At 62.2% G+C, this 115,343-nt stretch carries 101 protein-coding genes and 3 pseudogenes; 40 read left to right on the top strand and 64 right to left on the bottom strand.

Annotation, left to right across the window (positions count from 1 at the left end; genetic code table 11):
• Positions 1-8: 8 nt before the first annotated feature.
• From aspT to P0D89_RS12945, 5 genes are all read right to left on the bottom strand, one after another.
• Positions 9-1,754 (bottom strand): aspartate-alanine antiporter, encoded by a 1,746-nt coding sequence (gene aspT / locus P0D89_RS12965; protein WP_408376701.1) that lies wholly within the window; start codon positions 1,752-1,754, stop codon positions 9-11.
• Between the two features lie 244 nt (positions 1,755-1,998).
• Positions 1,999-2,397 (bottom strand): RT0821/Lpp0805 family surface protein, encoded by a 399-nt coding sequence (locus P0D89_RS12960; protein ID WP_408376700.1) that lies wholly within the window; start codon positions 2,395-2,397, stop codon positions 1,999-2,001.
• A gap of 34 nt (positions 2,398-2,431) precedes the next feature.
• Positions 2,432-4,198 (bottom strand): SulP family inorganic anion transporter, encoded by a 1,767-nt coding sequence (locus P0D89_RS12955; RefSeq protein WP_408376698.1) that lies wholly within the window; start codon positions 4,196-4,198, stop codon positions 2,432-2,434.
• 208 nt (positions 4,199-4,406) lie between these two features.
• Positions 4,407-5,294, bottom strand: coding sequence for a DUF2950 domain-containing protein (locus tag P0D89_RS12950; protein ID WP_408376697.1), 888 nt, complete (start codon positions 5,292-5,294; stop codon positions 4,407-4,409).
• An 81-nt stretch (positions 5,295-5,375) separates the two neighbouring features.
• Complete coding sequence (locus P0D89_RS12945; protein WP_408376696.1) at positions 5,376-6,815, bottom strand: DUF3300 domain-containing protein; 1,440 nt, start codon at positions 6,813-6,815, stop codon at positions 5,376-5,378.
• Between the two features lie 331 nt (positions 6,816-7,146).
• On the opposite strand from P0D89_RS12945, the gene P0D89_RS12940 reads away from it, so the two are divergent.
• The 3 genes from P0D89_RS12940 to ydiK all read left to right on the top strand — a co-directional run bounded on the left by P0D89_RS12940 (position 7,147) and on the right by ydiK (position 9,662).
• Entirely contained in the window at positions 7,147-7,611 is a 465-nt protein-coding gene (locus tag P0D89_RS12940) for a glycine zipper family protein (protein WP_408376731.1), read from the top strand.
• A 100-nt stretch (positions 7,612-7,711) separates the two neighbouring features.
• Positions 7,712-8,296: a hypothetical protein gene (locus P0D89_RS12935; RefSeq protein WP_408376695.1), complete on the top strand. Its 585-nt coding sequence runs from the start codon at positions 7,712-7,714 to the stop codon at positions 8,294-8,296.
• A gap of 220 nt (positions 8,297-8,516) precedes the next feature.
• Positions 8,517-9,662: an AI-2E family transporter YdiK gene (ydiK, locus tag P0D89_RS12930; protein ID WP_408376694.1), complete on the top strand. Its 1,146-nt coding sequence runs from the start codon at positions 8,517-8,519 to the stop codon at positions 9,660-9,662.
• 47 nt (positions 9,663-9,709) lie between these two features.
• Here ydiK and P0D89_RS12925 read toward each other — a convergent pair whose 3' ends face one another.
• The 22 genes and pseudogenes from P0D89_RS12925 to P0D89_RS12820 all read right to left on the bottom strand — a co-directional run bounded on the left by P0D89_RS12925 (position 9,710) and on the right by P0D89_RS12820 (position 33,413).
• Positions 9,710-10,003, bottom strand: coding sequence for a hypothetical protein (locus P0D89_RS12925; protein WP_408376693.1), 294 nt, complete (start codon positions 10,001-10,003; stop codon positions 9,710-9,712).
• Positions 10,004-10,037: 34 nt separating this feature from the next.
• A complete protein-coding gene (locus P0D89_RS12920; protein WP_408376692.1) occupies positions 10,038-11,060 on the bottom strand; it encodes a hypothetical protein in 1,023 nt (340 codons plus the stop codon).
• Positions 11,061-11,077: 17 nt separating this feature from the next.
• Positions 11,078-11,335, bottom strand: a complete 258-nt coding sequence (locus tag P0D89_RS12915) for an RNA recognition motif domain-containing protein (RefSeq protein WP_408376691.1) — start codon at positions 11,333-11,335, stop codon at positions 11,078-11,080.
• 1,435 nt (positions 11,336-12,770) lie between these two features.
• Positions 12,771-13,358, bottom strand: a complete 588-nt coding sequence (locus P0D89_RS12910) for a PqiC family protein (protein ID WP_408376690.1) — start codon at positions 13,356-13,358, stop codon at positions 12,771-12,773.
• Positions 13,358-14,974, bottom strand: coding sequence for a PqiB family protein (locus P0D89_RS12905; RefSeq protein ID WP_408376689.1), 1,617 nt, complete (start codon positions 14,972-14,974; stop codon positions 13,358-13,360). The genes P0D89_RS12910 and P0D89_RS12905 overlap by 1 nt, the downstream gene beginning before the upstream one ends.
• A complete protein-coding gene (locus tag P0D89_RS12900) occupies positions 14,955-16,232 on the bottom strand; it encodes a paraquat-inducible protein A (protein WP_408376688.1) in 1,278 nt (425 codons plus the stop codon). Before P0D89_RS12900 ends, P0D89_RS12905 begins: the two co-directional genes overlap by 20 nt.
• Positions 16,229-17,713, bottom strand: coding sequence for an efflux transporter outer membrane subunit (locus tag P0D89_RS12895; RefSeq protein ID WP_408376687.1), 1,485 nt, complete (start codon positions 17,711-17,713; stop codon positions 16,229-16,231). The genes P0D89_RS12900 and P0D89_RS12895 overlap by 4 nt, the downstream gene beginning before the upstream one ends.
• A 1-nt stretch (position 17,714) precedes the next feature.
• On the bottom strand, positions 17,715-20,945 hold the full coding sequence (locus P0D89_RS12890) for an efflux RND transporter permease subunit (RefSeq protein ID WP_408376686.1): 3,231 nt from the start codon (positions 20,943-20,945) through the stop codon (positions 17,715-17,717).
• Between the two features lie 12 nt (positions 20,946-20,957).
• The gene (locus tag P0D89_RS12885; RefSeq protein WP_408376685.1) at positions 20,958-22,208 is read right to left on the bottom strand and encodes an efflux RND transporter periplasmic adaptor subunit; all 1,251 of its coding nucleotides are present in this window, start codon (positions 22,206-22,208) and stop codon (positions 20,958-20,960) included.
• A gap of 32 nt (positions 22,209-22,240) precedes the next feature.
• Positions 22,241-22,792, bottom strand: a complete 552-nt coding sequence (locus P0D89_RS12880) for a glycine zipper family protein (protein WP_408376684.1) — start codon at positions 22,790-22,792, stop codon at positions 22,241-22,243.
• A 91-nt stretch (positions 22,793-22,883) separates the two neighbouring features.
• On the bottom strand, positions 22,884-23,453 hold the full coding sequence (locus tag P0D89_RS12875; protein ID WP_408367499.1) for a lipid-binding SYLF domain-containing protein: 570 nt from the start codon (positions 23,451-23,453) through the stop codon (positions 22,884-22,886).
• A gap of 176 nt (positions 23,454-23,629) precedes the next feature.
• Positions 23,630-24,007, bottom strand: coding sequence for a response regulator transcription factor (locus P0D89_RS12870; RefSeq protein ID WP_408367501.1), 378 nt, complete (start codon positions 24,005-24,007; stop codon positions 23,630-23,632).
• A gap of 441 nt (positions 24,008-24,448) precedes the next feature.
• Entirely contained in the window at positions 24,449-24,595 is a 147-nt protein-coding gene (locus tag P0D89_RS12865) for a LuxR C-terminal-related transcriptional regulator (RefSeq protein ID WP_408376683.1), read from the bottom strand.
• A gap of 28 nt (positions 24,596-24,623) precedes the next feature.
• A complete protein-coding gene (locus P0D89_RS12860; RefSeq protein WP_408376682.1) occupies positions 24,624-25,070 on the bottom strand; it encodes a response regulator transcription factor in 447 nt (148 codons plus the stop codon).
• Between the two features lie 26 nt (positions 25,071-25,096).
• Positions 25,097-25,294 (bottom strand): annotated as a pseudogene (locus P0D89_RS12855) (ATP-binding protein); the annotation flags it as partial.
• Between the two features lie 513 nt (positions 25,295-25,807).
• Positions 25,808-26,596 carry a hypothetical protein gene (locus P0D89_RS12850; protein WP_408376681.1) on the bottom strand — a complete coding sequence of 263 codons (789 nt, stop codon included), beginning with the start codon at positions 26,594-26,596 and terminating at the stop codon, positions 25,808-25,810.
• An 11-nt stretch (positions 26,597-26,607) separates the two neighbouring features.
• The gene (locus P0D89_RS12845; RefSeq protein ID WP_408376680.1) at positions 26,608-27,477 is read right to left on the bottom strand and encodes a DUF2092 domain-containing protein; all 870 of its coding nucleotides are present in this window, start codon (positions 27,475-27,477) and stop codon (positions 26,608-26,610) included.
• Between the two features lie 44 nt (positions 27,478-27,521).
• Positions 27,522-27,821 (bottom strand): hypothetical protein, encoded by a 300-nt coding sequence (locus P0D89_RS12840; protein WP_408367509.1) that lies wholly within the window; start codon positions 27,819-27,821, stop codon positions 27,522-27,524.
• A gap of 1,150 nt (positions 27,822-28,971) precedes the next feature.
• Positions 28,972-29,358 (bottom strand): response regulator transcription factor, encoded by a 387-nt coding sequence (locus P0D89_RS12835; RefSeq protein WP_408367511.1) that lies wholly within the window; start codon positions 29,356-29,358, stop codon positions 28,972-28,974.
• A 162-nt stretch (positions 29,359-29,520) separates the two neighbouring features.
• The gene (locus tag P0D89_RS12830) at positions 29,521-30,144 is read right to left on the bottom strand and encodes a response regulator transcription factor (RefSeq protein ID WP_408367527.1); all 624 of its coding nucleotides are present in this window, start codon (positions 30,142-30,144) and stop codon (positions 29,521-29,523) included.
• Entirely contained in the window at positions 30,141-31,592 is a 1,452-nt protein-coding gene (locus P0D89_RS12825) for a PAS domain-containing sensor histidine kinase (RefSeq protein WP_408376679.1), read from the bottom strand. The genes P0D89_RS12830 and P0D89_RS12825 overlap by 4 nt, the downstream gene beginning before the upstream one ends.
• A 1,233-nt stretch (positions 31,593-32,825) precedes the next feature.
• On the bottom strand, positions 32,826-33,413 hold the full coding sequence (locus tag P0D89_RS12820; RefSeq protein ID WP_408376678.1) for a BPSL1445 family SYLF domain-containing lipoprotein: 588 nt from the start codon (positions 33,411-33,413) through the stop codon (positions 32,826-32,828).
• A 106-nt stretch (positions 33,414-33,519) separates the two neighbouring features.
• Between P0D89_RS12820 and P0D89_RS12815 the strand changes: the two genes are divergently transcribed.
• On the top strand, positions 33,520-33,849 hold the full coding sequence (locus P0D89_RS12815) for a hypothetical protein (RefSeq protein WP_408376677.1): 330 nt from the start codon (positions 33,520-33,522) through the stop codon (positions 33,847-33,849).
• Between the two features lie 57 nt (positions 33,850-33,906).
• Here the strand turns inward: P0D89_RS12815 and P0D89_RS12810 are convergent, their stop codons facing one another.
• On the bottom strand, positions 33,907-34,587 hold the full coding sequence (locus P0D89_RS12810; RefSeq protein ID WP_408376676.1) for a hypothetical protein: 681 nt from the start codon (positions 34,585-34,587) through the stop codon (positions 33,907-33,909).
• 363 nt (positions 34,588-34,950) lie between these two features.
• On the opposite strand from P0D89_RS12810, the gene ppk2 reads away from it, so the two are divergent.
• The gene (gene ppk2 / locus P0D89_RS12805; RefSeq protein WP_408376675.1) at positions 34,951-35,766 is read left to right on the top strand and encodes a polyphosphate kinase 2; all 816 of its coding nucleotides are present in this window, start codon (positions 34,951-34,953) and stop codon (positions 35,764-35,766) included.
• Positions 35,767-35,829: 63 nt separating this feature from the next.
• On the opposite strand, the gene P0D89_RS12800 is transcribed toward ppk2, so the two are convergent.
• Entirely contained in the window at positions 35,830-36,177 is a 348-nt protein-coding gene (locus P0D89_RS12800) for a hypothetical protein (protein ID WP_408367523.1), read from the bottom strand.
• Positions 36,178-36,850: 673 nt separating this feature from the next.
• Here P0D89_RS12800 and P0D89_RS12795 point away from each other — a divergent pair.
• From P0D89_RS12795 to P0D89_RS12780, 4 genes are all read left to right on the top strand, one after another.
• Positions 36,851-38,143, top strand: a complete 1,293-nt coding sequence (locus P0D89_RS12795; protein WP_408376674.1) for an LssY C-terminal domain-containing protein — start codon at positions 36,851-36,853, stop codon at positions 38,141-38,143.
• Positions 38,140-39,393 (top strand): LssY C-terminal domain-containing protein, encoded by a 1,254-nt coding sequence (locus tag P0D89_RS12790; protein ID WP_408376673.1) that lies wholly within the window; start codon positions 38,140-38,142, stop codon positions 39,391-39,393. The genes P0D89_RS12795 and P0D89_RS12790 overlap by 4 nt, the downstream gene beginning before the upstream one ends.
• Entirely contained in the window at positions 39,380-40,531 is a 1,152-nt protein-coding gene (locus P0D89_RS12785) for a lipase family protein (protein ID WP_408376672.1), read from the top strand. Before P0D89_RS12790 ends, P0D89_RS12785 begins: the two co-directional genes overlap by 14 nt.
• Positions 40,532-40,870: 339 nt before the next feature.
• Entirely contained in the window at positions 40,871-41,329 is a 459-nt protein-coding gene (locus P0D89_RS12780; RefSeq protein WP_408376671.1) for a zinc-finger-containing protein, read from the top strand.
• A 356-nt stretch (positions 41,330-41,685) separates the two neighbouring features.
• Here the strand turns inward: P0D89_RS12780 and P0D89_RS12775 are convergent, their stop codons facing one another.
• Positions 41,686-42,672: a Dyp-type peroxidase gene (locus P0D89_RS12775; protein ID WP_408376670.1), complete on the bottom strand. Its 987-nt coding sequence runs from the start codon at positions 42,670-42,672 to the stop codon at positions 41,686-41,688.
• A 632-nt stretch (positions 42,673-43,304) separates the two neighbouring features.
• Here P0D89_RS12775 and P0D89_RS12770 point away from each other — a divergent pair.
• Positions 43,305-43,742: an SET domain-containing protein gene (locus P0D89_RS12770; protein WP_408376669.1), complete on the top strand. Its 438-nt coding sequence runs from the start codon at positions 43,305-43,307 to the stop codon at positions 43,740-43,742.
• A 281-nt stretch (positions 43,743-44,023) separates the two neighbouring features.
• Here the strand turns inward: P0D89_RS12770 and pdxR are convergent.
• Positions 44,024-45,538, bottom strand: a pseudogene (pdxR, locus tag P0D89_RS12765) (MocR-like pyridoxine biosynthesis transcription factor PdxR).
• A gap of 124 nt (positions 45,539-45,662) precedes the next feature.
• On the opposite strand from pdxR, the gene P0D89_RS12760 reads away from it, so the two are divergent.
• Positions 45,663-46,301: an FMN-binding negative transcriptional regulator gene (locus P0D89_RS12760; RefSeq protein WP_408376668.1), complete on the top strand. Its 639-nt coding sequence runs from the start codon at positions 45,663-45,665 to the stop codon at positions 46,299-46,301.
• 370 nt (positions 46,302-46,671) lie between these two features.
• Here the strand turns inward: P0D89_RS12760 and P0D89_RS12755 are convergent, their stop codons facing one another.
• The 5 genes from P0D89_RS12755 to P0D89_RS12735 form a co-directional block, all read right to left on the bottom strand.
• Entirely contained in the window at positions 46,672-47,916 is a 1,245-nt protein-coding gene (locus tag P0D89_RS12755; protein ID WP_408376667.1) for an acyl-CoA dehydrogenase family protein, read from the bottom strand.
• A gap of 67 nt (positions 47,917-47,983) precedes the next feature.
• A complete protein-coding gene (locus tag P0D89_RS12750) occupies positions 47,984-48,748 on the bottom strand; it encodes an SDR family oxidoreductase (protein WP_408376666.1) in 765 nt (254 codons plus the stop codon).
• 44 nt (positions 48,749-48,792) lie between these two features.
• A complete protein-coding gene (locus tag P0D89_RS12745; RefSeq protein ID WP_408376665.1) occupies positions 48,793-49,809 on the bottom strand; it encodes a phosphotransferase in 1,017 nt (338 codons plus the stop codon).
• Positions 49,810-49,831: 22 nt separating this feature from the next.
• Entirely contained in the window at positions 49,832-50,506 is a 675-nt protein-coding gene (locus tag P0D89_RS12740) for a histidine phosphatase family protein (protein WP_408376730.1), read from the bottom strand.
• A 136-nt stretch (positions 50,507-50,642) separates the two neighbouring features.
• On the bottom strand, positions 50,643-51,542 hold the full coding sequence (locus P0D89_RS12735) for a LysR family transcriptional regulator (protein WP_408361423.1): 900 nt from the start codon (positions 51,540-51,542) through the stop codon (positions 50,643-50,645).
• A 225-nt stretch (positions 51,543-51,767) separates the two neighbouring features.
• Between P0D89_RS12735 and P0D89_RS12730 the strand changes: the two genes are divergently transcribed.
• A complete protein-coding gene (locus P0D89_RS12730; protein WP_408376664.1) occupies positions 51,768-52,046 on the top strand; it encodes a hypothetical protein in 279 nt (92 codons plus the stop codon).
• 93 nt (positions 52,047-52,139) lie between these two features.
• Here the strand turns inward: P0D89_RS12730 and P0D89_RS12725 are convergent, their stop codons facing one another.
• Positions 52,140-53,024 carry a LysR family transcriptional regulator gene (locus P0D89_RS12725; RefSeq protein WP_408376663.1) on the bottom strand — a complete coding sequence of 295 codons (885 nt, stop codon included), beginning with the start codon at positions 53,022-53,024 and terminating at the stop codon, positions 52,140-52,142.
• A gap of 151 nt (positions 53,025-53,175) precedes the next feature.
• Here P0D89_RS12725 and P0D89_RS12720 point away from each other — a divergent pair, with 151 nt between their 5' ends.
• Entirely contained in the window at positions 53,176-54,207 is a 1,032-nt protein-coding gene (locus P0D89_RS12720) for an NAD(P)H-quinone oxidoreductase (protein ID WP_408376662.1), read from the top strand.
• An 81-nt stretch (positions 54,208-54,288) separates the two neighbouring features.
• Here the strand turns inward: P0D89_RS12720 and P0D89_RS12715 are convergent, their stop codons facing one another.
• Positions 54,289-55,014 carry a FadR/GntR family transcriptional regulator gene (locus P0D89_RS12715; protein WP_408361371.1) on the bottom strand — a complete coding sequence of 242 codons (726 nt, stop codon included), beginning with the start codon at positions 55,012-55,014 and terminating at the stop codon, positions 54,289-54,291.
• A gap of 133 nt (positions 55,015-55,147) precedes the next feature.
• On the opposite strand from P0D89_RS12715, the gene P0D89_RS12710 reads away from it, so the two are divergent.
• Positions 55,148-56,677, top strand: coding sequence for a UxaA family hydrolase (locus P0D89_RS12710; protein WP_408376661.1), 1,530 nt, complete (start codon positions 55,148-55,150; stop codon positions 56,675-56,677).
• A 63-nt stretch (positions 56,678-56,740) separates the two neighbouring features.
• Positions 56,741-58,447: a lactate permease LctP family transporter gene (locus tag P0D89_RS12705; protein WP_408376660.1), complete on the top strand. Its 1,707-nt coding sequence runs from the start codon at positions 56,741-56,743 to the stop codon at positions 58,445-58,447.
• A gap of 348 nt (positions 58,448-58,795) precedes the next feature.
• Here P0D89_RS12705 and P0D89_RS12700 read toward each other — a convergent pair whose 3' ends face one another.
• From P0D89_RS12700 to P0D89_RS12680, 5 genes are all read right to left on the bottom strand, one after another.
• Positions 58,796-59,059, bottom strand: coding sequence for an alpha/beta fold hydrolase (locus tag P0D89_RS12700; RefSeq protein ID WP_408376659.1), 264 nt, complete (start codon positions 59,057-59,059; stop codon positions 58,796-58,798).
• An 81-nt stretch (positions 59,060-59,140) separates the two neighbouring features.
• Positions 59,141-59,629 carry an alpha/beta fold hydrolase gene (locus P0D89_RS12695; protein WP_408376658.1) on the bottom strand — a complete coding sequence of 163 codons (489 nt, stop codon included), beginning with the start codon at positions 59,627-59,629 and terminating at the stop codon, positions 59,141-59,143.
• 470 nt (positions 59,630-60,099) lie between these two features.
• Positions 60,100-61,254: a porin gene (locus tag P0D89_RS12690; protein ID WP_408376657.1), complete on the bottom strand. Its 1,155-nt coding sequence runs from the start codon at positions 61,252-61,254 to the stop codon at positions 60,100-60,102.
• A 102-nt stretch (positions 61,255-61,356) separates the two neighbouring features.
• Entirely contained in the window at positions 61,357-62,340 is a 984-nt protein-coding gene (locus P0D89_RS12685) for a LysR family transcriptional regulator (RefSeq protein ID WP_408376656.1), read from the bottom strand.
• A 630-nt stretch (positions 62,341-62,970) separates the two neighbouring features.
• Positions 62,971-63,993 (bottom strand): YncE family protein, encoded by a 1,023-nt coding sequence (locus P0D89_RS12680; RefSeq protein ID WP_408376655.1) that lies wholly within the window; start codon positions 63,991-63,993, stop codon positions 62,971-62,973.
• A gap of 243 nt (positions 63,994-64,236) precedes the next feature.
• Between P0D89_RS12680 and P0D89_RS12675 the strand changes: the two genes are divergently transcribed.
• Together P0D89_RS12675 and P0D89_RS12670 are read left to right on the top strand one after the other, a co-directional pair.
• Positions 64,237-64,410 carry a hypothetical protein gene (locus P0D89_RS12675; protein ID WP_408376654.1) on the top strand — a complete coding sequence of 58 codons (174 nt, stop codon included), beginning with the start codon at positions 64,237-64,239 and terminating at the stop codon, positions 64,408-64,410.
• Between the two features lie 912 nt (positions 64,411-65,322).
• The gene (locus P0D89_RS12670) at positions 65,323-66,462 is read left to right on the top strand and encodes a LysR family transcriptional regulator (protein ID WP_408376729.1); all 1,140 of its coding nucleotides are present in this window, start codon (positions 65,323-65,325) and stop codon (positions 66,460-66,462) included.
• On the opposite strand, the gene P0D89_RS12665 is transcribed toward P0D89_RS12670, so the two are convergent.
• A complete protein-coding gene (locus P0D89_RS12665; RefSeq protein WP_408376653.1) occupies positions 66,349-67,653 on the bottom strand; it encodes an Nramp family divalent metal transporter in 1,305 nt (434 codons plus the stop codon). The genes P0D89_RS12670 and P0D89_RS12665 overlap by 114 nt on opposite strands.
• 165 nt (positions 67,654-67,818) lie before the next feature.
• Positions 67,819-69,075 carry a cupin domain-containing protein gene (locus P0D89_RS12660; protein ID WP_408376652.1) on the bottom strand — a complete coding sequence of 419 codons (1,257 nt, stop codon included), beginning with the start codon at positions 69,073-69,075 and terminating at the stop codon, positions 67,819-67,821.
• Between the two features lie 311 nt (positions 69,076-69,386).
• Here P0D89_RS12660 and tatA point away from each other — a divergent pair, with 311 nt between their 5' ends.
• Together tatA and tatB are read left to right on the top strand one after the other, a co-directional pair.
• Positions 69,387-69,614 carry a Sec-independent protein translocase subunit TatA gene (gene tatA, locus P0D89_RS12655; RefSeq protein ID WP_408361383.1) on the top strand — a complete coding sequence of 76 codons (228 nt, stop codon included), beginning with the start codon at positions 69,387-69,389 and terminating at the stop codon, positions 69,612-69,614.
• A gap of 46 nt (positions 69,615-69,660) precedes the next feature.
• Entirely contained in the window at positions 69,661-70,257 is a 597-nt protein-coding gene (gene tatB, locus P0D89_RS12650; RefSeq protein WP_408361384.1) for a Sec-independent protein translocase protein TatB, read from the top strand.
• Between the two features lie 447 nt (positions 70,258-70,704).
• Here tatB and P0D89_RS12645 read toward each other — a convergent pair whose 3' ends face one another.
• Both P0D89_RS12645 and P0D89_RS12640 read right to left on the bottom strand, forming a co-directional pair.
• Positions 70,705-71,577, bottom strand: a complete 873-nt coding sequence (locus P0D89_RS12645; RefSeq protein WP_408376651.1) for a DMT family transporter — start codon at positions 71,575-71,577, stop codon at positions 70,705-70,707.
• Between the two features lie 152 nt (positions 71,578-71,729).
• Entirely contained in the window at positions 71,730-73,187 is a 1,458-nt protein-coding gene (locus P0D89_RS12640) for a DNA-3-methyladenine glycosylase 2 family protein (protein ID WP_408376650.1), read from the bottom strand.
• 199 nt (positions 73,188-73,386) lie between these two features.
• On the opposite strand from P0D89_RS12640, the gene P0D89_RS12635 reads away from it, so the two are divergent.
• Together P0D89_RS12635 and P0D89_RS12630 are read left to right on the top strand one after the other, a co-directional pair.
• The gene (locus P0D89_RS12635; RefSeq protein WP_408361387.1) at positions 73,387-73,827 is read left to right on the top strand and encodes a YciI family protein; all 441 of its coding nucleotides are present in this window, start codon (positions 73,387-73,389) and stop codon (positions 73,825-73,827) included.
• Between the two features lie 411 nt (positions 73,828-74,238).
• Positions 74,239-75,156 (top strand): AraC family transcriptional regulator, encoded by a 918-nt coding sequence (locus tag P0D89_RS12630; RefSeq protein ID WP_408376649.1) that lies wholly within the window; start codon positions 74,239-74,241, stop codon positions 75,154-75,156.
• An 85-nt stretch (positions 75,157-75,241) separates the two neighbouring features.
• Here P0D89_RS12630 and P0D89_RS12625 read toward each other — a convergent pair whose 3' ends face one another.
• The 9 genes from P0D89_RS12625 to P0D89_RS12585 form a co-directional block, all read right to left on the bottom strand.
• Positions 75,242-75,403 (bottom strand): type 2 periplasmic-binding domain-containing protein, encoded by a 162-nt coding sequence (locus tag P0D89_RS12625; protein ID WP_408376648.1) that lies wholly within the window; start codon positions 75,401-75,403, stop codon positions 75,242-75,244.
• Positions 75,404-75,441: 38 nt separating this feature from the next.
• Positions 75,442-76,479 (bottom strand): SGNH/GDSL hydrolase family protein, encoded by a 1,038-nt coding sequence (locus tag P0D89_RS12620; RefSeq protein WP_408376647.1) that lies wholly within the window; start codon positions 76,477-76,479, stop codon positions 75,442-75,444.
• 406 nt (positions 76,480-76,885) lie between these two features.
• Positions 76,886-77,764 carry an ABC transporter permease gene (locus tag P0D89_RS12615; RefSeq protein ID WP_408361391.1) on the bottom strand — a complete coding sequence of 293 codons (879 nt, stop codon included), beginning with the start codon at positions 77,762-77,764 and terminating at the stop codon, positions 76,886-76,888.
• Positions 77,761-78,591: an ABC transporter ATP-binding protein gene (locus tag P0D89_RS12610; RefSeq protein ID WP_408361392.1), complete on the bottom strand. Its 831-nt coding sequence runs from the start codon at positions 78,589-78,591 to the stop codon at positions 77,761-77,763. Before P0D89_RS12610 ends, P0D89_RS12615 begins: the two co-directional genes overlap by 4 nt.
• An 88-nt stretch (positions 78,592-78,679) precedes the next feature.
• Complete coding sequence (locus P0D89_RS12605) at positions 78,680-79,732, bottom strand: ABC transporter substrate-binding protein (RefSeq protein ID WP_408361393.1); 1,053 nt, start codon at positions 79,730-79,732, stop codon at positions 78,680-78,682.
• Between the two features lie 49 nt (positions 79,733-79,781).
• Entirely contained in the window at positions 79,782-80,690 is a 909-nt protein-coding gene (locus P0D89_RS12600; protein WP_408376646.1) for a TauD/TfdA dioxygenase family protein, read from the bottom strand.
• A 146-nt stretch (positions 80,691-80,836) separates the two neighbouring features.
• Positions 80,837-81,538 carry an amino acid ABC transporter permease gene (locus P0D89_RS12595; protein ID WP_408361395.1) on the bottom strand — a complete coding sequence of 234 codons (702 nt, stop codon included), beginning with the start codon at positions 81,536-81,538 and terminating at the stop codon, positions 80,837-80,839.
• The gene (locus P0D89_RS12590; protein WP_408361397.1) at positions 81,535-82,284 is read right to left on the bottom strand and encodes an amino acid ABC transporter permease; all 750 of its coding nucleotides are present in this window, start codon (positions 82,282-82,284) and stop codon (positions 81,535-81,537) included. The genes P0D89_RS12595 and P0D89_RS12590 overlap by 4 nt, the downstream gene beginning before the upstream one ends.
• A 94-nt stretch (positions 82,285-82,378) precedes the next feature.
• Positions 82,379-83,197, bottom strand: coding sequence for an ABC transporter substrate-binding protein (locus P0D89_RS12585; RefSeq protein WP_408376645.1), 819 nt, complete (start codon positions 83,195-83,197; stop codon positions 82,379-82,381).
• Between the two features lie 482 nt (positions 83,198-83,679).
• Between P0D89_RS12585 and P0D89_RS12580 the strand changes: the two genes are divergently transcribed.
• Positions 83,680-84,405, top strand: a complete 726-nt coding sequence (locus P0D89_RS12580; RefSeq protein ID WP_408376644.1) for a hypothetical protein — start codon at positions 83,680-83,682, stop codon at positions 84,403-84,405.
• A gap of 38 nt (positions 84,406-84,443) precedes the next feature.
• Here P0D89_RS12580 and P0D89_RS12575 read toward each other — a convergent pair whose 3' ends face one another.
• Positions 84,444-84,773: a hypothetical protein gene (locus P0D89_RS12575; protein ID WP_408376643.1), complete on the bottom strand. Its 330-nt coding sequence runs from the start codon at positions 84,771-84,773 to the stop codon at positions 84,444-84,446.
• A 46-nt stretch (positions 84,774-84,819) separates the two neighbouring features.
• Between P0D89_RS12575 and P0D89_RS12570 the strand changes: the two genes are divergently transcribed.
• On the top strand, positions 84,820-86,280 hold the full coding sequence (locus P0D89_RS12570; protein WP_408376642.1) for an amino acid permease: 1,461 nt from the start codon (positions 84,820-84,822) through the stop codon (positions 86,278-86,280).
• 44 nt (positions 86,281-86,324) lie between these two features.
• Here P0D89_RS12570 and P0D89_RS12565 read toward each other — a convergent pair whose 3' ends face one another.
• Positions 86,325-87,302 carry a LysR family transcriptional regulator gene (locus P0D89_RS12565; RefSeq protein WP_408361401.1) on the bottom strand — a complete coding sequence of 326 codons (978 nt, stop codon included), beginning with the start codon at positions 87,300-87,302 and terminating at the stop codon, positions 86,325-86,327.
• Positions 87,303-87,407: 105 nt separating this feature from the next.
• On the opposite strand from P0D89_RS12565, the gene P0D89_RS12560 reads away from it, so the two are divergent.
• From P0D89_RS12560 to P0D89_RS12535, 6 genes are all read left to right on the top strand, one after another.
• Positions 87,408-88,427 carry an asparaginase gene (locus P0D89_RS12560; protein ID WP_408376641.1) on the top strand — a complete coding sequence of 340 codons (1,020 nt, stop codon included), beginning with the start codon at positions 87,408-87,410 and terminating at the stop codon, positions 88,425-88,427.
• Positions 88,424-89,188 carry an amino acid ABC transporter ATP-binding protein gene (locus P0D89_RS12555; protein WP_408376640.1) on the top strand — a complete coding sequence of 255 codons (765 nt, stop codon included), beginning with the start codon at positions 88,424-88,426 and terminating at the stop codon, positions 89,186-89,188. The genes P0D89_RS12560 and P0D89_RS12555 overlap by 4 nt, the downstream gene beginning before the upstream one ends.
• Before the next feature lie 67 nt (positions 89,189-89,255).
• On the top strand, positions 89,256-90,092 hold the full coding sequence (locus tag P0D89_RS12550) for a glutamate ABC transporter substrate-binding protein (RefSeq protein ID WP_408361403.1): 837 nt from the start codon (positions 89,256-89,258) through the stop codon (positions 90,090-90,092).
• 22 nt (positions 90,093-90,114) lie between these two features.
• Positions 90,115-90,759, top strand: a complete 645-nt coding sequence (locus P0D89_RS12545) for an amino acid ABC transporter permease (RefSeq protein WP_408361404.1) — start codon at positions 90,115-90,117, stop codon at positions 90,757-90,759.
• A complete protein-coding gene (locus tag P0D89_RS12540; protein ID WP_408376639.1) occupies positions 90,756-91,655 on the top strand; it encodes an amino acid ABC transporter permease in 900 nt (299 codons plus the stop codon). The genes P0D89_RS12545 and P0D89_RS12540 overlap by 4 nt, the downstream gene beginning before the upstream one ends.
• A gap of 127 nt (positions 91,656-91,782) precedes the next feature.
• Positions 91,783-94,302 carry a penicillin acylase family protein gene (locus P0D89_RS12535; protein ID WP_408376638.1) on the top strand — a complete coding sequence of 840 codons (2,520 nt, stop codon included), beginning with the start codon at positions 91,783-91,785 and terminating at the stop codon, positions 94,300-94,302.
• A 195-nt stretch (positions 94,303-94,497) separates the two neighbouring features.
• On the opposite strand, the gene P0D89_RS12530 is transcribed toward P0D89_RS12535, so the two are convergent.
• Together P0D89_RS12530 and P0D89_RS12525 are read right to left on the bottom strand one after the other, a co-directional pair.
• Complete coding sequence (locus P0D89_RS12530; protein ID WP_408376637.1) at positions 94,498-95,835, bottom strand: MFS transporter; 1,338 nt, start codon at positions 95,833-95,835, stop codon at positions 94,498-94,500.
• Positions 95,836-95,931: 96 nt separating this feature from the next.
• Positions 95,932-97,709 (bottom strand): annotated as a pseudogene (locus P0D89_RS12525) (FAD-dependent oxidoreductase).
• Positions 97,710-97,940: 231 nt separating this feature from the next.
• Here P0D89_RS12525 and P0D89_RS12520 point away from each other — a divergent pair.
• From P0D89_RS12520 to P0D89_RS12505, 4 genes are all read left to right on the top strand, one after another.
• The gene (locus tag P0D89_RS12520) at positions 97,941-98,723 is read left to right on the top strand and encodes an IclR family transcriptional regulator (protein WP_408361409.1); all 783 of its coding nucleotides are present in this window, start codon (positions 97,941-97,943) and stop codon (positions 98,721-98,723) included.
• Positions 98,724-99,417: 694 nt separating this feature from the next.
• Complete coding sequence (locus P0D89_RS12515) at positions 99,418-100,599, top strand: efflux RND transporter periplasmic adaptor subunit (protein WP_408376636.1); 1,182 nt, start codon at positions 99,418-99,420, stop codon at positions 100,597-100,599.
• A 10-nt stretch (positions 100,600-100,609) separates the two neighbouring features.
• Entirely contained in the window at positions 100,610-103,840 is a 3,231-nt protein-coding gene (locus P0D89_RS12510) for a multidrug efflux RND transporter permease subunit (protein ID WP_408376635.1), read from the top strand.
• A complete protein-coding gene (locus P0D89_RS12505) occupies positions 103,830-105,296 on the top strand; it encodes an efflux transporter outer membrane subunit (protein WP_408376634.1) in 1,467 nt (488 codons plus the stop codon). Before P0D89_RS12510 ends, P0D89_RS12505 begins: the two co-directional genes overlap by 11 nt.
• A gap of 71 nt (positions 105,297-105,367) precedes the next feature.
• On the opposite strand, the gene P0D89_RS12500 is transcribed toward P0D89_RS12505, so the two are convergent.
• Positions 105,368-106,777 carry a trypsin-like peptidase domain-containing protein gene (locus tag P0D89_RS12500; protein ID WP_408376633.1) on the bottom strand — a complete coding sequence of 470 codons (1,410 nt, stop codon included), beginning with the start codon at positions 106,775-106,777 and terminating at the stop codon, positions 105,368-105,370.
• Positions 106,778-107,110: 333 nt separating this feature from the next.
• Between P0D89_RS12500 and P0D89_RS12495 the strand changes: the two genes are divergently transcribed.
• From P0D89_RS12495 to P0D89_RS12475, 5 genes are all read left to right on the top strand, one after another.
• The gene (locus P0D89_RS12495) at positions 107,111-107,632 is read left to right on the top strand and encodes a 2,4'-dihydroxyacetophenone dioxygenase family protein (RefSeq protein ID WP_149669455.1); all 522 of its coding nucleotides are present in this window, start codon (positions 107,111-107,113) and stop codon (positions 107,630-107,632) included.
• Positions 107,629-108,387 (top strand): SDR family oxidoreductase, encoded by a 759-nt coding sequence (locus tag P0D89_RS12490; protein ID WP_408376632.1) that lies wholly within the window; start codon positions 107,629-107,631, stop codon positions 108,385-108,387. Before P0D89_RS12495 ends, P0D89_RS12490 begins: the two co-directional genes overlap by 4 nt.
• Before the next feature lie 91 nt (positions 108,388-108,478).
• Positions 108,479-109,783 (top strand): MFS transporter, encoded by a 1,305-nt coding sequence (locus tag P0D89_RS12485; RefSeq protein ID WP_408376631.1) that lies wholly within the window; start codon positions 108,479-108,481, stop codon positions 109,781-109,783.
• A gap of 19 nt (positions 109,784-109,802) precedes the next feature.
• Positions 109,803-110,531: an SDR family NAD(P)-dependent oxidoreductase gene (locus P0D89_RS12480; protein ID WP_408376630.1), complete on the top strand. Its 729-nt coding sequence runs from the start codon at positions 109,803-109,805 to the stop codon at positions 110,529-110,531.
• Between the two features lie 91 nt (positions 110,532-110,622).
• On the top strand, positions 110,623-111,444 hold the full coding sequence (locus P0D89_RS12475) for an IclR family transcriptional regulator (protein WP_408361426.1): 822 nt from the start codon (positions 110,623-110,625) through the stop codon (positions 111,442-111,444).
• A 64-nt stretch (positions 111,445-111,508) separates the two neighbouring features.
• Here P0D89_RS12475 and P0D89_RS12470 read toward each other — a convergent pair whose 3' ends face one another.
• Both P0D89_RS12470 and P0D89_RS12465 read right to left on the bottom strand, forming a co-directional pair.
• Positions 111,509-112,609 (bottom strand): NADH:flavin oxidoreductase/NADH oxidase, encoded by a 1,101-nt coding sequence (locus P0D89_RS12470; protein ID WP_408361417.1) that lies wholly within the window; start codon positions 112,607-112,609, stop codon positions 111,509-111,511.
• Between the two features lie 103 nt (positions 112,610-112,712).
• Entirely contained in the window at positions 112,713-112,838 is a 126-nt protein-coding gene (locus P0D89_RS12465; RefSeq protein ID WP_408361418.1) for a VOC family protein, read from the bottom strand.
• Positions 112,839-112,968: 130 nt separating this feature from the next.
• Between P0D89_RS12465 and P0D89_RS12460 the strand changes: the two genes are divergently transcribed.
• Positions 112,969-113,859: a LysR family transcriptional regulator gene (locus tag P0D89_RS12460; RefSeq protein ID WP_408376629.1), complete on the top strand. Its 891-nt coding sequence runs from the start codon at positions 112,969-112,971 to the stop codon at positions 113,857-113,859.
• Positions 113,860-114,195: 336 nt separating this feature from the next.
• Entirely contained in the window at positions 114,196-114,591 is a 396-nt protein-coding gene (locus P0D89_RS12455; protein WP_408376735.1) for a hypothetical protein, read from the top strand.
• A gap of 203 nt (positions 114,592-114,794) precedes the next feature.
• On the opposite strand, the gene P0D89_RS12450 is transcribed toward P0D89_RS12455, so the two are convergent.
• Positions 114,795-115,082: a DUF4148 domain-containing protein gene (locus P0D89_RS12450; protein WP_408361421.1), complete on the bottom strand. Its 288-nt coding sequence runs from the start codon at positions 115,080-115,082 to the stop codon at positions 114,795-114,797.
• Positions 115,083-115,343: the final 261 nt, after the last annotated feature.

Genomic DNA, 115,343 nt, shown 5'->3' with positions numbered 1-115,343 from the left:
TCCCCGGCTCAAGACAGAATCATCACGATCACCATCCCCCAGATCGTCAGGAGCGTGTTGCCCACCGCGTAGGTCACGGTGTAGCCCAGTCCCGGGATCTGGCTTTTCGCTGCGTCACAGATCATCCCCAGCGCCGCAGTCGTGGTTCTTGCACCAGCACACACGCCGAGCAGGATGGCCGGATGAAAATGAAAGACGTAGCGTGCGATAAACATGCCGAGAATCAGCGGCACAGAGGTGGCCATGATCCCCCACAGGAACAGACCGAGGCCGAGGTTCTGCAGCCCTGCGACAAACCCCGGCCCTGCCGTTAGCCCGATCACGGCGATGAACACATTCAGACCAACCGAGTTCATGAACCACACCGTGGGCTCCGGAATCCGGCCGAAGGTTGGGTGAATCGCTCGCAGCCAGCCGAATACGAGGCCGGCGATCAGTGCCCCGCCCGCCGTCGACAACGTGATCGGAATGCCCGCGACATTGATGACGATCGCACCCACCAACGCGCCGACGGTGATCGCGAGGGTCACGAAAGCCACGTCCGTCATGTTGCTCGGCCGGTCCAGCACGCCGAGAGCTTTTGCGGCGGCACTTGTGTCCTGGGTCCGTCCAACGATCGTTATCGTGTCGCCGCGATGCAGCTTCGTGTTGGGCAGCACGGGAATCTGCGTTTCCGTGGGCCCCCGCTTGATCTTCCGAAGATAGACGCCGCGCGCAAGCGGCAAGCCTGCAAGCTCCTGCAAGGTCTTGCCGTCCACCGCCTTACTGGTGACATAGACATCCACGCCTTCGGCCGGTACTGCCAGCAGTTCGGGATCGTCCACTTCCACTGTCCGCGCTTTGCGAACCGCGACGGCCTGATCGTCCGCGTCCTGCCCAGTCGCGCCGCCGGCCCCGAGCACCGACACCAGCTGGTCACGAGGACCCGCTATCGCAACGACATCGTCAACTTGCAGAACCAGATCCAGGGTCGCCTCCTGGACCGTGCTCCCGCGCCTGACGCGTTCGATGAACAACCGCGTATTTTCAGGCTGGAGCGCTTCAACCTGACTGACTGTTTTGCCGCACACCACGCTGTCCGGCACGATCCGAAAAGCACGCAACTCGTACCGGTGCCAGGCCTGATTGGCGCCACCCAGTTCCTTGGTGCCACCGAGACTCGCCTCGTATTCCTTGCATGCCGCAACCAGGTCGATGCGCAGCAGCTTCGGCCCGAGCGTCGCGAGAATCAGCGCGGAACCGATCGTGCCGAAAATGTACGAGATGGCGTAGGCGGTCGGCATCGCGTCGAGCATGACTTTGGTCTGATCGGGCGGCAACGCCAGCCGGTTGATGGCATCCGTCGCCAGCCCCATCGACGCCGAGATGGTCTGCGATCCGGCAAAGAGTCCGGCCGCGGAACCCAGGTCGTAGCCCGCCACTTTTGCAGCAACGACCGCGGCGGCTAAAGACAGCACACATTGCACAACCGCAAAGAGTGCCTGCGGCAAGCCGTCTTTCGCGATGCCGCGCACGAACTGCGGCCCGACCCCGTAGCCCACGGCAAACAGGAACAGCAGGAAGAACACCGACTTGACGTTGGGCGATATGGTGATATGAAGCTGCCCAATTGCAATGGCAGCCAGCAACGTTGCCGTGACGGCACCCAGACTGAAGCCTTTGAAACTCTTACCGCCGACCCAATAGCCGATTGCGAGTGACAGGAATATAGCTATCTCGGGATAGTGTTGTAGTGTTCCAGTTAGCCATGCCATCGTAGCCCTCGTCTGCGGTTCACCCTCTGACACACATGTGCGAACGGGTGTGTTGTCAATGAATCATGGCCGACGACCTCCAGCGAGAAATTTGCCAATCTCTCGAATCGGTCTCTCGCCGTTCGTACAATGGTTCTTCTCACGGCAACGGACAATACGACCTTGGTCCCATGAATCAACCCCAACCCGGTCGACGGGGCATACCGGTGCGCTCAAACCACCGCGAGGCGCCTCGCACGAGCACTCATTGCTTGAGGATCTTCCAGGGTCCGCTGCCCTGTTTGCAGACAGTGGGCGTCCAGCTTTGAGTCTGGCCTTTGGCAATCGCGACGAGCGTCGCGGTCCGACAGGTTTTATCGCCCTCCTTGGTTGTAGCGTGCGGCGTCACTGTGCCTGTGATCGAAACGGAGTTGCCGGTGCCCGCATTGCTCCATTCCAGCGATTCGCCATCCTTCTTGGTTTCGAGCGCCACTTGTGCTGCATTGTTGAGTGCCTTACGGTCAGCGTCCTTCATGTAGCTAATCGGCGTGTCCTTCAGGAAATTCAGGTTCGTCGCATGACCGAACGTGGCACCGACCAGCAGCGCAGCGCCCACGATGCAGCGCGGCAACAGGTGTATGGTCATAGGGGATTGGGCTCGCATAGATATCTCCGTCGATAGCGGGTTCGGCCACACGCTAGGTCGTGGCCCGTGGCGCCACATCCGGGCCATCGCCAACGCCCCGATGCGACTGGAATTCGTCCACCGCGTCGGCAACCGAGTCGCGCCGACCGATGTGGCCCAAACGATCTTCGAGACCTTCGGCGCGAAGCATGTCCCGCACGTCCGCGTGTGCGGCCACGACTTTCATCACCGTGCCGCAGGCCTGAAGCGTTTCGTGCAATGTCTTCAGCATCCGCGCGCCCGCCAGGTCGACAACCGGCGACGCGGACAGATCGCAGATCAGCAATCCGACCGGCTCGGACGCCGTGCGGATCTTCCACCAGATCGTTTCGCGCACGTGCTCGACATTGAAATACAGCAGCGATGCCTCGACGCGCACTGCCAGCACATGTGGAATCGCCTCGTTGTCGGCGTGCCGCCCGATGTCCGAAAAAATGCGCGTGCCGGGAATACGCGCGAGGATCGCCACATGGGGATGCGCGGCACGCCGGATGATCAGGAGCATCGAAATCAGGACGGCGACAATCACCCCTTTCAGAATGCCCAACATCAGTACCGCCGCAAACGCTACCATGGAGATGGCGAATTCAAAGCGGCTTACACGCCAGACATGCCGCAACTCACCTACATTGACGAGCCCTTTCACGGCCACCAGCACAATGGCGGCCAGAACCACATTGGGCAAATTGGCAAGCAAACCTGTCAGGAACATCAGACATAGGCCGATAGCAATCGACGCGAACACGAGTGCAAGCGGGGTCTGCGCGCCGGCTTTGTCGTTCACCGACGATTGAGACAGACCGCCTGCGACCGGGTACGCCTGGAAGAATCCTGCCGCCAGATTCGCGGCTCCGAGACCGAGCAGTTCCTGACGCGCGTCGATCTCGTATCCGTTTGCCTGAGCGAGTGTGCGCGCCGCCGACACGCTCTCGACATACGCCAGCAACAGGCACGCAAAGGCGAGCGGGATGACTCCATCGACATCGCGTAGCCGCAGTCCTGGCAGACGGAATTCGGGCAAACCGCGCGGCAGCGCGCCCACGAGCTTGAATCCCAAACCGGCCAGCGGTGTGACGGACAATACGACGATCGAAGCGACCACGACGACGAGCGCAACGGGACGCCCCGGCAGGAATTTCTCGCCGAGCAGCAGCAAGGCAATGCAGACCAGACCGAAGGCGAGCACGGCGAGATTGGTCTGCGCAAGCTGGCCGCCGAGCACCGCGATCCGCTCGAAGAAAAACTCCCCACCGCCCTTGACCCCGAAGAGTTTCGGCAGTTGGGTCATTGCGATAGTCAGCGCGGCGCCCGCCTTGAACCCGAGCAATATCGTCTCGCTGATGAAATTGACCAGCGAGCTCAAGCGCAGCAGCCAGGCCACTACACACATGCCGGCGATCAGCACGGCCGTGAGCGCCGCTATCGAGGCCCAGCGCGCGGGATCGCCGTCGGCCATCGCCGCTACGGTGACGCCGACCAGCATCGAGATCGCCGAAGTCGGGCCGATCGCAAGCTGGCGTGACGAGCCGAACAGCGCGTAGAACAGTCCGCCGACGAGATAACCGTAGATGCCATATTGCGGCGGCAAGCCGGCAAGCGATGCGTACGCGAGCGAAACCGGAATCCCGTAGGCCGCGAGCGTCGCACCCGCGACCGCGTCGTTCACGAGCCATCGAGGCTTATAGACTGGCAGCCACCGCGCGGGGGGAAACGCGCTGCGCCACCCGCGCACGGGCAGATCGGCCGCCACCGGATCGGTGACGCTGGATTCGTTGGTCAACGTAGCGCCTCGCGTACGGAAGCAGACTCGATTGGAACACGGGCGCACCCCGTTCGATGATCCAGTGCACGATGCCCCGCGAGCGGCCCGTTCCGCTTTTCAAGCGTACTCGGTGGCTCGCCCGATCCACATCGGACCTTGGTCCTAGATGCTTGCGCACACGCCTGCGCCGCAAGCGCCGGCCGGCGGAGCGCAGCAGGCGATCGGCTCAGTACGGATCCTTAACGCGCTGCCATGTGTGATCCGGGTTGAACTCGGTGACAGGCGGCGCGTTCGCGCCACGATTCTTCTGGTAGATAACGCCGTTGTTGTTGACCACGAAAGTCATCACGCCGCTCGTGCCATATATGGCTGGATAGGCGACCATTGCGAAACCGGCGATCATATGTCCGTTAATGATGTAGCTAAAGGCACCCCCAGGGGCGTCCTTGCCTTGCCTCGTCAAAATTCGGAAGTGATAGCCCCGATAGGCGTCGCCCGCCTTGTGGCCCTTCAGATACTCCGAGCTGACGGCGATCAGCGGTCCAAACGGACTGGCTTCTTCACCGCTGCTCTCATCCGTGTGCCAGTAGAGGCCATCCTGCTTGCCCGGCGTACTGGCAAGCTTTTGCGCGTATTCCAGCAGGCCGTCATTGTTTCGATCGCGTGACGCGTATTCTCGCTGTGCGTCGAGATAGGCGCGCAGCACGGTCATCGCCTCGCGTTCGTTGGCGCCGATACGGCGATTCAGGATTTCTTCCTCGCCGATTTCGGTGGCGAACCGCCAGCTGCCGTTCTCCTTCACGATGGGGATCGGCATTGGCCAGGCCTCGTCGCCGACCAGCAGAATCCGGCGATTCGGTCCCGCGTCATCGAGGACGTGAAAGGCATCCAGTTCCGCGCTCGCCTTGGCCCAATTCGCGTGGTTCTCCGCCTCGTCCGGCGAGACCACGAGACGTTTGTGCGACTCGCCGAAAATGGCGACCAGCGTCGCTTCGTCGCCGGCCTTCAACGCCTCGGACAGAGCGGTGACCGCCTCGTCCGGTGTGGCGAACGTCCGTTGCCCTGCGGCGAGGGCCCCAAACGGAACCAGCAGCGCGAGGACCAGTGCGCACAACCCGCACCATGAAGCGAGTCGGGGCCGAGCGTCCGCACGTGGGTTCTTGCCGGTTCTGCTCCGGTCAGTCATTGTCATCCCCTATCGCCGTCCACCACCACCACCACCACCGCGACCGCCACCGCCGCCGCCGCCGCCGCCACGGGAGAACCCGCCACCGCCCCCGCCACCACCGCCGGAACGGGCGGAAGCCTGGGGAGTCCGGCCCTGCGTCCCGGAGACGGACTGACGACTCGCCGCGCCTCTTGAACTGTTCGCCTGCGCGTCGCGCGCCGACCCGTAGCCGCTGAACGCATCGCCCCCGCCCCCTTGCGAGGCCCTCGCGCCCTGTTCACGTGTGGCTGGCGAAGCGGAACGCTGAGCCCCTTGTTCCCTTGTGGCCGGTGTGGCGGCACGCTGAGCGCCCTGTTCCCTTGTAGCCGGTGTAGCCGGGCGTTGAGCCGCTTGCTGCCGTCCTCCTGCAGCCGCATTGCCGCCTCCCGCGGCGCCGCGAGCCGGGGCGTCGCCGACCCGTTGCGTGCCGCCGGTGCGGCCGGTCGTGCCACTCACCTGGCCGGGCTTCTTTTCGGATCGCCATGCGGACGACTGCCCTGTCTGCCCGCGGGTGCGGTTGACGTCGCCCGTGTTGATATTGCCTCGCTCAACGTTCCTTTCCCTATCGCCTCGCTCGACGTTCCTTTCCCGATTGATGTTGATGTTGTTATTGCCGCCGCCTCCGTAATGGGCTTGGTAGTGGTTGCCGCTCCAGGCCGCGGAAATCGCCGCCCCCCAGATCAGGCCCGTCGCGAGCGCCGCTCCCGGCGGGTAAGGATAGTAGTAGGCCGGATAAGGCGCAGGCAGGTAGCCATATGTCGGAGGTGCACCGGCTACCACGACGGTCGTCGGGTTGTACTGCGGCACGTAAATCACCTGCGGATCGGCCGGAGCGATCTTGATCACCTCTTTTTCGACCACCACGACCTGCTTGTCATCGGATTTGAGCTGACCCGCCGCCTGCGTTTGACGCCGGAAGCGCTGAACGGCCTCGAGCACCGCGCCCTGATCGGCGACGACGGCTTCGCCGATACTGATTGTCCAGTCGAGATCGGTACTCATTCTTTTGACGACCTCGGGGTAATTCAGCAAAGCCTTGACGGGCTCGTGCCAGTTCTCGTTGACTTTGAGCGCCTTGTCACTCTTGCGCTGCTCGAGAAAGCGATCCGCCTGCACGATCTCCACCGGGTAAGTCGCGGCGGGAAGAATGATGGCAATGAGATCGTCCGGATATAACGCAATGGGCCCGACAAGTTTGTCGAGCGTCTCGGGAGAAACGGCGGCGGGCGCGCCGGTGTCTGCGGCGGGAGCCTGCGCAAACGAGAACGTGGCGGACGACATGGCGCAGACCGCCAGCATGGCGGCAACAATCGCATGGACCACAGCCCGGGCGAGCCTCGGCTTCTGAGGGGCAACCGCTCGCCCCCACCCGTCGACCGCCGACTCAAACGGGATGATCCGTTCAGAAGCACGCGTAACGCGGTCCATTGATGCGTCCCCTCACTCTTCAACATGCGACTCGGGCTGCGATATTTAAAAGACAGTTATCCGAAGCAATGGAAACGATACGCACGCCTGCCGTACAGATACAGTTTGGACCGAGGATATGCCGTAATGCAAATACGACCTTGGTCCGATTGCGCACCGCATGCCTGGGCGCAATGATGAAAGCAAAACTGCCATTGCTGCACACACCGCCCAGCGCTCGATCCTGACACGACCGCGACGACCCGTGCCGGTTTCAACTTCAAGCCCGCCCGAACAGGCAGCCGGCGGTCTGCACTGGCGTGGGCTCAAGCAAGGAGTCGCCGTGACTACGTTGACAAAGTACTTCCTTCTCGCCGCCCTGGCAGGCTCGATCTCGCTCGATGGTATCGCGCAAAGCAAACCCATTGCCTACCCCGCAAAAGGACAAAGCCAGCAAAAGCAGCAGCAGGATGACGGCGCATGTTATTCGTGGGCCAAGAGCAATACGGGCGTGGACCCCGCCACACTGGCCAATGCCCCGCCGCCGCCTTCCGGACCTGCGGTGGGCGGCGGCGAGCGCGTTCAGGGCGCCGCGCGCGGCGCGGCCGGCGGAGCGGTCGTCGGAGCGATAGCGGGTGACGCGGGAAAAGGCGCGGCGGTTGGTGCCACGGCGGGTACGGTGGTCGGCGGATCACGCGCGCGGCAGAACCGGCGCGCGGCCACGGCATCGTCGCAGTCCCAGACACAGGGCGCGATGGACACCTTCAATCGTGCCTATGCCGCGTGCATGGAAGGTCGCGGCTACACGATCAAATGAACTGTAGCGTGCAAACGCGGCAATACACCTTCATTAATGAAACACCGGCGGCCAGCCTGGCCGCAAGACAATGTGCGCACAGGCGTTCAAGGAGAGCAGCATGAGAAACAGCAAACTCATCATCGCGGCGACGCTCGTGTCTCTGGCGACCGCGGTTTACGCGCAGACGGAGCCGCAAGTGGCGGTCAACAGCGCGCCCGGCAAAGTATCCGTGACAGGCACGGTCAAGACGACCGCGACCGTCGTCGGCATCGAACCGGCCACGCGAACCGTCTGGCTAAAGGACGCCAAGGGAAAGGTCGTGCAGGTCGTGGTGGGTGAGGAGGCTCGCAACTTCGACCAGCTCAAGATCGGCGACGTGGTCAACGCGGAGTATTCGGAGGCCATGACCGTCACGCTCAAGAAGGGTGGCGCGACGGTTGGCGCCAACGAAACCCAGTCTATGGAGCGCGCGCCGATGGGCGCCAAACCTGGCGGCACGGCTAGCAGGGAAGTGACTGTCATGGCCGTTGTCACCGCCGTCAACCATCAGACCGGGGCGGTGACATTGAAAGGTCCGCAAGGCAATTCGCTGGACCTTATGGTGCAGGATCCCGAGCAGCTCAAGCTGGTCAAGAAAGGGGATCATATACAAGTCGTCTACACCGAGGCCATCGCAGTCTCCGTCGAACCCAAAGCCAAATAGCCGCGCAGGCGCCGTGCGGATCGCACGGCGCATCATCGCTCCCGGCGGCGCATGTGCCGGTTGACGGCCGCTCGCCCTGTTCTGCTTCGGTGGTTGCGTTCGATCGAGTTGTTGTGCGGCCGTCGAGACTGGACTCGCGGCCGGCACACTCGTTTTGGCGAAGCCCATGCGCATGAGCTGGTTGCGCAGTTCAACCGGAGCCGCACAGACGATGGACGATATGGCCCACCCCATCCCGAGTCCAGAGCCGCAGCGCCAGCCAGTTCGCCCCACTGTCGATCTTGCCCGGGTCGTGCTGGCTGTCGCCGCACTTGTCCTGCTCATCGGCGGTAGCCTCTACATCGTGCATCCGTTCGTGCCTGCGCTGATCTGGGGCAGCACGATTGTCGTCACGACATGGCCGCTCATGCTCGGGATCCAGCGGCGGCTCGGCGGACGGCGCGGGCTCGCCGTCACCGTCATGCTATTGCTGGAAATCGTGGTGATATGCATCCCGACCTACGCCGCGGTGTCCACGCTTGCCGACCATACGGCCGACATCATGAACTTCGTCGAAAAGCTGCCCGACTATGCGCTTCCATCGCCCCCGAGCTGGCTCAGCAGCGTGCCGTTGATGGACCATGCAACAGACGAGTGGCAGAAACTGTCCGATGCGGGCCCCGGCGGCATCCTCGCAAAGGTCGAACCCTATGCCGCCGTGGTCGCGAAATGGCTTCTGGTTCAGATGGGTCTCGTCGGCTCGTTTGCCGTGCATCTGATATTGATGCTGATCGTGTGCGGACTGCTCTATGCCCACGGCGAGGGCGCGGTCGCCCTCGTGACCGCATTGGCCTTGCGCGTGGCGCCGGACAGCGGGGCCAACATCGTGCACCTCACGGGTCAGTCGATCCGCGCGATCGCACTCGGCGTCGTGGTAACGGCACTTGTCCAGGCTTCGCTCGGCGCGGCCGGGGTCTGGCTCGCCGGCATCCCATTTGCAGGCGTGCTGAGCGCATTGATGCTCGTCCTGTGCCTCGTGCAATTGGGGCCGCTACTGCCGATGCTCGGCTGCGTGATCTGGCTATTCGTGCATGATGCGCGATTGACGGCCAGCGTGCTGCTGGTCTGGAGCATCGGCGTCTCGGCGCTCGACAACGTCCTGCGGCCCATACTCATCCGCCGGGCGGTGGCGCTGCCGATGGTGCTCATCCTCACGGGCGTGCTGGGCGGTTTGATCGCGATAGGAGCAGTCGGCCTTTTCATCGGCCCGGTCATTCTGGCCGTCACTTACCATCTGCTTCTGGCGTGGATAGACCAGCCGAACGAGTCGGTGGAACAGGGCAATTCCGCCGGTCCGGCCGACCTCATCTCGCATCGGAGCGATTGAGGCGGGAACACGCGCTGCGCCCGAACCAACGCAGCGTCGTTCGCGGTTTACGGAAAATCGCCCGGCGTGAGCCTGATACGCTCTCCGTGTTGCCGTGCGGCCCGGTTCACTGCCTTGCGGATTCTGGCCTGTCCGATAGCGAATGCCAGCAGGATCTGCCGGGGCGACTCGTCGATGCTGCCGAGCACTTCATGTGCGACGGCGGCCTCCAGCGAAAACGCGCAATATCCCCAACCGAACGCGTAGGCAGAAAAGCATAGTGTGTTCTCGCGGTCGAAGAACGGACGGCCAAGTCGAATGAGCGTCGTGTCCACCGCGTTCTCACCTACGATGATGCTCACGCCATGTCCTCCCCAGAGTGCAAATCGCCTTTGGTCAAATCAGCAATCGCCGGGCTTCCGCCAGCATGTCGCGAGCGGGCAGCAGATCGGCTCGCCTGAAGCGCACCATCGAGAAGGCGCGCATCGCATTGGAACTCGCTGGCAGACGGGCCATCTGAAGTTCCAGTTCGTGCGCCGGGCGGGTGTCCCCATCGTCGACGACGACATTCATCCGATCCAGCAGAAACTTTTTTTTCTGCACGTGAAAATGTGAATCCGGCGACGACAGCACGCTGCAAACCATCTCCAGGTGCCGCTCGAGCGCCTCGGTCTTCAGGCCCAGGTTCGTCAGCGCCTGCTCGTTCTCATCGATTTGCGTCTGCAATTGCGCCACTTCCGCGAAGCTGCACGATGCGTCGCTTCCCAGCAGCGACCGTGCCCCTGTCCCCTGCCGCTCGAGCATCCTCAAGCGCGTCCTCAGCAGCGCCCGTTCGTGCTCCAGCGAATCGCGCCGTTTCGTGTCTTCCGCAATTTTCCCGAGTGCTTCGAGCGCAAGCTGATCGACCACCCGCAAAATGATTTCCTGCCGAAGCGCCGCTTCCGACCCGGCGCACAGGCGCACCTGGTGATCGCTGAAGCTGACGGTGGTCTGCGCAACATCGGTACGCGTGGTTGCGCCAAATTGCGCGACACCGAGAGTCCGCCGCTCGTTGACGGTCATCCCCAGTACAGCAACGGCTTCGTCCGCGCCGGGATGATCGTCGAAGTAGGCGCGTAATGCCTCCGAGTGGCTGAAGACCGGACAGACATCGTCCGGTGTGGCAAAAAAAGCATGAATGTACGGGTCCGTTGCCCACGCCGCCGCACTGGCCTCCCGCGGCGCCTGCATATCCGCGACAAGGTCGCGCAGAAAGTCGATCGACCGGTGCACGGCGGGCGCCATGCGCGCCTCGCAATCGCGCGCAAGACGCAATTGCGGACCGAGCCTGACGATCCGCTCGACGATTTCCTTCGACTGCTGGAAATCGTTTTCTTCAGATGCGCGGTTTTTCCCGAACCACCACGACAGCAGACCCATACGCGGCTCCTGGCGAGCTAGGATTCGTCGCGGGTCGGAATAAGCAGCGCGGTGATCGTGCGGTTCTTCCAGAACAGGTTATGGATGCGCGGCTGCAGTATGCGCAATCCGTCCGCGGTCACGTCGTTGAAGATCACCAGCGCGGCGGGCCGGGAGCCCGCGCCCGGCACACGCTGGATCTCGCTGAACTGGGGAAAACCATACCGTATCAGGAATTCGCCGATTTCTTCATCGGTGACGCTTTCTTCCACGTTTCCAAGCAGCAGTTCAGCCATGATGATTGCTCCTCGACTATCAGCCTACGCGATGATCTTCTGCCTGCGGTCGACATGCAACGAGGCGCCGGGAACCGTCGTGCGGATGGTATGGCCGCAAACGCGCAGGTGTAGCCCACGTCCGTGATTTCGACCAGCTCGACCAGCGGCGCGCGATGCACCGCTGCGCCGGAGATCAGCCCGAAAATCCTTCAGCCCCGAAGCGGAACGGGTCCTGGCAGACCAGCAGGAAACGGCGTGCGCGCTCATGTCGCTCGACTTCCCCGGCAAGCCGGGTAGACCTATCTTTGGTAGAGCGCCTTCGAAGCGTCCGTCAACATGTTATGACACATGGTGTCGAAGCACGCAACCTGCGGGATGTCGCGGCGCAACTGTGTGATGATCCGGACCGGCTTCAGGTTGTGCGGCTGACGCAGCGGCGCAAGTGCGGGCGCCGCACGGTCCGGTTCTGTTCCATCGTGTTCTGAACCCCAATAGCCGCCAATCGGACCAAGGTCGTATTCCTCGCTCCGGGGGCAGCGGCCAGGCTCAACACGTATGTCCCCTCCTACACCTCACGTGCGGCCGCGCATGCCTTTCTGCGAGTGACCGCCAGTCCGGCTCGACAATGAGGCGCCGTCCATGCCATTGGGTGCCGATGCGAAACAATGCTCCCGGACGTTCCTGTCGACGCGGAATTGATCATGCTGCGGAACGGCGCGCCGTGGATCCTCACACACGACGCAAGCTATCAGTCCTTTTGTAGCGTCCTGCCAAGCTGCGGCGCACCTAAAACGCCACTGCCGCGGACTTCCAGGGATGTGCACTATCGATACAAGACAACGGAAAATAACCGGCTTTCAGCGGTCAATCCAGAGTCCGGCCGGTTAAGCTGGTGCACAGACGCGCCGGCTTGCATTCCCTGAAACGTATTGGTCGAAACGCCCGGCATGGTCAATCGCTCCGCCTGCGGAAACGGTATCGAGCGGGCAATCGCGAATCTGTCCCACCAGCCACAGCGTTACACCACCCTCGGCCCGGCTGGGCGCTCCTGCAAATTTACGCAGCCACACGTCGTGCAAGAATGCCTCGGGTATGACCTTCACAACACGGGTAACGCCTGGAAATCGCAGAAGAATCAGGCTCGCGTGACGACGCAGACGAGCAAAGGCGGAGAAGCCAAGACGATGAATGGAAAGGGCGTGGACCGCGGCCCGAATGGGGAGAAGTGCTACAGGATGGCCGCGAGTCATGGGTGCAATTGATCCAGCGTAGCGCGAAGAGCTAGCGTTGCACGGTGATGTTCGGCGTTTCCTCACAGTTGTTTGCGACGTCGCCGTAGCCATGTAAGTCCTCCACAGCACGGGCCGCCGCGTCCTGCGCGATCAACTCTAACAGGCGGCGCGAACATCCCCCTGTGCCGCATGCGCCGTGGACACCCCTGCTCCAATTTCCATCACTTCGACAGACCTCCCAGGATCGCCGTGGCAATGTCATGGCTGACGACACCGAGCCCCCCGCTGTACGCCGCCACGAGCGCTTCGTAGCCGGGGCCCGCAACGGGCACGCGCACGGCCGTATGCCCGCTCATTGGCGCCCTCCCCGTAGGCGGGCTGACCGACCATAATGCCTCGACGGTGGCACCCTCGCCCGGCGCGCCATCGAAGCGCTGGAGTTCGATCTTGACACGGTACGGTGTACCGGCATCCGTGTCCTGCGGATAGACGGACACGCGTGCGCCTGGCAGCAGAACCGCGAGATTGGCCGCTATCACGCGCGGAACCTGACTCTTCACCGGGTCCGCCCAACGCGCGAATTCGTCGAGCTTCACTTGATTGTCGCTGACGCGAACCACGAACTGCGGACGGTCCACGAGGTCGGGCACCGTGACCGACGTGACCACCACGATGACCGGGCGGACCGTGTAGGCGTCGCCGGGCGCCGTGACCGCGCCTAACGTATAAAAGCTGGCTGTCGGCGACGTACTACAGCCGGCCAGTGCGGCGACCGTCAGCACCAATGCCCTGGACAGAAACGTGCGCATCACTTTTTATCCTCCGACTTGCCGCGAATCAGCGCCTCAGGATGACGCTCGAGGTAGTCAGCCAACGTGCGGAAAGCTGCCGCGGTGCGTGCGAGTTCGTGCATCGTATCGGCGGTACTCTGCGTGAGGGGCGAGTCGGGCTGCAACGCTGTATTCGCCGAATTCAGCGCCGCCTGTGCCGCTGCGAGCGTGGAGCGCGCCTGAGGCACCACTTCGGCATCCAGCCGTTTCAGGAGCGCGTCGGCGTCCTGCAACGTCTGTTTGGCGTTGTTGCCGATCCCTTCGAACGGAATCTTGTTGAGCTTGGCAATCAGCGCCGACACCGAATCCTGCAGCGATTGCAGGCCGCCGGGAACGGTCGGCAACTCTGGCGGATTGGCGCTCCAGTCGATCGTCGCTTTCGCCGCATTGGGGAAGAAGTCGATCCCAATATATAACTGCCCGGTCAGGAGGTTGCCGGTTTTCAGTTGCCCACGCAAGCCACGCGCGACCAGCCAGTCCGCGAGCTTTTGACGATCTGTCGCTATCCGTCCGCCCTGTCCTCCGTTCTTGTAGCGTGACGTGAAGCGCTCGGGGTAGAAGCGTATCTCGACCGGGATGCTGAACTGCTTCGTGACTGGATTGAAGCGCGTATAAATTGCCGCCACCTCACCGACCACGATCCCGCGAAAATCGACGGGCGCACCAACCGACAGCCCGCGAACCGACTCGGTAAAGTCAAACACATACTTATCAACGATGCGGTCATGGCGCTTCATGGCCTCGTCGCGGGTACGGAACAGCGAGAATTCCTCGCCTGCGGCAGCCTCACTCTTCTCCTCATTCTCCTCTGGCGTCTCGAATGCAAGTCCGCCGATCAGAATCGCCACCAGCGACTCGGTGTTGACCTTGACGCCATTGGTGTCGAGCGCCACGTCAATGCCGCTGGCGTGCCAGAAGCGGGTATCGTCCTTGACATACTTGTCATAGGGCGCATTGACGAACACATGCAGGGTCACCCCTTTGCCATTTGCATCCAGCTTGTACGACGCGATCTGTCCAACCTGCAGGCGCCTGAAAAAGATCGGCGAGCCCACATCGAGCGAGCCCATGTCCACACCCTTCAGGATGAATTCGCGCCCCGGCACACCCGTGGCAATCACAGGCGGCGTTTCGAGACCGACAAACTCACGGCGCGACGTTTTCGCGGTGCCCACATCCACGCCAATGAAAGAACCGGATAGCAACGTGCCGATGCCCGACACCGTGCCGCCGGAAATGCGCGGGCGCACCACCCAGAAGCGCGTGTCCTCGACCAGCAGGCTCGAAGCGTCCTTGGCGAGTTCCGCGCGCGCAATCACGCTGCGGTGGTCCCGCGACAGCACCACACTGGTGACGGTACCGATGTCGACGTTTTTGAACTTGATCTTGGTCTTGCCCGCTTCGAGACCTTCGCCGGTCACAAAGCTGATCGTTATCGTCGGCCCCTTGTCGAGCACCGCCTTGACGGCCAGCCAGCCTCCGATCAGCACAGCGACGATCGGCACCAGCCAGACCAGTTGCATACGCCAGCGCTTGCGCGGCACGGCCACGGCATCGGGAATGTCGGGCGAACGGTTATCGGGCGGCCGGGACATGATTTTTCTCCGCCCGGTCCCAGATCAGGCGCGGGTCGAACGATAGTGCGGCAAACATCGTGAGAACGACGACCGCCCCGAACGCAATAGCGGCCGGCCCGGCCTGGATGGTTGCGAGCCCCTTGAACTGCACGAGCGCGACGAGAATGGTGATGACGTAGATGTCGAGCATCGACCAGCGCCCGACCAGTTCCACCACGCGGTAGATCCGCGCCCGTTGTTGCGGCGACCAGGGCGAACGCAGCTGCGTCGAGATAACAAGGAACATCAACGCGATGATCTTGAGCATCGGCACCGCGATGCTCGCGATAAACACGATGATGGCGAGCGGCCATGAGCCGGAGGTCCAGAGATAGACCACGCCGCTCAGGATCGTATCTTTCTCGCTGCCGAACAGCGAACTGGTGTTCATGACGGGCAGCGCGTTCGCCGGAATGTACAGAACGATGGCGGCGATCAGGAGCGCCCACGTGCGGCCGATGCTGTTGGGCTGGCGCGCGTGCAGATGCGCGCCGCAGCGCGGGCAGACAGCGTCGGCGCCGTGCGCGGCGTGCTTCACGAGCTGGTCGCACGTGTGGCAGGTCAGCAGGCCGCAACCCATGGCCGTGGGTGCGCGTGGGATGACTGACTCGACGGTATCGGGACCGGCCGCCTGCGTGCCGCGCGCGCGTTCCCAGAATTCGCGTGGATCGAACGCGCTGCTGGCTGCTGCAAGCAGCGCCATGAGTACGCCGAAGGTCCACAACGCCGTGCCGGGCACGACACTGGCGATGTGGGCCAGCTTGACCAGGGCGACCAGCATGCCGAGTATCAGGACCTCGGTCATCCCCCACGGTCGAACCAGTTGCAGAAGACGGAAGATCAGGTCGAACCGGTACGGCACCCGGCCGAAGCGAAGCGGCACCAGCAGATAAGTCATCGTCGCCATCTGCAGGAGAGGCATCATGAATGTCGTCGCCAGCACGAGGCCGGCGATGGGCCACATGCCATCGTCGTACAGCACGCGGGCGGCGCCTAGCAAGGTCGTCTGAACGAGCTCGCCATTGACACTGAGGCCGACCATCGGAAACGCGTTCCCGATGCCGAACAGCACCATCGCGCTGAGCGTGAACGCCAGCGCCCGGTCGACGCTGTCCGGACGGCTGCGCGACAACTCGGCGTTGCAGCGGCGGCAGCGCAGCACGCCATTGAGTGGCAACGGCAATTCGCGCTGCAACAGATCGCATTCGTGGCAGGCAATCAGGCGCCCGGTCGTCATCGCGGCAACTCCGCAAGCGCGTCGCCCGTCTTCTGGACGACACTGCCCTCCTGCTGCGGAGTCTTGTGCGTCATCTGCTCTGCGGTGACCACCCAGCCGCCGCCCATCGCCTTGTAAAGCGCGACAAGCGAGCTGAACACGACGCCGTTAGTCTGCGTATAGCTGAGCTGCGCGTTAAACAGGCTGCGTTCGGCGTCCAGTACTTCGATGTAACTGGTGTAGCCGCCTTCAAAACGCAGCCGCGCAAGCCGCGCATAAGTGCGAAGCGCATCGACCTGGCGCTCCTGAATGACGAGCTGCTCGCGCGACTTCTGCACTGAGATGAGCGCGTCGTCGACCTCCTGAAACGCGGTCTGAATCGCCTGCTGGTACTGGAACAAGGCCTGTTGTTGCTGCGCTTCGGCCTGCCGCACCTGTCCGCTGATGCTGCCGGCGGTGAAGATCGGCACGCTCACCGAACCTGCAAACGACCAGACCCGCGCCGGTCCGGTAAACAGTTTCGAGAATTCGACGCTGGCCGAGCCAAACAGTCCAGTCAGTGAAATCGACGGAAAATAGAGTGCGCGAGCGGCGCCGATCAGCGCGTTGGCAGCCACCAGGTTCTGCTCGGCCTGCAGCAGATCCGGACGCCGTGTCAGCAGATCCGAGGGCAACCCGGCGGGCACCGCCGGAACAGCCAGATCGGACAGTTCGCGGCCGCGCACGATGTCGCCCGGGTTACGGCCCAGCAGGATCGACAGCGCGTTTTCCTGCTGGGCGATCTGCGTCTGGAGCTGGGGAATCGTCGCGAGCGATGCCTCGTATTCCGACTGGCTCTGCGCCAGCTCCATTTGCGATACGTCGCCCCCCTTGAACCGCAACGTAAAGACGTGCACCGATTCCGCGCGGGACTCTGTCGTGGACTTCGCGATCTCGAGCTGCTGGTCGAGATCGCGCAGATTGATGTAGGCCGTCGCCACCGACGCGACCAGCGTCAGGATCGTCGCGCGCCGCCCTTCCTCACTGGCCAGCAGCCCGGCGCGCGCCGCTTCGGTCTGGCGGCGTACCCTGCCGAACACATCGATTTCCCAGGCCGCCGACAACGTCGGCTCGAAGGTGTTGAAGACCGGCGACAACCCCGCCGGCAGCGGCACGGCGCCGGCCGTCGAGACGCCCTGGCGTTGCGCATCGAACCCGGCGCTCATCTGCGGGAAGAGCCCCGCGCGGGTGGTGACGAACTGGCCGAGAAACTGGTCGACGCGTGCGGCCGCGATCTTCACATCCTTATTTTCTGCCAGCGCGGTGGCGATCAGATCGTTCAGCACCGGGTCCTGAAACTGCTCCCACCACGCAGTATTGGCCACCTCGACGGTCTCACCGGCCGCGAAGCGATACGTGGCCGGTGTGTCGATCGCCGGCCGCGAGTAGTTCGGGCCGAGCAGACAGCCGCCCAGACTCAGCAGCACGGGCACCAGAAGGGGCAAGGACGCTCTGCTACGCATGTCATTCGCCCTCGTGTCTGGCCGACGGCGTGATCGTAGGAGCGCCGCCAGCGCCTGTGCCGCCCGCAGCGTCGTCGCCGGGCTTGCTGCCGGTCGGCCCCGGTGTCTTCTTGCCGCCGCTTTTCTCTGACATCGACTCGAGCACGTAGAAGAACATCGGGATGAAGAACACGGCAATCACCGTCGCGCCGAGCATCCCGCCGATCACTCCGGTGCCGATCGAATGGCGGCTGTTCGCGGACGCGCCCGTTGCAATCGCCAGCGGCACGCAGCCAAGGATGAACGCGAGCGAGGTCATCACGATCGGGCGCAGACGTTCGGTCGCCGCCGTGACTGCGGAGTCGTACACCGACTCGCCCGACTCGCGGTTGAGCACCGCAAACTCGAAGATCAGGATCGCGTTCTTGGCCGCGAGCGCAACCAGCATCGTCAGACCGATCTGAAAGTAGACGTCGTTTTCGAGGCCGCGCAGCATGATCGCGAGCAGTGCGCCGAACAGCGCGAACGGCACGGCCATCAGCACCCCGAACGGCAGGCTCCACTTCTCGTATTGCGCGGCAAGAATCAGGAACACCATGATCAGGCCGAACACGAACACGAGCGCGGAGGTCCCGCCGGCCTTTTTGGCCTCGTACGCCTCGCCGCTCCACCCGAGGCTATAGCCAGCCGGCAACACCTGCGCACCTACATCTTCGAGGGTTTCGAGCACCTGACCCGAGCTGATGCCCGGCGCGGGATTGACGGTGACCTTCACTGCCGGGAAATTGTTGAACCGCGTCACCAGATCAGGGCCCGTGTCGAACTTCGAGGTCACGACCGCCTTGAGCGGCACCATGCTGTTGGTCTTGCTGCGCACGAAGATCTGATCGAGATCCTGAGGCTTGAGGCGGTAGGACGGTTCGGCCTGCAGGATCACCTGCCACAGGCGGCTCGAACGGTTGAACTGCGAGACGTACAGCGAACCGAACATCGTCTGCATCGCGCTGTAGACGTCCTCGATCGGCACACCCAGCGTCTCCGACTTGTCGCGGTCGACGTTCACCAGCAATTGCTGCGCGGACGCATTGAAGGTCGACGTGACGCGCGCCAGTTCGGGCCGGGCCTTGGCCTTGGCGACAAACTGCTCTACCACGCCTGCCAGTTGCGCGATGCTGGCATCGCCCTGCGCCTGGACCCATACCTCGGTACCGCCGGTCGTGCCCAGGCCGGGAATCGACGGCGGATTGACCGGCAGGATGATCCCCTCCTGCACCGCCGCGAGATGCTCGTACGCGTCGATCAGCACCGCGCGCGCGTTCTGCGTCCTGATGTTGGCGAACTTGTATCGTTCGTCGAAGCTCTTGAAGCCGACAAAAAACGTTCCGGCATTGTTCTTGTTCTGACTGTCGAGAAGGCTGTAGCCGTTGACAATCGTCACGCTGCCCACGGCCGGCTGCTTCATGAAATAGTCCGTGACATGCTGTGAGACCGCCTCCGTGCGATCGAGGCTCGCGGCATCCGGCATGATTACCGCGCCGAGCAGGTAACCCTGGTCCTCCGGCGGCAGGAACGAGGTAGGAATCGAGCGCATCATGACGACCGCGAGCGCAATCACGCCCGCGAAAATGAGCAGCCCAATCACGGAACGCTTGATGGCGAGCTTGACCAGATTCGTATAGCCAGCCGTCATCCGCCCGAACGCGTTATCGAACCACTTGAAGAAACCGCGCTTTTCATGGTGACCGGGCTTCAGGAGCAACGCCGCCAGCGCCGGCGACAAGGTCAGCGCCACCACCCCGGACAGCACCACGGAGATCGCGATGGTGATGGCGAACTGCTTGTACAGTTGTCCGGTGATGCCGCCGAGAAATGCGACAGGCACGAACACCGCGCACATCACCAGCACGATCGCGATGACCGGCCCGGAGACCTCGTCCATCGCCCGCTTGGCCGCGTCTTTCGGGCTCAGCCTGTGAACGGTCATATTCCGCTCGACGTTCTCGACCACCACGATCGCATCGTCCACCACAATACCGATCGCCAGCACCATGCCGAACAGCGTCAGCATGTTGATCGAGAACCCGAGTGCCAGCATGCCCATGAAGGTGCCGATGATCGATACCGGCACCGCGATGACCGGTATCAACGTGGCGCGCAGACTTTGCAGGAACACGAATACGACGATCACCACCAGCACGAGGGCTTCGAAAAACGTATGGATGACGTCCGAGATGGAGGCGCGGGTGAAGTCCGTCGTGTCCATCGCAATCTCGTAGTCGATACCTTCCGGAAACGACTTCTTCATCTCTGCAAGGGTCGCGCGCACCTGCTTCGAGACATCGAGCGCGTTAGCCCCCGGTTGCTGATACACCGCCATGACCGTGGCGGGCTTGCCCTGGAACCGGCTGCGAATCGAATAATCTTTCTGGCCGAGTTCAGCCCGGCCGATGTCCTTGAGCCGCACGATCGCCGCATCGCCATTCGTCGCGCGAATAATGATGTTGTCGAACTCAGTGGGGTCGGTGAGCCTGCCAGTGGTGGTGACGGCAAACGACTGCTCGACGGCGGTGCCGGTTGGCGACTGCCCGATTTGCCCGACCGCGAACTGCTGGTTCTGGTTGGCCACGGCCCGCTGCACGTCGGCCGCCGTAATGCCCAGTTGTGCCATCCGGTCGGGTTTCAGCCAGATGCGCATCGCGTAGTCGGGCGTGCCGAAGATACTCGACTGGTTCGCACCCGGTATGCGCTTCAACGCATCGAGCACATAGATGTTCGCGTAGTTGGCGATATAGGTGGCGTCGTAACGATCAGTCGGCGAATAGATGGCGATCACCATCATGAACGCTGACGACTTCTTCTGCACCTGGATGCCCTGCGCCTGCACGGACGAAGGCAATTGCGGCAACGCCAGGTTCACGCGGTTCTGCACGTCGACCTGCGCGAGTTCCGGGTTGGTGCCGATCTGGAAGAAGGCGTTGAGCGTATAGGCGCCGGTCGACGAACTCGACGAGTACATGTAGATCATGTTGTCCGCGCCGTTCACCTGCTGCTCGATCGGCGCGGCTACGTTATTCGCGACCACGGACCCATTGGCCCCTGGGTAGGTGGCGGAAATCGTGATCTGCGGCGGCGTGACGTCCGGGTACTGGGCAATAGGCGAACTGAACATCGCCAATGCCCCACCCAGCGTGATGACAATTGAAATGACCGACGCGAAGATGGGCCGGTCGATGCAGAAATGAGAGATGTTCATATCGACCGTCGCTCACTCGATCGCGGGCTGGCCGGACCGGTGGGCCAGATGCAGGGGCTGGTCGGGCGATGCGTTGGCGGCCGGAGCCGGCTTCGGGGCCGCCTCGGGCGCACCCTTTATCTTGAGCGGCGTATCGGCGACAACCCGGATTGCGCCGTCCACCACGACGCGCTCGCCCGGTTTGAGTCCCTCGGCAATGAACCAGTCGTCGCCATGCCAATCGCCGGTTTCGACCACGCGTTGATGCGCCTTCGAGTCATTGTCGACCACCCACACGAAGTGACTCTTCGCACCTTGCAGGACCGCGCGCTGCGGCACGAGAATCGCGTTTGGCCGCACGGCTCCGGAGACCACGGCGCGCACGAACTGACCGGGGCGTAAGGTGCCTTTCGGATTGGCGAACGAAGCGCGTACGAGGAATGTGCCGGTCTGGTCGCTAAAGGCAGGGTTGGTAAAGTTGATGTGGCCTTGCCCGGGAAACACGGTGCCATCGGCCAGCACGACAGTGACGACGTAGTCGCTATTGGCCGGCATCCGCAGCGTCCCTCTCTGGGCTTCGGCGCGATACCTCAATAGTTCGTTTTCCGAAAGGCTGAAGTTCACCCACATCGGGTCGAGTTGGTAAATGTAGGTGAGCAGGCTCGATGAGCCGGCGGACACATAGCTGCCGTCCTGCTGCCTCGCGAAACTGGACAGACCTTCGAGCGGCGACTTGATGGTGGTATAGCTCAGATTGAGTTCCGCGGTCCGCACCTCGCCCTGCGCGGAGATCACGGCGGCCTCGGCCTGTTTCTCATTGCCGGTCGCATCGTCGAGATCCTTCTGGCTCAACGCGTTCTGCTTCGCGAGCGGAATGACGCGCGCCAGATTGGCTTTCGTCACGTAAAGCCTTGCCTGCTGCTGGGCAAGCAGGCCCTCGGCCGTCTTGAGTGCCGCCTCGAATGGCTTGCGGTCCATCAGGAACAGTGTCTGCCCGGCATGCACCAGGTCCCCCTCGGTATACACGCGCTTGTCGAGAAACCCGTCTACGCGCGCGCGAATCTCGACTTCGCGCGAACTTTGCGTCTGGGCGGTGAATTCGAACGAGACTGGCGTGTCGTGCGGTTGAACTGTCATGACCGTCACTTCGGTGACGGTCGCCGGCGGGGCGGTCGACGCCTTGTGACAGCCCGTGCAAAGCAGGAAAGTTGCACAAGCGAGCGCGAGTCTGAAATCGACCCGATAAGTGCGTCGCGTACAGGCATTCAGTGGTGCGAATTCCATGGCATCACCTGTCACGGTTTGTCGGGCGTACCTCAACCGGCGCAGCAAGGCGAGCCGGACGCAAAGCGCAGACACGCTCTGTTCATGATGTCACTCTCCCAACGAACGGTGCCTACAGGAGCGTGTAGCCACGGCCAGACATGCAAGCCGCCACCGCCCGGGAAGGTCGCCATCTCCTGCGAGACCTGCTGCTGCCCCGCCTGCTGTTGTTGGGCCGCAGCCTGGTTGGCACGGCGTTGGCGCACACCGCCAACCACTGCCCCCGTACCCGCACCGATCGCGCCGCCCTTGCCCGCATCGCCGCCAATGGCCTCCCCCACGGCGCCCAGGGCGGCTCCGCCAGTCGCGCCTCTGAGTGCTCCGCCCCGTTTCGGCGCGGCAGTGGGTTGACCGCACTGCTGTGCGATGGCGACAGGATCGACGCCCGTGTTGTGCTTCGCCCAAGTCTGACACGCACCGAGGTCGGATTGCTGACGCTGCTGACTTTGCCCCTTGGCCGGATAAAAAATCGGCTGCTGAGCCAATGCCGACTCTGCCACCAGAAACACGGCCAGTCCGTCTGTGACGCACGGCGATACTTTCATGACAGCCCCCCCGTCAGGCCCCTTTGATCCAGGCGTTGACACACGTGACCGTTCGAACTGCCGCGCCGATCGGTATGAGTCATACAGCACATCAGCGACCGGTCTGCGTAATCTTCTGCCCTTGCACGCCCATGCCTGCCATCAGGCCTGACTGGCCAAAGATGAACGCGTAGACATCCGACTGAATTGTGGTGGTTGTCATCGAATTGGCCATTCCCTGGTCCATGACCACGACGCTCGGACCGACGCCAACCGACCAGCCGTCGCTGCTGTTCACGTAGTTAAGCGCGGCGGGTGTCATCAGGAACATCACCTGGGAAAAATCCTGCGCGCCCGCCTGCAGGCCATACGAAACTGCCGTCAGGTTGTAGTAGCCAAGCACCTTGCCGTTGGGGTCGAACAACACGCCGTTGCCTTCCTGCCCGCCTACAAGCAGACCCGCCTTGATGATGCTCGGAAACACCAGAACGGCGGTTGCGCGGCTCCTCAGGTCGGCGGCTTTCGGTGTCGTCGCAATCAGTGTCTTGTACGCGTCGCGTGCCTGCTGTTCGAGGTCAGGGCGCCCAGAGCTGCCCGTCGAACTCGATGAACCCATGTTCGAGCACGCTACGGCAGCGAGAACGATCGGAATCGTTATCGCAAGACGCAAAAATTTGAACATGATGACGCGCTCCATTTAAAAAAATGGTCGATGTCTGATCGCGTTACGCAACGGCCAGCGATGTACCTCACGTTGGGCTCTGATCCAGCAAGGTCAATTTTGGTCGCGTCCCGAACGAATAACAATTAGCCTTTGGTCTTATACGCGAGGCGGTCGCACTGAACCCATCCGCCCGCCTACTCCATGCCCAGAGCGGAACGTACCGCCCTGAAAAAGATCTCGTCATTAAACGGCTTGAGCAGGTACGCCAGAGCGCCGGCAGACAGCGCCTGCTCGTGTATGCCGATGTCGTCATGTGCGGTGATAAAAATAATAGGCAAGCCACTGCCAGCCAGGCGCCGCTGCACCTCGAGTCCGTTCAACCCAGGCATCTGAACATCGAGAATCACGCACGCCGGGTGATACGAGCGGATTGACGGCAACGCTTCGAGAAATGCTTCTCCGCACGCGAACGACTCCGCCGCGACCCCGATCGAACGCAATAGCCGTTTGATCGCCCGGCTCACGGACTCGTCGTCATCGACGACGACCACAAATGGTTGGGCTTTTCCCATTATGAATAGTCCAGTGGCGTCAACATGCGAGCGTGTGCATGCCCCAAGCACCTAGACTACGAGACATATTCGGATTGCGGTATTGAACCTTGGTCCTATCAGCCTCAAGGTGAGCTGTGCCGTCGCCGGGAGTTACGAGAACGTGCTTGCCTCTCCAGGACCAAAGTCCACTATCAGCACCGTGCTGATAAACATAGACTTGCAGATCCGGGAGCTTGTCGGTGGCTGCCGTCGCCTACGGCGTCGCAGATGATTCGTTCATCGTCGGTGTCGCGGATATCGCACCCGGTTCGGGAAGGGCCGCGAAGTAGATGCCTCGCAGGTCGCCTTCACGTGCGGCGGCCGGCCTGAAGATGAGTGGCGCAAAATCTGCAAGGTGCGAGGCACACAGCCACCGGTTCGCGGGCTTCAGGCCTGACAACCGCGGTGAGCGCCTGAGAATCACGCGGTCTGGCACCTCTGCCAGGATAGCCGGCGATCGGCGGAAGAAAATATGTCCATACGGTCAATGATGTGCACCGGTTGGGCGAGCGAGGTCACTTCCATCTTCGTCATGACACGCGCGCGATGCGCCTTGATAGTCTGCACGACCGTACCTGGTTCGCGTGCGATCTTGCTAGTTCAGATACCCGGTCGCGACCCGTTCCAGAACATCCCGCTCGCGTGGGGTGAGCCGGTCGAAACGGCCACGCAGCGCATCCCGTTCACAGCGGCTCGCGTAAAGCACTCTGGCACGTCCGAGCGCCTGCTCGAGCGCATTCAGCAAGTCCGTGTCGCGCACGGGTTTCGCCAGAAAATCAGACGCACCGGCCTTCATGGCGTGGACATCGATCGCGGTGTCGTCATAACCCGTTATCGGCAAGGCATCGCCGAGCTCATGCTGCAACTGAAGACCGCTGATGTCGGGCAAATGAATGTCCAGTACCAGGCACGACGGACACGCGGGCGAGTGTGCGGCGGCCAGGAATTCGCGAGCCGTGGCAATCGCCTCGACGCGATGACCCGCAGAGCGAATCAATCGCGCAAGGGCGGTACGTACGGAATCGTCGTCGACGACGAACACCACTGGCTCGGAATATCCCGTGGCTCTTATCGCAATTCCTTGTGCTCTGCCGCGTTCCCGGTTGGCGACGTGGCGTAGAACGTCGTGCCTCGATCAACATTGCTCTCGGCCCAGAGCCGGCCGCCGTGAAGCTCCACGATCGAGCGGCTGATTGACAATCCGAGCCCCAGGCCATGGGGTTTGGATGTATGGAACGGTGTAAAAACCGAATCCGGCCCGCCGGAGGCGAGTCCGTGGCCGCATCGCGCACGGCGATGCGGGCCATGCCATCGTGCGGCAGGGTTAGCGTAATCACGATCACGCGCCGGGAGGCCGCTACGTCGCTCATCGCGTGGAACGCATTGTGAAGCGGAATGAGCGTGACCTGCTGCAACTGCACCTTGTCGGCATAAACGGTAGGGTGGTCCTCGGCTATATCAACATCACCAGGGTCTGACGGAAGATTGCGTCGCTCTGGAACACAGCTCTCGGGCAAGCCCCGCTCGTAGATTTGGCCAGCCTGAACGCATGGTTGCGGTTTGCCGTGGTCGTGTGGGCAAGACCGCCTATGCGGCTGCCCGGCCCAATGAATGGCCCGGCTTGTCGCTGCGCGGAACCGTCCCCCGAGCGCTTGCCTCGTGGGCTGCTCACGCTGAGGCGGCGTTTTCTCCACCGCAGCTTCGCCAGGTGGCCTTGAATCTGTCTCCGAGGGTTGCCTCACGCGAATGCAGTAAGTCAACTTTAACTTTGGGCGCTCCTCACGGCGCAGGCACCACGCGGTAGTAAACGCCATTCGCGCCGTAGGCGGGTTGAAACCACGTATTGCCGCACAGGTAGTATGTGCCGCCCGAAACCTTGGGCGATATGCAGCCGGCCGGGAGCGTCGCGTAGACCGCACCCATTGCAAACGAGTTACTGACCGGAGCGGGCACAGGGGCGGTGGTAGTCGCTCCTGCCACATAGCCGGCGTTATAGGCGTTCGACGTCGCTGCCGCGGTGTTCGCCGAGGCCACGGTGGCGCCGACCGCCGCGCCGACCGCTACGCCCGCGGCGGCTGCCCCCGCTGTGGACCAGCCGCCACAGTTGTAGCACGTGGATCCGTAGTTGTTCACCGTGACCGGCGGATGGTAAGCCGGGTATCTGGCGCCGTAGTAAGCGCTGTGGTACGCAGTTGCACCTGAGGCGCTCGTGTAGCTCGTATAACCTGAGCCGGTGGCATGGTATGCCGAACCACCATAGCCGTTAGTCGCGCTGGTTCCCTGTCCGTAGGTGTGAGTCGCACTTCCGCCGTAGCGATTGGTGGCGGTCGTCTGCCCCGATCCCTGGGCGTGCGTTGCTGTATCGCCATAGCGGCCCGTCGCGGTCGTGCCTTGTCCGTAGGTGTGCGTTTCGCTGCCCCCCCAAGCGTTCGAGCGCGTCGTAGACCCAGAACCGGGCGTATGTGACGTACGACCTCCGTAATAGTTGGCATGCGACCACGCGCCGGCGGCACCCGCAGCGAGCGCGGCGATAAGAAAAACCACCAGACGGATGACGACGTTCTTCACAGTTCGTCTCCTCATTGAGTTTTGGTGGAGTTGGCTTTCTTCGGCGGCGGCTTCATTCCGGGCGCATCCGTCGCGTCTGGGCGCGCGAACGCGATGTGTGCCGCGCCGGCAACGTTGGCCGGAACGAAAGCGTCCGCAGGAATCGCACTGTCCAGTTTCCAGTCGGATAGCGTCAGCACGTGGCGCAGCCGGGCAGGATCGTTGAGGTAAATCGCGTACATACGACGCGGGAGCTTGTCCTCCACGCCGATCCAGGCCTGCACGAACACGTCCCCGGTGACATACGCCACCATATCCGTTGTCATGTCGCCGACCACGTTTGATTGTCCGATGTAGAAAGCGATCTTCAGTCGGTCCGCGATGTCCTGGTACGGATCCGCGACGATCACGTCGGTGAACGGGAAATAGATTGCGCCGGTATCGAAGGCCACCTGTAGCGCCGCATCGATGGTCGGCGGCGCGTCGGCGACAGCGACCAGATTCTCGGCCGGTGAGAACGCGGTCATGGTCTTGCCGTCGTAGTAGAACTCCGAACGCGGCCCGTCTGCTGTGGTGATGACCCTGAGCTTGTCGGGCCGCTGCACCGTGACCTCAGATCGGGTCGAATAGACGAGCGGCGGCCCGAGGCGGCTCGGACTTTCGTAGGAAACGATCGCGGTGAACGACATCGTCTTCGCGGCCGCGAGGCGGGCACTCGCCGCCTTGAGAATGTCGATCGCGCGCTGCTCAAGTCCAGGCTGGAATGATGGTGCCGCAGCTTTCGCCGCCGGCGCGGCCACATGTTTCGTCGCATGCGGCGCTTGCTGGGCGTTGCCGCTTGCGGCCAGCAACATGCCCAGCACGACGGCCGCTATGCTTCGCTGCAATTTTTCATAACTCATCGCGGTCTCACTGAGTAGCCAGGCTTTGCGGCACCAGTCGACGCTCAGGGGAGCATGCCGCACTCAAACATCTTGTTGGCAATCGGCGCTGCCACCTTGCTTATGAAAGCAGCGCGCATCTGCGGGTCGTCGTGCAATAGTTGTACGGCCTGCTGCTCTCTCTCAGACTTCGGCCTGCCCTGCTTCTGGGCCCGCTCCTGCCACAGTTGCTCACAGCTTGATTGCTGGTATCTTTGAACCAGCTTGTCCGCGACCATGTCCATCATCGGGTATTGTTGTGCGACGGCAATACCCGTGAACAGCAGGGCTGGCGTCATCGCGAACCACAAGAGACGCTTGTTCATGAGTTTGCTCCTCATATCGTCATCAAAGTGTCGGTCAGGGAAACTGCCGTGATGGCCCGATGCAGATGCCCGTGTCAAGGGGTGTATTTTTTATACTCGGACCTTCCAGGCCGAGACCGGCCATCAAGCCTTCCTGACCATATATGAATGCGTAGACATCCGACTGCACCGTGGCGTGGTCAACTCCGCTGGCCCTGCCCGCATCCATCACCGCGGCACTCGGGCCGATCGCAACGGACCAGCCGTCGCTACTGTTAGTGGTAGCTGATTGCTGAGTTGGTCATGACATAGCCTTTGAACACGGGCGTTCACAGGCCTGATGGCCGTCTGAGACGGCTCTGATTGTGTAGTATCCAACTGCTTTGCCGTCGGGAGAGAACATGACGCCCTTGTCGCCTTTCGCACCCGCGATGAACCCAGCCTTCACTCCGTGCGGGAATAAAATACCAACTTCGCTCGATATTCGGTCCTTGCCTTTTGTTCCGTGTCGGACCGTCGCTGCAAAGCCGCGCGTACCTTCACGTCAGGAAGTCTCCCGAGGTTGAAGACTGCCGCGTTGAACAAGCTAGCGCGAGCAGCAAGAGCGGATGGCGAGGATGAGCCGAAAATACCTGATCATGGCGCGTGCTCCAGGCACAAAAGGCTCTCCGCATGAAAGGCGTTTCCGCCGAAAATTCCCCCAGCTCATGCCAATAGTGGTATTCCGGTGCCGATAAAACAATTAGACTTTGGTCCTATCCCCTCCCACGATTCCCGGTACACGGACGGACAAATGTGTCCGCATGCCCGCTCTGGGATCCGGCAATCATCGCCGCGTATTTGGGTCCGGGGAGACCATGACGACGCCATCGGTGAGCTCGCGACCAGATGCAGCGGCCAGAACCCACGTGACTATCGCCCGTTCACCAGTGACTAAAGCGGCGAGTAAAGCAGACCCGTATCTCACACGTGCTCCTGCATTTCCATTGAACGCTGCCCGCGCAGTGAACCCGCGCGCCGACGGGAGGCGAACGCGGAGGGTCAGTTAGCCGCGCGTCAACTCGAAACGACAGGCCGCTCGATTGACGCGCCGACGTAGCTCAGTTTGGTAGGTGGGATACAGGGAGACATTAGAACTTAGTCCCATGTCGCCAGGCGGAGCGCACGTGCTTCAGGGGCGCGACGAACCGTCTATCGCCATTTCCACTGCCTTGATCAGGATGGCGGCATTGAACGGTTTGCGCAGGTACGCCGCCGCGCCGGACGCAAGGGCCGCCTGCCGAACGGAAAGCTCGTCGTGCGCGGTGATCATGATGATCGGCAGGCCCATCGGCGCGAGTTGGCGCTGAACTTCCAGTCCGTTGGTTCCCGGCATCTGGATGTCCAGAATGACGCACGCGGGGCGGTATGACGGAATCGCCGACAGCGTATTCAGAAACTCGTCGCCGCTTGAAAATGTCTCCGCCCCGATACCTGCGGAGTGCAGCAGACGCTTGATGGCTCGGCATACCGATTCGTCATCGTCGACCACAGCAACGATTTGGTTGAGGTTGACCATATGACGGCGCGAACACGCGGTCGCTCCATGAGTAGACCATCTGAAGTTCCAGCCTAACGGGAGATACGCTGACGAGATATAGGACTTTGGTCCACTAGCGGCATTGATCCGATGGAACAGATCCGATGTGCCTCTCGCGAGGCGCGATCGGACCATGCCCCATCAGTTGTCGTCGGCCGCGTGCACGCCGACTTTTTCGGCCAGCCGAACGAGTTCGACAATCGATCGGGCCTTCATCTTCTCCATTACGCGGGCCCGATGAATCTTGATGGTCTTTTCAGCCGCGCCAAGATCGCTGGCGACCTGTTTGTTCAGGCGGCCGGTTAGTACGAGCGCCATGACTTCGCGCTCGCGGCGCGTGAGATGACTGACCCGTTCCTGAAGTTCCGCCCTTTCGCTTCTTTGCGCCCACTCCACGCAAGCGCGCTTGAGTGCGCGATCCACCGCGGCGAGAAGCAGCGATTCGCACACCGGCTTGGGCAGAAAGTCGAGTGCGCCACCTTTCATTGCTTCAACGCTCGAGCCGATGTCGCCATGTCCGGTCAGAAAAACGATGGGCAGAAGCTGGTCGAGATTGCGCTGCACCTCCAGGCCTGTCATTCCCGGCATCTGCAAATCGAGAATGAGGCATGCGGGCACGCTCGCCAAATCGGCTCTGTTCAGAAGAGCTTCCGGACTGTCAAAGGACTCAACGTGGTAACCCGATGCGCGCAGAAGCCGCGCAAGTGCGCATCGCACCCGCTCGTCGTCGTCTACGATGAAAACGCGGGCCGCGGCCTGACTCAAAGCGACTGGGGGTGGTGCCTTTGCAGGTCCGCTCCCGGAGGCAACGTTATGTGAAACGACGCTCCCTTGTCCTCGTTGTTCTCCGCCCATAGCTGGCCTCCGTGCGCCGTCACGATCGTGCGGCTAATAGAAAGTCCCAGACCGAGTCCCTGAGGTTTGGTCGTGAAGAAAGGCCGGAATATCTTGCTCATCTTGTCGACAGTCAACCCCTGACCTCGATCCTTCACTGTGATCCGTACGCCTCCGCCAACCTCTTCTCGCACTGTTGTCTCAATCATGCGCTCCGCTGGATCGCATTCCTTCACTGCGTCGAACGCGTTCAGCAGCAGATTGAGGACCACCTGCTGCAGTTGAACCTTGTCGCCGAACACCATCGGCAGATGGTCGGAAATGTCGAATTTCGTGCGAACCTCGCGCGCCATCGCATCGCTATGGACGAGCAGCGCGATGTCCCGGACCACACTGCCAACCTCCACCGGCCGGAGCTCCATGTCGCCTTTTCGTACCATCGTCCGGATCTTCTGGATGACTTCGCTCGCGCGACAGCTGTCAAGGATGATATCGCCCAACGCCTCATGGAGCTCCGCTTTATTGGCGTTTTCCGCCTCCATGAATTTTTGCGCTGCCTGGGCGTTGCTCAGGATAGCGGTAAGCGGTTGATTCAACTCGTGCGCAAGAGAACTCGCAAGTTCTCCCAACGATGACACGCGCGCCAGATGTACCAGTTCATTGCGGTTCCGATCGACTTCGAGGCATGCGCTGCGACCCGCTATCGCGATGATCTGCAATGCCTGATCAAAGGCGCCATATCTGGTCGTATTGGCTTCGACATGAAATCCTTCACCGTCACGCCGCCGCGCAACCAGCATCTGTGTCGTTGCCGTGTCGGAGATGCCGCTTTCGACACCGCGGTCTGTGGACGCCGAATGGCAGCGGTCCAAGCCGTGAATCGGGAACAGCATCTCGATCGATGCGCCGATCAGTTCTTCCCTGCTGTATGCGAACAGTTCTATCGCTTTGGCGTTCGCGAAGGTTATCCGATTGTGCCGATCGACCGTCAGGATCGGGATCGGCAACATTTCAAGGGCGCCCCTCAACGGCATGCTTTCGTCCAGTATCCGGCGCCTGCCGCGTCCGTCTCCATACAGCCATGCAACGCATGCGCCTGTATACCCTCGCCATCCCGATTTTCGGCCGCCATGCTCATGCTCATCGGCTGTAATGCGCTTTTTCGGCATATCGGCGTCATCGCCATGGAGAACGGGAAAATCGGAACCCGATGTTCTCAGGCGCCGGTGTCCGTGTTGACGATTCGAACGGGTGCTGGAGGGAAATGCATGCGCATCGCGGTGGGAGCTTCGAGACGGATGACGCCACGCATAGCACGCGACGGCAAAATCAGCCACCTCTTGAATCAGGCCTTTGCCACGCACAAGCAGATTGATCATCGGCATCTCCGTAACCAATATTTAGTGCATGTGTGGAGTTACCCGGCCGGCTGCCTCTTTACCTAGCCTACGCTACTTAACCGATTTTGCGAGGTTCGCTTCGTACAATAGGTAACTTGGAAACAGTATAGGATCTCAAACTTTAATTCCCCGAGTAAATTGAAGCAATTTTTTCCTCAGTCGGGGATCTCAGTCTGCGAAGTGCTCGGCACTTTATAAAGCATGCGAGCAAGCAAGGGTACGGACAGGTCGATTTCATATCTAGTTAATTAGGCACGCTTCGAAAATGCCGCGTGCACGGCTCCCCTTGAGACAAGCGATTCCGCAGCCGCGTTCGCGACGCGTCAAACAACTCCTCGAGGTTTGCATACATTCACGTTATTGCCGCGGCGACTTGATTGTCATCGTCTCGCAGAACACCGCGCATGCTCGTGGTTAACCCTGCAGAAATAATGCGACACACCTAGGGAGCCATTTAGTTGAAGTTTCTGGGCTGGCGAGCGATTTTCTGTCGCCACGTAATCGATTTCGATAGCGCCTTTCAGCCAACAACAAAATATGCCGGATAGTTATGCGGATTAATGCGTGATATGGATCGGGATCTTCAATTGGGTATATGCGCAGTGTCAAACGAAGAGATGTCCTACGCTGCGCCGTGAATGGCGAGTCGTTCGAACGCTCGCTAAATGGAGAGTAATACCGCCGACGCGCTCCCGTGTAACCTCAATCCTGTTGGCGTAAAAGGACGGGTGTAACTTGCGAAGCTCCTGCTGGGGCCCGCGAGCGAGCCGCATCGTCACAGATTGCGTCGCTAGACCTCATGCCGGCACGCCCGCGGGAGCTGGTCACTCGCGTTCCAATGCACGACGGGATATGGCTTCACGGTATTCGCAGACGACGTCGCTCAGAAGCCCTGCTTCATCACGGCTTCGAAGTCCGATTTGCTGCGACGCAATCACGACGCTCGCAGCACGCTGTTTGCGTTGTCACTCGACAGGCGTCGGGAGAGTCTCGTCGGAGATCGTCAATGTGGAAGATGGTATCGCGCTCAGGCGTTGCGAATCCGCCAAAATCCATCAGATCCGTGTCGCCGCACGCATATACGATGGCACGAAGCGCGCCGCGAAAAGGTCGGGATGGATCGCCTGGCGTGTGCCATCGCAGGTCCGCGAAACGACTCGGCATCCATTGACCATCATGATCAAATAGGCATTGCAGAACAGCACCGCGCGTTCACAGGTCGAGTCTGGTCACCTTTGTTCCAGCAAGAGAGATATCAGCCATCAGACCTTGATTGGTCAATACTAGCGCCACAACCTGCGAGGACACAGACGATGTGTCGATTGCACCGTTCGCGCCTACTTTCGCAATCGAGACCCCCATGTCGGCCCCAACCGACCAGCCCGACGTACTGCGGAATTTGTCCAGTGCGGCTTGCGTCATGAAGAGGAAAATGATCGCGGTCGACTGGACGCCCGCCTGAAATCCAAATGAAGCGGACGTCGTGCTGTAATAGCCGACTGTCGCGCCACCGACACGCAACGCGCCGTCGCCGTGCTCGGCGCCGACAATGAAGGCCGCTTTTTTCACATCAGGGAAAACCAGCACCCCTTGGGCCTTTGATACGAGTTCACGTGAACCGCCTACCGCCGTGAACAATCGCGACAACGTCCCGTTCACGGCCGAATCGATCTCTTGCCGCTTTGCAGCGTTGGTTTCGGGACTCTTGCCGCTTCCCGATGTCGTAGTGCAACCCGTAAGAGCCAAACTCGCAGCAGCGGTTGAAATCGCAATATTTTGTACAAAGTTCCGTCTGTTCATTATCGAACTCCATTGTGGTTACAGTGCGAGTCGCCAGGCCCTATGTCTGGCCGCTTCGGTCCCTTGTTCTATCGCATTCCAACAGTTGGCCGCAATGCGGCTTGTCTTGCTGGTCTATCACACGTTCAACAGGGCCGTAAGCAACGACCCGTGGAGTTCTCACCGGGTCTACCTTTTCTGCCCGCACGGCGCAGACTCGCAGATCCGGCTGGACATGGCGAACGGTCGCGTCTTCGGTGACGAGGCGCGGCGGCAGCAACGCCTCCGATTTCATGATGTCACGATGGAGCAATCGGGAAATCAGACCTTGGTCTTACAACCCGCGACCGGATGCGTCGCGGGAGTGTCGGAGGAACAAACGTCCCTGCGAATTCCGGCTCAAGGCTCGCCGGACGACACCTTTGACCGATCGCCTGAAAGTACGGGCATCGAATAAAAGCTTCGCGAGCGTGCGCTGATGGCTTGACCGCCATCCGGGAAAGCCGACACTGCATCATCCGCCAAGCGCGATGATCGCCATGGTCAGCACGACGCCGAGCGCCGCCATCGCAAAGCCCGCTTTCCATCCGCCGAACCCGGAGTGGCGGCCGAGCGCCATCCCGCTGCCGAATAGCATGACAATCGTCAGCGCGCGCGAAACGATCAACGCAGTCGGAACGTCCCTGAACACCACGAACGGCAAGGCAACCGGAAAAGTCGAAAAGACCACGATCAGGAAGATGGCCGCCGCGCCGACTATGTCATCGCGCAAAAAGCGTGGACGGTGCGGCAGATTCGGGATGGCGGCAAGGCGTGCCCGGATGACTTCCAGTTCAGTATCGGTGATCAGGGGCGTGATCCACCTGGGCAATGCCTTGCGAAGCGCGCCAATTCCGGCGGCCGCGTCCGGCTCATGTCTCACGGTCAGCGCGAGCGTGAGCCGCCGGCCGCGATTGGTCAACGTGCGCACGAGAAACATCACGGCATCGGCCAGGCCCCACGCGAGGTTGCAGCCAAGTGCCGTGTAGAACATTTTTCGCCCCGCCTCTTCGCCGGCTGTGGCGGCAGACACGGCGCCCACAAACGTTAGCGCCATGAACAGGCCAAAACACAATTCCGACACCCGATCGACTGTGTCCAGAACCGGCTCGCGGGTATCGATGTCTTCCTGATCCGATAGACCGGTAGCGTCCATGAGGTCTCCCGCCGCGCGTGGCATATGATTGTTCTCATCATCTAGCCGAACGCGCCCTTAGCGTTTCGATACCCGGCCCCGGATGCACCGCGGGACCGGAAATTGTGATCGCGTGGGTCACAGGTCACCGGCCGCAAACGGGCGCCCGTATTTACGCCGACGGCGGCGATCGAACCAACACCTCGGCGTGGTATGGCGCGACCATTGGATCGACGATCCACTGGCAGTGTTCACGGAGGATACGCCGCGCGATCTCGCGACGATATTGGACCAAGGTCGTATGGCCTTCCTGCGTGCCGCGTCCTACCTTGCTAGAGGATTATCGGAAAACGAGTCAGGTTACGCCCGCGTGGAGAGATGGGAATGGCAAAGATCCAGGAAAAGAAAGACCCGTCCGCGCAAGGCAATCCGCTCTCGTACAAGGAATACCGGAAGGCGCTGTTCCACTTGCACGTCGAACTGGTCAAACTCCAGGAGTGGGTGGTGCAAACGGGAAGCAAGATCTGTATTGTCTTCGAAGGACGCGATGGCGCAGGCAAGGGAGGCACCATCAAGGCGATTACCGAGCGGGTCAGTCCGCGCGTATTCCGCGTGGTGGCCCTGGCTGCGCCGAGCGAACGCGAGAAGAGCCAGATGTACCTGCAACGTTATGTGCCGTATCTGCCGGCTGCGGGGGAAGTCGTGATTTTCGATCGAAGTTGGTACAACCGCGCGGGAGTCGAGCGAGTGATGGGTTTCTGCTCCGAAGAGGACGTCGAAAGCTTCTTCAAGGCCGTGCCGCTTGTCGAGCAGGCGATCGTCCACTCGGGGGTCATCCTGCTCAAATACTGGCTGGAAGTCAGCCCCGAAGAACAGACCCGCCGCCTGGAAGCACGCATCAACGACGGGCGCAAGGTTTGGAAACTGACGGACATGGACCTGAAATCCTATAGCCGATGGCATGACTACTCGCGTGCACGCGACGCGATGTTCGCGGCGTCGGACACCGAAATCGCTTCATGGTATGTGGCGAATTCGAACGACAAACGGCGCGTGCGTCTGAACATCATCAGCGATCTGTTGAGAAGGATTCCTTATGAATCAATGCCGCGCAAAAAAGTTACGCTGCCAAAGAGGCAGAAATCCGATGGCTATAAGGAAGCGGACTATCCGTTCAAATACATAGCCGAGCGCTTCTGACCTCGTCGGCTTCACAGCGGACGAAGGCCGTGGTTGCCATCAAGGGCTCCGGCCTTCGCCGGCTCAAAGGCAGGCGTTGATATCGCCGGTGGCATCGCCACCCGCACCTGCACCCGAGCGAAATCCGACCCAGGTCTTCTGGCCCGTCCACGAGGGCCGGACGACAGCGGCAGCGCCATCCGGCGGCCGCTGCCCAGGAACATAGACATCCATCGCCTGGTTGTTCGCCACAATGACCTGCGAAATGACTGTCTGTTGCGATCGGTTCGCCCATTTCTGAGCGATGCATTGTGCGACTGCGGCGACCGGATGCTGACTTTCACCGACCGATTGCGCGTTCGGCGGCATCGGTGCAGTTGCACAGGCGGTCAAGGTGGCTGCAGTCACAAGGAGAATCGGTAACGGTTTCATCTTTTCATCCCTCACTTTGGGTCCGCATTTCCATGGGTTTGATGCAACGTCGCGTGAGCATCTGTGCAAGCCCGAACGATTCGCATCGCCCGGAAACTGGATGACAGGCCATCATTGCCGGCCTTTTCAGCGCTGACTGGTCGTTACCAAGCCTGAATGAGCCGCGCGAATGAGTCTTTGTGTACGCCGCAGAGGCAATCCCTTCAGCCGCGACCCGCAGCAAGGTTAGCGGCAATAGCCTATCGATCATGCAGTCAATGAGAGTAACGGGCAGAGTAACCAGCACCTCTGAGCCAGTCGCCAACGGTATGCTGCTTGCGACCTCGATACGATGACAACTATCGGCGCATGCGTAAATCGGCCTTTGGTCTTATGCACGCAAGCGGCGCAGGCTGACTAAGCTGCGAATCAGGCTTCGTTTTCCGGTAGTGGCAAGCACAACGAAAACGCTGGAGTGTCCGCGAACGCCGGCACGCGTCGCGCGCCGATCGACGATGAGCGAGGCCTCGATGTTGTGGATTTTAATGATGGCACGCTCGTAGCCGCACACTATAATTCCACTCGCATATTGCGGAAGGCTATATAGAGAGTAGCCTGAATGTGCAGTAAAGATCGGTTGACATCAGCCCATTGACAGGCGCGCCGCCCCGGCTCGCGGCAAAGAGGTTACGCGATGGACCGCGTCGTGAATCGACGGCTGGCTGCTATTGTCATCGCCTTCGCGTTATGCGGTTGCGCGGCCACCACGCTGCCGAACGCGGATGGAATCAGCTATAAGAGCCGAGCCGTGAACCGCAGCGAAGGCGGCCTCTACGTTTCCGCGTCGGTGCTTTCAGATGAAGAAAGCGCGGCGGTGTATGGCGTGCCGCTCGCCAGCAAGGGCATTCAGCCTGTGTGGATCGAGGTGCAGAACAACGACACGGCCACCTATTTCCTGATGTCGCCCGGCCTCGATCCGAATTTCTTCCCGGCTTCCGAAGCCGCCGAGGCGTTTGGCGGCAGCCATGTGCAGGGCGGGAACGTCGAACTCGACCGGCGCTTCCGCGCGCTTGCCTTCCGCAACCCGATCCGGCCGGGGCAGACCGTATCCGGTTATGTGCTGACCAACCTCAGCGAAGGCGCGAAGCTCGTCCAGCTCGATCTCGTGGCGAGCGAAAAAGCGCGGACGTTTTCGTTCCTGATGGTCGTGCCCGGCTTCTACGCTGACTATCACGTCAGCGCGGTTTTTCGGCGCGATATCTATCCGCCGGAAAAAATCGTGAACTACACGGAGGACGACACGTTCCGCGCCGCGCTCGAAGCGCTTCCCTGTTGCGCAACCAACCAGGACGGTTCGAAGAACGGCGATCCGCTCAATCTCGTCATCGTGGGCGGGCTGGACGACGCGTTTGCGGCACTCGTGCGCCGCGGCTGGAGTCCGACCGAACAGAAATGGTCCGGTGCGATCATGAAGACGATGACTTCCGCGCTGTCCGGCGAGCGTTACGTCAATGCGCCTATCAGCGATCTTTACCTGTTCGGCCGGGCTCAGGACCTCGCCTTGCAGAAAGCGCGCGACACCATTCACCAGCGCAATCACCTGCGACTCTGGCTGAGCCCGATGCGCTATCACGACAAGCCGGTGTGGGTAGGCCAGATCAGCCGGGATATCGGCGTTCGTCTTACGTTTCACTCGCCCACGTTTACAACGCACAAGATCGACCCGGACGTCGATGAGGCGCGCACGGCACTGACTGAGGACATGGCCTATTCCCAGAACCTTCAGAAGATCGGGTTCGTCAAGGGAGTCGGCCCCTCGCCGCAAAGCGCCCCGAAAGAGAACCTCACCACCGATCCGTACTTCACGGACGGCTATCGCCAGGTACTCGTATTCGACCGGCAACCCACGTCGCTCTCAGGGATCGAATTCTTACCTTGGGAGGCAGCCGCGAAGCTCAACGCGCTACCCTCGGGAGCCAAACAATGAGCGAATCGCGCGCGCGGCAACGGGCATTGAAAAAAGTGGCAGGCAGCGTTGTCCTCTTGCTCGTTTTCGCGGGCTGTGCGACGTGGACGGCCCCGACCAGCTTCGACGATGCGCCGCTGCGCGAGCGCGCGGTGAGCGCGACGAAGCAGGACACCCGCGTCAGCGTGGCCGTGCTGGGAGGCGAGGACAGCAAGCGCATGTTCGGCGTCGACATCAACAAACACAACGTTCAGCCGCTATGGATCGAAGTGGAGAACCGGACTTCGCAGTCGCTATGGCTGCTCCACTCCGGCACAGATCCCAACTACTTCTCGCCGCTCGAAGTCGCATGGTCCATGCACACTCTGCTCGGAGGGGCGACCAATGCGCAAATCGACAGCCATCTGAACAAGCTCGGGTTCAGAAATCCCGTCCCGCCCGGCGAAACCCGGACAGGGATTCTTTTCGCCAATCCCGACCGGCAGATCAAACTCGTCAATATCGATCTGCTCGGCAGCAAAACCTTGATCCCTTACTCGCTGTTTCTGCCCGTGCCGGATGACGCCGCCGACCCGCATTTCGCGCTGACGCCGTTCCGGTATCCCGACAGCGTCATCGTCGACTATCACGACCTTGCCTCGTTGCGCGCCGCACTGGAACAGATGCCCTGCTGCGCAACCGATGAGCAGGCGAAAACGGCAGCTGATCCATTGAACGTGGTTGTCATCGGCACGCTGCAAGACATTGGGGCGGCCATGGTGCGCCGTAGCTATCGTCGCGACATGCGGAAAAATGACCTGGCGCAACTGCTGTTCGGACGCACGCCCGACGTCATCCTGCGTAAGGAAGCGCAAACGGGCGCGCCCTCCACGGCATTGCGCGCGTGGCTCACGCCCATCCGCTTTAACGGTGAGGCAGTGTATCTGGTGGAGGTCGGACGGCCTGTCGGGGGCCGCTTCGCGCACCAGGATACGGACGGCGGCACGCTCCACGAGGACGTCGACGAAGCGAGGAACCTGCTGGTCCAGGACATGATGTATTCAGGCGGTCTGGAAAAACTCGGCTTCGTGAACGGCGTAGGTGCGTCACCTCAGGGACATCCACGGACCACGCTGAACGGGGGGCGTTACTACACCGACGGACTGCGTGCCGTGATGTTCTTCGCGACGCGCCCGCTCAGTTTCACGAACGTGGAGATGCTCGACTGGGTGCCTTATCTGGAACAGGGCAAGCCCACCGTACCCAAGGAGAGCGGCGATGCCGGCAAGTAACCCCCTCTCCGAGCGGCAAGATGGCGTCGCGCCACCGGTCAGGCATGCGCGTGCATCGGCGAATCGCCGGGCCGGTTTCGCAGCGCTTGCATCCTGCCTCGCGCTGGTGGCATGCGCAACGAAGCCGCTCGTTCCCTACACGACGGACACGCCTCCTCTCATCCTCGTTCCTGCATCGTATGCTGGCATGCAGGACAAGCGGGCGCGGTTTCGGGAAATCTACTGCGCGGTGCTCGAAGCGCACGGCCGGGCGCTTCCTGATTACCGCCCTTGCGAAAGTGCCCTGACACGCGTGGGCACCGAACCGGCCGGCACGGGCGCGCCCGTCGCTCTGGGCCTATCCACGCGGCACCTCGTTGCGGCAGTCGTTGCCGGCATCGGATACGACTGCTTCAAGCCGTGGCTGAATCCGCCTGGCACTGTCACGAAACAACTACGCCAATACGGATACGACGGGTTCATGCTCGACGTCGACGGGTTGTCGAGTTCCGCCCACAATGCACGCCAGATCCGCGATGCCGTGATGAGCATGCCAGCGCCCGACGGACCCGCACGCCTCGTGCTGATCGGTTACTCGAAGGGGGCGCCGGACATTCTCGAGGCCGTCGTTGCATATCCGGAGATCCGTAGCCGCGTGGCGGCCGTCGTCAGCGCAGCCGGAGCGGTCGGCGGATCGCCGCTCGCCAACGATGCGCAGCAATATCAGGCTGATCTGCTGCGGCACTTTCCGGGCGCGACCTGCACGTCGGGAGATGGCGGGGCCGTGCAAAGCCTGCGACCCGCGACGCGCCAGGCGTGGATGGCGCAGAATCCGCTTCCAGGCGACGTGCGGTACTACTCGCTCGTCACGTTCCCTGAGCCGCAGCGTATATCGTCGATACTTGAATCGAGCTACGACAAGCTCTCGCGGATCGATCCGCGTAACGACAGCCAGATGATCTTCTACGATCAGGTCGTGCCCGGAAGCGCTCTGCTCGGCTATGTCAATGCCGATCACTGGGCGCTGGCTGTGCCTATTGCGCGAAGCCATGACGTGATCGGCTCGCTGTTCGTCACGCAAAACGCCTACCCCCGTGAGGCGCTAACGGAGGCGATTCTGCGCTTTCTGGAAGAAGATCTGTCGACACCGGGAAAGTGAAACGGCGTAGGTCGTTTCCGCTTCTGTGGACGCCGCTTCGGTATCCGGACCCGCTCCGCCGACATCGCGCGAAGTGTTGCGGGCGTCATGTCGGTGAACAATCGCCTCACGGTTGCAACGGACGTTGGGTCAATGCTGGCGCGAACTGCTGCATAGCCCACTTCCCTACGTTCTCGGCAATGAAGCTTCCACCCCCTGGCACGCCCGATGAATGTTCAAGCCTTCACCCGGCTGACGGGCATTTCCAGCTAAGCTCGCTAAAATCGTATAGTTGTCGGCCCCTGCTGCTAATCAGATCCGTGTTATGAGGTTCCCTGCTTTTTCCCCGGAGGCGCCCGGATGCGCGTAGGCAAACCTGTGAAGGCGTTACCGCAACCGCTGTGTGACTACTGCGGCACGCGCGCGCTGCTCGCCCGCTCTGGCGACGAGTCCTATCCGTATCGGGAAGATCACGGCCCGGTCTGGATCTGCACATCCTGTCAGGCCTGGATCGGCGTGCATTCGCGCAGCGCGCGCAACGTTCCGCTCGGACGACTGGCGAACGCGCAGCTTCGCGAGGCGAAGAGCCGACTGCATGACGCGCTGGAACCGCTGGTCGCCGGCAAGGTACGCCGCGACGGTGTGAACACGTTCGAGGCGCGCGCCAAGGCGATCCGCTGGGTAGCGACCGAACTCGGGTTCGATCCAATACCGGGCTCGATTCACATCCTCACGCTCGATCAGTGCGAGCAGGCACTGCAATATGTCGATGACTTCATGGCAGCGCGCCGCTCTGCGCCAGATAACACGCAGACTTGACTCTGCCCACATCGCAAAGACGATAGCGCTCTCCTGCTCCCCTGCAACAGGCAGACTGGCTGCTTACAACGCGCTTCAACACAGAACGCGCTGTCATCGACCAGTCACCTCTGCCGCGAAGCCGCCACCTCTCACAGCGCTTGCGCCGCACAGGCTTCCGCCTCCGGTTCACTTGGCAAGAACCTATCACTACGGCCGTTTTTCAATCACAGCCTGGCAACTGCATTCCAGCACTGTGAGCCAGATCCGAGGCAGCAACGCGCCGGGCAGACGGTTTCGTGAACCCTCTGCAAGCGGAATCAGGACGGACCCGTTTCGCCCCGTCGCCGCCTGCTGCGGCGCGGTGTCATGCCAGCCTATTGCGCTGCCGAAAGCTTCTGCTGCGCGGCCTGAACGAGTGTCTGCAGCATCGGACGCGCTGGGGCGAAGAACGTCGCGCCAGTGTGCGGCGTCGAGAAATCCAGCAGCCGATCGTATGCGCCCGGTGGATCGCCGACATACATGCGCTCCAGCATTTTCTCGATGACCCACAGGTATCGTGAATAGCCGATGAAATAGGTGCCGAATTCCCGCTGGCCGGGCCGGCCAAACGGCATGTTGTCACGCAGGATATCGTGTTCGTTGCCGTCGGCATCCACGATCGTGGCCAGCGACTTGTGGGACTTGCGCGGCGCGTCGTCGTCGTCGATTTCAATGTTGTCTATCTTGGTTCGACCAATGATCGCTTCCTGCACGGGCGTTGGAATCTGCGCCCATGCGCTGAGATCGTGCAGATACTTCTGCACGACGACATAGCTGCCGCCGCGGAAATCCGCATCTTCATCGCCGACTAGCGCCGAAGCAGGCAAATCCAGACCGGTCGGATTGGCCGTGCCGTCGACGAAGCCCAGCAGGTCGCGTGCATCGAAATAGCGAAAGCCCGACACTTCGTCGACGACGCTCACGCTGGCGCCGAGACTGTCGAGCAGGATGCGCTCGAACTCGAAGCAAAGATCGGGGCGTTCAGAGCGGATATGGAACAGAAGATCGCCGGGTGTCGCAGGCGCCGTGTGAACAGCGCCCCGGATCGGCGAAAACGGCTTCAGTTCGCGCGGTTGTTTATCGACGTGGAGACGATCCCACAGACCTCGCCCGATGCCGACGATGCATGACAGCCGGGCCGAAAGATCGCGGAATCCAACGGTCTTGACGAGATCATCAAGCCCATCGAGCGCTGAACAGAGGGTGGCAAGAGCGGCCGGGTCGCTGCCGACGGTGACCACCAGAAAGACGGCTGCTCGCGACAGGGGCGCGTCGATACTTTGCGCGTCGATCGGCACTCTGTCCCAACTCTTATCGCTCATCTGGAATGCTCCATATCGGGTTTGTGACCGCTTCGTCAGCGGTATGAGGATCGTCGGCGCCAGACGCCGCGGATGTCGCATTGCTGAATCGCCTCGGGGCCGGTTCCGGTCGATGCGAGCGATCATCCAAACAGGTCGCGCGCGGTTGCCGACAAATTCGACCGGGCGTGATCAGGCGCTCCGTGGAATGATACGTGCTGCTTCAGCGATTTGTTGGCCGACATCTTCTTCGACCGTCTTGCGCCATCCCACCTACGGTGACCATGACCTATCCGAATGCCAAACACACTATCCGCGTCGAACGGGTGCGGCGCCGTCTGGCGCCAGGACCGATCGTCCCCGCGTCGTCGCGATGGCGGGACTTTCCAGGTGGTGAGCGCTCAGATCGCCACAGGACCGGACCTACCGGAAGCACTCCATTACACGGGCGATGGCGTCTTTGAGATCTCCGGCAAGACGATTAGCCACCGCAACCTGTTTCGCCCAAGGATGCCATGACCGAATGGCAATCGAAATGCGCGAGCCCCGCACTTCATTGCCACGGCAGCGGGTAAGATGGAGCCGTCTGGATGCCGCGCTCACGGCGTTCGGTCCAGATAATACTGGCCTCTTCCTCACTCCTCTCGCATAGCATGAAACGTGTCTCTGTCAGGCGTTCCCCCATACACGGCAAAGGTGTCTTCGCGCTTCAGGCGCTGCCCGCCGGCGTTCGCATTTTCGAATACAAAGGGCTCGTGACAACCTGGCGCGAAGCCGCGCGCTGGTACAACTCACGTCCGGACAGCGGCCACACGTTCCTGTTCGGACTGTCCGGCGGCCATGTGATCGATGGCGGCCGCGGCGGGAACGGCGCGCGCTGGCTGAACCATGCCTGCGTTGCGAATTGCGAGGCTGTCGAGCAGGCGGGGCGCGTGTACATCGAGACGATCCGCGACATCGCGGCGGGCGAGGAGCTTTTCATCGATTACGCGCTCGAGGTGCCGCGCGCATCGTACAGGGACGCGCTTGCGGAGTACGCCTGTCGTTGCGGCACGAAGCGTTGCAGGGGAACGATGCTCGGCGTGGGTTGACGCGGAGTTCGCGCGCGATTCATGATTCCGTGCGCGAGTTTGCCGGTATGCGTTACATCGCCGCGAGTTGCCTTACTGAAATCGCGTGCGGCTGTGAGCCCGACAGATTCCACGGTCCGGATGCCATGGCGGCGGCCGAGCCGACGACCTGCCAGCGAGCATTACGGGAAAAACCCATGCGGTACCCAGACCGCTCGGGGCGGCATGCGGCAACTGACTGGGCACCAGGCAGCATGCCGCAGCGCGGCTGCCAGTCTAAAAGTGCGCCGACCAGCCTACGATCACCGTGAGCGAGTTCGACGTTTAGCAACCTTCGCTTCTTCATTGACGAGTGCCGCAAGGCGTTGGGCAGCCGCCTTCATCTGCGCGTTGCCAAACCCTCCAAATCCAAGAATCAGCCCGGGTCGACCGGTTCCTCGCGCGAACATCGGCGACACTGCCCGCACCGTGACTCCACGTCGAGCCGCTAACTCGGCGACCGCGCGATCGTCCGTGCCCTTCGCCAGCCAGAGTACGAGATGCATGCCCTGGTCGCCAGGCTCCAGCCATGCGAGGTCATTGGGCAACAGCGAGTCGAGCGTCTCGATCAATTGCAGCCGATGCTCGGCGTACACATTGCGAATCTTCCGGATATGACGCTCGAGATGGCCCTCCTCCATAAAAGCCGCTAGCACGTGCTGGTCCGCGGTCGGGGGATGGCGGTCCATCAGCACTCGCGCACCGCAGAAAGCATCGGTCAGATTGCGCGGGACGATCGCGTAGCCCAGTCGCAACGACGGAAACAGCACCTTGCTGAAAGTCCCCAGATACACGACGCGCTCCGGGTCCGCGCCCTGAAGCGCCGGAAACGGATGGCCCTGGTAACGCAGTTCGCTGTCGTAGTCGTCCTCGACGACCCATGCGTTGCTGGCGCGCGCCCACGCGAGCAACGCGCTGCGCCGGGACATGCTCAGCGGCATGCCGAGCGGATACTGATGCGACGGCGTGACAAACGCGGCGCGCGCGTGCGGCGCCATCCGTATCCCGGCTTCGACATTGATACCGTCGGCGTCGACCGGCACGCGAACCATCGTGTCGCGATGGCCCATGCTTTCGAGTATTGCGGTGACGCCGCGATAAGCCGGGTTCTCTACCCACGCCTGATCGCGCGGACCCAGCAAGACCTGGCTGGCGAGAAAGAGCCCCTGCTGGGTCCCGCTCGTCACGATGACCTGGTCCGCTTCGCAGCGCACCGAGCGAGACTTGCGCACATAACTTGCGATCTCTTCGCGTAGCGGCAGCACGCCGGACGGATCAGCGTAACCGGTCGGCGCGCCCGGGCCTTTAGCGCGCAGCCGGTTGCCGAGCCGGCGTCAGGTGTCGGCGGGAGCGGTCAAGCCGATCGGCACCGAAACGGCGAACGGCACCAGCGCAAGCGGCCGAAACTCCTGCGCGATCTGCGCGAAGGTTTCCGCCCGCTCGGGCAAGCGGGCCTTGACCGCGCGCCTCGCGACCGTGCGAGACTCTTGAACGGGCCGGGGCTCGGCGAGTGCTCGCGCTACCCTCGTCCCGGCGCCGGCCCTCGATTCCAGAAAGCCCTCGGCGATCAACTGCTCATACGCTTCAATCACCGTACCGCGCGCGACCTGAAGCGACGCCGCTAACGAGCGAGTGGACGGCAATGCATCGCCGGCCCGGATATCATCTTTGCGAACCGCTTCCCGCAATGCCTCTGCCACCTGGCGGCTCAGGTTGCCCGCCGCGCGGTCCAGCACTCCGAACCACGGCATTTCCGCTAACTGTGCAGTTCTCGCCACAATTCTGGTCCATTAAAAATACGCCAAACTGGATCTGTAGGATAAACCACTTTCCAGGCACACTGTGGCTCATCGAGGTTTCAGACAGTCATCGTCTTCACGTCGGCCAGCCAGAGAAAATCGCATGTACGTACCCGCCCATTTCGACGAACCCGCGAGGCAAGCGCTGCACGCACGCATCGTTCAACATCCGTTCGGCACGCTGATCACGCACGGGACCAGCGGGCTCGACGCCAACCATCTTCCATTCGAACTCGCGGCAGGTGAAGGCGAACTGGGTGTGCTGCGCGCGCATGTTGCGCGCGCCAACCCCGTGTGGCAGGACGTCGCGAACGGCGACGAGGTGCTGGTGGTCTTTCGCGCAGGAGACGCCTACGTGTCGCCGAACTGGTACCCGAGCAAGCACGAGTTTCACAAGCAGGTGCCCACCTGGAATTACATCGTCGTCCATGCGCACGGACGCATCACGATTCACGATGACGAGCGCTACGTGCGCGGCGTGATCGGCCGGCTGACGCGCACGCATGAGGCGTCGCAACCGCAGCCGTGGAAGATGGCGGATGCGCCGAAGGACTACCTCGATACGATGACCAAGGCCATTGTGGGTTTGGAGATCGATATCACGCGGCTGGTCGGCAAAAGCAAGCTCAGCCAGAACAAGGAAGCACGGGATATTCGAGGCGCCGGCGAAGCGCTGATAGCGAGCGGGATTCCGGTGATTGGTGACGAGATGCTGGCGCGGCTCGCGGGGAAGCCGGAATAAGCCGATTTCGATCGTGCTTTTCAACGAACAGCGACCGATCGCGATCGCGTTGCCGAAAACGCCGTGACCGACCTCTTCACCACTCTCGTCGGTACGTGCGAGCACTTCGAGCACACCAGTCGTGCCTGGCCCGGTTGACGCAACGCCCTTGAGTTTGCCGCCGATCTTAACGATCGCGGTTCGCAGGCCGAGCACTACCACGACCTCGTCCCCTATATGCATTCCTTGTCTAAAAACAGACTTTGGCCAATGCATCCTCAAGCGCCGCTAGAGTTGGAATCGCCCCGGCTGCGCCGAATGCCAGAACGACACACGCCGTCCGGCTCCAAGGCGCTTGCGGCAAGGCCGCCCGTTGCGGGCGGCCTGGCTCTTACATCGACGCCATCAGGTAGGGATTCTCTTTGCCCGGCTCGTACTGCTGCGCCTTGATTTCCATGCGAGCGATACTCTGCAGATGAACCTCATCCGGGCCGTCAGCGAAGCGCAACGCACGCCCCCATGTCCAGCTATCCGCCAAAGGCGTGTCGGGGCTCAGCCCCATCGCACCGAATACCTGTATCGCCCGTTCGCACACCGCGGTATGCACACTCGGTACGAGCGCCTTGATCATGGCGATCTCCTTGCGCGCCTCCTTCGCGCCCACGTTGTCAATCATCCACGCGGCTCTCAGAACAAACAGCCTCGCCTGATCGATTTCGATCCGCGACTTCGCAATCGATTCAGCCACCGAACCGAGCTCATGCAGCTTCTTTCCAAATGCCGTGCGCGCCTGAGACCGTTCCACCATCAATTCGAGCGCCAGTTCCGCTGCACCGATCGAGCGCATGCAGTGATGAATCCGTCCCGGCCCGAGGCGCGCTTGCGCGAGCGCAAATCCGCCGCCCTCCTCGCCGAGCAGATTCGAACGGGGTACGCGTACGCCTTTGAATTCGATCTCGCAGTGTCCTTCCGGCGCCACGTGATTGACCACCGTGATATTCCGGATCACCTTGACGCCAGGCGTATTACGCGGCACGAGGACCATGCTTTGCTGGCGGTGGCTCGGCGCGTCCAGGTCTGTCTTTCCCATTACGATGAAGAGTTCGCAATTCGGGTGCGCTGCGTTCGTGATGAACCACTTCCGGCCTTCAATCACGTAGTCGTCCCCGTCACGACGAATCGACGTCGTGATATTGGTCGCGTCCGAAGAGGCCACGGCCGGTTCCGTCATGGCGAACGCCGAGCGAATCTTGCCGTCGAGGAGGGGCTTGAGCCACTGCTCCCGTTGGGCAGGTGTCGCAAACATATGGAGCAGTTCCATATTGCCGGTGTCCGGCGCATTGCAGTTGAATACTTCCGACGCCCACGACACCCGCCCCATGATTTCCGCCAGCGGCGCGTACTCGAGATTGGTCAGGCGAGTACCGGGTTCGTCATCCCGCAGATGCGGAAGAAAAAGATTCCAGAGCCCTTCTTCACGCGCCCGTTCCTTCAACGTTTCCATAAAGGAAACCGGATATTGCCCGGCGTTCACTTCCTCGTGCCACTGCCGGATACGCGGAACAATGTGGGTATCCATAAAGGCACGCACTTGTGTGCGCAGCGCTTCAACCTTCTGGCTATATGAAAAATCCATTTTCTCTTCCTCAATCATTAAAGAATGTCGTCAGTGCATCGACCCGTACCGTGATTCGGCTGGGCCACTAGATCGTCAGTCCACCGTCAACGACGATGCACTCCCCATTGGTATAGCTCGCGGCATCGGATACCAGATAAAGAACAGTACCCGCCATCTCGCGAGGCTCCGCGTGACGCCTCAGCGGAATCCTGGACATCCAGCTTTCGTACATGGCGCTATCGCCGAACAACGCCCCGGCGAATCGGGTTTTGGTCAAGCCAGGGAGCAGCGCGTTCACGCGAATCCCCAGCGGCCCGCACTCTTTCGCGAATGCCCGGGTCATGTTGACAACCGCGGCTTTCGTGATCGAGTAGATGCCCTGCTTGTCGCCCGGCTGCAGCGCGTTGACGGACGCCGTGTTGACAATCGCACCGCCGCCGTTCTCCCGCATCAACTTGCCAGCCTCCACAGACATAAAGAAGTAACCGCGCAAGTTGACTTCCACCGTCTTTTCGAAAGACGCCAGATCGGTATCGAGAATGTGGCCGAAATAGGGATTCGTCGCCGCGTTGTTGACGAGAATATCCAGACGGCCATGTTGCGCGCGAATATGCTGGAAGATCGCCTGAATGTCTTCGAGACGCCCCACGTGGCAAGGCATGGCTTCGGCACTGCCGCCTTCATTGCTGATTTCGCGTGCCACGACCTCGCAATCTTCGAGCTTGCGGCTCGACACGATCACGTGGGCGCCCTGCTCCGCGAGCAATTTGGCAATCTCTTCGCCAATGCCTCGGCTGGCACCGGTAACCAGTGCAACCTTCCCGCTCAGATCAAACAAATTAGTAGTCACAATCAGCCTCTATGTGTCTCAGGTTTCCAGTTTTACGCCTGACGTCAGATCAGGTCGACGCCCATCTTCGCAAGCACCCCTGCCATCTCTCCGACCTGCCGCGCCTTGTCATTCGACGCGTTACCGCCCAGGGCCCGCTTCTTGACGCCCTGCGCAATGGCCGCGAGCCGGAAGAAGCTGAATGCAAGGTAGAAGTTCCAGTTCTCAATCGACGCGATGCCCCGAAGCCGGCAGTACCGCTCGATGATCGCCGCCTCGTCCGGCACCCCCAGTTCGGCTCGGTTCAACCCTTCAAGACCGGCGATATGACCGTGCTGAGGAAGCCGCAAGCACATGCAGAAGTATGCGAGGTCGGCTAGTGGATTGCCGAGCGTCGAGAGTTCCCAGTCGAGCACCGCGCGAACCCGCGGCGAGCCACGCATGAAAATGACGTTATCAATACGGAAATCGCCGTGCACGAGCGAAGGCTTGCCGGCTTCGACGGGACAGTTCGCCGGCAGCCACTCGATCAGAGTCTCCACGGCAGCCAGCACGTCGGTTTGCGCCGCGCGATACTGCTTGGTCCAGATGTCGATCTGACGCGCGAAATAGTTTTTGGGGCGACCGTAGTCGGCTAGACCCACAGCCTCGACATCCACGTCATGGAGCGCCGCCATCGTCCCGAGCAAAGCGTCGTAAATGGCGCCGCGCTCCCCGACGGGCAGTTCCGGCAAGGCCGGATTCCAGAAGATCTCGCCTTCCTCGAAGCTCATGACGTAAAACATGCTGCCAATGACGTCACGATCCTCGCAAAGGTGATACGCACGCGCGACCGGGACCGGCGTTTGACCGAGTGCCGTGAGGACGCGGTATTCACGATCTACCGCGTGGGCGGATTTGAGCAGCATGCCCGGCGGTTGACGCCGCAGTACATAACTGCCGCTCCGCGCTTTCAGGAGAAACGTTGGATTGGATTGTCCACCAGCAAATTTCTCGACAGACAACGGCCCCTGAAACCCGGGCACGTGGGCCGTCAGATAACGCGTGAGCGTTTCGGCGTCGAATTGAAAGTTAGCGTTCATGGTGTTGCGGATCCGATTCGAGTCAACCGTAGGTGATGAATTCGCGCCGCTCGACAGCATCGAGATGAGGCAGTGAGTTGAAGCTGACTAGCGACATCGCGGTGTCGTTAAAGACATATTGGCAAACGCTGCTGTTGCGGATCTGCATGTTCAGCGCAATTGCGGATGCCGCCGGCGCCAGCAGAATCTGCTGGGCAAACACGGCTATGGGACCTCCGGAACTCACCACCAGAACCCGCTTGCCACCTGCTCGCTGAATGGCGAGACGCGCACGCTCGACACGCGCCTTGAACTGTTGCCACGTTTCAGGAACATGCCCCTGCAAGCGATCTTCGGACCAGAGTTGTAGTGCCTTCTTGAGGTGCTTGTAAAAGCTCGTCTTCGAACTTTCGGCCGAAGAACCCGGCCCAGCACCGTCTTCGCCAAGAGCGGCAAACAAAGCCTGGAAATCGTATTCGTTCAAGCCCGCGTCTTGCACGACCTCCGCTTGCGGACCTCGCATCGCTGCGAGAATGGCGTCAGCGGTTTGCTCGTGCCGTCGCATCGTGCCGATGACAACCCGATCAAAGTCCAGTTTCACCTGCGCGAAGTATTCGCCGAGCCAATGCGATTGCCGACCACCGCAAGGCGATAGCTCGTCATAGTTTTCGGCGCCGAAAGACGCCTGCCCGTGCCGTACCAGGTAGAGTTCCGCCATGCCATCCTCGTCTAAACATAGCTGGAACGATACCGAGCCCCGCCTCATTCAGGAAATTTATTGTTGTGATAGCTGGCGATAAATTTTCGTGACACCTGACAGGGATGCTTCGATGGCCCCGTTGCGGAGCGGACGGCTATTGGTTCGCGTCCCGCATGAGACGGCCAACCTGCTCGCGTAGCCAACGATGAGCCGGATCCCCGGTGACACTTCGGTGCCAGTAGCTATGCGCCTCGAGATTGGGAAGATCGAACGGCAGCGCCAGGATGCGGGCGTCGTAACGCTTAAGGAGTTTGAGCGGTGCGGTGAGGACGAGATCGGTGCGCATCGCGATCAACGGGGCGACCAGATAGTGCTGAACCCGGGTCTGGATCGAACGCCTGAGACCGAGCTTGTTGAGTTCCGCATCCACCAGACCAGGGCCCTGCCGCCGGCTGGACACGTGGATGTGACCGAAGCCGAGGTAGTCATCGATCGTCAGCTTCCTTTTGGAAAACGGGTGGTCCTGACGCAGCATGCACGCATACTGGTCGCCGCCCAACGGCTCCTGTTCGAGGTACGGGTCGTCAATCAGTGGCGCATCGATCGCAAGATTGACCGCGCCACTCGCTAATGCTTCGGGAACGTCTCTGCGCGTCGTGAAATAACTTTCGATGCGTATGCCAGGGGCGAACCGCTGCAGAACCTCCCCCAGCGCGGGGAGCAGCAACGCCTCGGTCTGGTCGTTCATGCTCAGCCTGAAGGTCCGCTCCGACGACGCGGGATCGAATTGCTTTCCGGCATTGGTACTCGAGTCGAGCAGTTGCAGCGCATCACGAACGCGCCCAATGATGTTTTCGGACACTGGCGTCGGCACCATGCCGGCCGACGTGCTCACAAAAAGTTGATCGTCGAACGTCTTGCGCATACGCGCCAATGCATTGCTGACAGCGGGCTGCGTGATGAAGAGCATCTCCGCTGCGCGTGTCAGGTTTCGCGTTCTATACACCGCTTCGAAAACTACAAATAAATTCAGATCGATCTTGGCTAGACGCATTTTCGGATTCCCTGACGCTGCCTGAAGCGGCAGCCGCTCTTGCGCACGCTTGAAAAGCAGCTGCTTTCGCGAAGCCACGGCGCATTCAGAAGAGCCTGCTCGCGCCGAAGCAACGTAGTCTACTGCGATCATTGCACAATGGGTCGATACGCACGCGGCCAGTGAGCGCCGGCTTGGCTTCTTAGTGCTGCATCACAGGCAAACGCCAGTCCACTGCGCCAGCGCATGACCGACCGCATGCGCATGCGCGTGCTTTCGCCGCAGACGTCGCTGGTCAGGCGACCTGTTCAATATGCCAACGAAGGTCCTGCGGATCTCGTCGGCGAAATTGATCATTTGCCGCACGCGCAATTCGAAATCCGCCCTTTCTTGCTGAATGAGAGAACCTACCGCCTGATCTCGTCCTCCGTGGCCTCCTCCGTGACATCCGCATTGAGGACCAACAGCATCAAAGACGTGGGCAGTTCCGCCTCGTGGTGCGCCACCTGCTGGCGCGCATGGTAACCCCGATGGTGATCAACATGCCCGATGCCGGTGGCACGCCGCCGAAGACTATTTGCAACAAAACACACCCAGCATCCGCTAAGTCGAGCGTGACTATTTTGTGTGGGTTGTGTGATCTTCGAACGCCGAGACGATGCCGTCAATCATTGCTGCGATGCGCGCGGTATGTCGAAGGTCTTGATGCGTGACGAGCCAGATTTCGTAGACCGCCCCGCGGGTGGGTTCCGGCCATATCTGCACCAGGCCGTCGTGTTCAGCCAGATGTATCGGAAGCTCACCGATGCCGAGGCCGGCCTTTACCGCGGTACGCAGCATGAGGCTGGAATTGAAGGTCGATACGATGCGCCCCGCGTGTAACGGTTCGCCAGCAAGAGTCGGTGATCGATTACCGGTCCAGTTTCCCTGATAGACGACAAGATCGTGGCCCGCGAATGCGGAACCAGCCGCGGGCTTGCCGTGCTGATCGAGATAAGCATTCGATGCAAAGAGCGCCATGGGCCAGCGAGCCAGGCGCCGCGCGACGAGATCGGGATTATCCGGCCTGACTGACCGGACCGCGATATCCGCTTCACGCTTCGCCAGATTTAGCATGCGCGTCGACGTGTCCAGCAGGACTCGCACTTCGGGATGCGCAGCATGCAGGCGTTCGATGGCGGGAAGCAGGAATTCGAGCGCGATCGAGTCGGTGCTGGTGACTCTCACATCCCCCGCAAGGCGTGTATCAGTGCCTTGAGTTCGTCTGACGAGTTCGTGTGCGGAGTGTTCCATTTTCTCCGCTGATCTCAGCGCGGCCTCGCCCGCGGCGGTCAACGCGTAACCCTCGGAGGTGCGCAGGAAGAGCGTTGCACGTAGGGCGTGCTCTAGCGCCGCAATCCGTCTGCCGACCGTCGCCTGATCGAGATTAAGCGTCCTGGCCGCTCCACGGAGCGTTTTTTCGCGCTCCACCGCGAGAAACACGCGCGCGTCGTCCCAGTTCATGGTGCCGCCCTCCTGATGCAGATTTGCATCTCACCGCGTGAATAATGCTGCACATATTCATCAATGTCGAGACCTATACTGAACGCAAGAGTTCCTCGTTCAATGATCCGCCCGGATCAATCGAGCCTCATCTTCAGAAGGAGTGGTATCCATGTCTGCTTCAACTTATCGGCTGCCGTCGTCCATGACGGCCATTGAGATCAAACAGCCCGGCGGTCCTGAGGTCCTGGTGCCGAGTACGCGCGCGGTGCCGATGCCAGCCGCCGATCAGGTTCTGATCCGCATCCACGCGGCTGCCGTGAACGGCCCCGACGTTTTCCAGCGCAAAGGGCTGTATGATCCGCCCCCCGGCGCTTCGGACATTCCTGGGCTGGAAGTGGCAGGTCAAGTGGTTGCCGTTGGCTCGGACGTGTCCCAATTCCGGATCGGCGAACTGGTGTGTGCATTGATTCCCGGCGGTGGCTACGCAGAATATGCAGTCGCGCACGCCTGCAACACGATGCATATCCCCAAAGGCCTGACGTTGGTCGAAGCGGGCGCCATGCCCGAAACGTTTATGACGGTATGGCTGAACCTGTTCCAGCGCGGCAAGCTGGTTGCCGGCGAATCGGTGCTGATCCATGGCGGCGCGTCAGGTATCGGTACCACGGCGACCATGCTGGCGAAGGCGTTCGGCGCAGCGAAAATCATCACGACAGTTGGCTCGCAGGCGCATCGGGAGGCCAGCCTGGCGTTAGGCGCAGACCTCGCGATTGATTACCGCGAGGAAGATTTCGTCGCCGAAACGAAGCGTTCTACCGATGGAAGAGGCGTCGACGTGATCCTCGACATCATTGCCGGCGACTACGTGGCTAGAAACTATGACGCCGCGGCCATGGACGGACGGATCCTCCAGGTGGGCGTGATCAAGGGGCCGGCGAAGGATCTCAACGTCTTGCCGATGCTGACGAAACGTCTTACCCATATGGGCTCGACATTGCGATCGCGCACATCCGCGGACAAGGCGACCATTATCAATGAACTGGAGCGGCAGGTCTGGCCGCACATCGAGAGCGGCAAGATCAAGCCGGTTGTCTTCAAGACCTTTGCGCTTGCCGACGCTCGCGGCGCTCACGAGCTGATCGATTCCGGCACACACTTTGGAAAGATTGTCCTTACGACTGGTGCCGATCTCATTGGCTGAAGCCTGGCTTGCCGGCGAAGCGGAAGTGGCAAGCCTCTTGCCGGTTCGCCCCAGATTCGGGAAACGTGAGCGTGTGAGCGACTATTGAGGAAAGCCGGGCTCGAACTGTTTCCCGACAAAAGCGATGTGCGCGAACATTGCCTGTTGCGCGGCGTCGGGGTCGCGGTCTCGCACCGCGAAAAAAATGGATTCGTGCTGGCCAAGCCGCATGGTCGATTGAATGGCGGCGTTCGAGTTGTTGATAGTCGCATCGAACGTATTTGCCGCGATGTGTTCGCGAAGCATGGTAATGACGCTCGCATAGAACTGGTCGAGCATCCGGTTGTGCGACGCGGCGGTTAGCGCCGTATGAAACTCGCCGTCGACGATGGCTTCCGCATCCACGTCGTGAGCCGCGACCGCGTTGCGCATCTTCAATAGAATCGCCTGGAGCTTGTCCAGTTCTTGTGGTGTCGAACGCTGCGCGGCGAAGCGTGCCGCCGCGCACTCGAAAACCAGCCGGAATTCAAGCGTTTCCGCCCGCAACGGCGGGTTCTCCGTGACCAGTTGCAACCAGGGTGCGCTAAGACGCGCTGGCTGTTTCTGTACGACATACACGCCGCTACCGGGCTTCGTTTCAAGCATGCCCCGGCTGACGAGCCGCTGGATCGCCTCGCGCACCGTCGAGCGCGACACACCCATCGACTCCGCTAGCGAGCGCTCCGCAGGCAGGCGCGCTGAACTGCCCCAACTGCCTTCGAGCACTTTCTCTTCGAGCTGCCGGACGGTCCTGTCGAGCGCGCTAGACGAAAGACTGTGAAATCCCATTCCGGTGTTTCCAGAAATTGGTCTGACCGATTTGCTTCGCCTCGTGAACGAAATCACTATTCGTCACAGCTAAGACGCGGACGGCTGATCCCGCTGCCGACGCTCACGAGCCCCACAATTCAAGAGGAAAAACATGGCGGATTCTACCTCACTGGTCATCACGCTGCATGGCGACGACGACGTGGTAATCGCGCGCGGCGCGATTACCGCAGGCACCGTGCTGCATGAACTGGACGGCCTGCTCGTCACCGACGATATTCCGGCAGCGCACAAAGTGGCAGTGCGCGCACTGAAAGCCGGCGACCCGGTTCGGCGCTACGGCCAGATCATCGGATTCGCCACGCAGCCGATCAAGCCCGGCACGCACGTTCATACGCAAAACGTCTCGATGGGCGACTTCGCGCGCGACTACGCATTCGGCACGAACGTCAAGGCCGTGTCGCCCGCGCAAGAAGCGCTCACGTTCCAGGGCTTTCGTCGCGCTGACGGCCGCGTGGCGACGCGCAACTACATCGGCGTGGTCAGCACCGTCAACTGCTCCGCGACGGTAACGAAGCTGGTCACGCAGCATTTCTCCACACCCGGTGCGCTGGATGCCTGGCCTAACGTCGACGGCATTGTTCCGGTTACCCACAGCTTTGGCTGCTGCATCGACCACAACGGCGAGGGCATCCAGCAGTTGCGCCGCACGATTGGCGGCTATGTGCGGCATCCGAATTTCGCCGGCGTGCTCGTCATCGGGCTTGGCTGCGAGGCGAATCAGATGGGTGCGATGTTCGTCGCCGAGGGGGTCGAGACTGGCGAGATGACCGTTCCGCTCGTCATTCAGGAACAGGGCGGCACGCAGAAAACAGTCGACGCCGCCATTGCCGCCATCGAGAAAATGCTGCCGGTCGCGAACCAGGCGGTGCGCGAGCCGCTGCCCCTGGCTCATCTGAACATTGCGCTGCAGTGCGGTGGCTCGGATGGGTATTCGGGCATTACGGCGAATCCTGCGCTTGGCGCGGCCGTCGATCTGCTCGTGCAGCACGGCGGTACGGCGATTCTCAGCGAGACGCCGGAGATCTACGGCGCGGAACACCTGCTCACGCGGCGTGCCGTCACACCGGAAGTCGGCCAAAAAATCGTGGATCGCATTCATTGGTGGGAAAGCTATGCAGAGCGCGAAAAGGGCAGCATCGATAACAACCCGACCCCGGGCAACAAGGCCGGAGGACTGACGACGATTCTCGAGAAATCACTCGGGGCGGTTGCAAAGAGCGGCTCGACACCACTGGTGGACGTCTATCGCTACGCAGAGCCCGTGACCGCGAAAGGCCTGGTGTTCATGGACGCGCCCGGCTACGACCCGATGGGCGCAACCGGACAGATTGCGAGCGGCGCGAATCTCGTGCTGTTCACGACCGGACGCGGCTCGTGCTTCGGCGCCAAGCCTGCGCCTTCGATCAAGCTCGCGACCAACACGCGGATGTACACGCGCATGACCGACGACATGGACATCAACTGCGGCGAGATCATGGATGGCGACGTAACGGTCGAGCAGAAGGGCCGTGAGATTTTCGAAATGATCATCCGTGTTGCGTCAGGCGCGAAAAGCAAGAGCGAAGCGCTCGGCGTAGGCAACGAGGAATTCGTTCCCTGGATGATCGGCGCACAGATGTAAAACAACCACGCGGACGCGGCCGCAAAGGCCGCGCCGGATTAATAGAGAAAGGAGACTGTAGTGATGGAAGTCTGGCATCAGAATTATTTGCCGTTGGATAGCATTGGCCTGTCCGCGCTCGCGGCAGGCGGACCGATTATTCTGTTCTTCGTCTGTCTCGCGTTGTTCAGGGTGAAAGGGCATATCGCCGCGGCGCTGACACTCGCGCTGTCGCTTGTCATCGCGGTGGCAATTTATGGCATGCCGCTCGGCATGGCGTTCGCATCGGCGCTCTATGGGTTTTTCTACGGTATGTGGCCGATCGCGTGGATTATCGTTGCGACGGTTTTCGTCTACAAGGTCGCGGTCCGCTCGGGACAGTTCGATATCATCCGCAGTTCGATCACGGGCCTGACGGACGATCGGCGCCTGCAGATGCTTCTGATCGGCTTCTCGTTTGGCGCGTTTCTCGAAGGCGCGGCTGGCTTCGGTGCGCCTGTTGCGATTACAGCTGCGCTGCTCGTCGGACTCGGCTTTAATCCGCTCTATGCGGCGGGCTTGTGTCTGATCGCGGACACGGCGCCGGTCGCATTCGGCGCGCTTGGGATTCCGGTGATCGTTGCGGGTCAGGTGTCGGGTCTCGACCCGTTCTCGATCGGCGCAATGGCCGGCCGGCAGTTGCCGTTCATGTCTATCTTCCTGCCGTTCTGGCTCGTGTACATCATGGACGGCAAGAAAGGTTTGCGTGAGACGTGGCCTGCCGCGCTGGTCGCGGGCGGCAGCTTCGCACTGACTCAATATCTGACCTCGAATTTTCTGGGACCGGAACTTCCGGACGTTGCGTCGTCAATCGTCAGTCTCGTTTCACTCGGTCTGTTCCTGAAGATGTGGCAACCGAAGATTGCATTCGCGCCCGCCGTCAGCGGCAGCGGCACGGCAGCGCTTGGCGCGGGGCCATCAGGTATGACGGGCATGGCGGGCGGCTTCGGCGGTGTGAGAACGCCGAGTCCCTTTCCGATGAGCACGATATTGCAGGCATGGTCGCCGTTTCTGTTCCTTACCGCGACGATTACGGTGTGGGGCCTCGGTGGCTTCAAGGCGCTGTTTGGGCCTAAGGGACTGCTCGCAGCGACGACGCTGTCGTTCCACATGCCGTTCATCGACCGCCTGATCATCCGCGGCGCACCCGTTGTGGCGACGCCGACGCCGCTTGATGTCGTATTCAGGCTCGATCTGGTTGCTGCGACCGGCACTGGTATTTTCCTTGCGGCGCTCATTGCCATCGTGTTTCTGCGCATGCCCGCGAAAACAGCCCTCGATACGTTTGCAGAAACGCTTAGGGAACTGCGCCGCCCAATCCTGTCGATTGGTCTCGTCCTCGCGTTCGCGTTCGTCGAAAACTATTCGGGCATGTCCGTGACGATGGCGCTGCTGCTCGCCAAAACGGGCACCGCGTATCCGCTGTTTGCGCCTCTGCTCGGCTGGCTCGGTGTGTTCCTGACTGGCTCAGACACGTCTTCGAATGCGCTCTTTGCCGCGTTGCAGGCGACGACTGCGCACCAGATCGGCGTGTCCGACATTCTGCTCGTCGCCGCCAACTCCACGGGCGGCGTAGCGGGAAAGATGATCTCGCCTCAGTCGATCGCGATCGCATGCGCGGCGGTCGGACTGATCGGGCGAGAGTCTGACCTGTTCCGCTTCACGCTGAAGCACAGTATCGGACTGGCCATTATTGCGGGCATCATTACCCTCAGCCAGGCTTATTGGCTGACCGGAATGTTGGTGAAGTAGGCGATTCCGGGAATCAGATAGCGACCCTGCTTTGGGTCCAATCTGTCAGGTTGGCGTCAAGCTTCGAACGTCCTTACAAGGCAACAAGAGTGGAACCTGTGATTTATCACAGGTTCCACCGGAGTTTACTACTATGAACGGAGGCTAAAATCAAAGCGACATCTGCCCGGCTGGAGCCCGACAAGGCCAGGATCACCCCCAAGCTTTCGCGAATCTCGTCGGATCACCGATGGCGTGCTGCTTCCCGCCTGGAGCGGCCAGAAACCACGGCAATTCCATTGCTAGTCGAGGGACTGCGGCGCGGGCTGGACCAGCCGTGCGGCGCCGCACTACGTAACGCTAGCTAACTCACGAACGGCGATGCAGGAAGTCGACGACCAGGTCTGTCGTCGCCTGCGGCTGCTCTTCCGTGATCCAGTGCCCGCAATCCGGGATGATCACATCTTCGTCCTTATCGGCGACACACCGCATCACCGCGCCGATCATAGGGCCGAATGTAGCTTCGCCACCCAAGGCCAGGACCGGCATCTGAAGCTTGCCCTGCGCAAGCAACGTCCTGTTGTCGGCCGCATCCTGGCTGAACGCCAGGAACTGGGCAAAGCCCGCTCGCATTGCGCCGGGTTGCGCATAGAGCGCCGCATAGTGCTGGCGCTTCGCTTCATCAAACCGCTTCCGGTCCCGGGAAGGTTCGTTTCAGAAGCGGTCCAGATAGATGCGCTCGCGACCGGCGACCAGGCGCGCCATGTCGTGACCACCGAAGCCAAAGTGCCACATGGCCGGATCCCGTGTGATCTGATCCCGGGGTCCGACGCCGGGCAGCGGCGCATCGATCGCCACCCATCGGCTCACGCGCTCGGGGTGGGCGGCGGCAACTGCGAAGCCGACCATGATGCCGATGTCGTGCGTCACCAATTCGGCCGTATGCACGCCCAGGGCGTCCAGAACGCCCACCACGTCCGCCGCCTGATTCTTCTTGTCATAGCCGCCCTCAGGCTTCGACGAGAGGCCCAGCCCACGCAGGTCGGGCGCGATAATCATGTGGTCTTCGATGAGTGCGCTCGCCAGATGCCCCCACATGTCGCCCGTTGTGCCGAAGCCATGCAGCATAACGACCGCTGGACCGTGACCGCCGACCCGCACATGGATGGATGTACCGTTGGTTTCGATCGTCCGCGTCTGCATCACAGCCGGGAAGGGATAAACACCATCTACGTGGGCATGCTCGCTCGTCTGCGTACTCCAGGTTTGCTGCTGGTTTGGAGGGATTGGCGGCTCGCTGCGCGGCGGCGAACCGCCCGGTTAGTCGTTCTAACAACATAAAAATTTGACGTCGGCGATTAAGTCACGGCTAGTTTTGTCGCTTTAGTAGGGTACGGCTGCGCGCTTAGCACTTGAACGTAGGTTCGAAAACGGTCTGAGGTGGGTCAGGATCACTAACGAATCTGCCCGCAGTCTAGTAACAATATTTGCAACGTTCATGCGGTCATCCTATCCGCGTGACTTGACGACGACACGTGAACAGGTTACCTATTCTTTTTCCATCTGCGCAACAATGTTGATAAGCGCCAGCCGAAGGCACGGTATCCAGCGACGCAATGCGTAGCGCCAGGTTATCGGGCACACCCTGCCCGATAGCCGTAAAGCGGGAACGCTTAGAACGTGTGCCGGATGCCGACACGCGCGAGGAACTGATTGGCGGTCGATGACGGAGCATCCGCGCCTGTTATGAACGCGGTATTCAACGGCGCCGACACTGTGCCGCCACCCGATGCGTGCTGGTACATGCCCTGCACATAGACGTCAGTGCGTCCTGACAGGTTGTAGTCCGCCATCAAGCCGAACTGCTGGTATTTCGGCTTTGAATTGCCCGCATTGCTGTTGAAATGGGCGATCGTGTAGTTGTACATCGCACCGACATACGCGGCCTTCGTGAATTGATACTTGGCGTTGAGCTCGAAGTTGTCGAATTTAAGGCTACTCGCGGTGTTCGCGAAGTTGCCAACGTATACCGAACCGGTCGCGTCATTCAGGCTCGTATGGCTATACACAAAGCCGAGCAACGTCGGTCCGATCGTGTAGTTGATGCCCGCGCCCCAGACCTGCTGACGGCTGGCGAAAAAGTTGGTGTCGTCGGTTGCGAGCGAACCGCCCGTCGTGCCGCCCGGATTGTTGATCTGCATATAAGCCGCGGCCACCGTCACTGCGCTACCCACGTATTGCGCGCCGAGGCTGTAAGAGCGATTGTTCGCGAAGCCACCTGCCTGGTTGCTGAAGCCATACAGACCGCCGAACGTAAAGCCTCCGTACGTATTGCTCGTGTACTTCACGCTGTTGTTCAAGCGGAACGAATTGTCGGTGTTGTCGTTATCGTATGGATGCGACATCAGGAAGCCGGCCCAGTTCCCGTTCGCCGTGAGCGGTGCGAGGTAGTCGACGACGGAGTCGTATTGGCGACCCATCGTCAGCGTGCCGAATTGCGCCGAGCTCAAGCCGGCGTAGGCCTGACGTCCGAACATCCGCCCACCTTGCCCGAGCTTGCCCGAGTTGACGTCGAATCCGTTTTCCAACTGGAAGATAGCCTTGGTGCCGCCGCCCAGATCCTCCGAACCCTTCAGGCCAAAGCGGCTGCCTTGCGTAAAACCGCTTTCCATCTGTATGTTCGAATGGCCACCGGTATTGCTGGTGTAATTCAGGCCTTCGTCGATCAGGCCGTACAGCGTGACGCTGCTTTGCGCCATCGCGCTGATAGGGGCAAGCGAACAGCCAAGCGCCGTATTGGCGACTACGGCAATCAGGAGTTTTTTCATGTATGCGGATCCTTGTGAGTGAGAACACCGCGCCAGTGCGTCGCTCGCGCTAATCGCGCAGCATAGAGCCGCAGCCGACGTCAGGTTTTCGCACTTTAGGACCTACAAAATCTCGCCCCAGAGCAATTCAGTATTGCTCGATCGGTGTTGTGATGGGCCGACGCCCTCCTTTTTCTGTGCCTTGCTTTCCGGTGGTTTCTGACGATAACGCTCCACAACGAAGTCGACGAATCTGCGCAACGCAATCGCCATGTACGGTTGCCCAGAATACAGCAGCCACACAGTACGTTCGTCGCCGCATAGTGTCGCGTCGTCCAGTAACGCGCGCAGGCTGCCGTTGGCCAGTTCGGCCCGCACGAACGAACGTGATAAGCGCGCGACGCCCATTCCGGCCTGCACCAAACGCTTGACGACCTGAGGACTTTGTACGTTCATGATCGGCTGCACGACGACGCGTTGTGTGCCGTGGGTGTCGCGAAACTCCCAGTAACGACTTGGCGCATCCGACGCGACGAGCACGTCGTGCGAGGCCAGTTCGCCAGGCGTGCGCGGCGCCGGGCATCGCGCTAGATAGCCCGGACTGGCAACAATCACGTCGCGTGTTTGCGCGAGCGGCCGGCATACCAGCGATGAGTCACGCAGGCGACGTTCCGCACTGAAACAGACATCGAACTCGTTGGCCGCGACGTCGCTCATATTGTCGAACACGGTCAGGTCGAAACTCATGCGGGGTTCCTGGACGCGATATGCGGCCAGCACATCCGGCAGATCCGTGGTCGCGTACAGCGACGACGCCGCGATCCGCAACGAACCGGCCGGCTGTCCCACTGCGGAGGCGATACATTCGTCCATGTCATTGAGCTGCCTGAGCAACTCGACGCAGCGCGTCCAATATAGTTGGCCCGTTCCTGTCAACGATACGCGTCGCGTAGTCCGGTTGACCAGCCGAACGCCCAGGTGTTCCTCGAGCGTCGCGACACTGCGCGTGACCACCGAATTGGAAATGCCCAACTGCTTGGCAGCCTCGGCAAAATTCAGGCATTCCGCGACTTTGGCGAAGATGCGGATCGACGCCAACTGGTTCATCGTGTTCTCCGGCGCGCACCGGCCGACAGGCTTCGGGCGCAATACGGCGGCGTGGGGGGGCAAGAAACCATAGGTGGGCACTCCATCTGCCGAAGTCGAGCTCGACGCGGGGGTTCGACCCGCATCGCTACCCGCGAGCGTGACCGCGGGAGGTTAGTTGTCAGCATAGCGGCTACTTCGTTACCCAAAGCCGTCCGGACGATTACAGCATTGTTATTTTTCTCGTTTAGACCGATCTAAGGTACTGCCAAGATCAAATCTGGAATGGAATACGGCTCGCTTATTCTTTTTTGGGGTCGCCTTTAGATATTTTTTTTTGAATTCATGCGAGGCGAAGTCGGCATCCAGGCACTCAAATTAGTCGAAACGTTTCGTAACTTCGACGATAGCTAGAGCATACGATCGTTACCTGCGCTTGAATTGGACAAGCATTTTGCAACCCGGCTCGTTATCGTCTATCACGATCACAACGCCCTGAACGCGCGTGATCGCAGCGACGACACACAGGCCGAGGTCGCGTCCCGCCCTTGCCTGCTCTGCGCTCCCAATACTGCATGGAAGGGCCTCAATACCTCCGCGCGTTCACCGGGCTCGATGCCGAGCCCAGCACTGACAGAGCGACTTCGCGCTTCAGCGCACACTGAACACCTGCAGTCCCGCCATCGCCGCGTCGGGGCCCTTCGTATGAACGACATAGACCCGTTGGAGCGACGGAATGTAGACCGAGGTCTTGCCGCCGAGTGTGTCGAGATGCTGCTTGACCGCGTATTGATCCGGCCCGACAGGGTCGACGACATCTAGACCGGTCGAGCCTGTGATGAACAGGTGACGATGGGCCGCGTCGACAGTCATGTCGTCCGACGTGTTGACGATGTCGAGCGACTGGATGATCGAGCCGTCGCGCGCATTCATCACAAACAGCTTGCCGGGGTCACGCGAACCGATAAACAGGCGCCCGCTCTTCGGGTCGAAGGCCATGGCGGAATTTCGGCTCGGGCCGGGAACGTGCCAGGTGGCCGTCAATTTGCGCGTGCGCAAATCGATCACGCCGACTTCGTTTTTGTCGCGCATGTTCACGAACAGGCGGTGCGTCGCCGGATCGATGACCATTGCTTTCAGTTGGCCTGCGGGCACGTCGATCCGGCCCATCACGGAATGGCTTTTAAGCGAAATGAGACTGATATAGGCATGATCCTGATGTGACTGCGCGCCACCGTTGCCGATATAAAAGATGCCGCTCTTACGGTCCGCAATACCGGAGTCGGGTTGCGGTGCGAGTGCGATGGTTTTTCCGACCTTGAAGTGCGTCGTGTCGACTACCTTGACGTCCGCGTCGCCTGCGTCGGCTACAAGCAGTTCCTTGCCTCCATTTGCCAGCAGAATCTTGTGTGGCGCTTTCGCAACCGTCCTGATACTGGAGATGTGCACGGCATCGGGCAGACCGAACACTTCGATGGAGCCATACGTCTCGGCCGACACGTAAAGACGCGAGCGGGACAGATCGACTGCGAAATGATCGAAGTCGCCGCCGGTCACGTTGGGCAACGGAGTGGTGGAAACAGGCGTGAGTGGAGTGGTGGCAGGTTGTGCGGCGAATGCAGTCGATGCCATGCAAAGGCCGGCGGCGACGAGCAGGCGAAAGCTAATCTTCATGAGTTGGCTCGTATTAAGTCCGGAAAATTTAAACATCGTTTGTGACACGCGGTTGCGTGTCTCGACTATCCGCGCGATCACATTCGAGTGCAGATTGCACCTCCCTTCTCCCCTCCTCGTCTCTGATAACATATCCGACCCTCCGCACCGTTTCGATAATATTCGCACCGAGCTCCCCTGAGAGCGACGTACTAGCGCGCGAGATCGAGCGACCAGTTCGCGCGAGTCGAGGGGCTTGTTCAGATGAACGTCGGCGCCGGCCTCAAAGGCGCGTACACAACCGGCGGCGCAGTCATTTTCTTTGAAGGTGAAGACCGGCACTACACGATTGATGTGACGAAGCCAGACAAGAAGATCGAGATCTCGACTCGCGAGGCAACATCAAGTTCAAGACAACCAGCGCATATCGCGCGGTAGCGAGTGCGAGTTGCGCCTTGCGATCGTTCTTGACGCGGTCGACGACATAGCCTTGCCCGCGCGGAAGCGACGACAGTCGTCTCCATCCCGCTCGACCGATTCGGCAGAAAGAATACGCATGATCAACTGGCTAAAGCGAGTGAATCGGACGAGCGCAGCGAAGGTTGCTTAGAGACGAGCGAAATGAGTCCGCCCGGTCCGCGAGTGAATTCAACAATTCGAATGTCGGATAGCGAGTGTGCATAACCACACCTTATCCATGCGCTGACCGAAAGATTACATTTTCGTCACACGCGTCGTCCGCGCCTGAATAACAAATTAGACGGATCACCCAATTGGAGTCTGGCATGGAACCAGCCAAACTCGTGAGCCCTGAACCAAGGACAAACTGGTTGGGAAAGAGCCACCGCTGAAGTTGAAGGACAACGGGTCTATCCAGAATCATCTCCAGAATGCGCATTCAATCCGCGATCTACCACTGTTCAATGTCGTGATCGACAGTAAGCTACGCGGCTGCGCTCTCGTCCATCTACGTGTTCGCGACGTTATGCCCGCCACGGGTATTGCCCCGCGCTACGATCGTGAAACGTAAAACGCAGACACCAATGAAATTCAAGCTGACCGAGCCAATTGACAAGAATCACTCGAAGCGTGAGCAGTATCTCCTTGTCAGTCGTCTTTACGTTCCAGGCGTCCTTCGCCGAATTGGCGTTGGTCTCCAACGTATTGCTATCCAGGCGAATCGGACCTGACGTTCAGTCCACTTCTGAGAGATAGGCATGCAATGGGATTGTGTCGCCAACACGAATTCACTATTGCGACATTGTGTCGCGCCCTGGGGATAAACTGCCGTGGGGCCCCAGATTTCTCGTGGGCGTCTTTACGTTCCTGAAAGGAGACGCACGGTCTCACATGAGAAATATAACGATTCGACAACTCAAGGCTTTCGAAAGTGTGGCGCGCAACTTGAGTTTTTCCCGCGCAGCTGAGGACCTTCACCTGACCCAGCCGGCCGTATCGATGCAGATCAAGCAGATGGAGGAGCAGGCTGGCTTGCCGCTGTTCCGCCACTCCGGTAAGCGGATCTCACTGACCGAAGCAGGCAAGCTGATTCTGCGACACTGCCGGGTGATTCTTGCAGATCTGAAGACCGCCGAGCAATCACTGGCGGACCTCATGACAGGTGGCATCCAGCGTCTGCGAGTTGGATTGATTACCTCCGGCAGCTACTTCTTTCCGCATCTGATCAACTCGTTCATGCAGCGCAACCCCGGGGTCGATCTCGACATGACAGTGCGCAGTCGCGATCAACTCATCATCTTGCTGCGAAGCGACGAGATCGACCTCGCCGTGATGGTGCATGCGCCGGATGGCCCTGCCATCGTAGCCGAGCCGTTTGCACCTAATCCCTTCGTACTGGTGGCGGCGCCGACGCATCCGCTTGCATATGAACCCGACATCCCCTATGCGCGTATCGCGCTCGAATGCCTGCTCGTACGTGAGAGCGGTACTGACACCCGCAACGCCGCCAACGACGCATTCCGCAGTCACGAATCGACGCCGCGTTTTATGGAAATCGGCTGCGAAGAAGCGATCAAGCAGTCGGTCATGGCCGGCATGGGCATCAGCTTTCTATCAAGACAAGCGGTTCAGTCCGAAGTGCGCGCCGGCTTGCTCAGGGTGCTCGACGTGCAGGGCTTTCCACTTAAACGCCAGTGGTGTGTCGCCCATCGCGCGGACCGCCCCCTGCCGCCGGCGGCTCGCGACTTCCGGCAGTTTCTTCTTACCGAGGGCGGCAAACGGCTTGAAGATTTCACGAGAATCGAGAGTGTGCATACGGGCATGGATCTTCAGCGGCCTGACCACGCTGCCATAGAAACAAGGACGACTGCCGTCAGTAGCGCCAGTCACGAAGTCGCGCTTCGCACTCGCGCGCTGTTACGAGACGACCGACTGCCAGATGAGCATCACGTTCAGGGCCAGAATCACGCCTGTGGCGACGACGGCCGTGCCGATCAGCTTGCGGCACGCAGTGAATCGACCCATCACTGAGTGCCGCGATGACAGCACCACGAGTGCGATGAGCGGGACTGGCAGGACGATGCTGAGCACGATCTGGCTATCCACCATTGCGTTCATTGGATTGCACGTCATGCAGACGATGACGGCCGGCACCATCGTCATGAGGCGTCGTGCCAGCACCGGCGTCTTGAATCCGACAAAGCCCTGCATGATGTTTTGACCGGCCATCGTTCCCACCACCGAGCTGGAAATACCCGAAGCCAGCAGTGAAACGAGGAACAGTGCTGCCGCTCCGGCGCCAAGAACAGGCGTGAGCGTGTGATACGCCACGGTGAAGTCGGAAATGCCGGGCGCCTTCTTGCTGAACACGGAAGCGGACATGGCCACCATCGCCAGGTTCACGAAGCAGGCAAAGCCCAGTGCGATCACCACTTCACGGTTCGAGAACCGCACCAGCTTGCGGCGCTGGTAGTTGTCGTGCGCCGGTACGCGGTTCTGCGTCAGACCCGAGTGCAGATAAATCGTGTGCGGCATGATGGTCGCGCCGATGATGCCCACCGCGAGCATCAGCGCGTCGTTGCCATGCAGATGCGGCACGAAGGTGTGAAAGATAGCGGCGTGCCAGTTCGGTGGTGCGATCACGAGTTCGCATAGATAGCTCAGACCGATGACGGTGACGAGCGCGGCGATTACGATTTCGAGCGGACGGAAACCCTTTTTATCGAGCGACAGAATGCCGATAGTGATGGCGCCGGTAATCAGCAGTCCCCACCCCATCGCCACATGAAACAGCAGCGAGATCCCCATCGCCGCGCCCATGAACTCTGCCAGATCGGTCGCCATCGCGGCGATCTCCGAGCCGATCCACATGCCGATCACGAGCGGACGCGGAAACTCGTCGCGGCATAGTTCCGCGAGACTACGGCCGGTCACGATGCCGAGTTTGGCTGACATCGCCTGAAACAGCATCGCCACGAGGCTCGACAGCAGCACCACCCAAAGCAGTTCATAACCGTAGGTCGAGCCCGCCTGGATGTTGGTCGCGAAGTTGCCCGGGTCCATGTAGCCGACCGAGGCGATCACCCCGGGGCCGGCGAACGGCAGCAGCGCACGGACGCCACGGCGTTTGTTATCGAGGACATCACGCATCGCCGCGACGGTGTCGGCCGTCGATTCCCCGGACAGGGCGTAGCTGGCAGTGCGTTTGATTGCCATCAACATGGTGGGCGCCTCTTCAAAGTGCTACGTTGCGTCGATACGGGACGACTGCTTGCGCCCCGCAATCACAGCGGGACAGCATTGAATCCGGAGTGGGCGCCGTGAGTCCGCTTCAGGTCGAACCTGCGTGCACGCGGCGCGCCACTGTTACTGCAGGACTGCTTGCGCTTACGCGAGCACGTCGCGACGATTCTTCAGCTTGTGAATAACGTCGAGCGTGGCGTCATCGACGCGCAGGTGCTCACGCACCAACTGGCGCGGCGTGTTCGCCAGCCACTGCGCCAGAGTCACTTCGGAGAAGTGATCCGACTTGAAGATTTCCAGGAAGACGAGGTCGGTCTTCCCAGTGTTCTTGATGTAGTGCCCCAGGTTCTTCTCGACGTAGCCCACGTCACCCGGATTGAAGTCGACCGTTTGTGCGGCCGGGCCCGTGTTGAACACCGTCATGCGGCCGGTACCCTGGATGAAGTACTGCCATTCATCCGCATCCGGGTGCCAGTGCATCTCGCGCAAACCACCCGGACGGAGCGTCACCATCGCGGCCGCCACCGTCTTCGAAACCGGGAAGTTGCTGCTATCGACGATGCGCACTTCACCGCCAGGCTGCGCCAACGTCGGCGCCATGGAGCCCATGCGGAAGATGAACGGATGGTCCGGGCGTCCGTTCGGCGCTGCGGCGTAGGCCTGGTCTGCCGCAAGCGGGCCTGCCTTGGCGCCCTGGTAAATCCACAGCTGCTCGAGCGGGATTTCCTTGAATTTCTCGGCCGGCACGCCGAAGTTCTGCGCCAGGATGTCCGGTGGCGTGTGCGCCATCCAGTCCGTCACCATCAGCGTGTTGAATTCGCCCGCTGCGCCGTTGTCGAAGGCCAGCACGAACTCGCCGCCGTTGTTGCCCAAACCTTGCAGCGAATGCGGCAGGCCCGGCGGGAAGTACCAGATGTCGCCGGCTTGCACATCGGCGACTTCAGCGCGGCCCTTGGTGTCGATCGTCGTGATACGAACCTCGCCGCTGACCATGATGGCCCACTCTGCCTGCTGGTGCCAGTGCAGTTCGCGCACACCGCCCGGTCCGAGGCGCATGTTCACGCCCGCGATGTCCTTCGACACCGGGAACGCCTTCGTCGTCACTTCGCGTGCCCAGCCACCCGCCTGAATGCGCTTGTGCGCCTCATTGAAGGATGCCCATGGAATCGGCATTCCGCCGACGTCCGTCGGCGGCGGATTGTTGAACGACGGCAAAACGTCGCGCAGTTGCGGATTCTGCGGGCCCGGCTCGGAAATCGCGGCGGGCGTCGAGTTGATACTTCCTTGCAAAGGACGGTCTGGATTGCCGAATTCGGCGGCCTTGGCAGCGGCCGTTGCACCGAGTGCCACAGCTCCGGCGGCAGCTCCGGCTAATACGCTGCGACGTTTCAGGTCAGTCATGGTTGCTCTCTCATAAGTAATCCTACTGAACAATCCCCCGGTAGTCAGGATCAACTCCTGTACGACGCAGGTGTGGGCAGGAGGCGGCCTGGCTTGTGCTGCAGTGAGCCGTCGCGGTTCACTGCAGAATCATGACATCGCCATCCGCTCCGTGCGGCGAATATTAGAAACGTGCGGCGCAAATGAACAATCAAGATTTCTTTGAAGAATCTATAAGAACGTTTGATACACGCCAGGTGCAAATGCCACTACGATCAGCAGGACCCTGAACAAGTTGCTGTTAGGTTCATTACATATGAAAGGAGTTGATGATGGGCAGCCTTAGCATTACCCACTGGCTGATCGTTCTGGCAATCGTTGCGCTCGTTTTCGGCACGAAGAAGATCCGCAATCTCGGCGCGGACCTCGGCGGTGCGATCAAGGGTTTCAAGGAAGGCATGCAGGAAATCGAGCCGGTTACGGCAGACGCCACAGCGAAGGCGGCGCCGGCGGCCGCGCACATCGACGTGCAGGTTCCTCCGGCGGCTTCGCAACAATGACCCGTGCATGTGATTGAATCTGCAACAATCTGGAGGGACGATTGCCATGTTTGACATCGACATTTCCAAAATGGCCGTCATCGGCACGGTTGCACTGGTCGTGCTCGGTCCAGAACGACTTCCCCGTGTCGCGCGCACCGCCGGCACGTTGCTAGGGCGCGCGCAACGTTATCTGAATAGCGTGCGGGCGGAAGTAGACAAGCAGATCCAGATCGACGAACTGCGCAAGGTGAAGGAAGGTGTCGAACTGGCGGTGACCAATGTGCAGAGCGCGGTCGACCGTACCGTGCGCCAGCATGCTGGTGAACTGCAGGCTGGCGCCGATGCGGCGGCAGCAAGCTTGAAAGAAGTGTTGCCAACCGCCGACCTGCCCTCCGTCCACGACCTTACCGGAGACTTGCAGGCGGATCTATTCAAAGTTCGACCCGCGCAGTTGCCGATGTCCGGGCAGTCCGATGCCTCGCTTCACGCGCCACGTCCGGATGCTGTTTCGTCCATGGCACCGGCATTTGCCGGCCAGCCAACGCGGGCGAGGAGGCGTGGTCCGGTATCAGGCGCTCGGGGCGCCGCTGTCAAGCGCACCCGCGTTGTCTCGATGGCCGCCAGCAAGGCGCTGGGACGGAATTGTGGGCGCCTCGCGTGAAGCTCTTTGGCCAGGTGTGCAGCGAGGTCAGTACCTACGTCGGGAACGATCAATGATAGAAACCGTTCAGGCAGAGGCCGCCCCACTTGAGGCATTCACTTGAAAGGCATGACTATTCGCGTCCGCCGTAGATAGGCGACCCTGTTACTGTCCCGCGCCCAGGGACTGTCGATCTCTTTCGACCAAAGCGCTGTCGTACCGGATTCGGTCAAGACGGTATCAACCGAACGCCGCCAATGCGGCCATTCAACCGGGCGATCGCGACACCCATCCAACCGGCCGCGACCGCCCCACCCACTGCCTGACTTACTGCCCCGGCAATCCGGTGATGTTGCTTGTCGTCGTAGACGACAACGTCGGAACGATGTTCGTACCTCCAGCATTCTTGATTGTGCTGTTAGTGAAAATCAGGCGCACATCGGAGCTTGCTAAACTTTCCGCCATCATTCATGCGCCGCGGGTCCGCAACCCGCCGAGCTTGCCGCTTGCCAAGGCGGTTCCGAACAGGATGATCACGCATCCGGAGATCATCACCGGCGTGATCGGTTCCTGCAGAAAAACGGAACCCCAGATCATTCCGAAGATAGGGATGAGAAACGTGACCGACGCAGCATAGGCGGCGCCAGCACGTTCAATCAGCCTGAAAAACAGGACGTACGCAAAGCCCGTGCATACCACTCCCAGTGCTGCGACGCAGGCCCAGGTCGATGACGCGACAGCGTACTTCGGCAAGAAGAATAGCGACATCGGGACCAGCACAATCGACGCGGACACTTGACTGCCGAAGGCCACGACGAACGGATTCACGCCAGCAAGATGGCGTTTGGAGTAGTTCACCGCAAATCCGTAGAACAGGGTTGCAAGCAGCGCGGCGCCAATCGCGAGCACGAGTACGCTCCCGCCGCCGATGCTGGTTTCCCACGCCAGCACCACCACGCCCACAAGCCCCAACAGCAAACCGGCAACTTGCGCCAGCGGCATGGATCCCTGGAAAGCAACCATCGCGATTAACGCGGCCCAAAGAGGAGTCGTCGCATTCAGGATAGAGTCGACGCCCGCGTTCACGTAGAGGGTCGAGTACGCGAGCAGGCAAAACGGTGGGGCCGAATTGGTCACGCCCACAACGAACAAGGGCCAAGCCTTTGACCTGAGCTGATCGCATGAGATTGCCGATCGAAGCACCGGGATTAAAACGAGCGCCGCAATTGTGACGCGGAGTGCGATCAGCGCGATTGGTCCGAGTTCTGGTACCGCGACACGCATAAAGAGAAACGAAGCCCCCCAGATTGCAGCCAGCGCGAGCAGTTCGAGAACGTTCATTTGAATGTGAAAATCCGGTGGTTGGAATATGGGTTCGTGCATGCATCGGCGAGCCGCGAATGGAAGTCGCACGAGTGAATAGCGCAAGGCAAGCATTGCCGCGATAAAGATCAGGTCTGTTGAGCCCGCTTCGAATACGCGAACTACGTAGCTCAGCGGTCAGCACACCCGGATCGTGGGTGTAATGCTTCGTGCAGACGCCAAACATGCAACGCTGCGTAAGCCCGCCAAGGCTGCCATTGTTGGGCGTGTTGACTGAGCGCAGCAGTACTCGAAAAGCCTAGCTTCTTCTTCAGCACTGCGTCGTCGTGAGGAAATGCGTTCGGCCACGCTAGCGAGCGCATCGCAATGTACTGGACAGTCCATTCGTCCATTCCCCGGATACGCCTCAGCGAATCAAGCGTCTCTTCCAGAGGCGCAAGCGGCTCCAACGCAATACGCCCGGCGGCCACTTCCGCTGCAACGGCAACGATTGTTTCCGCCCGGATGCGGGTGATGCCTGTTGCCTGAAGCGCCGCGGCCGGGAGGTCCGCAAACACCGATGCGCAAGGAAATGTCGTCGTCAGACCGAAGGGGGCCACGAGCTTCGTTCCAAAACGTTCAGCCATGCGCGACAGGATCGCCCGTGCATCGGGCGCCGGGATTCGCTGCCCGACGATAGCGCGTACCGCGATCTCGAACCCATCGAAGGCACCCGGCACACGCATGCCCGGCAGCCCGGTTGCCAGATCGCCGAGATGCCTGTCGATCAGGTCCGGGCGAGCGGCCAGGTCGAACATGCGTCGAACGCGCCCGAGAACCTGTGCAATCGCCGGTGTCAGCGATACCGGAACCGTAGTCTCTATTGCATACCGTTGCGGCGCGTGCGTTACTTTGATCCAGCCCACGACGTGCCGGCTACCCTGCTTCAGTTCGATGGCTCGTGCGTAGCTATCGTCACCGACGTGCTCAACGCCGCTCACCTGCCATTGGGCGAAAAATGCAAGCACACTGGACCACGAGAAAGGCGGTCTGTATCCAAGCGAAAAGGTGATGGTTTCTTGCGGCCGAGAGTCGATGTCCTTTCGGAACCGGCGTGGATTCAGACTGTACTGCTTCAAAAAGAGGTCATTGAACCGCCTGACGCTTCCGAATCCAGCTGTCAATGCCACTGTGCTGATGGGCAAGCTCGTGTCCGTCAGCAGGCGCTTTGCCAGCAGCAGCCTTTGAGTCTGAGCGAACTCGATCAGCGATACGCCATATTCGGCGTCGAAAATCCGGCGCAGATGGCGGTCAGTCACCCCGACACGCGCGGCAAGCTCCGCGAGGCTCGCACCATCCAGAAAACCTTCTTCGATGAGCGCCGCCGCCTGGGCAAGCCGGCCCGACACATCGAGCAATCCGTTACCGGGCGCCAGCTCCGGCCGGCAACGCAGGCAGGGGCGAAATCCGGCCTTCTCGGCCGCCGCGGCGTTGGGAAAGAAGTGACAATTCTCCCGCTTCGGCGTCCGTACGGGACAGACCGGCCGACAATAGATGCCTGTCGAAGCGACGCCGACAAAAAACCAACCATCGAATCGGCGATCTCGCGAAAGCAATGTCTGGTAGCAGGTGTCGGGATCGAGGTTCATGCCTCAACTTTAGTGGGAAGCCGGAGATGATTCTGGCCAGATTCGGACACGAGTATTCGGGCGTGTGTGGGCCTGAAAAATTTCTACCGCGTGATACCTTGCGGATGTCGATTTGGTGCCCACCCGTTCGTCGTGGTGTTGAAGGCACCGAATGCCTTTCGACAGAACCCGGAACTTACCTTTTGACAGGAGAAACCCAATGCGCGTGATGGTCATGATCAAGGCGTCCCCCGAATCCGAAGCCGGTCAAATGCCCAGCATGGAACTCATCGAGGCGATGGGCAGATTCAACGAAGAACTGGTCAAGGCCGGCATCATGCTCGGCGGCGACGGACTGAAACCGAGCTCGAAGGGCGTGCGCGTCAAATTTTCCGGCAAGGACCGAACTGTCGTCGACGGCCCGTTTGCCGAAACCAAAGAACTGATCGCCGGCTACTGGATCTGGCAAGTGCAATCTATGGACGAGGCCATCGAATGGGTACGCCGCTGCCCGAACCCGATGGTCAGCGACTCGGAAATCGAAATTCGCCCCTTCTTCGAGCCCGAGGATTTCGGCGAGGCGTTTACGCCCGAGCTTCAGGAGCGTGAAGAACGGCTGCGGCAGCAGATTGAATCCAATCAGGGTACGGAGCGTCGTTAACAAAGTGCGCGACACGGCACGATCCGTGTCGTCACGCCCTCACGTCCCGAGGCCTCAAGTCCTCAAGTCCTCAAGTCCTCAAGTCCGATAGGTCGTTCAGAAGATTAATCGCAGAGACGGTCACCTGGCGTGGCCGCTCTTCGATTTGCTGCCTCCGCCCGCTCTTGCATAACCGCCGGTCGGGTCTTGCAGTCCTATTGCCCACCCCAGCCCCCTGCCCCCGACCCCACTAAAATTCGCGCGCGAGGAAGCAGCGCGCGATCTCGAGACCGAGTCCGGAAGAGCAGCCGGTGATCAGCACGGTTTTCATGGGGAAATCCTGTGGAGTGGTTGGCGTGTGCACAACGATAGATCTGTGAGCCCGTACTCGCTACAATCAATCATTCAAGTTTCATTTGCAGGAGTCCGGCGATGATCGATCCGCTGGCCGAAGTCGTGACGTTGCTGCAGCCGGGTGCCCGGTTCTCCAAACTCGTGCTCGGCGCGAGCCCCTGGCGCATTAGCCGCTCGGATGCCGGCCAGCCGTTCTATTGCGTGATCCTCGACGGCGGGTGCCGTATCGCGATCGACGGACACGAGCCGATCGAGCTGCTGTCGGGTGACTTCGTGCTGATTCCAGCCGCCTACGGCGTCGCCATGTCCAGCCTCGAAGCGCCACCACCGGGCGTCGAGACGCTGGCGCCCGTCGCGCTGGGCAACGGTGAATTCCGACTCGGCGCACCGGACCGCCCGATCGACGCACGCATGATGGCGGGCCACTGCAGCTTCGGTTCACCGGATGCGTCGCTGCTGGTCTCTCTGCTGCCGCAAATCGTGCATGTGCGCGGCGAACAGCGGCTGGCCACGCTCGTGCAACTCGTACGGGAGGAATCACGCGAGCAGCGGCCCGCGCGCGAAGTCGTGCTCTCACGACTACTGGAAGTGCTACTCATCGAGGCGCTGCGGTCCACAGCAGGAACGAACGCGTCACCGGGCCTGGTGCGAGGCCTTGCCGACAGCCGCCTCGCGGCCGCGATCCGCGGAATGCACGAACACCCGACGCGCGCGTGGACGGTGGCTGAGCTCGCGAGGGAGGCCGCGCTCTCGCGCTCGAGCTTTTTCGAGCGCTTCAGCCGCGCGGTCGGCGTTGCGCCGATGGAATATCTGCTCACCTGGCGCATGGCGCTCGCGAAGGACCTGCTGCGTCGTAACGAAGGCCGTGTCGCCGAGATTGCGCAGCGTGTCGGCTATAGCTCGGCCAGCACGTTCAGCGTCGCGTTCACGCGGCACGTCGGCCGGCCGCCTACGCAGTATGCGCGGGAAGAACAGGCCGCAGCGAATGAGGTATGAGGCGTGACCCCTCAACCTGAGGCCGGCCAATGGCCGCCGAAGCCCCCGCTTTCAATCGACACACGCGGGATGCGTCATGACTCGTTTAGCGCAGCCGCCAGATCACCATGTCGCGCAGCCATCGGGTCGCAGGGCCGCCATGGTTCCGGGGATGCCAGGCCATCAAGAGCGTGAAGTTTTCCGCCCCGAATGGCAGTTCGAAATAGTCAAACCTCTCTGCTTCGTTTGCCGGCAGCAGTCGCGGCAACGTGCCGACTCCGCCGCCGACTCATCGTTCTCCGCAGCTCAATGGCCCAGACCGGCGCTGGCAATCTGATGCTCCACGAACTGGGCAAACAGCGTATGCAGATGCGTCGTCGGATGAAGGTCGTCGGCGAACATGTAGGTCTGATCCGCGTTGGCGGCGACGTAGGTTGCCGGCGAGCACAGCAGTGCCGTCTGGTCGGGCGTTTTCTTCGGATCGCAGGCGACGCCGGTGTTCGACACTGTGAAACCATTGGCCTGAAAGTTCGCGATGATCTGGTTCAGCCACGTATAGGCGTCGATCTGGATCACCTTCCCTTGCAGCCCATCGGTTTGCAAAGCAGCGTTCAGCGTGCTGTTGAAGAGTTGCGAAAGCTGGGTCAGGTTGGCCCCACCATCCGATGATGCGATGCCAGTGGGCGACAGTCCGATGTTCGGCAGATTGATCACCACCACATGAGTGGCGCCGTTCTGGACGATCTGCCCGACAAGCTGGGCGAGCGTGGTCGCCGCCGTCTCGACAGGCTGGGCTGCGGCCGGCAACTGGCCGGCCCGAAGCACATCGTTCGCGCCGGCCCACACGAGCACCAGCTGATTGGCGTCGAAGCTCTTGTGAGCGCTCAGATAGCTCGAGATCTGCTGATTGACGGGCATCTCGATGTCGCCGATCACTTGGGTCAGGAAGTCGTTCTGATCCGCCGGCGTCGCCACCGTGGCGCCACCTTCCGCATAGCCGAGGCCGCTTTGCGCACTGAGCTTATGTGTGATGTCGATGGTGTACGCGGCGCTCAGCGTATCGCCGTAGTATTGCGCGACATCCTGAGTCCACACCTGACCGGGATTCGTAGTGAACCGTCCGCCGCCAACCGCGTTGGCGATCGGCGCGTAGGTCCCGACGTCCGACAGGCTGTCGCCGAACGAGACGATTTGCAGATTAACGCCGCCCGCCGGCGTGGGCGTGGGCGTGTTGCTGTTGCTCGAGTTACTCGAACCGCTGTCGTGCCCGCCGCCGCATGCCGCAAGCAGAGAGATCCCGATGGCAAAAACTACAGCGCGCGCCTGGTCATTTATTCCTCGCATAGCTCCTCCTACCTGAACGGTCGGGCGGTTCAGCCACGTGACGCGGTTTGTCGGCCACCGCTGTCGTGACAAGCATGCTGATTACGCAAAAAGCGTGCGCTGTCGCAGTCGAGACTGACTGCGCAACACGACCGGCGTCATGCCGGGGTCGTTCGGGCCGGTCACCATCCCCCTCATGCTCAGCCGTGCACGGAACAGCACGACGAGCTCATCGCTGAGATCGCCGCCTCAAAGGGCACGAGCGCCAATTGTTCACATTTGGTAAGGACGAGCAGACTGGATTACAAATAGCTGCGATCGACGGGAATGGTTGGAGGACTGACTGCGGCGGTGCGTGTCGCTTCGGTTCGGGTCCACCGGCAGTCGGCGGCGAGCCCCGGCAGTGCCTCGCGGCGTCGTGAGCCATTCAGTGCTGGACGCCCCAGCGCCGTACCGTAACGCGCTCCAGCGTATTGAACACCAGATGCTCGATCAGCAGGCCGATCACGATCACCGCGGCGAGGCCCGCGAATACGCGGTCCGTGTACAGTTCATTGCGATTCTGGAAAATGTACCAGCCGAGCCCGCCGCTGCCCGAACTCGCGCCGAACACCAGTTCGGCCGCGATCAGCGTGCGCCATGCAAACGCCCAGCCCACCCGCAAGCCGGCCAGAATCGACGGCAACGCCGCGGGCACGAGGATCAGCAGCACATGACGCATGCCGGTCAGTCCATAGTTGCGCCCTGTCATGCGCAGCGTCGCGGGCACCGACTGAAAACCGGAGTACGTGTTGAGTGCAAGCGGCCACAGCACCGCGTGCACCAGCACGAACAACAGGCTGCCGGTGCCGAGACCGAACCACAGCAAGGCGAGCGGCAACAACGCGATCGACGGCAACGGGTTGAACATCGCGGTCAGCATCGACAGGAAATCGCGGCCCACCCGCGTCGATACGGCAAGCGACGTCAGCACGAACGCGAGCGCGGCGCCTAGCAGATAACCGCGCAGCAGCACGGACATCGACACCGCCGTTTTCTGCAGCAGTTCGCCGGACCACACGCCCTGCACGAACGCGCTGAACGTCGCACCGAAAGTCGGCAGCAACAGGTCGTTGTCGACCATGCGCGCGGCAATTTCCCACCCCGCGATCAGCACCAGCGCAATCAGCGCCTTGCGCAACCAGCTCTGCGCAAAGAGACGCTTGCCGAGCGGCAACGGCGCTTCGAGAGCGAGTTCGCCTAGCGGTTCGAGCGGACGTTCATACTCTTCGCGAACCGGGGGCAGCAAAGTGGCGGGCGAACTCATTGAGCGGTCTCCGTCTGCTCGAACAACAGGTGATGAATGCGTGCGACGCTGCGCTGAAAATCGCTGCGCCCGTAACTGTCCTGCGAATATTGATGACTGTTGAGTTCGGCGCGCACGCGGCCGGGATGCGGCGACAGAAGCAGAATCCGGTTGCCGACCACGAGCGCTTCCTCGATCGAATGCGTGACGAACAGCAGCGTGAAATTGACCTCTTCCCACAGCCGCAACAGCTCCTCCTGCATCTTGCGTCGGGTGAGCGCATCGAGCGCGGCAAAGGGTTCGTCCATCAGCAGCACGCGCGGCTGCATCGCCAGCGCGCGGGCAATCGCGACGCGCTGCTTCATGCCGCCCGACAGCGTATGCGGATACGCATTCGCAAACGAAGCCAGCCCGACCTTCTCCAGATAATGCAGCGCGCGCTCGTTGGCTTGCGCGCGCGAGAGCTTCTTCGCGACGCGCAGCGGGAAAGCGACGTTCTGCAGCACCGTCTTCCACGGCGGCAACTGGTCGAACTCCTGGAACACGACGATCCGGTCCGCACCGGGGCCGCGCACCGTCTGGCCGTCGAGCGAAATGCTGCCCGAACTCGGCTGGATGAAGCCGGCCACCGCCTTGAGCAACGTCGACTTGCCGCAGCCGGACGGCCCGAGCAGTACGAAGCGATCGCCGCCGTAGACATCGAAGCTGACGTCGTGTGTCGCGCGAACAATCCGCTCGCGCGTGCGGTATTCGAGGTTCACGTGTTCGACCGCGAGCAGTTTTTCGCTGGTCGCCACTCGGGGCTCGCCGGTGCGGTGCGGAAACAGAAGTGTGGGATTCGCCACCATCAGATCGCTCCCTGTGTGCTGACTGAACGGGCCAAACGAACTAAACGAACTGAACGGGCCGACAAAGGTCCGGCAACGATGAACATGCTCAACTCCCCGCCGCCGTCGCCGGGTCGTCGAAGAAGTAGTCCTTCCACGACTTCGGCTCGTTCCTGATCGCACCGACGCGATACATGAACTGGGCGAGCCCCAACGTGTTCTGCGGCGCGACCTTGAATTGCACCTGCGGATTTGTAATGACCTTCACGAGCAGATCGCGGTCGATCTTCGATTGATTCGTGCGGATGTAGATATCGGCGGCGGCATCCGGGTTCGCGGTGATGAAGCGCGCGGCATCGGCCAGTGCATCGACGAACGCGCGATACGTCTTCGGATTGTTGTCGCGGAATTTTTCGGTCGCATAAAGCACGGTCGCCGAACTCGGGCCGCCGAGCACGTCATAAGAATTCAACACGATGTGCGCCTTCGGATTGCCCGCCAGCTCCTGCTCCTGAAACGGCGGATTGCCGAAGTGACCGGTGATTTCCGTGCCGCCCGCGATGATCGCCGCGGCCGCGTCGGGATGCGGCAGCGCCTGGGTGAACTTGTCGAGGCGGTTGTACTCCTTGTCGCCCCAACGTTTGGCCGCCGCATATTGCAGCACGCGCGATTGCACCGACACATTGACGGCCGGCAGTGCGATGCGATCCTTCGCGGTGAAGTCGGCGATCGTTTTCACATCGGGATTGTTGCTCACCAGGTAGTACGGCAGATTGCCGAGCGACGCCACGCCCTTCACGTTCTGCTTGCCGTGCGTGCGGTCCCAGATGGTCAGCAGCGGGCCGACGCCGCCGCCGGCCACGTCCACCGCGCCCGAGAGCAGCGCATCATTGACCGCGGCGCCGCCCGAGAGCTTCACCCAGTCGACCTTGATGTCGAGCCCCTGCTTGCGCCCTTCCTTCTCGACGAACTGCTGGTCGCGCGCGACGTTCAGCAGCAGATAGACGATGCCGAACTGCTCTGCGATGCGGATCTGCCCTTCGGCATGCGCGGACGCGCTGGCGGCGAAGCCCGCGACGCCCATTGATAAAGTCAACAGTGTCGCGGTGAAGCGGCGAACATACGACGGCCGCTCGGCGGTCGGGCGAAACCTGTCAGGCATTGAAACTCCGGGTAGCGTGTAGTGTGAGATGAAAGCGGACGACGTTGCGTCAGAACGGCACGTCGCCTTCGATCGTCGTGCGATAAAGTTTGCGGCGCAGATGATCCGGCGTGCCGGCCGCGAGATGCATCAGCGAGCGGTTGTCCCAGAACACCATGTCGTGTTCCGCCCAGCGATGCCGGTAGATGTGTTCGGGGCGCACGCTATGCGCGAAGATTTCGGCGAGCAGCGCGCGGCTCTCGTCTTCCGGCAAGCCGATCACGCGGGTCGTGAAATGCTCGCTGACGAACAGCGCGCGGCGCCCGGTCTCGGGATGCGTGCGCACGATCGGCTGTACGACCGGCTTCACCTGAGCGATCTGCTCGGCCGACAGATCGGGCCGCCACGGGCTGCGCTTCTGCAGTTCGGCGTATTTGGCGAGGTAGGTGTGCTCGGCCGAACGGCCTTCCACCGCCGTGCGCAAGTGCGCGGGCAACGTGTCCCACGCGAGATGCATGTTGGCGAACAGCGTGTCGCCGCCTTCGGCGGGCAACTCCTGCGCATGCAACAGCGAACCGAGACTCGGCTTCTCCTTGTACGACAGGTCGGAGTGCCAGAAATGGCCGGCGTCGCCCAAACCGATCGGCTTGCCGTCTTCGACGATGTTCGACACCACCAGCACCTCCGGATAGCCCGGCAACTGGAACTGGTGCAGCACATGAATCTGCAGAGGACCGAAACGGCGGCTGAACGCGATCTGTTGATCGGGCGTAATGCGTTGATCGCGAAACACCAGCACGTGGTGATCGAGGTGGGCGCGGTGAATGCGCGCGAAATCGTCCTGGCTGAGCGGCTTGGCGAGATCGAGCCCGAGCACTTGCGCGCCGACGGGGCCGTCGAAAGCGCGAATCTCGATGGGCTGCTTCTCAATGGAGGCGCCGGCATGGCGGGTATCAGCAGGGGCAAAGGCAGTCGTCACAGGAAACTCTTCGTCGAATCTGTTCGGAGGACGCCATCGAAGGCGCAGTCCGATGAATTTACCGGCGCACGCGCTCAGCGGCAACGAAGCAAATCCGATACGTTTATCTGCTGTAGTGATAAACCCGATGTTTAAACGGGTCCGGGTTAGCGGGAGCGTGTCTGCCCACCCGCATCGAACGTGCCGGCCAGCAAACGCGTGACCGCCCACTGAAACGCGCCGCACAACACGAGATACACCAGACCCACGAACAAAAAAATCTGCGCCGGGTAGACCATGAGCCGGCTATTCACCTGATTCGCGAGGAACGTGAATTCCGGCACGCCGACGATATAGGCAAGCGACGTGTCCTTGATCAACGACACCCATTGATTGACGAACGACGGCGTCATCGTGCGTACCGCCTGCGGCAGAAGCACATGGCGCAACGCCTGAGCGTGTGTCATGCCGAGCGACATCGCGGCCTGCCACTGGCCGTCGCCGAGCGCGACGATGCCGGCCTGTACCGAATGCGACAGATACGCGCCGCCGATCAGCGCCAGCGCGCAGACCACGGTCGCGAGTCCGGGCACATCGATATGCAACAGCACCGGCATCAGAAAGTACGTCCAGAAGATCAGCATCAGCACCGGAATCGCGCGAAAAAATCCCACTACAGCGAGCAGCAGCATATGCAGCGCGCCGCGCGTCATCACGAGCGCGATGCCGCCTGCCAGGCCCAGCAGCGCCGACAGCACCGCCGACGTCAGCGTCAGCGCCACGGTCAGCGCGACTCCGCCGAGCGGGCCGGCGGGAAACGCGCCGGCTAGCAGATAGCGCAGGATCGGCAGCCAGTCCGGCGCACTCATGAGCCGCCTGGGCGCACAAACCGCGAGCCACCCGATTGATATGCGCCGCGCCGCTGCCAGATCAGCAATGCGACTTCGATCGCGGCAATCGCCGCAATGTAGAGCAAGGTCGCCATGCCGAACGACTGGAACGTCTTGAGGGTCTCCGTCTCGACCTGGCGCGACGAGTACGACAACTCAGCTAGGCCGATCGCCATCGTCAGCGACGAGTTCTTGATGACATTCATATATTGCCCGGCGAGCGGCGGCGTCGCGATCCGCACCGCCTGCGGCAAAATCACATGGCGCAACGTAGCGAAGCGCGTCAGGCCTAGCGCCGCGGCCGCCTGATATTGCCCGCCGCGCACGCCGCGCATCCCCGCGCGGAATTCCTCGCCGATGAAGGTCGTCGAATAGCAGGCGAGGCCGAACCAGCCCGCGACGAATTCGAACGTCGGCCAACCCATCGTGGCAGGTCCAAGCGTGACGGCATGCGGTGTATTGAGCCAGGTCATCACGCTGTCGGGCAACAGGACCGCCGCGCCGAAATACCAGAACAGTAATTGCACGAGCAGCGGCGAGTTGCGGAATATCAGCACGTAGCCGGCCGCCGCGCGGCGCAGCGCCGCGGCACGCGCGCTGCGTGCGAGCGCAAGCGCGAAACCCAGCAGCGTCGAGCAAACGATCACACTGGCCGACAGCGCCAGCGTCATCGCGAAGCCGCGCCAAATCCACGCGACGTAGCGAGGTTCGAGCCACGCGTTCATGGTCACCATCCAGAAGCTAATGCATTGGCAGAGATAAAACAGACCGGCCGCCGTCATGCGAACGGGCGGCCGGACAGTGAGCGTGCCGAACGGCTCAACTCTTTTGCGGATCGCCAATCCTGAACAGACGAGGCAGCGGCGCTTTGCTCGCCGGCCCGAACCACTGGTCGTAAATCTTCGCCGCGTTGCCGTTCGCTTCCAGATTCACCAGCGTTTCGTTGACGATACTCAACAGACTCGCCTCGTTTTTCGGCACGCCGACACCTTCATAGTCGTTCGAAATCGTGAATGGCGGGATCTCGTACTTCTCCTTGTCGGGCACGTTGGCGAGCAAGGCGACCAGCTTCGGGCCGTCCTGCGTGATCGCCTGCACATTGCCGGCGCGCAGCGCGGCGAATGCGAAAGGCGTGTCGTCGTAGGCAACGATGGTCGCGGCCGGGAACTGCGCGCGGACCTGCTGTTCGTTCGTCGTGCCCTTGTCCGCGCCGATGCGCAAACTGCCCAGTTGCTGCGGCGACTTCAACATGCCCTTCTTCGCGATGAACTGCGTGCCCGACGCGAAGTACGGGGTGCTAAAGTCGATTTCCTTGCGGCGCTCGTCGGTGATCGTGAAGTTCGCGAAAACCAGATCGACTTTGTTCGACTTCAGAAACGCGATCCGGTTGGCGGGATTGGTGGGCTGAATCTCGAGCTTGACGCCGAGCTTCGCTGCGACCGCGCGTGCATAGTCGACGTCGAGGCCTACGATCCGATTGGTCTTCGGGTCGACGAAACCGAACGGCGGATTACTGTCGAAAGTCGCGACGCGCAGCACGCCGGCTTTCCTGATGTCGTCGAGTCGATCGGCGTGCGCGACGCCTGATAAGGTGAGCAGCAGCCCGAGCACAGCAGCGCTGCGAGTCCAGGTTTTCATGATCAAGCCCCGTGGTGATCCGTTCAATGCGTATGTATCGTGTCGGGCGTTCCTGTGCCCTTGGCGAAGACTCTAGCAGCGCGTCATATCGTCACGAACAAACGATTTGTCAGGTACTAAGTCGATGGCGTCATAACAGCATTTCGGAGCGCGGATCGACCAGGCTCGACGAGATCGTTCAATTAAAAAATTCTGAAGCATTGAAGCTGAGGATGTTAAAAATTCCGAATGGGCGCATCTAAAACAATCCTCCGGAAAATGTAATTTCCGCTTTCACGGACCTCAATCCTCACTCACGCCCCCCGCACCCGCGAACCCTTGCCACCAAAGGCTTTTCAGCCAGCGGCAAGAAACTGGAAGTACAGTTTGTGTGCGGCGCTCCCTACACATCGTCGTAGTGTGTTGGCTGGCGCACATTAACTAACTCCGCCATGGAATAATTTTTATTACGAAGCAATTTCGGGGACTGCGGGATTACAACTATGCAAACCATCCCAGAGGCACGGGGTCATACCGTTGCAAAGCGGATTCGAATCGACAGAGGTGTCGCTCTGAGGTCTTTTGACGGCGTCATTCCTGCCGAAAAGATCGCTGAGATCAACGACGCCATCGATCGTTCGTTCGGCAACGTACCGCAACGTTCCCAATCAGGCGCCATGGTGGCGGCCATGCTACGTCGTGACGATGCATTCCGACAGCTTGAGGCGACCATCTGTGCTAATGCACGGGCCGCCGCCAAGGCCGGTCAGACCGCGTTGCCTTTGGACCCCTTTCACGTGCTGCGCTGCTCGAGCATGGCAACGCTCGCGGAAAGTCATTGTCGCCACTACGACTCCCATCTGCTGACCTTACTGATTCCGTTGCAGCTCGCGCCGGACGGCATATCCAATGGCGACCTTGTGATGTATCGGCGGCCCCGTCTGTCGGTCACCACGCTGGGCAACATGATGTGCAAGGCTCGTCACGGTCTGCAGCGCAGCCTGCCGTTCAATTGGCGCAAATGGCTGACGCTGCACGATCTGCGTCGCGGCAACTGCTCGCGCATACCGGTGCGGGTGGGCAGCGTTTACGAATTCAACGGATTTGCACTGCAACATGCGAATCTGGATGTCGAGACGGGGCAGCGTCGCACTCTGCTGATTCATTACTACGATCCGGGCCATTCGCTGGGCCTCAGCGCGATACTGCGTCGTGGCCGCATAGGCTGATCGCGGCCGGCCGATGATGCGCGAGCGCACGCCGTCTTTCACTCGCGCGTCATCATGATGCGGCTCGGCGCATCGAACTTCTCAAACCCCGAACTCCAGCAACGCCGGCCAAATCCCAATTGATAGGATAGCTTCCTATCGCGATCGACATGGAGCGCGCCTGCGGGCTTGGCCCGGCTCATCCGTCGAGACACCCATCCCTCTTCAATGCGCATGCTCCACGAGCCATCGCGACGAGCCCGCGTGCCGGCCAAAAATTTTCCCATTCCATTTAATCCGGAATACACTGAATTCAGGATTGCCTCCCCCTCACCCCCGCCAGTCTTCGCCAGCAGGAAGCTTTTGTCGTATTCCGCGAGCCGAAGCAAGCCAGGTCGGTTCGTGCCCACACAACATCGAACGGGACGACTCATCATGGCTAATACGAGCTACATGGCACGGAAATCGGTCGCCGATATCGTGCACAGCGCCGATGTACATGGAACCGCATCGCTGTCGAAAACGCTCGGCGCGGCCAGCATCACCGCGATGGGCATCGGCGCGATCATCGGCGCGGGCATCTTCGTGCTGACCGGCACGGCCGCCGCCCAGTTCGCGGGTCCGGCCATCACGCTGTCGTTCGTGCTCGGCGGTATCGCGTGCGCGTTCGTCGGCCTGTGCTATTCGGAACTGGCGGCAATGCTGCCGGTGTGCGGCAGCAGCTATACCTACACGTATGCCACGCTTGGCGAGATCTTCGCGTGGATCATCGGCTGGGACCTGATCCTCGAATATGCGATGGGCGCCGCGACCGTCGCGGTCGGCTGGTCGGGGTATATCGTGAGCCTGCTGCATAACGTGGGGATCAATATCCCACCCACGCTGGCCGCCGCGCCCGGCACCGTGATCAAGCTCGCGGACGGCAGCACGGTGACCGGCGTCGTCAATCTGCCGGCCATCGTGATCATCGCGATTCTCACGACCATGCTGGTGCTCGGCACTAAGGAATCCGCGCGGCTGAACAACGTCATGGTCGCGGTCAAGCTGGTCGTGGTGGTGGCCTTCATCGCGCTCGGCGTGTTTTTCATCAAGCCGGCAAACTGGCATCCGTTCATCCCGGCGAATACCGGCGAGTTCGGCAACTACGGTCTGAGCGGAATTCTGCGCGGCTCGGCCGTGGTGTTCTTCGCGTTCATCGGCTTCGACGCGGTATCGACCGCCGCGCAGGAAGCGAAAAAGCCGCAGCGCGACATGCCGATCGGCATCCTGGGATCGCTGATCATCTGCACGGTGCTATACATCCTCGTCGCCGGCGTGCTCACCGGGCTCGTGCCCTACGCGGAATTGAACGTGCCCGATCCGATCGCCAGGGGCGTCGACGCGATCGGCCTGAACTGGTTCTCGATCCTGATCAAGATCGGTGCGCTGACGGGCCTGACCACGGTGATCCTCGTGCTGCTGTACGGACAGAGCCGCATCTTCTTCACGATGTCGGAGGACGGCTTGCTGCCGCCGCTTTTCGCGAGTGTTCATCCGCGTCTGCATACGCCTCATCGCAGCCAGATGCTGATCGGCACGGTCGTCGCGATCGTGGCGGCGCTCACACCGATCGGCGTGCTCGGAGAGATGGTCAGTATCGGTACGCTGTTCGCGTTCATCCTCGTATGCGGCGCGGTGATCTATCTGCGCCGCAGCGATTCCAATGCGTTACGCCCGTTCCGGGTGCCGGGCGTGCCGGTCGTGCCGGTGCTGGGCATCCTGTTCTGCCTGTTGCTGATGGTGGGGCTGCCACTCGTCACGTGGATGCGGCTGGTCGTGTGGCTGGTGATCGGGATGGTCATCTACGTCTCGTATGGCCGCAGTCATTCGAAGCTGAGGTTTCCGGAGCGGCATTGAGCGCTGTGGTGTTCGATCGGCGCTGAGTGCTGTGTCTCACGCACTCAGCCCGCGTCCATCAAAGACGGCAACAAGCTGCGGTCCGGCAATTCACCGATCCCCTTCAGCCGCTGCGCCATGAACTCGCGCAGCACGCGCACCTTGGTCGAGAAGCGCCGGTTCGGCAGATACGCCATGTAAATCTGCCTCCCCGTCAGCGCGTTTTCGAGCCGGTACTTCGGCAGTGCGACTTCGAGCTCGCCGCTCACCAGCAGGTCGCGGATCAGCCAGATCTCGAACTCGGCGATGCCGAGCCCGGCGCGCGTCGTCTCAAGCAGCAGTTCCGAATGATCCGACTGCAGGTTGCCTGACGGCAGCACCGACTGCACCGTCGTCCCGTCCGTCAGATGCCAGCGCGGATCGCCCTCGGGATGCAGATAGCGCAGACAGTTGTGCTGCGCGAGATCGGCGGGCGTGCGCGGCCGTCCGCGTCGCGCGAAGTACGCGGGGGCCGCGCACAGAATGCTGTCGTTGCGCGAGATCGGCTGCACGATCAGGTTGTCGAGATAGTTCTCGCCCTCGTGGATGTCCAGGTCGAAGCCGCCCATCACCATGTCGTTGTGATTGTCGGTCAGGCGCAGATCGAGCTGGACGGCCGGATAAAGCTCCAGAAAGGGCGCGATCAGCGGCGCCAGATAGCGGCGCCCGAACGCAACCGGCGCGGTCAGCTTCAACGGCCCGCTGGGCGCGGAATCCAGCTCCGCGACCACGCGTAGCGTGTCGTCCAGATCCGCGATCATCGACACCGCCCGCGCGTGATACAGCGTGCCCGCCTCGGTCAGCGCGACATGGTGAGTCGAGCGATGCAGCAACGGCACGCCCAGCATCTCTTCGAGCGCCGTGATCTTGCGCGCGATCGTCGACGTCGCGACCTTCAGCTCGCGCGCCGCGGCCGAAAAACTCCCCAGCTCGACGATCCGCACCAGCGCGCGCATCGCGCCGAGATGGTCGAGGCCAACTTCCTTTGTCTTTTTCGTGGGCATGCTTGCGTTGCGTCCTATGCAAAACCATTTTCGAAATTACGTCTAAAAGCTTTTTTTTGCAATAATTAAACTCGGCCTTGTCTGTTCCACCCCGAAAAGAATGCAATGACCCTTCCTTCGCACGTCCCGCTCGTCGTCGCCACCCGTAATGCTCACGTGGAGCGCATCCACTGGGGATCGGTAGCGGTGGTCGACGCCTGCGGCGCGCTGCTGGCCCACGCGGGCGATCCGCACGCGTGGGTGTTCTCACGCTCCACGCTCAAGCCGTTCCAGGCGCTGCCCTTCGTGCGCGACGGCGGCCCGCACCATTTTGGCTTCACCGACGCCGAAATGGCGCTCGCCTGCGCGAGCCACGGCGGCGAGGACATTCACGTCGACGCAGTCACGCGAATGCTCGCAAAGATCGGCATGGCAGAATCCGACCTGCGCTGCGGCGTACACATGCCGGACCACTACGGCGAGAACAATTTGCCGCCGCGCGGCAGCCTGTTCGACCAGCGTCACCATAACTGTTCGGGTAAGCACACCGGCTTTCTCGGCTATTGCTGCATGCATGGCTATGCGCGCGCGAGCTACCTGGAGCGCGATCATCCGCTGCAACGGGAAATCGGCCAGACGGTCGCACGGCTGTCGGGTCTCGCGGATTCCGAGCTGTGGTACGGCATCGACGGATGCAGCGCGCCGAACATCGGCATGCCGCTGTCGCGCCTCGCGATGATGTGGGCGAAGCTCGCCACCGGCGAATCCGGCGCGGGCGCGAGCGCCGATGCGGCGCTCGCGCGCATCTTCGCGGCGATGGCCGCGCATCCGCGGATGGTGTCGGGCACGGGCCGCTGCGATCTCGCGCTGGCCGACGCGTCGGGCGGCGACTGGGTCGCGAAGGTCGGCGCCGACGGCGTGCATACGATCGGCGTGCGCAGCACCGGCATCGGCGTCGCGGTGAAGATGGCCGACGGCGACTTCAGCGCCGTCTACGCCACCACGATCGCCGTGCTGCGGCAACTCGGCCTGCCGCTCGACGTGGAAGGCACGCCGCTCGCGAAATGGGCCAATCCGCTGCTGCGCAACGTGCGCGGCATCGAGGTCGGGCAACTCAAGGCAACGGTGGAACTGACATGGGCATGAACGACAGCGCACAGCTCGGCGTGGTCGCGCCGCTCGTCTCGCTGCGCAGCGTGAACAAGTCGTTCGGCGCGCAGCAGGTGCTGTTCGACGTCGATCTCGACGTCGAACCGGGCGAGGTCGTTGTCGTGATCGGCCCGTCGGGCTCAGGCAAGTCGACACTGTGCCGCTGCATCAACCGGCTGGAGACGATCGACTCCGGCGAAATCCGGCTCGCGGGCGAATGTCTGCCGGAAGAAGGCCGCGCGCTCGCGGCCATGCGCGCGCAGATCGGCATGGTGTTCCAGTCGTTCAACCTGTTTTCGCATCGCACGGTTTTGCAGAACGTCGCGATGGGGCCGCGCAAGGTGCTGCGCCAGTCGCGCGCCGAGTCCGAGGCGGATGCGCGCCGGCTGCTCGCGCGCGTCGGTCTCGCGCACAAGGCCGACGCGGTGCCCGCTGAACTCTCGGGCGGCCAGCAGCAGCGGGTCGCGCTCGCCCGCGCGCTCGCGATGAAGCCGAAGGTGATGCTGTTCGACGAGCCGACCTCGGCGCTCGACCCCGAGATGGTCAGCGAAGTGCTGGCCGTGATGCTCGAACTCGCGCAAAGCGGCATGACGATGGTCGTCGTCACGCACGAGATGGGCTTTGCGCGCCAGGCGGCGGACCGCATCGTTTTCATGGACGGCGGGCGCATCGTCGAAATCGCCGAGCCGGACGCATTCTTTCGCGCGCCCCGATCAGAGCGCGCGCGCGATTTTCTCTCCAGGATCCTGGAGCACTGATTTTTATCGTTTTTATCGATTGATTCGACAGGCATGACCTGTCTCATAAAAGAGAGGAGATATCACCATGGGTTTCAAATCGTTTGCCGTCATGGCGTCGTGTGTCGCCGGAACGCTCGTCGCGGCGATCGCGCCCGCCCACGCCGATAGCTTCCCGGCCGATTCGACGATGGCGAAGATCCAGAAGAAAGGCAAGCTGGTGGTGGGCACGTCGCTCAATACGCTGATGTTCTCGGTGCGCAATCCGATGACGGGCCAGACCGAGGGCTTCGAAGGCGATCTCGCGCGCCTGCTAGCGAAGAAGCTGACCGGTTCGGCGGACAACGTGGAATGGGTCAAGACCACGACTGAAAACCGCTTGCCGTTCGTGCAGAACGGCCGCGTGGATGTAGTGATCGCCACGCTGACCATCAACGACGCGCGCAAGAAAGTGATCGGCTTCGCCGGCCCCTACTACGTCGCGGGCCAGGACATCCTGACCCGGCGCGCCGACACGACGATCCACGGCGTGACGGATCTCGCCGGCAAGACCGCTTGCGTGCTGAACGGCACGACCGTTGAAGACAACGTCAAAAAGCTCGTGCCGCAAGCGAAGTTCGTCACGTTCAATGACACGGCCGCGTGCGTCGAAGGCGTCGCCGACGGCCGCTTCGACGCCTACGTCGACGACGGCGCGACGCTCGCGGGCGAATCGCTGCGCCAGCCGAACAAGTTCCGCATCGTCGGCAAGCCGTTCACGCAGGAGCCGTACGGCATGGGCGTAGCGAAGGACGACGCGGCGTTCCGTCAATGGATCAACGCGCAGCTCGAGCAGTCGATCAAGGACGGCACCTGGAACAAGCTGTACGCGAAGAACCTGGAAGGCACGCTCGGCAAGCCGCAAGTGCCGACGATCGAACGCTGATCCGCCGTCAATAGATGACTCGATGACTTCCCTGCTTCCGTTTGCGTGGCGCTTCATCGAAGCGATGGGCGTCACGATCGAGCTGACCGCGCTGTCGTTCGCGATGGCGTTCACGCTCGGCATCGCGTTGACCGTGATGGCCGTGGGTCCGCTCGCGCCGCTGCGCTGGTTCGCCGCGACGTACATCGAAATCATGCGCATGACGCCGTTGCTCGCGCTGCTGTTGCTGTTCGTGTTCGGCTTGCCCAAGCTCGGCTTCATGTATTCGCTGACGGCGTCGTCGGTGCTCGTGCTCGGCTTCTACACCGCGGCGTGGGTCGCCGAGGTGCTCAAGGCGGGCGTGAATGCCGTGCCCAGCGGGCAGATCGAGGCCGCGCGCAGTATGGGCATGAGCTTCCTGCAGGTGTTGTCGAACGTGGTGATACCGCAGGCGATGCGCACGGTCATTCCGCCGCTCGGCAACCTGTTCGTGAACCAGATCAAGGCTTCGTCGATCGCGGCGGCGATCGGCGTGTTCGACATCACCTATACGGCGCAACGTATCAACTTCGAAACCGCGCAGGCCGTGCCGACGTTCGCGAGCGCGATGCTCGCGTACATGGCGCTGACGATTCCGCTCGGCCTGCTGATGCGGCGGCTCGAACAGAAAATGGCGGTGGCGCGATGAGCCGGCCCAACACGCTCTACGAAGCACCGGGCCCGGTTGGGCGGATGCGGCAGCGCATCGTGTCGGTGGTCAGTGCGCTGGGCGTGTGTGCCCTGCTCGCGGCGATCGGCATTCGCCTCGAAGCGAGCGGCCAGTTCGAAGCGGACAAGTGGGCGATCTTCTTTCATTGGGGCACCGCGAAGTTTCTTTTCGACGGCCTCGTGTCGACGATCGAAGCGGCTGCGTGTGCGGCGCTCGTCGCGTTCGTGATGGCGTTTCCGCTCGCTCTCGGGCGGCTTTCGAAGCGCTCGTGGATCAGTAAGCTCGCTGGCGCATACATCGAGTTTTTCCGCGCGATTCCATTGCTGCTGCTGATCCTGTTCATGGTGATCGAGCTGCCCGCGCTCGGCTTCGACTGGCCGGCGCTCGGCTTCCTCGTGTTCGCGATGGCGCTGCATCACTCGGCACTCACGGCCGAGGTCGTGCGCGCGGGCATTCTGTCGCTGCCGCGCGGACAGAGTGAGGCCGCGCTCGCGCTCGGCATGCGGCCGTATCAGGCGATGTTGTATGTCGTGCTGCCGCAGGCGTTGCGCAGCATGCTGCCGGCGCTGATCAGCTCGGTCCTCGCGATCGTGCAGGATACGTCGCTCGGCTATGTGATCCCTTATGACGAACTCCTGCACCGCTCGCAGGACGTGTCGAGCTATGCGCCGCAGTCGCTGTTGCAGGCCGCGTTCATCGTCACGATGATGTATGGCGCGGTGAGCGCGGCGCTGCTTTATCTGAAGCGCTGGGTGACGCGCCGTCAAGGACGTGTCGTGGTGAGGAGCGCTGCCGTGAGCAGGGTTTGCGCGACGGCGGCCGATGCGGCGGATGTCGCCGAGGCGTCGGTTGCGGGGGTGATGCCGAGGAAATAAGGGCGCAGCGCGGGCTTGAGGGCTGCGTTGCGGTTCTGGCTCGCGCTGCGGATGATCGGCACCGGCATGTCAGACGGCGCGATTGCGGTATGGTCTCTACCGCTAACCGCGTTTTCGTGAGCCGCCTATGCCTTCGAATGCTTTCTCGCGCCGCCGCAGCCGTTTCGCCCAACGGGTCCGACTGCTGGCCACCCTGCCCTTCATCGCCTCGGGATTGCAAAGTTGCGCCGTCCCGAACGCCGACGTCGATGCGCACGCTGGACCGTATCAGGTCGAGATCCGCCGCACCGCGCTCGGCATTCCGCATGTGAAAGCCGGCGACTGGGGCAGCCTCGGTTATGGCTATGGCTATGTCCAGGCGCAGGACAATCTGTGCACGATGGCTGACGGCTTCGTCACGTATCGCGGCGAACGTTCGCGCTACTTCGGCGCCGACGCGCGCCCCGCTGCCGAAGCGACCTTCGGACAGCCCGATAATCTGAACGCCGACTTCTTCTTCCGCTTCATCGCCGACGATGCAGCCGTGTCGCGCTATCGGCAAAGTCAGACCGCCGGGATGCGGGCGCTGATCGGTGGCTTCGTGGCAGGCTACAACCGCTATGTCGGCGAGCTTGCGCACGGCGAGTTTCCCGGCGCGCACGCTGCATGCCGCGCCGCCCCATGGGTCGGCAAGATCAGCAGTGCGGATGTTTACCGGCGTCTTTACGCGGCGAACCTGGCCGGCGGCGAAGCGCGCTTTATCAATGCGATTGCGACCGCAAGGCCGCCGGGTGCGGCCGCGCAATCGCCGGATGCGTCGAGCGAACCCAAGGCTGAAGATGGGCATGGCAGCAGCAACACCGAACTGGCCGCTAACGCGCTGGTCGACCACATCGGCGGCCACGCCGGAATCGGCAGCAACGCGCTCGCGTTCGGCGCGGACGCGACCCATAACGGCAGCGCGCTGCTGCTCGGCAATCCGCACTGGTTCTGGAGCGGCCCGGACCGCTTCTACCAGGCGCAACTGACGATCCCCGGTCAGATCAACGTGAGCGGCGTGTCCTTTCTGGGCGTGCCGCTGATTGTGATCGGCTTCAACGAAAACGTCGCGTGGACGCACACGGTCTCCACCGCGAAGCGTTTCGGCCTCTTCAAACTGACGCTCGTACCGGGCTCGCCGACCCGCTATCAGGTGGACGGCAAGACCGAAGCGATGACGCCGACGCAAGTGAACGTCGACGTGCGCGCCGCCGACGGTTCGATCCACACCGTATCGCGCACCTTGTATCGTTCGCGCTTCGGCCCGCTCGTCAATCTCGGCGCGCGATCGCCCGCGCTGGCCTGGAACGCACAGCAGGCATTCGCGCTGCACGATATCAACGCCGACAACTTCCGCGTGTTCGAAAACTTCCTCGAATGGAACCAGGCGAATTCGCTCGACGACTTCATCCGCGTCCAGAAGAAGAACGCGGCGATGCCGTGGGTGAATACGCTGGCGATCGGCCGTGGCGATCCGCGCGTGTGGTACGCGGATATCGGCGCGGTGCCGGATGTGCCCGACGAACTCGCGCAGCGCTGCACGCCGCCGGTCGGCAAGGCGCTCGCGCAGTCGATGCCGGGTGTGCCGTTGCTCGACGGCTCGCGCAGCGAGTGCGACTGGCGCGATCAGCCGGGCACCGCGCAGCCTCGCGCGATGCCGGTCGCGCAGATGCCGGCGCTGCTACGGCGCGATTATGTCGGCAATTTCAACGGCAGCTACTGGCTCAGCAATCCGGCTGCGCCGTTGACCGGCTACGCGCAGATCATCGGCGCGACGAACACGCCGCAATCGCTGCGCACGCGGCTCGGGCATAGCATCGCGACGCAATTGCAGAGCGATCCGAAGGGCGTGTCCGCCGATGCGCTCGGCCGCGCGGCGCTCGACAGCCGTTCGATGTCGGCGCTGCTATTCAAGCAGCCGGTGCTGGAGCGTGTGTGTGTCAGCGGCAGCGACGCGGCGGCTGGTGCGAATGCGGCTGAAAGCGCCGCAGCCAACACCGTCGAACTGCATCAGGCCTGCAAAGTCCTCGCCGCATGGGACAACACGGCCGCCGCCAACGCCATCGGCGCAACGCTATGGGACGAGTTGTGGCGCCGCCTCATGACGATTCCGCCAGCGCAACTGTATGCGGTCGCATTCGATCCCGCCCATCCTTTGACGACCCCCGCAGGGATCGCAGCCGATCCCGCCACACTCGCCGCCGCGCTGCACGACGCAGTCGTGGCGCTGCAAAAAGCAGGCATTGCGATCGACGCGCCACGCAGCGCCGCGCTCTACGTGGAGCGTAACGACGAACGCATCCCGCTGTTCGGCGGCTGCGACGCGGGCGGCTACTTTACCGCCGCATGCGCGGCCCATCCGTTCGATGCACGCGCTTATTCGATGAACGTCAACCCGAGCGGCGATACTTACTTGCAGATCGTGTCGTTCGCCGGCGATCAGGTGCTCGCGCGGACTCTGCTCGCGTCGTCCGAATCCGGCGACCCCGCATCACCTCATTACGCCGACGCAACGCGCGACTATGCCGCGCAGCGCTGGCTCAGTATTCCGTTCTCCGAAGCGTCGATCGCGCGCGATCCCGCGTTGAGCGTGCGCACCTTGAGTTCGTCGGACGCGCCGGCGCGCTAACACCACACCGGGAGGGAGGATCTGAGCGCATGTCCATTCGATTAGCCTGACAGTACGATGCGCCGACGCGCGGCGGCTTCTTGCGGACCGATGTGCCGCGTTCCGGCGGCGGCATGGGTCGCGCAACCGGTCGATAGCATCGAGGCATTCGGCTGGCCGAAAAGCTGACCGTGCGCCGCCATGACGCCGCGCTCGTCAGCTTGCCGAGGCCCGCGCCTTCACGCCGAGAATCATCGCAACGCCGCACGCCACCAGCAGCGCGGCGAGCATGTACATGGCGCCGTCCATGCTGCCGGTATGCGTGCGGATCTGGCCGATGACCCACGGACTGATCATCCCGCTCGACACGCCGATGCTGCTGATCAACGCAATCGCCCCTGCCGCGCCCGCGCCCGAGAAGTACGTGGACGGCACCGCCCAGAACACCGGATGCGCGGAGAAAATCAGCAGCGCGGCCAGCGACAGCAGGCCCAGCATGATCGACAGGCTGTTGAAGTGCAGCGTCATCAGCAGCAGCGTGATCGCCGCGCCGCCCACGCACACGGCGAAATGCCAGCGCCGCTCCGCCTTGCGGTCCGAATGGCGCGCGATCAGAATCACGCCCACCGCGCCGATCGCGTTCGGAATGATCGACAGCAGGCTGATGTGCACGACGTCCTGAATGCCGAACTCGCGGATCATCAACGGCATCCAGAACAGCAGCATCAACAGCGCCGAGGTCAGCGAGAAATAGATGAACGAGAACAGATAGGTGCTCGGGTTGCGCAGCGCGGCGCCCAGCGAGTGTCCGGCGTGCACGGGTGCGACACGGGCTTCGGCGGCGAGATCGTCGGCGAGGCGTTGGCGGTCCGTGTTCGAGAGCCAGGTGGCCTCTTCGGGACGGTCGCTGAGCCAGAACCATGCAATTACGCCGAGCAGCACCGCGGGCGCGCCTTCGATCGCGAACATCCATTGCCAGCCGTGCAGGTTGAAGACGCCGGCCATGCCGCGCATGATCCAGCCGGACAGCAGGCCGCCCACCATGCCGGCTACGGCAACGCCCGCGTAAAAGATCGACAGCACAGCCGCGCGGCGTTTCGCGGGGAACCAGAAGGTCAGATACAGCACGACGCCCGGAAAGAACCCCGCTTCGAACACACCGAGCAGAAAGCGCAGCACATAGAAATGCCGGGCGCTGGCAACGGTGATCATCGCAATCGACACCGCGCCCCACAACAGCATGATCCGCGCGAAGGTGCGGCGCGCGCCGAACTTGCGCAATAGCAGATTGCTCGGCACTTCGAACAGCACATAGCCGACGAAGAACAGGACGGCGCCGAGGCTATACATGGGGTCCGTGATGCCGAGATCCTGTTTCATCTGCAACTGCGCGAAACCGATATTGCTGCGGTCGAGAATCGACACGATGTAGCAGATGAACAGGAACGGAACGATGCGCAGCGAAACGCGCCGGTACAACGCGTCGGCGCTCCCGTCTGCGGCAGGACTGGCATGGCTGACGGCAAGCGCCGGGGCGGGAATGGGTGCGGACATCGGGGTTGTCTCCTCAATGATGGCCGTCGCATAGCGCGACGGCGGGTGCGGTGCGGTGCGATAAACAGGGACGCTCTGACGGCGTCCTTTCTCTCTTCAGAATTCCTCGGCGGCAGAAGCTTCCGCGCTGTCCGGCGCGGTCCTCGCGAACTCGTTCGCGTCGGGGCAATCGTTCATGCGATCGCCGGCAAGCCGCCTGCCCGCGATGTAGCCGAATGTCAGGGCCGGGCCCAGCGTGATGCCGGCGCCCGGATAATTGCCGCCCATGATGCTGGCCATGTCATTGCCAACGGCGTACAGCCCGGCGATCGGCTGGCCTTGCCGGTCCAGCACCTGGGCGGCGCTGTCGGTCGAGAGTCCGGCGAACGTGCCGATGTCGCCGACCACGAGCCGGATCGCGTAATAGGGGCCGCGCTCCAGCGGAGCGATACACGGGTTCGCGCCGTCATGCATGGCGTCGCCCTGATAGCGGTTGTAGGCCTTGCTGCCCTTGCCGAACTGCGGATCGTTGCCTTCGCGCGCCGGGCGGTTGAACTTCGCCACCGTCTCCTCGAGCACAGCTGGCGCGATACCCAGCGCTTTCGCCAGCGCGCCGATGCTCTGCGCGCGTTGCAGATAACCGCTACGCAGATGGCGGCCGAGCGGCATCGGCGCGGGCGGCACACAGCCGAGGCCATAGGTGCGCAAGGTCTTGTGGTCGCATAGCAACCAGGCCATGACGTCGCGATCGCCGTCGTTCCTGCAGGCCGCGACCATCGCCTGGACGAAGTCGTGATATGAGTCGCTTTCGTTCGCTTGCCGTGCCGGGTCACCGCGATCACGCCGGGTTTGGCGCGATCGATGAAATGCGGCATCACGCCACGCGTACCGTCAGCGCGTTGCGTAACCGAAGCCGGTACCCATGCGGCGGCATGCGGGATGGTCGGATCGACCCAGCCGCCGACCGCTTCGGCGAGGCGCAGGCCGTCGCCGGTATTGCCCATGGGCGACGGGCTGAAGTGCGCGCTGCCATCCGGCGCATGCGGGAACAGTTGCGCACGCCTTTCGATATCGTGCGGGAAGCCGCCGCACGCGAGCACGAGGCCGCGCCTCGCGCGAATCTCGACGCTCGCGCCATCGCGCTCGACGAACGCACCGGCAACGCGTCCCGCTTCGACGATCAACTCGCGGGCCACGGTCGAGCGCCACACGGGAATCTTCAAATCGAGCACCGAGCGATAGAGACGCCCGGCCAGCGCGTTGCCATTGGTCAGCGTCATGCCGCGGCCGTGGCGCAGCACGTCCAACGCGTAGCGGGCCAGCCTGCGCGTGACATAGGCAAAGGACTTGAGCGAACGGAACATCCGCATGAAGTGCCAGATTTCCTTGCCCGAGCCGAGCATCATCCCGAACACGGTCAAGTCGGGCAGCGGCGGCGCCAGCTCGCCGATGTGCTCGCCGAGTTCCCGTCCGTCGAACGGGCGGGTCACCATCGAACGGCCGCCTGGGCGGCCGCCCGGCGCTTCCGCGTGATAGTCGGGAAACACGGCCGGCATGTCGAACTGCACGGCGGTGTGTTCCGTAAAAAAGCGCACGGCCTGCGGGCCGAAGCGCAGGAACGCGTCGACTCGCCGCGCGTCGTAGTGCGTTCCGGCTTCGTGTCGAAGATAGGTGGCGGCCTCGCCCGCCGGCTCGTGGATGCCTTGCGCCGTCGCGAGCGACGTGCCGGGAATCCATAGCCAGCCGCCCGAGCGCGCGGTGGTGCCGCCGATGCGCGCTTCCTTTTCGATCATCAGCACGTCCAGTCCGCGCGACGCAGCCGTGATCGCGGCAGCCATGCCCGATGCCCCGGTGCCAATCACCAGAACGTCGCAGGTGTGAGTGTCCGCGGCCATCGTGTCTCCTCGAATGCCTTGTCTTCAGGGCTTGCAGCTTGCCTCGCACGCCTGACGCGTGACTTCTGGCGCACTGCTGCAGCGTTGAATCGAGTCTAGGTGTGCATCTGATAATAGTCAATGCATTCGATATTATCGAAAACCACGACATGCCCGCAGACCGGTGACGACGGAACGCGCGAAACCGGGTGCTACAATTCGGCCCTGCCGACTCTCCTCATACCGCTCCCCGTGGACGCTAAACCTCGCCGTGGCATCCAGTCGATCGAGATCGGCAGCACCTTGCTGGTCGCGCTCGCGAACCATCTGAAGCCCATGCCGTTGCGCGATCTCGCTCGTGAAGCGGGTATCTCGGTGGGCAAGGCACATCCATATCTGGTCAGTTTCGTAAAGGTGGGATTCGTCACGCAGGAGCCCGCCACCGGTCTGTATGCGCTAGGACCGCTCGCGTTGCAGATTGGCCTCGCGAAGCTGTATCAGCTCGACCCGGTGCGCGAGGCGGCGCCGGTGATCAGCGCGCTGGCCGCGTCGACCGAACAGAGCGTGGCCGTCGCAGTGTGGGGCAACCTGGGGCCGACCATCGTGCAAATGGTCGAGCCGGTGCCGATGCACGTGAACCTGCGCGTGGGTGCGGTGATGTCGGTGCGCAATACGGCGACAGGCCGGCTCTTCGCCAGCTACCTTCCGCCGAAGATGGTCGAAAACTTCCTGGCGAGCGACGCGGCGCGGCTCGCATTGCACGAAGACAAAAAACGCTCGAAGAGCGACTTCGATGCCGAACTGATCGAGAACCGTCGGCGTGGGATCGCGCGTACGATCGGCGATCCGATTCCGGGGATCAACGCGTTCAGCGCACCGGTATTCGATGCGACGGGCAATATCGTGCTGGCGATTACGGTAATGGGACCCGCGGCGTCGTTCGATTCGAAATGGGATGGAAGCGTCGCGACTGCGTTGCGCAAATCCTGCGAAGGTATATCCCGACACCTGGGCTTTGTTGCCAATCAAGGCTAGGTAGCGTGTGACTCACGCATAGCTGTTCACGAGACAGCCGCGAGCCGATCCGCTTTTCCGGATCGTCGCAATCCTGATTATATTGATTGGTTTCTGTTCAATTCACTAACGCCACAAACCAATCGCGCAACGGCCATTCGCGCACATTCCTTCTGATAGCGATCACGGTTGACACACCGAACAGCCGCCATCTGCATTAGACTTTGTTCGCCCGCGGCCCGCCTCGCATCGACATGTTTTGCAATGGCGCGCGCAAGTTTGACAAGCAATGCAAAGGTTGTAAGATCAACGGGAGTTTTTTCCGCCAGTTGTACAGTGTCGCGTCAGTTGTTTGAATGCAAATACCTTACTGAAAAATCGCACTGAGCGTGCCGGTCTTTACTTCAGTGAGCGAGCGCATGGCACACATGGCTTTGATTGCAATGCGCGTTCACGCAATGGCAGTTGGACTGCACGCGCGTTATGCGCCGCTTGCAACGGCGCGGTTCAGAAAATGTCAAAGGCCGCCGGCCATAAAACCGCCAGACCATCACATCACACAACCATAAGACTGCAACACTGAGAAGCAACACTGCAAGACAGCAAGACAGCAAGACCCCGGCATGACCCCCGCATGACCCGTAAGGCAATAAGACCGTAAGAATCCAGCCGAACTGAAGCGCGATAAAAGAATGCCTTCATTGAGGAGTTTCTCTTGCCCTGCTCCGTGTCCAGCTTGTGTAGTCGTGCCGTATCCATTTTGATTCTTGGTTTGCCGCTCGTGCTTGCCGCGTGCGGCGACAAGCAGAGTGCGCCGGCTGCGGCCATGCCGCCGGTTCCGGTGCTGGTCGAAACGCTCACCACGTCGGCTGTTCCGGATGTCGTTGAACTGCCTGGCCGGATCGAGGCGGTCCGCTCCGCGGAGATCCGCGCGCGGGTCGATGGCATCGTCGAACGCACGCTCTATCAGGAAGGCAAAGACCTGCCGGCTGGCTCGCCGCTGTTCCAGATCGATCCGCGAGACTATCGCGCTCAGTTGCAGCAGGCGCAGGCCGCGCTTGCGCGAGCCACCGCGCTGCGCGACAACTCGGCGTCGGTGGTGGAGCGCTTCAAGCCACTGGTCGGCCGTCACGCCGTCAGCGCGCAGGAATACGACGCCGCGCTCGCGACGATGCAGCAGGCCGACGCAAGCGTCGCCGATGCGCAGGCGGCCGTTACGCTCGCGAAGCTGCGGCTCGAACGCTGCATCGTCCGCACGCCGATTGCCGGACGCGTGGGCCGCGCGCAAGTCACCGAAGGCGCGCTCGTCAGCGCCGGCGCGGCAACGCTGCTCGCGCAGGTCAATCAGCTCTCGCCGATCAACGCGGTGTTCACGCAGTCGAACACCGCGATGCTCGATGTCGAGCAGCAGATCCAGTCGGGCACCCGCCAGGCGGTCGACATGAAGCACGTCGAGGTCGAGTTGCTACTCGCCAACGGCCAGGTGTACGGCGAGCGTGGCTTCGTCGACTTCGCCGATCTGGTCGTCGATCCTTCAACCGGCACGCAGACGGTGCGGGCCCAATTCGCCAACCCGTCGCGCACGCTGTTGCCGGGGCAGTTCGTGCGCGGACGCATCATCGCGGCGGGCAACCTGCAAGGCATCCGGATTCCCGAACGCGCGGTGCAGCTCGATAACGGCGTCGCCAGCGTGGCGCTCGTCGCTGACGACGGCACCGTAGTCCACCGCAACATCGCGCTCGGCGAGCAAGGCGAAGGACGCTGGACCGTACGCGACGGGCTCAAGCCCGGCGAGCGCCTGATCGTCGACGGCTGGCAGAAGGTTCAGCCGGGCCAGCGCGTCGATGCCCGCCCCGTGCCGGCCGCGCCGCCGGCGCCGGCGTCGGCCACGCGCTGACGGGCGCCCGATGAATCGATTCTTCGTTTCCCGTCCGGTCTTCGCGTGGGTCATCGCACTCTTCACGCTGCTGTTCGGCGGCCTGGCCGTGGCGCTTCTGCCGGTCGAACAGTATCCCGACGTCGCGCCGCCTTCGCTGAGCATTTCCGCGAACTTCAGCGGCGCTGACGCGCGCACGCTCGAGCGGACCGTGACCTCGATCATCGAAGACGAGATGAACGGCATCGAGAATTTTCTTTACATGTCGTCGGTCAGCCGCTCGAACGGCACCGCGCAGATCACGGTGGTGCTCAAACCGGGCACCAATCTCGACATCGCGCGCACCCAGGTTCAGGACCGCCTGAGCCGGGTCGAGCCGCGCCTGCCGCTCGAAGTCCGGCAGCTCGGCGTGCGCGTGACCAAAGCGTCGTCGGGCTTCCTGATGCTGCTCGCGCTGCAGAACGCCGACGGCTCCACCAACGCGACGGCGATGGGCAACTTCGCGTCCAACAACATCGTCAACGAGTTGCGCCGCATCGACGGGATCGGCGACGTGCAGCTGTTCGGCTCGTCGTACGCGATGCGGATCTGGCTCGATCCCGGCAAGCTCGCGGGCTTCGGGCTGTCGGCGAGCGAGGTGTTCGCGGCGGTGCAGGAGCAGAACAGTCAGACCGCCGGCGGCGGGCTCGGCGACCAGCCCAACGCCGACCACTCCGAATTCACCGCGCAGATCGTCACGCAAAGCCGCTTCTCGACCCCGGAGCAGTTCCGCGAAATCATCGTGCACGCGAATCCAGACGGCTCGACCGTGCGGCTTGGCGATGTCGCGCGGGTCGAGCTCGGCAACGACAGCTACGGCAACCGGCTCACCGTGAACGGCAAGGAAGCGGCTGGCATCGCGATCCAGTTGGCGAGCGGCGCGAACGCGCTGGCCGTGGCCAACCATGTGCGCCAGCGCATGGCCGAACTGCAGCCGATCTTCCCGCGCGGCGTGACCTGGACCGTGCCGTTCGACACCACGCCGTTCATCACCACGTCCGTGCACGGCGTGGTGCGCACGATGATCGAAGCGCTGCTGCTCGTCACGGTGGTGGTGTTCCTGTTCCTGCAGGACTGGCGCGCCACGCTGATTCCGACGATCGTCGTGCCGGTCGCGCTGATCGGCACCTGCGCGGGGCTCTATCTGTTCGGCCTGTCGATCAACATCCTGTCGCTGTTCGGCATGGTGGTGGCGATCGGCATTCTCAACGACGATGCGATCGTGGTCGTCGAGAACGTCGCGCGCATCATGCGCGAAGAAGGACTCAGCGCGCCGCGCGCGACCGTGAAGGCGGTCGGCCAGATTTCCGGAGCGGTGATCGCGAGCACGCTGGTGCTGGTCGCGGTGTTCATTCCGATGGCGTTTTTCCCCGGCTCGACGGGCGGCATCTACCGGCAATTCTCGGTCACGCTGGCCGTGTCGATTCTGCTCTCCACGCTGCTTGCGCTCACGCTCGGCGCAGCGTTGTGCGCCGCGCTGCTGCGCAATGAAACGACGGAAAGCGCCGCTTCGAGGTCGCGCGCCGCAAAGCTGCTGCACCGCGTGTTCGACGGCTTCAACCGTGGACTCGGCGCAGGCACCGACCGCTATATTCGCGGTGTCGACGCGATGCTGGGCGCGCCGCTGCGCTGGCTGCTCGTGTTCGTGATCGCCTGCGTGATCACCGCTTATCTGTTCGTGCGTTTGCCTGGCGGCTTTCTGCCGACCGAGGACCAGGGGCATCTGTTCATCACCTACACCGGCGCGCCCGGTTCCACCGAGCAACGCACGCAGCAGGCGATCCGCCAGGTCGAAGCATTCCTGCAGACACAGCCGCAAGTGCGCAACGTCGCGTCGGTGACGGGCTTCAGCTTCTTCGGTCAGGGACAATCGGCGGCGCTGTCCTTCGTCGACCTGAAGCCGTGGAACGAGCGCCCCGGCGAGGAGAACTCCGCGAGCGCGCTGGTGCGCCGCGCTAATGGCGCGTTCCGGCAGATTCCCGAGGCGACCATCTTCGCGCTCGATCCACCGGCTATCCCGTCGCTCGGCAATGCGACCGGCTTCACGATGAAGATCCAGGATCGCAGCGGCGTGGGCGGCGAGGCGCTGCAACAGGCCGCGCGGCGCATGATGATCGAGGCGTCGCAAAGCAGCGTGCTCGCGGGCGTGCGTTCCGAGGGCATGCCCGAGGCGCCGCAACTGTACGTGGAGATCGACCGCATCAAGGCACGCGCGCTGGGCCTGCAGATCGGTCAGGTGAACCAGGCGCTGGCGCTGTCGTTCGGCGCGAACTATGTGAACGACTTCGTGTTCGAAGGCAACGTGCTGCGCGTCATCCTGCAGGCGGACGCCGAGCATCGGATGAGAGCCGAAGACGTGAGCGCGCTGAGGCTTCGCAACAACCGGAACGAGATGGTGCCGTTTTCGGCGTTCAGCCGCGTTCGCTGGATCTCCGGTCCGCAACAGCTCGAACGCTACAACGGCTTCCCGTCCGCGACCCTGTCGGGCCAGGCCGCCGCGGGCCGCTCGAGCGGCGCGGCGATCGCCGAGATGGAACGCATTGCGTCGCACGTGCTGACCGGCAATTTCACGTACGAATGGACCGGTACGGCCTTCGAGGAGAAACAGGCCGGCGGACAGATCGGCCTGCTGCTCGGACTGTCGCTGGTGGTCGTGTTCCTGCTGCTGGCCGCGTTGTACGAAAGCTGGGCAATTCCGGCGGCGGTGCTGCTGATCATCCCGTTCGGCGTGATTGGCGCAGTGGTGCTGACGATGCTGCGCGGCCTCTCGGCGGACGTCTACTTCAACATCGGGCTCGTGACCATCATCGGGCTCGCGGCGAAGAACGCGATCCTGATCGTCGAGTTCGCGATCAAGGAGGAGTCCGAGGGCAGCGACGCCATCACCGCCGCGAAGAACGGCGCGCAGCAGCGCCTGCGCCCGATTCTGATGACCAGCGTCACCTTCGTGCTCGGCATGATGCCGCTCGTGCTCGCCGCCGGCGCGGGCGCGGCGAGCCGGCGCGCAGTCGGCACCGGCGTGATGGGCAGCATGTTGACCGCGACGCTGTTCGGCGTGTTTTTCACGCCGCTGTTCTACGTGGCCGCGCGCCGCTGGCTGAGCCGCAAGAAACGCCAGAGTGATGTGGACGATCAGGACGGGCCGCCGCTCTCAGCGCGCTCACCCAACCCGTCGCCCACGCCCGCCAATGGCGAACCAGGCGGAGGACGGCATGATGCGTAAGCGCCTGCTGATTCCGCTCGTTTGCTGCTCGCTCGCGGCGTGCAATTTCGCACCGACCTACCGCCAGCCCGAGTTGCCGATCGCCGGACACTTCGACACGTCGACGGTGGCCGCCTCGCCAGGCGCGCCAGTCTCACGTCTTGCCGCCGAGGTCGACTGGCAAACATTTTTCGCCGATCCGCAATTGAAGCTGCTGATCACGACGGCGCTCGAACGCAACCGCGACCTCGCGGCGTCGGTGGCGCGCATCGAACAGGCGCGCGCGTTCTATCGCATCCAGAACGCGCAGCGCTTCCCGCAGGTGAACGTGAACGCCGGTGCGACCCGCACCAAGGCGCCGCTCGGCTCGATCGAGCCGGAGCTCGGCGACAGCGGCCCGTCGATTCAATTCAACCAGTACAACGTTCAGGCGGCGGTGAGCACGTTCGAGCTGGACTTCTGGGGGCGCGTGCGCAACATGAGCGAGGCCGCGCGCCTCAGATATCTGGCGACCGTCGAGGCGCAGCGCGCGTTCCGTCTGTCGCTGATCGGCAATGTCGCGGCAAGTTACTATGCGATCGGTTCCGGCGAAGAAGGCATCGAGCTTGCCGAGCGGACGCTCGCGAGCCGCCGGTATGCGCTCGATGTCGCGAAGGATCGTCTGGACGCCGGCGTGACGTCGATGGTCGATTACGAGCAGGCCGCGATTCTCGTGACCCAGGCGCAGACCCAGTTGGCGGAGCTGCAAAGAACGACCGCGCAGCAGCACAATCAACTGGAGGTGCTGGTGGGTGGTCCGCTAAACGATGCGTTGCCGCAGGCGTCGCCAATTGCCGACGCCAAACAGTTCAACGAGTTGGACCCCGGGCTGCCGTCCGCGCTGCTCGTCAATCGGCCCGATATTTTGCTGGCCGAACAGCAACTGCGCGCCGCCGACGCGGATATCGGCGCGGCGCGCGCTGACTTCTTTCCGCGCATCGCGCTGACGGGGAGTTTCGGTTATGTGTCTGCCGAATTGAACGACCTGTTCGTGCCCGGCAGCCAGGCGTGGTCGTTCGGCGCCTTGCTCGCCATGCCGATTTTCGATGCCGGTCAACGCCAGGCTCAGCTCTCGCAGGCGCGCGCACGGCGCGACGAACTGGTCGCCGATTATCAGCGCACGGTGCAGACAGCTTTTCGTGAGGTGTCCGATGCATTGATCGGACGGCAGCGCTACAAGGAACAGATTGCCGCGCAGGAACAGGCTGTAGAAGCGCAACGGCAGCTCGCGGAGACCGCCGAGCTGCGTTACGAAAACGGGATTTCGATCTATCTGGAAGTGGTGGATGCGCGGCGCAATCTGTTTGCCGCCGAGCAGCAGCTCATTCAGCTTCGTGCGACCGCGCTTCAGAACGGTGTGTCGCTTTACGTCGCGCTGGGCGGTGGGCCGGATGGGCCGGATGCGCCGCAAGGGGATGGGAACCAGCAGTCCAACTAAGACACTGTGCGCACCCCGATGCGCACAGTGCCGCCCTTCGCTGTACTGCTCGTTGATATGCCGCCAGCAGATCAGCCGAGCGTCACGTTCACCGACGCTTCTTCACCATCGCGCACCACGGTGACGGAAACGCTGTCGTCCGCCTGCGCAATCAACTGTCGAAGCTGTTCGACGCCGCGAATCACATGGCCGTCCACTGCAACGATGATGTCGCCAGCCTCAATGCCCGCCGCGGCGGCCGGACCGCTGGCCTGCTGCACGACCACGCCGCCCGGCAGCGACGCTTCCTGGCGCTCGTCGTCGGTGAGCGGGCGCACTGCAACGCCCAGACGCGGACGCGCCTGCTCCGGCTGCTGTTGCCGCGCGCGCGGCGAAGCAGAGGCGATCTGCGGCGACTGCGCGCCGACCGTGACCGACAGCTTGCGCTCGGCGCCGTCGCGCCACACGTTGACCGTCGCGGTGCTGCCCGGCGGGAGTTGCGAGACCTGCGCCATCAGTTCCGTCGTACTGGCAATCCGCGTGCCGTTCACGCCGACGATCACATCGCCTTCGCGCAAGCCGGCCGCCTGTGCCGGGCCGCTCGGATCGACCGAACCAACCAGCGCGCCATGCGTCGAGTCGAGGCCGAACTGCTTGGCCTGCTCCGCCGTAACCGGCTGCACGCCCACGCCGATGCGGCCGCGGCTCACATGACCGGTTCGCACGAGTTGGTCTTTCACGTGCATTGCCGCGTCGATCGGGATCGCGAACGACAGCCCCTGAAAGCCGCCCGTGCGTGAATAGATCATCGAGTTGATGCCGATGACTTCGCCGTTCAGATTGAACAGCGGGCCGCCCGAGTTGCCGGGATTGACCGGCACGTCGGTCTGAATGAAGGGGATCGGGCTGTCGTCGGACATTTGCCGCGCCTTCGCGCTGATGATGCCGGACGTCACCGTGTTGTCGAAACCGTACGGCGAGCCGATCGCCACCACCCATTCGCCGACCTTGCTGTCGGCGGGGTTGCCGATCTTCACGGTCGGCAGATTCGATGCTTCGATCTTCAGCACGGCGACGTCGGAGGTCTTGTCCGTGCCGACCACCCGGGCGTGGAATTCACGGCCGTCCATCAGCTTCACGGTCACCTTGTCCGCGCCTTCGACGACGTGGTTGTTGGTCAGAACGTAGCCGTCCTGACTGATGATGAAGCCCGAGCCCAGCGCTTCGCCACCGCGTCCACCTTCGCCGTTTTCGTCGCGGGAAGCGGCCTGCTTCGCGTCGATATGCACGACCGCGGGGCCGTAGTGCGTAACGATGCTGGAGAAATCCGGCGCCGAAGAGCGCGTGCCGGTGATGCCTGACGATGCGCCGGGAGCGGTGATCTGGCCATGAGCATCACTGACCGACGCATCGGCTTCGCGATGGCTGATCGCATACGTACCGGCGGCCGCGAGCGCGACGCAGACGGCAGCGCTGCCGCGCCAATATTTCTTGATGGTCATAAGTTGGAGATGTTACGGTGGGTTACAGGAAGGAAGCGTAATGTAGTGGGCTCCACTTAAAGGAAGCTTAAAGATGGTGAGCGATCCCGCGGTCCATGCCGGCCCCGGTTCGCGCCGCGATGCGAGGGCGCGGCAGGGTTGACGGGCGTGTGCTCGCGCCTTGTGGAACTGCTCACGGCCGCCTTTCGGAAGACCTTCGAAGGGCCTGAAGACCGGTCGCCTTCGACGCCTCTTAAGTGATTTCCCCAGGCTTGACCTCGCCCAAGGGCGTTCCGATAATAGCCATATCGTGGACTATATATCCACAATATGGACATTTCAGAGAGAACTCCCATGCCCGAGGCTAACCATTCCCCCATGACGCCGTACCAGTTGCCGTTCCCGAAGGAAGCGCAGCAGGAGATCGTCGTTCCCTTCGCGATCCCGACCGATGAGCGCGTGTGGGTCCCGCAGGCCGAAAACGTGTCGTTTCGCCCGCTGTGCCTGAACGCGTCGCAAGGCTACTGGATGAACCTGCTGCGGGTTCGCAAGTCCGGCGTGCTGAGCCGCCACCGTCATCCGCAAAGCGTGCACGGGATGGTGCTCAAGGGCCGCTGGCGTTATCTGGAGCACGACTGGGAAGCCACCGAAGGCAGCTACGTGTACGAGCCGCCCGGCGAAACGCACACGCTCTACGTGCCCGACGACGTCGAGGAAATGATCACGTACTTCCAGGTGAACGGGGTGATGTTCTATTGCGACCCGTACGGCAACTACACTGGCTACGAGGACGTGTTCACCAAGATCGACATGTGCCGCAAGCACTACGCGGCGGTCGGCCTCGGTGAAGACTACGTGGACCAGTTCATCCGATGAGCGCGCCGGCAACCCTCGCCCGATACGATTTCTCCGGGCGCGTCGCGGTCGTGACGGGCGCGGCCGGCGGCATCGGCCGTGCGGTCTGCGATGCGTTCACGCGCAACGGCGCGTCGGCGGTCAACTGGGACCGCGTGCCCGGCGCGCAGAACACATCCGATGCGGCGGACACACCGCGCCACTTCGCGGTGGACATCACACGGCCCGAGTCGATCGAAGCCGCGCTCGCGGCGACGCTTGATACGTACGGCCGCATCGACTACCTGGTGAACAACGCGGGTTTCGCGGGCCCCACGCTGCCGCTCGACGAATACGATCCTCTCGAATGGCAGCGCGTGATCGACGTGAACCTCGTCGGCACCTATCACGTGAGCCGCTTTGTCGTGCCGGCGATGCGCCGCGCGAACGCCGGGCGCATCGTCAATGTCGCGTCGCTGGCCGGCAAGGAAGGCACGCCGAACGCGTCAGCCTACAGCGCGGCAAAGGCCGGCGTGATCGCCATGACCAAATCGCTCGGCAAGGAACTGGCGCAGACCGGCATCCTCGTGAACGGAATCGCGCCCGCCGCGGTGGAAACCTCGCTGCTCGCGCAAATGTCGCCGTCCCACGTGCAGACGATGATCGGCAAGAGCCCGATGGGACGCCTCGGCACGACGGAAGAAGTCGCGCAGTTGGCCTTGTGGCTTTGTTCGGATTCCTGTTCGTTCAGCACCGGCGCGATTTTCGATCTGTCCGGCGGACGGGCGACTTACTGATGCGCCTGAATCGTGGTTGCATCGTCGTTGCTTCGCCTATGTACCCGCACTATTCCAATCATCCAGCAAGTCACTTGCGCAGGAGACAAACATGCTTCAGAAGTCACAGCGTCTGAAACGCATCCAGGTGGTCGCCGTCGTCTTTCTGACGGTCGCGGGCATCGTCAACTATCTCGACCGCAGCACGCTGTCGATCGCCAATCATCTGGTGAGCCAGGAGCTGCATCTGTCGGCATCGCAGATGGGGCTGCTGCTGTCGGCGTTTTCGCTGTCGTATGCGTTCGCGCAGTTGCCGGTGGGTGCGCTGCTCGACCGTTTCGGCTCGCGCGTGATGCTGGGGCTCGGCATGCTCCTGTGGTCGCTCGCGCAGGTCGCGGGCGGCTTCATCCAGACGCTCAATCATTTCCTCGCCGCGCGCGTCGTGCTCGGCGTAGCCGAAGCGCCGCTGTTCCCGGCGGGCGCGAAGGTGGTCAACGAATGGTTCGCGGTGCGCGAGCGCGGCCGCCCGACCGGCACCTTCATCTCGTCGTCGACCATCGCGCCGATGATCGCCCCGCCGCTGCTCACCGTGCTGATGCTGGGCTTCGGATGGCGAGCCATGTTCATCATCATGGGCGTGCTCGGCGTTCTGGTGGCGATCGGCTGGTACGTGGTCTACCGCAATCGCGATGAAGTCGCGCTCACCGACACCGAGACCGCGCACCTGGACGAAGGCATGCAGAAGGTCGCGGACCGTCCGAAGGGTCTGAGCTTTGCCGAATGGGGCGCGCTCTTCAAGCTGCGCAACACGTGGGGGATGATCTTCGGCTTCATGGGCGTGATCTACATGGTGTGGCTGTACCTCACGTGGCTGCCCGGCTATCTGGAGAACGAGCGTCATCTGAGCATCGCGCACACCGGCTGGCTCGTATCGATTCCGTACATCTTCGGCACCATCGGGATGCTGAGCAGCGGCCTGATCGCCGACTACCTGCTCAAGCGCGGCATGGCGCCGATCCGCAGTCGCAAGTGGCCGCTTTGCATCGGTCTTATCGGCGCGGCGGCGTTCACGGTGCCCGCCGCGTACACGCCGAGCACCACGCTCGCGATCGTCTATGTGTCTTGCGCGATGTTCTTCGTGAATATGTCGAGCGGCACTGCCTGGGCACTGGTCAGCGTCGCGGCGCCGCGCCATCTCGTGGCCTCGCTCGGCAGCATGCAGAACTTCGGCGGCTATCTGGGCGGCTCGTTTGCGCCGGTGATCACCGGCATCGTCGTCGACCAGACGCATTCGTTCGTCAATGCGCTGCTGATCAGCGCGGGCGTCGCGTTCGCGGCCGCGTTCGTCTATCTGTTCGTCGTGAAGGAAGTGGCGCCCGCGCCGCTGCCCGACGCCATCAAAACCCAACCAACCTGAGCACTCGCTGCTGACTCACATGACATTCCAGAATCATGTATTCGAAGGCAAGGCCGCGTTCGTCACCGGCGGCTTCTCCGGCATCGGCGCGGCGATCGCGAATCAGCTCGCGCGGCTCGGCGCGAAAACGGTCGCGGCAGGTCTGCCGCTGCCCGAGGGCGCGCCGGATACGCTCGACCCCGCGATCCAGCGCGTCACGCTGGATGTGCGTTCGGGCGACGACGTCGCCGCCGCGTTGCGGGCGTTCGAACGGCTCGACATCGTGGTGAATTGCGCGGGCGTGATCAGCCGCGTCGAGGAACATCGGATCGAGGTGTTCGAACGCGTGATGGACATCAACCTGAACGGCACGATGCGCGTGTGCTCGGCCGCGCGCGAATTGCTGAAGGCGTCCTCGGGCTGCATCGTGAATACGGCGTCGATGCTGAGTTTCTTCGGCGGCGGGTTGGTGCCCGCCTACAGCGCGAGCAAAGGGGCGGTCGCGCAACTGACCAAGTCGCTGGCGCTCGCTTATGCCGCCGACGACATTCGCGTCAACGCGATCGCGCCGGGCTGGATCGCGACGCCGCTGACCCAGGCGTTGCAGGACGACGACGGCCGCTCGCAAGCCATTCTGGAGCGCACGCCGATGCGCCGCTGGGGCACGCCTGACGAAGTCGCGCAGGTCGCGGCGTTTCTCTGCACGCCGGCGGCTTCGTTCATGACGGGCGCGATCGTGCCGGTCGACGGCGGCTATCTGGTCGCGTGACGCGTCGGCACTGAACCGATGACATCCTGGCAGCTTCCGGGCCGGAGAACATACAGGGCATAATTGCTCAACCGTGCCCTACCCTCGCCTGATGTCGACCACCGATTCCAAGCCGTCCTCCCACACCGGCGCCGCCGATGCCAAGACCGTTGCCGGCGCCGCCGCGTTCTCCAAATTCATCGCCGTATTGCAACTGATCGCCGACGCGGAGACGCCGCCCAATGTCGCGAAGCTGAGCGCGGCGAGCGGCTATCCGCGCCCCACGGTTCACCGCATCGTCGCCGCGTTGCAGGCCGAAGGGCTGATCGTCGGCACGGGCGCGGGCAACACGTTCGGGCTCGGCCCGCGCCTCGTCAATCTGGCAAGCCGCAGCTGGGAGCGTTCTGACTTGCGCCTCGCGGCCGTCGACGCCTTGATGGAACTGCGCAACATCACCTCGGAGACGATTCACCTGGCCGTGCCGAGCCAGGGCGAGATGGTGTACATCGAAAAGCTCGAAAGTCCGCACGCGGTGCGCATGGCCTCGCGCATCGGCACGCGCGTGTCGCTCACGTCGAGTTCGGTCGGCAAGGCGTATCTTGCGACGCTCGGCGAGGCCGAACGCGAAGCGCTGCTCAAAGACGCGCCGCTCGTGCGCTTCACCGAACACACGCTCACCACGCTCAACGAGGTCCGCAACGAAGTGAACGCCACCGCTCAGCGCGGCTACGCCGAGGACCGCGAAGAAAACGAAGTCTCGATCTCCTGCTACGGCGCGGCGATTCGCGGCGTCGACGGACGCGCGGTGGGCTGCGTGAGCATCAGCATGCCGACGTTCCGTAGGCAGGCTGATGCACAAACGCGTTATATCGAGCCCTTGCTGGCGGCTTGCCGGACTATCGCGGCGCGCCTCGGGCCGACTTCGGGACGCTGACCTTCCGTTTCATCATTCATGCAACGGCGCCGCGCATCGCCATCGCGACGCGCAACGCCCGGCGTCACTGCGCCACCGCGTAACGTTCAAGCCAATGCGCGTATGGCGCGGGCAACACCCACGACGGCCGCTCCGCCTTCAGATTCAACGCGGCGTGATACGGCCAGTGCGGGTCGGCCAGATGCGCGCGTCCGACCATCACCAGATCGAGTTGCCCGCTGGCGACGGTGCGCTCGCAGATTGCCGGCGAGTCGATCCCCCATGCCGACGACACCGGCAAACCGGCTTCGCGTCGCACCCGTTCCGCGATCGGCGCAAGAAACGCAGGGCCCCACGGAATGCTCGCCTGCGGCGTCGAAAACCCGACACTCACGCTCAGCATGTCGAGACCGCCGCGACGAAACGCCTGGGTCAGCTCGATGGATTCCGCGAGCGTCTCGTCATCGCGCCCGTCGTATTCGATCACGCCGAAGCGCGCGGTCAGCGGCAGGTTCTCCGGCCACACTTCACGCACCGCGTCGAGCGTTTCCAGCAGGAAGCGGCTGCGGCCCGCCAGGTCGCCGCCGTATCGGTCGTCGCGCTGGTTCGCGTGGACCGAGAAAAAGCTCTGCGCCAGATAGCCGTGCGCAAAATGCAGTTCGAGCCATTCGAAGCCGGCATCGCGTGCGCGCCGGGCGGCGGCCACAAAGTCCGCCTTGACGCGGGCGATGTCGTCGAGCGTCATCGCCTTCGGCACCTTGGGCAGATTCGCGCCGAATGCCAGCGCCGACGGCGACAGCGTGTCCCAACCGTGCGGATCGTCCGCTGCGATGTGGTCGTCGCCTTCCCACGGGCGGTTGGCGCTCGCCTTGCGGCCCGCGTGCGCGATCTGGATCCCGGGGACCGAGCCGGCCGCCTTGATCGATGCGGCGATTCGCGCCATGCCTTCCGCTTGCGCATCGTTCCACAAGCCGGTGCAGCCAGGCGTGATGCGCCCTTCCGGCGACACCGCCGTCGCCTCGACGATCACGAGACCCGCGCCGCCGCGCGCAATGCTGCCGTAGTGCGTCTGATGCCACGCGTTGGTCAGGCCGTCGACGGCGCTGTACTGGCACATCGGGGGAACGGCGATGCGGTTGCGCAGTTCGACGTCTTTGAGCCGGAAGGGTGAGAACAGTGTTGACATTCGTGTTTTCCAATGGTGTTTCAGGTGATCCGGTGAGGAATGATTCGACGGCAACCAGCGGCCTGCCCGGAAACTGCCGGTGCAGGTGTCGGTGCCGAAGCGCTCACTGGTACGCGCCGGCCGAGTAGGTCAGCTCGTAGCTATGGCTGTAAATCTCGAGGATGTTGCCGAACGGGTCTTCCATGTAGACCATCCGGTACGGTTTCTCGGCCGGAAGATATTCGCGCACCGGCATCCGCTGCTTGCCGCCGGCCGCGACGTTCCGCGCCGCGATTCCTTCGACATCCGGGTCACAAGACTAAGGCCTCGTCGCTATAATTAAAACCACGTCCAGATTATTGACTCAATAAATTATCGTTATGCTCAATCCGCAGTGGCTGCGCACGTTCACCACGCTGGCCGAGTTAGGCAGCTTCACACGCGCCGCCGAGCGCCTGGAATTGACACAGGCGGCGGTCAGCCAGCATCTGCGGCATCTGGAGAACGAGTTGGGTCTGCTGGTGATCCGCCGCCCCCGCCAGTTGGAGCTGACACCGGCCGGCAACGCTCTGCTCGCCTATTGCGCCGAGATGGATCTGGCCGACCAGCGCCTACGGCTGCGTCTTAGCGGAGAGGACGCGGAATCCGGCGAGATCAGCCTGATCAGTCCGGGCAGCATCGGGCTCACGCTATATCCGATGCTGCTCGCGTTGCAGCAGGCGCATCCCGGCTGGGTGGTGCGCCACCGTTTCGCACCCGATTCTGAAGTGCTGGCCGCCGTGCTGCAAAACCAGTACGAACTCGGGCTCGTCACGCTCAAACCGGACGACGCGCGGCTGAGCGCCAGCCATTTCACCGAAGAGCCGCTCGAACTGGTGGTGCCCGCCGCGCAAGCCGACGTCCATGAGTGGTCCGATCTCGAACGGCTCGGCTTCATCGACCACCCGGACGGCCAGGCGATGGCGAGCCGCTTGCTGAGCCGGCGCTTTCCGGGCAACCCCGGCATTCATACGCTGCGCCGCCAGGGCTTCAGCAACCAGATCGGGCTGATCCTCGAACCGGTGGCGCACGGGTTGGGCTTCACGGTGATTCCGCGCTACGCGCGCACCGCGTTTCCCAGGCAGGACGAGATCGCGGTGGTCGAATGCGGCTCGCCCGTGGTCGATACGCTGTGGCTGATCCATCGGTCGGAATGGCCCGTATCCAACTGCGCGGCCCGCGCGATCGAACGTCTGCGCGAGCGCTTCGCGAAACCGGACGCATCGCGGTGAAGGCTTGCCGCGCTCGCAGCGCCCGGCGCTGGCGCATCAACGCGCGCAACGGAGCGCGAGGACTACAAACACCGCAGGGGGCGAACCGAGCACCGGCGGTGTGGAACCCGCATCAGCCTTGGCCTTGACGCGCGCGCCGTGCCACCCTGCGCCCTATCAAAGCCGAGTCGGGCACGGAACCTGCGTCTCGATAGACCCGTTGATCGCTTGCCTTTGACTCGCCGACCTCCGGCCGATCATCAAAGTCGCGCGATTTCAGCGGATCAATCGGGGCATCCGGTCGCGCTTTCCACGAGACGCTATCGGGGCCATCCGTCGAATCGAACGAGGAGAACAATGATGACCCTGCTCATTTATCTGGCCGGCTGGATCATTCTGATTGGCGGCGTGTCGTGGGGATTGATGACCCTGCACGTCGCTCAACACACGATCGAAATCGTGGCGGTCATTCTGCTCGGCGTGGCGGTCATTACCGGCGCGACCCGCGCACGCAGCCGCGACCGCTCGTCACCGAACGCGCACCCGGCTCAGTGGACGTTCCTCGGGCCGGGCGCGTCCTTACGGGCGCCGCTGGCATCGAGCCATGGCAGTCGCCAACGCCCCGCGCCGCCCTCTGCAAAACTTGCGCACAAAACCAACCAGAACCGCTGCCCACATCCGCCTAACCGCACCGGCGGACCCCACCGATCGCCCGTCTCCCTACCCACCCCGCATTTCCTTGCCCCTTTTTGACATGCTATTATGCGAATAATTCTCATTTACAGACACACTGGATCGATCGATCCAGTGCCAACGGCAGGTCATGGCCGGCACGGCGGGTGATGTTCTTTCTTGAACAACGACACCCTCGGCAATCTGTCGCCCGCGGGCGTGAGCCTGTTCGACACGGCGGTGGACTGGGCCGCCGCCGGGGTCGTCGGCAATCCAACCTGAACTCAATTCGACGCCGGCTCGGCTTGCACGGCTGCCCCGCCTGCCGTTGCCATCTCAGTCGCGCGATCTGTGCCGTGCTGGATCGCGTAGATCTCACGGTTTCGCGCAATCGTGGCGTCCGACGGCGGATAGTCGCTGCTTCGCGTGGGCACCAGCCCTTCGGCCTGTGCCTGTTGCAACTGCGCCATCACTTCGGCATGCGTCACTCCTGACGAAGTAGTTTGAGCAAAGGCATTCGCTCCGAACGGCAGGCTGAGGGCGGCGACGGCAATAGCGGTAAGCAGTTTCATGATGTCTCTCCGGATATGAGCAAGAAATGAGTGGCCTGAACCACGCTTCCCATTCTTGTCATTCGAGCTGTCGGAGCACTGACTCGCGGATTACAGTTTTGTTATCCAGGCGTCGCGATGCATCGCCGCCCGTCCCCTCTGCCACAGCGCGTCTGGCATAAGACCGCCGAATAACAGAACCGTAATCTAGCCGACCGCAGTTGGTAAGCGCCAGGTCTTCAAACTCCTGACTTACGAAGCCCCCGTCACGTGCCCTCGTAT

Origin of the sequence: Paraburkholderia sp. RL18-085-BIA-A, from assembly GCF_046027075.1 — a bacterium.
GTDB lineage: Bacteria > Pseudomonadota > Gammaproteobacteria > Burkholderiales > Burkholderiaceae > Paraburkholderia.
Note: the sequence above shows the minus strand (reverse complement) of the source record. Positions and strands in the feature narration are given on the sequence as shown.

Excerpts from the sequence above, each read along its gene's own strand:
- aspT (WP_408376701.1), bottom strand. The coding sequence starts at position 1,754 with ATGGCATGGCTAACTGGAACACTACAACACTATCCCGAGATAGCTATA.
- P0D89_RS12960 (WP_408376700.1), bottom strand. The coding sequence starts at position 2,397 with ATGCGAGCCCAATCCCCTATGACCATACACCTGTTGCCGCGCTGCATC.
- P0D89_RS12945 (WP_408376696.1), bottom strand. The coding sequence starts at position 6,815 with ATGGACCGCGTTACGCGTGCTTCTGAACGGATCATCCCGTTTGAGTCG.
- P0D89_RS12935 (WP_408376695.1), top strand. The coding sequence starts at position 7,712 with ATGAGAAACAGCAAACTCATCATCGCGGCGACGCTCGTGTCTCTGGCG.
- ydiK (WP_408376694.1), top strand. The coding sequence starts at position 8,517 with ATGGCCCACCCCATCCCGAGTCCAGAGCCGCAGCGCCAGCCAGTTCGC.
- P0D89_RS12920 (WP_408376692.1), bottom strand. The coding sequence starts at position 11,060 with ATGGGTCTGCTGTCGTGGTGGTTCGGGAAAAACCGCGCATCTGAAGAA.
- P0D89_RS12915 (WP_408376691.1), bottom strand. The coding sequence starts at position 11,335 with ATGGCTGAACTGCTGCTTGGAAACGTGGAAGAAAGCGTCACCGATGAA.
- P0D89_RS12910 (WP_408376690.1), bottom strand. The coding sequence starts at position 13,358 with ATGCGCACGTTTCTGTCCAGGGCATTGGTGCTGACGGTCGCCGCACTG.
- P0D89_RS12905 (WP_408376689.1), bottom strand. The coding sequence starts at position 14,974 with ATGTCCCGGCCGCCCGATAACCGTTCGCCCGACATTCCCGATGCCGTG.
- P0D89_RS12900 (WP_408376688.1), bottom strand. The coding sequence starts at position 16,232 with ATGACGACCGGGCGCCTGATTGCCTGCCACGAATGCGATCTGTTGCAG.
- P0D89_RS12895 (WP_408376687.1), bottom strand. The coding sequence starts at position 17,713 with ATGCGTAGCAGAGCGTCCTTGCCCCTTCTGGTGCCCGTGCTGCTGAGT.
- P0D89_RS12890 (WP_408376686.1), bottom strand. The coding sequence starts at position 20,945 with ATGAACATCTCTCATTTCTGCATCGACCGGCCCATCTTCGCGTCGGTC.
- P0D89_RS12885 (WP_408376685.1), bottom strand. The coding sequence starts at position 22,208 with ATGGAATTCGCACCACTGAATGCCTGTACGCGACGCACTTATCGGGTC.
- P0D89_RS12880 (WP_408376684.1), bottom strand. The coding sequence starts at position 22,792 with ATGAAAGTATCGCCGTGCGTCACAGACGGACTGGCCGTGTTTCTGGTG.
- P0D89_RS12875 (WP_408367499.1), bottom strand. The coding sequence starts at position 23,453 with ATGTTCAAATTTTTGCGTCTTGCGATAACGATTCCGATCGTTCTCGCT.
- P0D89_RS12870 (WP_408367501.1), bottom strand. The coding sequence starts at position 24,007 with ATGGGAAAAGCCCAACCATTTGTGGTCGTCGTCGATGACGACGAGTCC.
- P0D89_RS12845 (WP_408376680.1), bottom strand. The coding sequence starts at position 27,477 with ATGAGTTATGAAAAATTGCAGCGAAGCATAGCGGCCGTCGTGCTGGGC.
- P0D89_RS12840 (WP_408367509.1), bottom strand. The coding sequence starts at position 27,821 with ATGAACAAGCGTCTCTTGTGGTTCGCGATGACGCCAGCCCTGCTGTTC.
- P0D89_RS12835 (WP_408367511.1), bottom strand. The coding sequence starts at position 29,358 with ATGGTCAACCTCAACCAAATCGTTGCTGTGGTCGACGATGACGAATCG.
- P0D89_RS12825 (WP_408376679.1), bottom strand. The coding sequence starts at position 31,592 with ATGATCAATCTGCTTGTGCGTGGCAAAGGCCTGATTCAAGAGGTGGCT.
- P0D89_RS12820 (WP_408376678.1), bottom strand. The coding sequence starts at position 33,413 with ATGAACAGACGGAACTTTGTACAAAATATTGCGATTTCAACCGCTGCT.
- P0D89_RS12810 (WP_408376676.1), bottom strand. The coding sequence starts at position 34,587 with ATGGACGCTACCGGTCTATCGGATCAGGAAGACATCGATACCCGCGAG.
- ppk2 (WP_408376675.1), top strand. The coding sequence starts at position 34,951 with ATGGCAAAGATCCAGGAAAAGAAAGACCCGTCCGCGCAAGGCAATCCG.
- P0D89_RS12800 (WP_408367523.1), bottom strand. The coding sequence starts at position 36,177 with ATGAAACCGTTACCGATTCTCCTTGTGACTGCAGCCACCTTGACCGCC.
- P0D89_RS12795 (WP_408376674.1), top strand. The coding sequence starts at position 36,851 with ATGGACCGCGTCGTGAATCGACGGCTGGCTGCTATTGTCATCGCCTTC.
- P0D89_RS12790 (WP_408376673.1), top strand. The coding sequence starts at position 38,140 with ATGAGCGAATCGCGCGCGCGGCAACGGGCATTGAAAAAAGTGGCAGGC.
- P0D89_RS12785 (WP_408376672.1), top strand. The coding sequence starts at position 39,380 with ATGCCGGCAAGTAACCCCCTCTCCGAGCGGCAAGATGGCGTCGCGCCA.
- P0D89_RS12780 (WP_408376671.1), top strand. The coding sequence starts at position 40,871 with ATGCGCGTAGGCAAACCTGTGAAGGCGTTACCGCAACCGCTGTGTGAC.
- P0D89_RS12775 (WP_408376670.1), bottom strand. The coding sequence starts at position 42,672 with ATGAGCGATAAGAGTTGGGACAGAGTGCCGATCGACGCGCAAAGTATC.
- P0D89_RS12770 (WP_408376669.1), top strand. The coding sequence starts at position 43,305 with ATGAAACGTGTCTCTGTCAGGCGTTCCCCCATACACGGCAAAGGTGTC.
- P0D89_RS12760 (WP_408376668.1), top strand. The coding sequence starts at position 45,663 with ATGTACGTACCCGCCCATTTCGACGAACCCGCGAGGCAAGCGCTGCAC.
- P0D89_RS12755 (WP_408376667.1), bottom strand. The coding sequence starts at position 47,916 with ATGGATTTTTCATATAGCCAGAAGGTTGAAGCGCTGCGCACACAAGTG.
- P0D89_RS12745 (WP_408376665.1), bottom strand. The coding sequence starts at position 49,809 with ATGAACGCTAACTTTCAATTCGACGCCGAAACGCTCACGCGTTATCTG.
- P0D89_RS12740 (WP_408376730.1), bottom strand. The coding sequence starts at position 50,506 with ATGGCGGAACTCTACCTGGTACGGCACGGGCAGGCGTCTTTCGGCGCC.
- P0D89_RS12735 (WP_408361423.1), bottom strand. The coding sequence starts at position 51,542 with ATGCGTCTAGCCAAGATCGATCTGAATTTATTTGTAGTTTTCGAAGCG.
- P0D89_RS12730 (WP_408376664.1), top strand. The coding sequence starts at position 51,768 with ATGACCGACCGCATGCGCATGCGCGTGCTTTCGCCGCAGACGTCGCTG.
- P0D89_RS12725 (WP_408376663.1), bottom strand. The coding sequence starts at position 53,024 with ATGAACTGGGACGACGCGCGCGTGTTTCTCGCGGTGGAGCGCGAAAAA.
- P0D89_RS12720 (WP_408376662.1), top strand. The coding sequence starts at position 53,176 with ATGTCTGCTTCAACTTATCGGCTGCCGTCGTCCATGACGGCCATTGAG.
- P0D89_RS12715 (WP_408361371.1), bottom strand. The coding sequence starts at position 55,014 with ATGGGATTTCACAGTCTTTCGTCTAGCGCGCTCGACAGGACCGTCCGG.
- P0D89_RS12710 (WP_408376661.1), top strand. The coding sequence starts at position 55,148 with ATGGCGGATTCTACCTCACTGGTCATCACGCTGCATGGCGACGACGAC.
- P0D89_RS12705 (WP_408376660.1), top strand. The coding sequence starts at position 56,741 with ATGGAAGTCTGGCATCAGAATTATTTGCCGTTGGATAGCATTGGCCTG.
- P0D89_RS12700 (WP_408376659.1), bottom strand. The coding sequence starts at position 59,059 with ATGCGAGCGGGCTTTGCCCAGTTCCTGGCGTTCAGCCAGGATGCGGCC.
- P0D89_RS12695 (WP_408376658.1), bottom strand. The coding sequence starts at position 59,629 with ATGCAGACGCGGACGATCGAAACCAACGGTACATCCATCCATGTGCGG.
- P0D89_RS12690 (WP_408376657.1), bottom strand. The coding sequence starts at position 61,254 with ATGAAAAAACTCCTGATTGCCGTAGTCGCCAATACGGCGCTTGGCTGT.
- P0D89_RS12685 (WP_408376656.1), bottom strand. The coding sequence starts at position 62,340 with ATGAACCAGTTGGCGTCGATCCGCATCTTCGCCAAAGTCGCGGAATGC.
- P0D89_RS12680 (WP_408376655.1), bottom strand. The coding sequence starts at position 63,993 with ATGAAGATTAGCTTTCGCCTGCTCGTCGCCGCCGGCCTTTGCATGGCA.
- P0D89_RS12675 (WP_408376654.1), top strand. The coding sequence starts at position 64,237 with ATGAACGTCGGCGCCGGCCTCAAAGGCGCGTACACAACCGGCGGCGCA.
- P0D89_RS12670 (WP_408376729.1), top strand. The coding sequence starts at position 65,323 with ATGAGAAATATAACGATTCGACAACTCAAGGCTTTCGAAAGTGTGGCG.
- P0D89_RS12665 (WP_408376653.1), bottom strand. The coding sequence starts at position 67,653 with ATGTTGATGGCAATCAAACGCACTGCCAGCTACGCCCTGTCCGGGGAA.
- P0D89_RS12660 (WP_408376652.1), bottom strand. The coding sequence starts at position 69,075 with ATGACTGACCTGAAACGTCGCAGCGTATTAGCCGGAGCTGCCGCCGGA.
- tatA (WP_408361383.1), top strand. The coding sequence starts at position 69,387 with ATGGGCAGCCTTAGCATTACCCACTGGCTGATCGTTCTGGCAATCGTT.
- tatB (WP_408361384.1), top strand. The coding sequence starts at position 69,661 with ATGTTTGACATCGACATTTCCAAAATGGCCGTCATCGGCACGGTTGCA.
- P0D89_RS12645 (WP_408376651.1), bottom strand. The coding sequence starts at position 71,577 with ATGAACGTTCTCGAACTGCTCGCGCTGGCTGCAATCTGGGGGGCTTCG.
- P0D89_RS12640 (WP_408376650.1), bottom strand. The coding sequence starts at position 73,187 with ATGAACCTCGATCCCGACACCTGCTACCAGACATTGCTTTCGCGAGAT.
- P0D89_RS12635 (WP_408361387.1), top strand. The coding sequence starts at position 73,387 with ATGCGCGTGATGGTCATGATCAAGGCGTCCCCCGAATCCGAAGCCGGT.
- P0D89_RS12630 (WP_408376649.1), top strand. The coding sequence starts at position 74,239 with ATGATCGATCCGCTGGCCGAAGTCGTGACGTTGCTGCAGCCGGGTGCC.
- P0D89_RS12620 (WP_408376647.1), bottom strand. The coding sequence starts at position 76,479 with ATGCGAGGAATAAATGACCAGGCGCGCGCTGTAGTTTTTGCCATCGGG.
- P0D89_RS12615 (WP_408361391.1), bottom strand. The coding sequence starts at position 77,764 with ATGAGTTCGCCCGCCACTTTGCTGCCCCCGGTTCGCGAAGAGTATGAA.
- P0D89_RS12610 (WP_408361392.1), bottom strand. The coding sequence starts at position 78,591 with ATGGTGGCGAATCCCACACTTCTGTTTCCGCACCGCACCGGCGAGCCC.
- P0D89_RS12605 (WP_408361393.1), bottom strand. The coding sequence starts at position 79,732 with ATGCCTGACAGGTTTCGCCCGACCGCCGAGCGGCCGTCGTATGTTCGC.
- P0D89_RS12595 (WP_408361395.1), bottom strand. The coding sequence starts at position 81,538 with ATGAGTGCGCCGGACTGGCTGCCGATCCTGCGCTATCTGCTAGCCGGC.
- P0D89_RS12590 (WP_408361397.1), bottom strand. The coding sequence starts at position 82,284 with ATGAACGCGTGGCTCGAACCTCGCTACGTCGCGTGGATTTGGCGCGGC.
- P0D89_RS12585 (WP_408376645.1), bottom strand. The coding sequence starts at position 83,197 with ATGAAAACCTGGACTCGCAGCGCTGCTGTGCTCGGGCTGCTGCTCACC.
- P0D89_RS12580 (WP_408376644.1), top strand. The coding sequence starts at position 83,680 with ATGCAAACCATCCCAGAGGCACGGGGTCATACCGTTGCAAAGCGGATT.
- P0D89_RS12570 (WP_408376642.1), top strand. The coding sequence starts at position 84,820 with ATGGCTAATACGAGCTACATGGCACGGAAATCGGTCGCCGATATCGTG.
- P0D89_RS12565 (WP_408361401.1), bottom strand. The coding sequence starts at position 87,302 with ATGCCCACGAAAAAGACAAAGGAAGTTGGCCTCGACCATCTCGGCGCG.
- P0D89_RS12560 (WP_408376641.1), top strand. The coding sequence starts at position 87,408 with ATGACCCTTCCTTCGCACGTCCCGCTCGTCGTCGCCACCCGTAATGCT.
- P0D89_RS12555 (WP_408376640.1), top strand. The coding sequence starts at position 88,424 with ATGAACGACAGCGCACAGCTCGGCGTGGTCGCGCCGCTCGTCTCGCTG.
- P0D89_RS12550 (WP_408361403.1), top strand. The coding sequence starts at position 89,256 with ATGGGTTTCAAATCGTTTGCCGTCATGGCGTCGTGTGTCGCCGGAACG.
- P0D89_RS12545 (WP_408361404.1), top strand. The coding sequence starts at position 90,115 with ATGACTTCCCTGCTTCCGTTTGCGTGGCGCTTCATCGAAGCGATGGGC.
- P0D89_RS12540 (WP_408376639.1), top strand. The coding sequence starts at position 90,756 with ATGAGCCGGCCCAACACGCTCTACGAAGCACCGGGCCCGGTTGGGCGG.
- P0D89_RS12535 (WP_408376638.1), top strand. The coding sequence starts at position 91,783 with ATGCCTTCGAATGCTTTCTCGCGCCGCCGCAGCCGTTTCGCCCAACGG.
- P0D89_RS12530 (WP_408376637.1), bottom strand. The coding sequence starts at position 95,835 with ATGTCCGCACCCATTCCCGCCCCGGCGCTTGCCGTCAGCCATGCCAGT.
- P0D89_RS12510 (WP_408376635.1), top strand. The coding sequence starts at position 100,610 with ATGAATCGATTCTTCGTTTCCCGTCCGGTCTTCGCGTGGGTCATCGCA.
- P0D89_RS12505 (WP_408376634.1), top strand. The coding sequence starts at position 103,830 with ATGATGCGTAAGCGCCTGCTGATTCCGCTCGTTTGCTGCTCGCTCGCG.
- P0D89_RS12500 (WP_408376633.1), bottom strand. The coding sequence starts at position 106,777 with ATGACCATCAAGAAATATTGGCGCGGCAGCGCTGCCGTCTGCGTCGCG.
- P0D89_RS12495 (WP_149669455.1), top strand. The coding sequence starts at position 107,111 with ATGCCCGAGGCTAACCATTCCCCCATGACGCCGTACCAGTTGCCGTTC.
- P0D89_RS12490 (WP_408376632.1), top strand. The coding sequence starts at position 107,629 with ATGAGCGCGCCGGCAACCCTCGCCCGATACGATTTCTCCGGGCGCGTC.
- P0D89_RS12485 (WP_408376631.1), top strand. The coding sequence starts at position 108,479 with ATGCTTCAGAAGTCACAGCGTCTGAAACGCATCCAGGTGGTCGCCGTC.
- P0D89_RS12480 (WP_408376630.1), top strand. The coding sequence starts at position 109,803 with ATGACATTCCAGAATCATGTATTCGAAGGCAAGGCCGCGTTCGTCACC.
- P0D89_RS12475 (WP_408361426.1), top strand. The coding sequence starts at position 110,623 with ATGTCGACCACCGATTCCAAGCCGTCCTCCCACACCGGCGCCGCCGAT.
- P0D89_RS12470 (WP_408361417.1), bottom strand. The coding sequence starts at position 112,609 with ATGTCAACACTGTTCTCACCCTTCCGGCTCAAAGACGTCGAACTGCGC.
- P0D89_RS12460 (WP_408376629.1), top strand. The coding sequence starts at position 112,969 with ATGCTCAATCCGCAGTGGCTGCGCACGTTCACCACGCTGGCCGAGTTA.
- P0D89_RS12455 (WP_408376735.1), top strand. The coding sequence starts at position 114,196 with ATGATGACCCTGCTCATTTATCTGGCCGGCTGGATCATTCTGATTGGC.
- P0D89_RS12450 (WP_408361421.1), bottom strand. The coding sequence starts at position 115,082 with ATGAAACTGCTTACCGCTATTGCCGTCGCCGCCCTCAGCCTGCCGTTC.